100 protein-coding genes, 5 tRNA genes, 1 pseudogene and 1 riboswitch (2 of these 107 running past the window's edge) are annotated in these 112297 nt (G+C 71.4%); of the genes and pseudogenes, 53 read left to right on the forward strand and 53 right to left on the reverse strand.

Going from position 1 to position 112297, the window contains the following annotated elements; all coding sequences use genetic code 11:
* The 7 genes from ACICHK_RS15655 to ACICHK_RS15685 all read left to right on the forward strand — a co-directional run.
* Positions 1–423, forward strand: the 3' portion of a protein-coding gene (locus ACICHK_RS15655; protein WP_406841232.1) for an acyl-CoA dehydrogenase family protein. 738 nt of this gene lie to the left of the window's left edge; the window shows 423 of its 1161 coding nt (coding positions 739–1161); its start codon lies off the left edge, out of view; the stop codon is at positions 421–423.
* A 323-nt stretch (positions 424–746) separates the two neighbouring features.
* Complete coding sequence (locus ACICHK_RS15660; RefSeq protein WP_406837388.1) at positions 747–1796, forward strand: ABC transporter substrate-binding protein; 1050 nt, start codon at positions 747–749, stop codon at positions 1794–1796.
* Between the two features lie 39 nt (positions 1797–1835).
* Positions 1836–2702 carry a siderophore-interacting protein gene (locus tag ACICHK_RS15665; RefSeq protein WP_406837389.1) on the forward strand — a complete coding sequence of 289 codons (867 nt, stop codon included), beginning with the start codon at positions 1836–1838 and terminating at the stop codon, positions 2700–2702.
* 178 nt (positions 2703–2880) lie between these two features.
* On the forward strand, positions 2881–4347 hold the full coding sequence (gene desA / locus ACICHK_RS15670) for a lysine decarboxylase DesA (protein ID WP_406837390.1): 1467 nt from the start codon (positions 2881–2883) through the stop codon (positions 4345–4347).
* Positions 4331–5623, forward strand: coding sequence for a lysine N(6)-hydroxylase/L-ornithine N(5)-oxygenase family protein (locus tag ACICHK_RS15675; protein WP_406837391.1), 1293 nt, complete (start codon positions 4331–4333; stop codon positions 5621–5623). Before desA ends, ACICHK_RS15675 begins: the two co-directional genes overlap by 17 nt.
* Complete coding sequence (locus ACICHK_RS15680) at positions 5620–6165, forward strand: GNAT family N-acetyltransferase (protein ID WP_406837392.1); 546 nt, start codon at positions 5620–5622, stop codon at positions 6163–6165. Before ACICHK_RS15675 ends, ACICHK_RS15680 begins: the two co-directional genes overlap by 4 nt.
* A complete protein-coding gene (locus ACICHK_RS15685; RefSeq protein ID WP_406837393.1) occupies positions 6162–7931 on the forward strand; it encodes an IucA/IucC family protein in 1770 nt (589 codons plus the stop codon). The genes ACICHK_RS15680 and ACICHK_RS15685 overlap by 4 nt, the downstream gene beginning before the upstream one ends.
* A gap of 82 nt (positions 7932–8013) precedes the next feature.
* Here ACICHK_RS15685 and ACICHK_RS15690 read toward each other — a convergent pair whose 3' ends face one another.
* Positions 8014–9600: a beta-N-acetylhexosaminidase gene (locus ACICHK_RS15690; protein ID WP_406837394.1), complete on the reverse strand. Its 1587-nt coding sequence runs from the start codon at positions 9598–9600 to the stop codon at positions 8014–8016.
* Between the two features lie 74 nt (positions 9601–9674).
* Here ACICHK_RS15690 and ACICHK_RS15695 point away from each other — a divergent pair, with 74 nt between their 5' ends.
* Positions 9675–10553, forward strand: coding sequence for a DUF4429 domain-containing protein (locus ACICHK_RS15695; RefSeq protein ID WP_103552162.1), 879 nt, complete (start codon positions 9675–9677; stop codon positions 10551–10553).
* 124 nt (positions 10554–10677) lie between these two features.
* Here the strand turns inward: ACICHK_RS15695 and ACICHK_RS15700 are convergent, their stop codons facing one another.
* Positions 10678–12246 (reverse strand): fibronectin type III domain-containing protein, encoded by a 1569-nt coding sequence (locus ACICHK_RS15700; protein ID WP_406841233.1) that lies wholly within the window; start codon positions 12244–12246, stop codon positions 10678–10680.
* A 164-nt stretch (positions 12247–12410) separates the two neighbouring features.
* Here ACICHK_RS15700 and ACICHK_RS15705 point away from each other — a divergent pair, with 164 nt between their 5' ends.
* On the forward strand, positions 12411–12668 hold the full coding sequence (locus ACICHK_RS15705) for a hypothetical protein (protein ID WP_151470821.1): 258 nt from the start codon (positions 12411–12413) through the stop codon (positions 12666–12668).
* Positions 12669–12682: 14 nt separating this feature from the next.
* Positions 12683–14500: a glutamine--fructose-6-phosphate transaminase (isomerizing) gene (gene glmS, locus ACICHK_RS15710; protein WP_406837395.1), complete on the forward strand. Its 1818-nt coding sequence runs from the start codon at positions 12683–12685 to the stop codon at positions 14498–14500.
* Positions 14501–14650: 150 nt separating this feature from the next.
* Here the strand turns inward: glmS and ACICHK_RS15715 are convergent, their stop codons facing one another.
* Both ACICHK_RS15715 and ACICHK_RS15720 read right to left on the reverse strand, forming a co-directional pair.
* Positions 14651–15214, reverse strand: a complete 564-nt coding sequence (locus tag ACICHK_RS15715) for a GPR1/FUN34/YaaH family transporter (protein WP_406837396.1) — start codon at positions 15212–15214, stop codon at positions 14651–14653.
* A gap of 201 nt (positions 15215–15415) precedes the next feature.
* Complete coding sequence (locus ACICHK_RS15720) at positions 15416–15943, reverse strand: universal stress protein (RefSeq protein WP_151470824.1); 528 nt, start codon at positions 15941–15943, stop codon at positions 15416–15418.
* Between the two features lie 1361 nt (positions 15944–17304).
* On the opposite strand from ACICHK_RS15720, the gene ACICHK_RS15725 reads away from it, so the two are divergent.
* The 4 genes from ACICHK_RS15725 (at position 17305) to ACICHK_RS15740 (ending at position 20061) form a co-directional block, all read left to right on the forward strand.
* Positions 17305–18546 carry a helix-turn-helix domain-containing protein gene (locus tag ACICHK_RS15725; RefSeq protein WP_406837397.1) on the forward strand — a complete coding sequence of 414 codons (1242 nt, stop codon included), beginning with the start codon at positions 17305–17307 and terminating at the stop codon, positions 18544–18546.
* Between the two features lie 139 nt (positions 18547–18685).
* The gene (orn, locus tag ACICHK_RS15730; protein WP_103553345.1) at positions 18686–19288 is read left to right on the forward strand and encodes an oligoribonuclease; all 603 of its coding nucleotides are present in this window, start codon (positions 18686–18688) and stop codon (positions 19286–19288) included.
* A 110-nt stretch (positions 19289–19398) separates the two neighbouring features.
* Positions 19399–19471 (forward strand) — tRNA-His (locus ACICHK_RS15735).
* A gap of 80 nt (positions 19472–19551) precedes the next feature.
* Positions 19552–20061 carry a GNAT family N-acetyltransferase gene (locus ACICHK_RS15740; protein WP_406837398.1) on the forward strand — a complete coding sequence of 170 codons (510 nt, stop codon included), beginning with the start codon at positions 19552–19554 and terminating at the stop codon, positions 20059–20061.
* A gap of 823 nt (positions 20062–20884) precedes the next feature.
* Here the strand turns inward: ACICHK_RS15740 and ACICHK_RS15745 are convergent.
* Positions 20885–21940 carry a LacI family DNA-binding transcriptional regulator gene (locus tag ACICHK_RS15745; protein ID WP_406837399.1) on the reverse strand — a complete coding sequence of 352 codons (1056 nt, stop codon included), beginning with the start codon at positions 21938–21940 and terminating at the stop codon, positions 20885–20887.
* 388 nt (positions 21941–22328) lie between these two features.
* Between ACICHK_RS15745 and ACICHK_RS15750 the strand changes: the two genes are divergently transcribed.
* The 4 genes from ACICHK_RS15750 (at position 22329) to ACICHK_RS15765 (ending at position 27119) form a co-directional block, all read left to right on the forward strand.
* Positions 22329–23648 carry an extracellular solute-binding protein gene (locus tag ACICHK_RS15750; protein WP_406837400.1) on the forward strand — a complete coding sequence of 440 codons (1320 nt, stop codon included), beginning with the start codon at positions 22329–22331 and terminating at the stop codon, positions 23646–23648.
* Positions 23645–24673: a carbohydrate ABC transporter permease gene (locus ACICHK_RS15755; protein ID WP_151470830.1), complete on the forward strand. Its 1029-nt coding sequence runs from the start codon at positions 23645–23647 to the stop codon at positions 24671–24673. Before ACICHK_RS15750 ends, ACICHK_RS15755 begins: the two co-directional genes overlap by 4 nt.
* On the forward strand, positions 24670–25581 hold the full coding sequence (locus tag ACICHK_RS15760; protein WP_406837401.1) for a carbohydrate ABC transporter permease: 912 nt from the start codon (positions 24670–24672) through the stop codon (positions 25579–25581). Before ACICHK_RS15755 ends, ACICHK_RS15760 begins: the two co-directional genes overlap by 4 nt.
* A gap of 107 nt (positions 25582–25688) precedes the next feature.
* Entirely contained in the window at positions 25689–27119 is a 1431-nt protein-coding gene (locus tag ACICHK_RS15765) for a GH1 family beta-glucosidase (protein ID WP_406837402.1), read from the forward strand.
* Between the two features lie 174 nt (positions 27120–27293).
* On the opposite strand, the gene ACICHK_RS15770 is transcribed toward ACICHK_RS15765, so the two are convergent.
* The 3 genes from ACICHK_RS15770 to ACICHK_RS15780 form a co-directional block, all read right to left on the reverse strand.
* Positions 27294–28784, reverse strand: coding sequence for a cellulose binding domain-containing protein (locus tag ACICHK_RS15770; RefSeq protein WP_406837403.1), 1491 nt, complete (start codon positions 28782–28784; stop codon positions 27294–27296).
* A 313-nt stretch (positions 28785–29097) separates the two neighbouring features.
* Positions 29098–30471, reverse strand: a complete 1374-nt coding sequence (locus ACICHK_RS15775) for an ATP-binding protein (RefSeq protein WP_406837404.1) — start codon at positions 30469–30471, stop codon at positions 29098–29100.
* Positions 30468–31172 carry a response regulator transcription factor gene (locus tag ACICHK_RS15780; RefSeq protein ID WP_406837405.1) on the reverse strand — a complete coding sequence of 235 codons (705 nt, stop codon included), beginning with the start codon at positions 31170–31172 and terminating at the stop codon, positions 30468–30470. Before ACICHK_RS15780 ends, ACICHK_RS15775 begins: the two co-directional genes overlap by 4 nt.
* 157 nt (positions 31173–31329) lie before the next feature.
* On the opposite strand from ACICHK_RS15780, the gene ACICHK_RS15785 reads away from it, so the two are divergent.
* Positions 31330–31872 (forward strand): hypothetical protein, encoded by a 543-nt coding sequence (locus ACICHK_RS15785; protein ID WP_406837406.1) that lies wholly within the window; start codon positions 31330–31332, stop codon positions 31870–31872.
* 30 nt (positions 31873–31902) lie between these two features.
* Here ACICHK_RS15785 and ACICHK_RS15790 read toward each other — a convergent pair whose 3' ends face one another.
* Positions 31903–32802 carry a spermidine synthase gene (locus ACICHK_RS15790; RefSeq protein WP_406837407.1) on the reverse strand — a complete coding sequence of 300 codons (900 nt, stop codon included), beginning with the start codon at positions 32800–32802 and terminating at the stop codon, positions 31903–31905.
* A gap of 65 nt (positions 32803–32867) precedes the next feature.
* On the reverse strand, positions 32868–33308 hold the full coding sequence (locus ACICHK_RS15795) for a hypothetical protein (protein WP_406837408.1): 441 nt from the start codon (positions 33306–33308) through the stop codon (positions 32868–32870).
* A gap of 299 nt (positions 33309–33607) precedes the next feature.
* On the opposite strand from ACICHK_RS15795, the gene ACICHK_RS15800 reads away from it, so the two are divergent.
* Positions 33608–35176, forward strand: a complete 1569-nt coding sequence (locus ACICHK_RS15800; protein ID WP_406837409.1) for a hypothetical protein — start codon at positions 33608–33610, stop codon at positions 35174–35176.
* An 18-nt stretch (positions 35177–35194) separates the two neighbouring features.
* Here ACICHK_RS15800 and ACICHK_RS15805 read toward each other — a convergent pair whose 3' ends face one another.
* Positions 35195–35791, reverse strand: a complete 597-nt coding sequence (locus tag ACICHK_RS15805) for a histidine phosphatase family protein (protein WP_406837410.1) — start codon at positions 35789–35791, stop codon at positions 35195–35197.
* A gap of 246 nt (positions 35792–36037) precedes the next feature.
* Here ACICHK_RS15805 and ACICHK_RS15810 point away from each other — a divergent pair, with 246 nt between their 5' ends.
* The 7 genes from ACICHK_RS15810 to ACICHK_RS15840 all read left to right on the forward strand — a co-directional run bounded on the left by ACICHK_RS15810 (position 36038) and on the right by ACICHK_RS15840 (position 42805).
* Positions 36038–37039, forward strand: coding sequence for a phosphatase PAP2 family protein (locus ACICHK_RS15810; RefSeq protein ID WP_406837411.1), 1002 nt, complete (start codon positions 36038–36040; stop codon positions 37037–37039).
* On the forward strand, positions 36990–38216 hold the full coding sequence (locus ACICHK_RS15815; RefSeq protein WP_406841234.1) for a hypothetical protein: 1227 nt from the start codon (positions 36990–36992) through the stop codon (positions 38214–38216). The genes ACICHK_RS15810 and ACICHK_RS15815 overlap by 50 nt, the downstream gene beginning before the upstream one ends.
* Positions 38207–39802, forward strand: coding sequence for a hypothetical protein (locus ACICHK_RS15820; RefSeq protein ID WP_406837412.1), 1596 nt, complete (start codon positions 38207–38209; stop codon positions 39800–39802). The genes ACICHK_RS15815 and ACICHK_RS15820 overlap by 10 nt, the downstream gene beginning before the upstream one ends.
* Positions 39799–41133 (forward strand): AAA family ATPase, encoded by a 1335-nt coding sequence (locus ACICHK_RS15825; RefSeq protein ID WP_406837413.1) that lies wholly within the window; start codon positions 39799–39801, stop codon positions 41131–41133. The genes ACICHK_RS15820 and ACICHK_RS15825 overlap by 4 nt, the downstream gene beginning before the upstream one ends.
* A 140-nt stretch (positions 41134–41273) precedes the next feature.
* Positions 41274–41651, forward strand: coding sequence for a hypothetical protein (locus ACICHK_RS15830; protein WP_103553329.1), 378 nt, complete (start codon positions 41274–41276; stop codon positions 41649–41651).
* Positions 41652–41811: 160 nt separating this feature from the next.
* Complete coding sequence (locus ACICHK_RS15835) at positions 41812–42741, forward strand: bifunctional DNA primase/polymerase (RefSeq protein ID WP_406837414.1); 930 nt, start codon at positions 41812–41814, stop codon at positions 42739–42741.
* A tRNA-Lys gene (locus ACICHK_RS15840) sits at positions 42732–42805 on the forward strand. Before ACICHK_RS15835 ends, ACICHK_RS15840 begins: the two co-directional genes overlap by 10 nt.
* A 75-nt stretch (positions 42806–42880) precedes the next feature.
* Here the strand turns inward: ACICHK_RS15840 and ACICHK_RS15845 are convergent.
* Complete coding sequence (locus ACICHK_RS15845) at positions 42881–44440, reverse strand: M6 family metalloprotease domain-containing protein (protein WP_406837415.1); 1560 nt, start codon at positions 44438–44440, stop codon at positions 42881–42883.
* A 353-nt stretch (positions 44441–44793) separates the two neighbouring features.
* Between ACICHK_RS15845 and ACICHK_RS15850 the strand changes: the two genes are divergently transcribed.
* Complete coding sequence (locus ACICHK_RS15850; protein ID WP_406837416.1) at positions 44794–46719, forward strand: putative bifunctional diguanylate cyclase/phosphodiesterase; 1926 nt, start codon at positions 44794–44796, stop codon at positions 46717–46719.
* Here ACICHK_RS15850 and ACICHK_RS15855 read toward each other — a convergent pair.
* Together ACICHK_RS15855 and ACICHK_RS15860 are read right to left on the reverse strand one after the other, a co-directional pair.
* On the reverse strand, positions 46710–47837 hold the full coding sequence (locus ACICHK_RS15855; RefSeq protein ID WP_225860635.1) for an LLM class flavin-dependent oxidoreductase: 1128 nt from the start codon (positions 47835–47837) through the stop codon (positions 46710–46712). The genes ACICHK_RS15850 and ACICHK_RS15855 overlap by 10 nt on opposite strands.
* Positions 47838–47995: 158 nt before the next feature.
* Positions 47996–48727 (reverse strand): decarboxylase, encoded by a 732-nt coding sequence (locus tag ACICHK_RS15860; protein ID WP_406837417.1) that lies wholly within the window; start codon positions 48725–48727, stop codon positions 47996–47998.
* A gap of 396 nt (positions 48728–49123) precedes the next feature.
* On the opposite strand from ACICHK_RS15860, the gene ACICHK_RS15865 reads away from it, so the two are divergent.
* The 3 genes from ACICHK_RS15865 to ACICHK_RS15875 all read left to right on the forward strand — a co-directional run bounded on the left by ACICHK_RS15865 (position 49124) and on the right by ACICHK_RS15875 (position 51748).
* Positions 49124–50107: a D-2-hydroxyacid dehydrogenase gene (locus ACICHK_RS15865; protein ID WP_406837418.1), complete on the forward strand. Its 984-nt coding sequence runs from the start codon at positions 49124–49126 to the stop codon at positions 50105–50107.
* A gap of 636 nt (positions 50108–50743) precedes the next feature.
* Positions 50744–51502, forward strand: a complete 759-nt coding sequence (locus tag ACICHK_RS15870; RefSeq protein ID WP_406837419.1) for an IclR family transcriptional regulator — start codon at positions 50744–50746, stop codon at positions 51500–51502.
* Positions 51503–51674: 172 nt separating this feature from the next.
* A tRNA-Lys gene (locus tag ACICHK_RS15875) sits at positions 51675–51748 on the forward strand.
* Between the two features lie 82 nt (positions 51749–51830).
* Here ACICHK_RS15875 and ACICHK_RS15880 read toward each other — a convergent pair.
* The 6 genes from ACICHK_RS15880 to ACICHK_RS15905 form a co-directional block, all read right to left on the reverse strand.
* The gene (locus tag ACICHK_RS15880) at positions 51831–53141 is read right to left on the reverse strand and encodes a M18 family aminopeptidase (protein ID WP_406837420.1); all 1311 of its coding nucleotides are present in this window, start codon (positions 53139–53141) and stop codon (positions 51831–51833) included.
* A gap of 675 nt (positions 53142–53816) precedes the next feature.
* A complete protein-coding gene (locus ACICHK_RS15885) occupies positions 53817–55550 on the reverse strand; it encodes an AMP-binding protein (RefSeq protein ID WP_406837421.1) in 1734 nt (577 codons plus the stop codon).
* An 85-nt stretch (positions 55551–55635) separates the two neighbouring features.
* Entirely contained in the window at positions 55636–56106 is a 471-nt protein-coding gene (locus ACICHK_RS15890) for a DUF3592 domain-containing protein (protein WP_406837422.1), read from the reverse strand.
* A 126-nt stretch (positions 56107–56232) separates the two neighbouring features.
* The gene (locus ACICHK_RS15895; RefSeq protein ID WP_406837423.1) at positions 56233–56886 is read right to left on the reverse strand and encodes a lytic polysaccharide monooxygenase; all 654 of its coding nucleotides are present in this window, start codon (positions 56884–56886) and stop codon (positions 56233–56235) included.
* Positions 56887–57167: 281 nt separating this feature from the next.
* Positions 57168–58457 (reverse strand): SPFH domain-containing protein, encoded by a 1290-nt coding sequence (locus tag ACICHK_RS15900; protein WP_406837424.1) that lies wholly within the window; start codon positions 58455–58457, stop codon positions 57168–57170.
* A gap of 61 nt (positions 58458–58518) precedes the next feature.
* A complete protein-coding gene (locus ACICHK_RS15905; protein WP_406837425.1) occupies positions 58519–59859 on the reverse strand; it encodes a peptidoglycan-binding protein in 1341 nt (446 codons plus the stop codon).
* Positions 59860–60042: 183 nt separating this feature from the next.
* On the opposite strand from ACICHK_RS15905, the gene ACICHK_RS15910 reads away from it, so the two are divergent.
* Positions 60043–60116: transfer RNA gene (locus ACICHK_RS15910), tRNA-Lys, on the forward strand.
* Positions 60117–60476: 360 nt separating this feature from the next.
* Here the strand turns inward: ACICHK_RS15910 and ACICHK_RS15915 are convergent.
* The 5 genes from ACICHK_RS15915 to ACICHK_RS15935 form a co-directional block, all read right to left on the reverse strand.
* Positions 60477–61142 (reverse strand): class F sortase, encoded by a 666-nt coding sequence (locus tag ACICHK_RS15915; RefSeq protein ID WP_406837426.1) that lies wholly within the window; start codon positions 61140–61142, stop codon positions 60477–60479.
* 1 nt (position 61143) lies between these two features.
* Positions 61144–61692 carry a hypothetical protein gene (locus ACICHK_RS15920; protein ID WP_406837427.1) on the reverse strand — a complete coding sequence of 183 codons (549 nt, stop codon included), beginning with the start codon at positions 61690–61692 and terminating at the stop codon, positions 61144–61146.
* 108 nt (positions 61693–61800) lie between these two features.
* The gene (locus ACICHK_RS15925) at positions 61801–62580 is read right to left on the reverse strand and encodes an HAD-IIA family hydrolase (RefSeq protein ID WP_406837428.1); all 780 of its coding nucleotides are present in this window, start codon (positions 62578–62580) and stop codon (positions 61801–61803) included.
* Between the two features lie 126 nt (positions 62581–62706).
* Positions 62707–63618: a hypothetical protein gene (locus ACICHK_RS15930; RefSeq protein WP_406837429.1), complete on the reverse strand. Its 912-nt coding sequence runs from the start codon at positions 63616–63618 to the stop codon at positions 62707–62709.
* 570 nt (positions 63619–64188) lie between these two features.
* Entirely contained in the window at positions 64189–65322 is a 1134-nt protein-coding gene (locus tag ACICHK_RS15935) for an ROK family protein (protein WP_406841235.1), read from the reverse strand.
* 285 nt (positions 65323–65607) lie between these two features.
* On the opposite strand from ACICHK_RS15935, the gene ACICHK_RS15940 reads away from it, so the two are divergent.
* A complete protein-coding gene (locus ACICHK_RS15940; RefSeq protein ID WP_151470863.1) occupies positions 65608–66699 on the forward strand; it encodes a Gfo/Idh/MocA family oxidoreductase in 1092 nt (363 codons plus the stop codon).
* Positions 66696–67169: a heme-degrading domain-containing protein gene (locus ACICHK_RS15945; RefSeq protein ID WP_406837430.1), complete on the forward strand. Its 474-nt coding sequence runs from the start codon at positions 66696–66698 to the stop codon at positions 67167–67169. The genes ACICHK_RS15940 and ACICHK_RS15945 overlap by 4 nt, the downstream gene beginning before the upstream one ends.
* 259 nt (positions 67170–67428) lie before the next feature.
* On the opposite strand, the gene ACICHK_RS15950 is transcribed toward ACICHK_RS15945, so the two are convergent.
* The 4 genes and pseudogenes from ACICHK_RS15950 to ACICHK_RS15965 all read right to left on the reverse strand — a co-directional run.
* Positions 67429–68286 (reverse strand): fumarylacetoacetate hydrolase family protein, encoded by an 858-nt coding sequence (locus tag ACICHK_RS15950; RefSeq protein WP_406837431.1) that lies wholly within the window; start codon positions 68284–68286, stop codon positions 67429–67431.
* A 141-nt stretch (positions 68287–68427) separates the two neighbouring features.
* On the reverse strand, positions 68428–69207 hold the full coding sequence (locus ACICHK_RS15955) for a YidC/Oxa1 family membrane protein insertase (RefSeq protein WP_406837432.1): 780 nt from the start codon (positions 69205–69207) through the stop codon (positions 68428–68430).
* A 192-nt stretch (positions 69208–69399) separates the two neighbouring features.
* Entirely contained in the window at positions 69400–69708 is a 309-nt protein-coding gene (locus ACICHK_RS15960; RefSeq protein WP_151470866.1) for a DUF6412 domain-containing protein, read from the reverse strand.
* Between the two features lie 162 nt (positions 69709–69870).
* Positions 69871–70389 (reverse strand): annotated as a pseudogene (locus ACICHK_RS15965) (winged helix-turn-helix transcriptional regulator); the annotation flags it as partial.
* Between the two features lie 220 nt (positions 70390–70609).
* On the opposite strand from ACICHK_RS15965, the gene ACICHK_RS15970 reads away from it, so the two are divergent.
* The gene (locus ACICHK_RS15970; protein ID WP_406837433.1) at positions 70610–72025 is read left to right on the forward strand and encodes an MFS transporter; all 1416 of its coding nucleotides are present in this window, start codon (positions 70610–70612) and stop codon (positions 72023–72025) included.
* Positions 72026–72049: 24 nt separating this feature from the next.
* On the opposite strand, the gene ACICHK_RS15975 is transcribed toward ACICHK_RS15970, so the two are convergent.
* Positions 72050–72868, reverse strand: coding sequence for a class E sortase (locus ACICHK_RS15975; protein ID WP_406837434.1), 819 nt, complete (start codon positions 72866–72868; stop codon positions 72050–72052).
* A gap of 294 nt (positions 72869–73162) precedes the next feature.
* On the opposite strand from ACICHK_RS15975, the gene ACICHK_RS15980 reads away from it, so the two are divergent.
* The 3 genes from ACICHK_RS15980 (at position 73163) to ACICHK_RS15990 (ending at position 79057) form a co-directional block, all read left to right on the forward strand.
* Entirely contained in the window at positions 73163–74638 is a 1476-nt protein-coding gene (locus tag ACICHK_RS15980; RefSeq protein ID WP_406837435.1) for a beta-1,6-galactanase, read from the forward strand.
* A 100-nt stretch (positions 74639–74738) separates the two neighbouring features.
* A complete protein-coding gene (locus ACICHK_RS15985) occupies positions 74739–75752 on the forward strand; it encodes an SEC-C metal-binding domain-containing protein (RefSeq protein WP_406837436.1) in 1014 nt (337 codons plus the stop codon).
* A 161-nt stretch (positions 75753–75913) separates the two neighbouring features.
* Positions 75914–79057 carry a DUF3427 domain-containing protein gene (locus tag ACICHK_RS15990; RefSeq protein WP_406837437.1) on the forward strand — a complete coding sequence of 1048 codons (3144 nt, stop codon included), beginning with the start codon at positions 75914–75916 and terminating at the stop codon, positions 79055–79057.
* Here ACICHK_RS15990 and ACICHK_RS15995 read toward each other — a convergent pair.
* A complete protein-coding gene (locus tag ACICHK_RS15995) occupies positions 79047–79697 on the reverse strand; it encodes an ATP-binding protein (RefSeq protein ID WP_406841236.1) in 651 nt (216 codons plus the stop codon). The two genes, ACICHK_RS15990 and ACICHK_RS15995, sit on opposite strands and share 11 nt — an antisense overlap.
* Positions 79698–79919: 222 nt before the next feature.
* On the opposite strand from ACICHK_RS15995, the gene ACICHK_RS16000 reads away from it, so the two are divergent.
* Positions 79920–80765, forward strand: a complete 846-nt coding sequence (locus ACICHK_RS16000; RefSeq protein WP_406837438.1) for a helix-turn-helix domain-containing protein — start codon at positions 79920–79922, stop codon at positions 80763–80765.
* Positions 80765–81004 carry a DUF397 domain-containing protein gene (locus tag ACICHK_RS16005; RefSeq protein ID WP_406837439.1) on the forward strand — a complete coding sequence of 80 codons (240 nt, stop codon included), beginning with the start codon at positions 80765–80767 and terminating at the stop codon, positions 81002–81004. The genes ACICHK_RS16000 and ACICHK_RS16005 overlap by 1 nt, the downstream gene beginning before the upstream one ends.
* Positions 81005–81090: 86 nt before the next feature.
* On the opposite strand, the gene ACICHK_RS16010 is transcribed toward ACICHK_RS16005, so the two are convergent.
* Positions 81091–81708 carry a HEPN domain-containing protein gene (locus ACICHK_RS16010; protein ID WP_406837440.1) on the reverse strand — a complete coding sequence of 206 codons (618 nt, stop codon included), beginning with the start codon at positions 81706–81708 and terminating at the stop codon, positions 81091–81093.
* Between the two features lie 9 nt (positions 81709–81717).
* Complete coding sequence (locus tag ACICHK_RS16015) at positions 81718–82929, reverse strand: DUF262 domain-containing protein (protein WP_406837441.1); 1212 nt, start codon at positions 82927–82929, stop codon at positions 81718–81720.
* A gap of 393 nt (positions 82930–83322) precedes the next feature.
* Between ACICHK_RS16015 and ACICHK_RS16020 the strand changes: the two genes are divergently transcribed.
* Entirely contained in the window at positions 83323–83625 is a 303-nt protein-coding gene (locus ACICHK_RS16020; RefSeq protein WP_151470880.1) for a hypothetical protein, read from the forward strand.
* Between the two features lie 57 nt (positions 83626–83682).
* Here the strand turns inward: ACICHK_RS16020 and ACICHK_RS16025 are convergent, their stop codons facing one another.
* On the reverse strand, positions 83683–84648 hold the full coding sequence (locus ACICHK_RS16025) for a GlxA family transcriptional regulator (protein WP_406837442.1): 966 nt from the start codon (positions 84646–84648) through the stop codon (positions 83683–83685).
* A gap of 163 nt (positions 84649–84811) precedes the next feature.
* Here ACICHK_RS16025 and ACICHK_RS16030 point away from each other — a divergent pair, with 163 nt between their 5' ends.
* Together ACICHK_RS16030 and ACICHK_RS16035 are read left to right on the forward strand one after the other, a co-directional pair.
* The gene (locus tag ACICHK_RS16030) at positions 84812–85324 is read left to right on the forward strand and encodes a DUF2269 family protein (protein ID WP_406837443.1); all 513 of its coding nucleotides are present in this window, start codon (positions 84812–84814) and stop codon (positions 85322–85324) included.
* Between the two features lie 65 nt (positions 85325–85389).
* On the forward strand, positions 85390–85899 hold the full coding sequence (locus ACICHK_RS16035; protein ID WP_151470883.1) for a levansucrase: 510 nt from the start codon (positions 85390–85392) through the stop codon (positions 85897–85899).
* A gap of 37 nt (positions 85900–85936) precedes the next feature.
* Here the strand turns inward: ACICHK_RS16035 and ACICHK_RS16040 are convergent, their stop codons facing one another.
* From ACICHK_RS16040 to ACICHK_RS16050, 3 genes are all read right to left on the reverse strand, one after another.
* Entirely contained in the window at positions 85937–86410 is a 474-nt protein-coding gene (locus ACICHK_RS16040; RefSeq protein ID WP_406837444.1) for a hypothetical protein, read from the reverse strand.
* 123 nt (positions 86411–86533) lie between these two features.
* Positions 86534–88042 carry an MFS transporter gene (locus tag ACICHK_RS16045; RefSeq protein WP_406837445.1) on the reverse strand — a complete coding sequence of 503 codons (1509 nt, stop codon included), beginning with the start codon at positions 88040–88042 and terminating at the stop codon, positions 86534–86536.
* 102 nt (positions 88043–88144) lie between these two features.
* On the reverse strand, positions 88145–89716 hold the full coding sequence (locus ACICHK_RS16050) for a DUF445 domain-containing protein (RefSeq protein WP_406841237.1): 1572 nt from the start codon (positions 89714–89716) through the stop codon (positions 88145–88147).
* A 529-nt stretch (positions 89717–90245) separates the two neighbouring features.
* Here ACICHK_RS16050 and ACICHK_RS16055 point away from each other — a divergent pair.
* Entirely contained in the window at positions 90246–91568 is a 1323-nt protein-coding gene (locus ACICHK_RS16055) for an SGNH/GDSL hydrolase family protein (RefSeq protein ID WP_406837446.1), read from the forward strand.
* A gap of 103 nt (positions 91569–91671) precedes the next feature.
* On the opposite strand, the gene ACICHK_RS16060 is transcribed toward ACICHK_RS16055, so the two are convergent.
* The 4 genes from ACICHK_RS16060 to ACICHK_RS16075 all read right to left on the reverse strand — a co-directional run bounded on the left by ACICHK_RS16060 (position 91672) and on the right by ACICHK_RS16075 (position 95438).
* Positions 91672–92541 carry a DUF1707 domain-containing protein gene (locus ACICHK_RS16060; protein WP_406837447.1) on the reverse strand — a complete coding sequence of 290 codons (870 nt, stop codon included), beginning with the start codon at positions 92539–92541 and terminating at the stop codon, positions 91672–91674.
* Between the two features lie 63 nt (positions 92542–92604).
* A complete protein-coding gene (locus ACICHK_RS16065) occupies positions 92605–93555 on the reverse strand; it encodes an ATP-binding cassette domain-containing protein (RefSeq protein ID WP_225860644.1) in 951 nt (316 codons plus the stop codon).
* Positions 93556–93643: 88 nt separating this feature from the next.
* Positions 93644–94501 (reverse strand): ABC transporter permease, encoded by an 858-nt coding sequence (locus tag ACICHK_RS16070; protein ID WP_406841238.1) that lies wholly within the window; start codon positions 94499–94501, stop codon positions 93644–93646.
* A gap of 136 nt (positions 94502–94637) precedes the next feature.
* Positions 94638–95438, reverse strand: a complete 801-nt coding sequence (locus ACICHK_RS16075) for an ABC-2 family transporter protein (RefSeq protein ID WP_151470890.1) — start codon at positions 95436–95438, stop codon at positions 94638–94640.
* A 209-nt stretch (positions 95439–95647) separates the two neighbouring features.
* Between ACICHK_RS16075 and ACICHK_RS16080 the strand changes: the two genes are divergently transcribed.
* Complete coding sequence (locus ACICHK_RS16080; protein WP_406837448.1) at positions 95648–98155, forward strand: transglycosylase domain-containing protein; 2508 nt, start codon at positions 95648–95650, stop codon at positions 98153–98155.
* 36 nt (positions 98156–98191) lie between these two features.
* Here the strand turns inward: ACICHK_RS16080 and bcp are convergent, their stop codons facing one another.
* On the reverse strand, positions 98192–98659 hold the full coding sequence (bcp, locus tag ACICHK_RS16085) for a thioredoxin-dependent thiol peroxidase (protein ID WP_037619171.1): 468 nt from the start codon (positions 98657–98659) through the stop codon (positions 98192–98194).
* A 139-nt stretch (positions 98660–98798) separates the two neighbouring features.
* Here bcp and ACICHK_RS16090 point away from each other — a divergent pair, with 139 nt between their 5' ends.
* The 5 genes from ACICHK_RS16090 (at position 98799) to ACICHK_RS16110 (ending at position 101310) form a co-directional block, all read left to right on the forward strand.
* Positions 98799–99137 (forward strand): DUF3618 domain-containing protein, encoded by a 339-nt coding sequence (locus ACICHK_RS16090; RefSeq protein ID WP_406837449.1) that lies wholly within the window; start codon positions 98799–98801, stop codon positions 99135–99137.
* Positions 99138–99234: 97 nt separating this feature from the next.
* A complete protein-coding gene (locus ACICHK_RS16095; protein ID WP_103554526.1) occupies positions 99235–99537 on the forward strand; it encodes a co-chaperone GroES in 303 nt (100 codons plus the stop codon).
* A gap of 45 nt (positions 99538–99582) precedes the next feature.
* A riboswitch (guanidine-III (ykkC-III) riboswitch) is annotated at positions 99583–99657 on the forward strand.
* Positions 99658–99692: 35 nt separating this feature from the next.
* Positions 99693–100013 (forward strand): DMT family transporter, encoded by a 321-nt coding sequence (locus ACICHK_RS16100; RefSeq protein ID WP_406837450.1) that lies wholly within the window; start codon positions 99693–99695, stop codon positions 100011–100013.
* Positions 100014–100112: 99 nt separating this feature from the next.
* Positions 100113–101171: an HNH endonuclease gene (locus ACICHK_RS16105; RefSeq protein ID WP_406837451.1), complete on the forward strand. Its 1059-nt coding sequence runs from the start codon at positions 100113–100115 to the stop codon at positions 101169–101171.
* Positions 101172–101225: 54 nt separating this feature from the next.
* Positions 101226–101310: transfer RNA gene (locus ACICHK_RS16110), tRNA-Leu, on the forward strand.
* Between the two features lie 57 nt (positions 101311–101367).
* Here the strand turns inward: ACICHK_RS16110 and rdgB are convergent.
* The 4 genes from rdgB to ACICHK_RS16130 form a co-directional block, all read right to left on the reverse strand.
* Entirely contained in the window at positions 101368–101970 is a 603-nt protein-coding gene (gene rdgB / locus ACICHK_RS16115) for an RdgB/HAM1 family non-canonical purine NTP pyrophosphatase (RefSeq protein WP_406837452.1), read from the reverse strand.
* Positions 101971–102037: 67 nt separating this feature from the next.
* Complete coding sequence (locus tag ACICHK_RS16120; protein WP_151470896.1) at positions 102038–102436, reverse strand: hypothetical protein; 399 nt, start codon at positions 102434–102436, stop codon at positions 102038–102040.
* A gap of 145 nt (positions 102437–102581) precedes the next feature.
* Positions 102582–103328 (reverse strand): ribonuclease PH, encoded by a 747-nt coding sequence (rph, locus tag ACICHK_RS16125; RefSeq protein WP_406837453.1) that lies wholly within the window; start codon positions 103326–103328, stop codon positions 102582–102584.
* A 133-nt stretch (positions 103329–103461) separates the two neighbouring features.
* Positions 103462–103695, reverse strand: coding sequence for a glucose PTS transporter subunit EIIB (locus ACICHK_RS16130; protein ID WP_037619188.1), 234 nt, complete (start codon positions 103693–103695; stop codon positions 103462–103464).
* A gap of 173 nt (positions 103696–103868) precedes the next feature.
* Here ACICHK_RS16130 and ACICHK_RS16135 point away from each other — a divergent pair, with 173 nt between their 5' ends.
* Together ACICHK_RS16135 and ACICHK_RS16140 are read left to right on the forward strand one after the other, a co-directional pair.
* Positions 103869–105155 (forward strand): PTS transporter subunit EIIC, encoded by a 1287-nt coding sequence (locus ACICHK_RS16135; protein ID WP_406837454.1) that lies wholly within the window; start codon positions 103869–103871, stop codon positions 105153–105155.
* Positions 105156–105401: 246 nt separating this feature from the next.
* Positions 105402–106649, forward strand: coding sequence for a PTS transporter subunit EIIC (locus ACICHK_RS16140; protein WP_406837455.1), 1248 nt, complete (start codon positions 105402–105404; stop codon positions 106647–106649).
* Between the two features lie 69 nt (positions 106650–106718).
* Here ACICHK_RS16140 and ACICHK_RS16145 read toward each other — a convergent pair whose 3' ends face one another.
* Positions 106719–107471 carry an MBL fold metallo-hydrolase gene (locus ACICHK_RS16145; protein WP_406837456.1) on the reverse strand — a complete coding sequence of 251 codons (753 nt, stop codon included), beginning with the start codon at positions 107469–107471 and terminating at the stop codon, positions 106719–106721.
* A gap of 272 nt (positions 107472–107743) precedes the next feature.
* On the opposite strand from ACICHK_RS16145, the gene ACICHK_RS16150 reads away from it, so the two are divergent.
* The gene (locus ACICHK_RS16150; protein ID WP_406837457.1) at positions 107744–108217 is read left to right on the forward strand and encodes a type II toxin-antitoxin system PemK/MazF family toxin; all 474 of its coding nucleotides are present in this window, start codon (positions 107744–107746) and stop codon (positions 108215–108217) included.
* Positions 108218–108341: 124 nt separating this feature from the next.
* On the opposite strand, the gene ACICHK_RS16155 is transcribed toward ACICHK_RS16150, so the two are convergent.
* From ACICHK_RS16155 to ACICHK_RS16180, 6 genes are all read right to left on the reverse strand, one after another.
* Positions 108342–109292, reverse strand: a complete 951-nt coding sequence (locus ACICHK_RS16155) for a PLP-dependent cysteine synthase family protein (RefSeq protein ID WP_406837458.1) — start codon at positions 109290–109292, stop codon at positions 108342–108344.
* A gap of 17 nt (positions 109293–109309) precedes the next feature.
* A complete protein-coding gene (locus ACICHK_RS16160; RefSeq protein WP_151470904.1) occupies positions 109310–109588 on the reverse strand; it encodes a MoaD/ThiS family protein in 279 nt (92 codons plus the stop codon).
* A 115-nt stretch (positions 109589–109703) separates the two neighbouring features.
* Positions 109704–109805 (reverse strand): putative leader peptide, encoded by a 102-nt coding sequence (locus ACICHK_RS16165; protein WP_318658258.1) that lies wholly within the window; start codon positions 109803–109805, stop codon positions 109704–109706.
* Positions 109806–109884: 79 nt separating this feature from the next.
* Positions 109885–110307 carry a Mov34/MPN/PAD-1 family protein gene (locus tag ACICHK_RS16170; protein WP_103553581.1) on the reverse strand — a complete coding sequence of 141 codons (423 nt, stop codon included), beginning with the start codon at positions 110305–110307 and terminating at the stop codon, positions 109885–109887.
* Between the two features lie 111 nt (positions 110308–110418).
* Complete coding sequence (locus ACICHK_RS16175; RefSeq protein WP_406837459.1) at positions 110419–111870, reverse strand: amino acid permease; 1452 nt, start codon at positions 111868–111870, stop codon at positions 110419–110421.
* 343 nt (positions 111871–112213) lie between these two features.
* On the reverse strand, positions 112214–112297 hold the 3' end of the coding sequence (locus ACICHK_RS16180) for a DUF2017 domain-containing protein (RefSeq protein ID WP_406837460.1). The gene runs 522 nt beyond the window's last position; only the last 84 of its 606 coding nucleotides appear in the window; the start codon falls outside the window, past its right edge; the stop codon is at positions 112214–112216.

Genomic DNA, 112297 nt, shown 5'->3' on the forward strand with positions numbered 1-112297 from the left:
GGCCGCATCGCCATCGCGGCACTGGCCACGGGGCTCGCGCAGGGCTGTGTCGACGAGTCGGTCAAGTACGCCAAGGAGCGTCACGCCTTCGGGCGCCCGATCGGCGCCAACCAGGCGATACAGTTCAAGATCGCCGATATGGAGATGAAGGCCCACATGGCCCGCGTGGGCTGGCGCGACGCCGCCTCCCGCCTGGTCGCCGGCGAACCCTTCAAGAAGGAGGCGGCGGTCGCCAAGCTGTACTCCTCCACGATCGCCGTCGACAACGCCCGTGACGCCACGCAGGTCCACGGCGGCTACGGCTTCATGAACGAGTACCCGGTGGCCCGCATGTGGCGCGACTCCAAGATCCTGGAGATCGGCGAGGGCACGAGCGAGGTCCAGCGGATGCTGATCGCCCGGGAGCTGGGGCTCACCGGCTGAGCCCCGCGCACGACCGGCACACCGCGGCCACCGGAGGGCACCCGCCCTCCGGTGGCCGCGGCGCGTCCGGCTCCGCCCGCGGGACCGCACCGCGCCCGACGGGTTCGAGCCACGGTCAACCGGGCAGGGATGCGGGCGAGTTGAGGCCTCACGGCGTCCGCCCCGCCGGCCGCGGCCGCGATGTCGCCACGTCAGCGGCCGTACCGCACGGGCGGATCGCGAACTCGATCACGGCACCCGCCCCCTGGACAAGTACTGAGGTTAGGCTAACCTACATTCGAATGCTCCGGCGGTCGATCCGCCCCGTTCGAAAGCAGCCACACATGTCCAACGCCCGTGCCACTCACCTCACCCGCCGCGGCATCCTCGCCGCGGGCGGCGCCCTCGGCCTCGGCGCCGCCCTCGCCGCCTGCGGTGACGACAAGGACTCGAAAAGCGGTGGCTCGGAGTCGACGAAGGCCGCCGAGAAGTCCGGCCCCTGGACGTTCAAGGACGACCGCGGCACGACCGTGAAGCTGGACAAGGTCCCGGCGAACATCGTCGCCTTCACCGGTGTCGCCGCCGCCCTGTTCGACTACGGCGTCGAGGTCAAGGGCGTGTTCGGCCCGACGACGACCAAGGACGGCAAGGCCGACGTCCAGGCCGGCGACATGGACGTCAGCAAGGTGACGGTCCTCGGCAACGAGTGGGGCCAGTTCAACATCGAGAAGTACGCGGGCCTCGCCCCCGACGTCCTCGTCTCGACGATGTTCGACGGCGCGGGCACCCTCTGGTACGTCCCCGAGGAGTCCAAGGACAAGATCGCCAAGCTCGCTCCGAGCGTCGGCGTCTCCGTCTACGACCGCCAGATGCCGCAGTCCCTGGAGCGCATGTACGCGCTGGCCGAGTCCCTCGGCGCCGACGTGAAGTCCGCGAAGGTCGTCGAAGCGAAGAAGAAGTTCGAGACGGCCGCCGAGCGGCTGCGCAAGGCCGCCAAGGCCCGCCCCGAGATCAAGGTCCTCGCCGGCAGCGCGAGCCAGGACATCTTCTACGTCTCCGGCTCCAACCTCTCCATCGACCTCGAGTACTTCAAGGCGCTCGGCGTGAACATCGTCGAACCCTCCGCCAAGGCCCTGAAGGCCAGCGGCGGCTGGTTCGAGAACCTGAGCTGGGAGAACGTCGACAAGTACCCGGCCGACATCATCATCATGGACGACCGCTCCGCGACCATCCAGCCGGCCGACATCACCGAGGCCACCTGGAAGAAGCTGCCCGCCGTCAAGGCCGGCCAGGTCATCGCCCGGACGCCCGAGGCGATCCTGTCGTACGACAAGTGCGCCCCGATCCTCGACAAGCTCGCCGAGGCCATCGAGAACGCGAAGAAGGTCGCCTGACCTCCTCCGTGCCCGCCTGACCACGTCTCAGGAGCACTCATGACGACGGCCGTGGCCGCCCCGTTCCGTTTCTTCTCCCTCAGGGTCGTGACGACGAGGCGGCTCGGCCCGTCCCTGGTCCGGGTGACCTTCGCGGGACCCGATCTGCACGCGTTCCACTCCCACGGACGCGACCAGTCGCTCTCGCTGTTCCTGCCGCACCCCGGACAGGACGAACCGGCCGTCCCCGTCGAGCTCGGCGACGGCTGGTGGCAGGGCTGGCGCGAACTGCCGGACGACGTACGGGCGGTGATGCGCTCGTACACCCTGCGGGCGCTGCGCCGCGACCCCGACGAGATCGACATCGACTTCGCGCTGCACGGCCTGGAGCCGGGCACGGCCACCCCAGCGGGGCCCGCCTCGCGCTGGGCGTCCGGGGCGCGGGCCGGGGACCGCGTCGTGCTGCTCGGGCCCGCCGTCGAGGACAACCGCGCCATCCGCTTCCGGCCGCCCGCGGACACCGACCTCGTGGTCCTGTGGGGCGACGAGACGGCCGTCCCCGCCGTCTCCGCCATCCTCGAGTCCCTGCCGGCCGGCCGGCGCGTGAGGGCCTGGCTGGAGGTGCACCACGCCGCCGACATCCAGGACCTGGTGACGGCGGCCGACGCCGAGATCACCTGGCTCGTACGGGACGAGCGCTCCGGCGCGGGCTCCCCGGGCACTCCCCTGGCGCTCGACGCGCTGCGGGACGCCCGACTCCCTTCCGCCGAGGCCCCCTACGCCTGGATCGCGGGCGAGTCAGGCTGCGTGAGGGAGCTGCGCCGCCATCTCGTGCACGAGCGGGGCATCGACCGCCGGCGGGTCACCTTCGTGGGCTACTGGCGGCGGGGACTGAGCGAGGAGCAACTGCGCGAGCAGGGCGAGTAGTTCGCGAAAACCGGCGCGCCTCCCGGAAACCCCCGCGGGGCGAGACGTGGATCACGAAAGGCGCAGGTGGGGCGGGGTCGCACGCTCGACTTAGGTTAGGCTAACCTAAGTTAGGCGTCGCGACCTCGCCCCATCTTCTTGTCCCGCTCGGACTCTCCCCCGCACGGAGGACCCCCACATGCGCTCGCACCTGCTCAACGACACCACCGCGGACCGGTATCGCCGCTCCGTGACCGAAGGCGTCGAGCGGGTGGCGGCCAGACTCGCCACCACCGACCGCCCGTTCACGGGTGTCACGGTCGACGAACTCACTCCCCGCATCGAGCGGATCGACCTCGACAAGCCCCTGCACGACACCACGGCCGTTCTCGACGAGCTGGAGGAGGTCTACCTCCAGGACGCGATCTACTTCCACCACCCCCGCTACCTCGCCCATCTCAACTGCCCGGTCGTCATCCCGGCCGTGCTCGGCGAGGCCGTCCTGTCCGCCGTCAACTCCTCGCTGGACACCTGGGACCAGTCGGCCGGCGGCACCCTGATCGAGCGCCGGCTCATCGACTGGACCAACGAGCGGATCGGTCTCGGCCCGGCCGCCGACGGCGTGTTCACCAGCGGCGGCAGCCAGTCCAACCTCCAGGCCCTGCTGCTGGCCCGCGAGGAGGCGAAACTCGGCGGGGAGGACGGGGAGGCGGGAGACGGCCTCGGGGGACTGCGCGTCTTCGCCTCCGAGGTCAGCCACTTCAGCGTCAAGAAGTCGGCCAAACTCCTCGGCCTCGCCGCCGACGCCGTCGTCTCGATCCCCGTCGACCACGACAAGCGTATGCAGACGCTCGCCCTCGCCCACGAGCTGGAGCGCTGCCGGGCGGAGGGCCTGGTCCCCATGGCGGTCGTCGCCACCGCGGGCACCACCGACTTCGGCTCCATCGACCCGCTGCCCGAGATCGCCGAACTGTGCTCCCAGTTCGGGACCTGGATGCACGTGGACGCGGCCTACGGCTGCGGACTGCTCACCTCGCTGAAGAACCGGGACCGCATCGACGGCATCGAGCGGGCCGACTCCGTCACCGTCGACTACCACAAGTCCTTCTTCCAGCCGGTGAGTTCATCGGCCGTGCTGGTCAAGGACGCCTCGACCCTGCGCCACGCCACCTACCACGCGGAGTACCTCAACCCGCGCCGCATGGTCACCGAGCGCATCCCCAACCAGGTCGACAAGTCCCTCCAGACCACCCGCCGCTTCGACGCGCTGAAGCTGTGGATGACCCTGCGCACGATGGGCGCCGACGGCATCGGCGAACTCTTCGACGAGGTCTGCGACCTGGCCGCCGAGGGCTGGGCACTCCTCGCCGCCGACCCGCGCTTCGACGTCGTCGTGGAGCCCTCGCTCTCCACCCTCGTCTTCCGGTACATCCCGGCCGCCGTCACCGACCCGGCCGAGATCGACCGCGCCAACCTGTACGCCCGCAAGGCCCTGTTCGCCTCCGGCGACGCCGTCGTCGCGGGCACCAAGGTCGGCGGGCGCCACTACCTGAAGTTCACCTTGCTCAACCCCGAGACCACGACGGACGACATCGCCGCCGTCCTCGATCTGATCGCCGGCCACGCCGAGCAGTACCTGGGAGAGACCCTTGACCGCGCTTCCTGAATCCACGGACACCACCTACGACTTCGTGGGGATCGGGCTCGGACCCTTCAACCTCGGCCTCGCCTGCCTGACCGAGCCGATCACCGAACTCAGCGGCGTCTTCCTGGAGTCGAAGCCCGACTTCGAGTGGCACTCCGGCATGTTCCTGGACGGCGCGCACCTGCAGACCCCGTTCATGTCGGACCTGGTCACCCTCGCCGACCCGACCTCCCCGTACTCCTTCCTCAACTACCTGAAGGAATCGGGCCGTCTGTACTCGTTCTACATCCGCGAGAACTTCTACCCGCTGCGGGTCGAGTACGACGACTACTGCCGCTGGGCGGCCGGGAAGCTGAACAGCGTCCGCTTCGGCACCACCGTCACCGAGGTGACGTACGACGAGGGCGAGGAGCTGTACGTCGTGCGGACGCGAGGGGGCGACACCTACCGCGGCCGACGGCTCGTCCTCGGCACCGGCACCGTGCCCTTCGTTCCGGAGGCCTGCCAGGACCTCGGCGGCGACTTCCTCCACACCGCGCAGTACATGCACCGCAAGGCGGAGCTCACCGGGAAGAAGTCGATCACGATCGTCGGCAGCGGCCAGAGCGCCGCGGAGATCTACCACGAGCTGCTCTCCGGGATCGACGTCCACGGCTACCAGCTCAACTGGGTCACCCGCTCCCCGCGGTTCTTCCCGCTGGAGTACACCAAGCTGACCCTGGAGATGACGTCCCCGGACTACATCGACTACTTCAACGCGCTGTCCGAGGACACCCGCTACCGGCTGGAGAAGCAGCAGAAGGGCCTGTTCAAGGGCATCAACGGCGACCTCATCGACGCGATCTTCGACCTGCTGTACCAGAAGAACGTCGAGAGCGGCGACCGCCCGGTCCCCACCCGGCTGCTCACCAACTCCACCCTGCACAGCGCCCGTCACGAGAACGGCACCTACCGGCTGGGCCTGCGCCAGGACGAGCAGGGCAAGGACTACGAGATCGACACCGAGGGCCTGATCCTGGCCACCGGCTACCACTACCGGACCCCGGCCTTCCTGGAACCGGTCAAGGACCGCATCCGCCTCGACGGCCACGGCCGCTACGACGTGGCCCGCAACTACTCCATCGACATCACCGGCCGCGGCGTCTTCCTGCAGAACGCCGGCGTGCACACCCACAGCATCACGTCCCCGGACCTCGGCATGGGCCCGTACCGCAACGCGTCCATCATCCGCGAGCTGCTCGGCACCGAGTACTACCCGGTCGAGAAGACCATCGCGTTCCAGGAGTTCGCCGTATGACCGTCAAGACCGCCGTCGGCACCTTCACCGTCCGTCCCCTCGACCCCGTCGAGGACGCACCGCTGCTGCACCGCTGGGTGACGCACCCCAAGGCCGCCTTCTGGATGATGCAGGAGGCGAAACTGCACGACGTCGAACGCGAGTACATGGCCATCGCGGCGAGCGAGCACCACGAGGCGTTCCTCGGCCTGCTGGACGGCGAGCCCGTCTTCCTGATGGAGCGCTACGACCCCCGCCACGTCGAACTCGTCGGCCTGTACGAGCCGGAGCCGGGCGACGTCGGCATGCACTTCCTGGTCGCCCCGAGCGACACGCCCGTGCACGGCTTCACCCGGGCCGTGATCACCGCGGTGATGGACCACCTCTTCGCCGACCCGGCCACCCACCGGGTGGTCGTCGAGCCCGACGTGGCCAACACGGCCGTGCACGCCCTCAACGAGGCCGTCGGCTTCGTGCCCGTGCGGGAGATCCAGAAGCCGGAGAAGAAGGCGCTGCTGAGCTTCTGCACCCGGGAGCAGTTCGAGAAGGCGGTGGCCGCGTGACCCTCGCCGACTCCGTCGCCCACCTCACCCCCGAGCACTGGGACCTGGCCAACCGGCAGCTGATCCGCAAGGCCCTCTCCGAGTTCGCGCACGAGCGGCTGCTCACTCCCGAGCAGGACGGGCCGTCGTACACCGTCCGCAGCGACGACGGGCTGACGAGCTACCGCTTCGTCGCCGTCCGCCGCGCGCTCGACCACTGGCAGATAGACGCCGACTCCATATCCCGGCACCGCGACGGTGCCGAACTCCCGCTCGCCGCCCTGGACTTCTTCATCGAGTTCAAGGACGCGCTGGGGCTGAGCGACGAAACCCTTCCAGTCTACCTGGAGGAGATCTCCTCCACCCTCTCCGGCACCTGCTACAAGCTCACCAAGCCGCAGCTGCCGTCCGCCGAACTGGCCCGCGCCGGCTTCCAGGCCATCGAGACGGGGATGACCGAGGGCCACCCCTGCTTCGTCGCCAACAACGGCCGGCTCGGCTTCGGCATCCACGAGTTCCTGTCGTACGCCCCGGAGACCGCGAACCCGGTCCACCTGGTGTGGCTGGCCGCGCACCGGTCGCGCGCGGCGTTCACCGCGGGCGTCGGCATCGAGTACGAGTCCTTCGTCCGGCAGGAGCTGGGCAAGAAGACGGTCGAGCGGTTCGACGGCGTGCTGCGCGAGCAGGGCCTGGACCCGGCCGACTACCTGCTCATCCCCGTCCACCCCTGGCAGTGGTGGAACAAGCTCGCCGTCACCTTCGCCGCCGAGGTCGCCCGACGGCACCTGGTGTGCCTGGGCGAGGGCGAGGACGAGTACCTGGCACAGCAGTCCATCCGGACCTTCTTCAACACCTCGCAGCCCGAGAAGCACTATGTGAAGACGGCCCTGTCCGTGATCAACATGGGCTTCATGCGCGGGCTGTCGGCCGCCTACATGGAGGCCACCCCGGCGATCAACGACTGGCTGGCCCAGCTGATCGAGAACGACCCGGTGCTGAAGTCGACGGGCCTGACGATCATCCGCGAGCGCGCGGCCGTCGGCTACCGGCACCTGGAGTACGAGCGGGCGACCGACCGCTACTCGCCGTACCGCAAGATGCTGGCCGCGCTGTGGCGCGAGAGCCCCGTCTCCTTCCTCCAGGACGACGAGTCGCTCGCCACGATGGCCTCGCTTCTGCACGTCGACCACGAGGGCCGCGGTCTCGCGGCCGCGCTGATCGAACACTCGGGGCTCGCCCCGGTGGAGTGGCTGCGCCGCTATCTGCGGGCGTACTACGTCCCGCTGCTGCACAGCTTCTACGCCTACGACCTGGCCTACATGCCGCACGGCGAGAACACGATCCTGGTCCTCAAGGACGGCGCGGTGCAGCGCGCGATCTACAAGGACATCGCCGAGGAGATCGTGGTCATGGACCCCGACGCGGTGCTGCCGCCCGAGGTCACCCGCGTCCGGGTGGAGGTGCCGGAGGACCAGAAGCTGCTGTCGGTCTTCACGGACGTCTTCGACTGCTTCTTCCGCTTCCTCGCCGCGAACCTCGCCGCCGAGGACGTCCTGGAGGAGGACGGCTTCTGGCGCACGGTCGCCGAGGTCACCCGCGAGTATCAGGAGGCGACGCCCGAACTGGCCGACAAGTTCCGCCAGTACGACGTCTTCGCCCCCGAGTTCATCCTGTCCTGCCTCAACCGCCTCCAGCTGCGCAACAACAGGCAGATGGTGGACCTCTCGGACCCGTCGGCCGCCCTCCAGCTGGTCGGCACCCTGAAGAACCCGATCGCCGGGTTCTGAGATCCGGGCTCCGCGAGGAGCCCCGAAGACGGGCGGGCGCCCCGGAGACGGTCCTCCGGGGCGCCCGCCGGCATGTCCGGTACTACCGGTTCGCGGGCCAGGGGACCTGGGGCGAGCGGTAGTACGCGATGCCGAGGGCGTCCCAGCGGGGCGCCTGGGCGGCGAGGCGCACCTTGTAGGTGTCCCAGTCGTGCGTGGAGGCGGGGGACCAGCCGAGTTCGGCGGCCCCGGGCAGTCGCGGGAAGGCCATGACGTCGATGTCCGCGGAGCTCCGGATCGTCTCCGTCCACAGCGGCGCCTCGACGCCCTCGACGGCTGAGGCGGGAACGCCGGGCAGGTAGCTCCCGGGGTCCCAGTCGTAGGCGCGCCGTACCTCCACCAGGCCGGCCCAGTCCTGCCCGAGCGGGGTGTCGGCGGTGTACTTCATGTCGAGGTAGAGCCGGTCCGCGGGCGACAGCACGACCCCGGTCCCGTTCCGCGCGGCACGGGCGACCTGCTCCTTCTCCTCGGCGCCGGTGTCGTCGAGCCCCCAGTACTGCGCGACGGCGCCCGCCGCCGGGGTCGCCCCGGTCAGCTGGTGCCAGCCCATCACCTTCTTGCCGTACTTCGCGACGAGGGGCTGCACCTTGTCCATGAAGGCCACGTAGTCGGCGTGGCTCGTGGAGTGCGCCTCGTCGCCGCCGATGTGGAGGTACGCGCCGGGGGTGATCGCCGCGAGCTCGCGGATCACGTCCTCCACGAAGGCGTACGTCCTCGGCCCGCCGACGCACAGCGAGCTGAAGCCGACCTCGGTGCCGGTGTAGAGCGGCGGCGCGACCCCGTCGCAGTTCAGGTCCGCGTACGAGGAGAGGGCCGCGTTGGTGTGGCCGGGCATGTCGATCTCCGGGACGACCTCCAGATAGCGCGAGGCGGCGTACCGGACGATCTCGCGGTAGTCGGCCTGGGTGTAGAAGCCGCCCGGCCCGCCGCCGACCTGGGTGGAGCCGCCGTGGGCCGCCAGCCGGGGCCAGGAGTCGACGGCGATGCGCCAGCCCTGGTCGTCGCTCAGGTGCAGGTGCAGCTTGTTGACCTTGTACAGCGCCAGTTCGTCGATGTAGCGCTTCACCTGGGCGACGGTGAAGAAGTGCCGGGAGACGTCGAGCATGGCCCCGCGGTAGGCGTAGCGCGGGGTGTCCGTGATGGTGCCGCCGGCGATCAGCCAGGGCCCGCGCTGGACGGACTTCTTCTCGACGGCGGCGGGCAGCAGCTGACGCAGGGTCTGGACGCCGTGGAAGAGGCCCGCGGGCTTGCCGGCCGTGATGGTGACGCCCGAGGCGCCGCTGTCGAGCCGGTAGCCCTCGTCACCCAGTCCCTTGCCGCCGAGCCGGAGCCGGATGCCTCCCGCGCCGCCCGGGCCGACCGGCAGCCGGTAGCCGGTGGAGGGCCGCAGGACGTCCGCGAGGTACTCGCCGACCGCGCGGGCCTCGCGCGAGCCGTCGACGCGGATGCGGGTGTCACCGGTGAGGCTGTACGGGGCTCCGCCCGGCTCGACGGACGCCGGGGCCGGGACGACACGGACCGGCGGAGCGGCGGCCCGGGTGTGCGGTGCCGCGCCGACGAGGGAGATGCCCGCCGCCGCCACGAGCAGCAGTGTGCCGAGAAGCCGGGGCGTTCTGTGGTGCTGTCTCACATGCGCTCCCTGTGGTCGAGATCTCGGATTGGTCGAGACCACTTTGCCTCAGTCGCGGTGGAACAATCCTCCCCATGGCGGAAATCATCCAGCGGGACGGCACATGGATCTTCGACGGGGACGCCCTGCGGCTGACCCCGGGACGGGACAAGAACGTCGGTCTGCTGCGTCGGACGCTGGGTGAGATCACCGTGCCGCTGGGCGCGTTGGCGGGCATATCCCTGGAGCAGGGCAAGAAGACCGGGCGGCTCAGACTCCGGCTGCGCGACGGCGCCGACCCGCTGCTCCAGGCGACCGGCGGCAAGCTCACGGAGCCGAACGACCCGTACCAGCTCACGGTGGAGGCCGACCGTCTCGGCGTCGCCGAGTACTTCGTGGACGAGGTCCGGAGCGCGCTGCTGCTCGACCAGGTTCCCTCCGGCCCGGTGGACGGCTATCTGCTGCCCGGTCCGGCGGTGCCGCTGTCCGCGTCCGCGGGCGACGGCACGGCGAGCTTCGACGGTGAGCGCGTACGCCTGGAGTGGAACTGGAAGACGGAGGACGCGAAGTCCGCGTCGGGTGCCCGCGCCCTCGCCCTCGGGGACATCACGGCCGTCGAGTGGCGGCCCGCGGCCGGGCTGGAGAACGGCTGTCTGCGCTTCACCGTGCGTGGCGCCGGCACCGAGGCGCCGCCGAAGTACGACCCCAACTCCGTGGAGCTGTGGGGCTTCAAGAAGGACCCGCTGATGGCGCTGGTCGCGGCGGCCGTGCAGGTGAGGCTGCCGCACCCGGCGGCGGCCGGGGACCGGCCGGTCCTGGAGCCGGCCGGGGAGGCGGACCCGGGTCCCGGACCCGGGTCCGACCACGACGCCCTCCTGCGCAGGCTGCGCGAACTGGGCGAGCTGCACAAGGAGGGCGTCCTGACGGACGAGGAGTTCGCCCTGGCCAAGCAGGCGGTCCTCAAACGCCTCTAGGAAGGGGCGGACCGCCGCGCGGGGGCCGGCCGCCGGTCAGGGAGGCGGTACGCCCCGCCTTCCGGGCGTACCCGGTGCCTGCCGGACCGGCCGTACCGCGTGCCCGGGCACCGGGCCCGGGTGCCTACTTGGCCCGGCGCGCGATCGTGAAGTGGTCGACCTCCGCGCCGGTCTCGGCGATGCCGCGGACCTTCAGCGTGGCCAGGCGCCCCTTCGGGGCCGGCTGGACGTCGACGCGCAGGAACGAGTAGTTGAGGTAGCGCACGCGCGACCAGGCGACCGTCTCGTTCTGCCTGCCGCCCTTGAGGTTGACGAAGGAGGCGACGGACTCGACCTCGTTCTCCTTGCCCTCGTAGGACTCGGGGGCGGTGAACGCGTACAGGCTGCGGCCGGCCGCGCCCGCCGTCACGTACACGACACCGTCGGTCTCGGTGTACGCCGTGCCGCCGATCGGCAGCTTCTTGGTGACCGCGTTCGCCTTGATGACGTCCGTGCGCTCGTACTGGTGGTTGTGACCGTTGATCACCAGGTCGACGGTGTACTTCTCGAACAGCGGCACCCACTCCTGTCGCACGCCCCCCTCCGAGGCGTGCGCCGTGGAGGTGCAGTAGGCGCAGTGGTGGAAGAAGACCACGATGAAGTCGATGTCCCGGGCGGCCCGGTACTTCTTGAGCCGGGTCTCCAGCCATGTCGTCTGGGTGCCGCCGGAGATGCCGAGGTTGGCCGGGATCTCGAAGGACACGTCGTTGGCGTCCAGCGAGATGATCGCCGTGTTGCCGTGGACGAAGGAGTAGACGCCCGGCAGGTTGGCCTTGTCGGGGCCGTTGTCCGGGAGCGTCCAGCGGGCCTCCTCGCCGCCGTAGCCGTTGGGCGAGTACCAGGCCTCCATGTCGTGGTTGCCGTAGGCCGGCATCCACGGCACCTGCTTGGCGACCGTCTCGGTCTGGGCGAGGAACTGGTCCCAGATGCGCGAGTCGAAGCCGGTGTCGGTGGTCTTGCCCGCACCGGACGGGTCCGCGTACGCGATGTCGCCGGCGTGCAGATGGAAGGCGGGGTTCTGGGCGAGCAGCAGGGCGTCGTTGGCGAGGCCGTGGTAGCCGACGCCCTCGTCGCCGAAGGCGGTGAAGGTGAACGGCTCGGCGCGGTCGGGCGCCGTGGTGAAGGTGCCGAGCGTGCCGAGGAGGTGGGGCTGGGCGGGGTCGAAGCCCGCGTGGCCGACGCCGTAGTAGTAGGTCCTGCCGGGGCGCAGGTGGGTGAGCCTGGCGTGCAGGTAGTACTGGGTGTGGTCGCCGCTCGCGCCCACGCCGGCCGGGGTGTACAGGGTGCGCACCTCGGCCTCGATCTTGCGCGAGAGGTCCCAGGGATGGGCGCCGATGCGGATGTAGGGCTTGCTGACCGCGGCCGGCACCTGCCAGGAGACGGTCATCTCGGTGCGCGGGTCGTTGCCGAAGGCGAGGTGGCGGCCGAAGGGGGCGACGAGGGCGCCGTCGACCTTCTCGGCCGCGACCGGGGCGGAGGTCCGCTGCGCCGGGGCGGCGGCCTGGGCGGTGCCGGGCACGAAGGCTCCGCCGGTGACGGCGCCGATGGTCACGGCACCGCCTCTGATCATGTTGCGCCGCGAGAATCTGGCGCGGAGGTACTCGTGCTGCTCGGCCATGGTCATCTTCTCGGCGAGCTGCTCGGGTACGCCCATGCGTGGAGTGTCCATGGCCCCAAAAGTTGCTCTCGGCAATCGACGTGACGCAAGACGCAGGATGGACAGTCCGCAAACAGCACACCATGAGAGTTTCAACAAGGGCTTGCCCGATATCGGGCAGAAATCTTGCGAATGCCCCTCCCGTACTCCAGGATCAACGGGTGCACGACGAACTCGTTGATCATTTGACGCGGTCGACCCCCCTGAACCGGGGTGAGGCGCTGCGGGTGATCCAGGACGTTCTCGCCTATTTCGACGAGACGGCCCAGGAGTTCGTCCGCCGCCGCCACCGCGAACTCCAGGCCCAGGGCCTGGTGAACGCGTCGATCTTCGAGCGGATCGAGGCGGACCTGAAATATCGCGCGGTGGCGCCGCCGGAGTTCACGCTCAGGCAGCTGCGCCGCATCGTTTACGGCTGAGGGATTTTACGTATATGTGCGGAATCGTCGGATACATCGGCAGGCGTGATGTGACCCCGCTGCTCCTCGAAGGCCTTCAGCGCCTGGAGTACCGCGGCTACGACTCGGCGGGCATAGTCGTGACCTCCCCCAAGTCGGCCGGCCTGAAGATGGTCAAGGCGAAGGGCCGGGTCCGCGACCTGGAGGCGAAGGTCCCCAAGCGCTTCGCCGGCACCACGGGCATCGCCCACACCCGCTGGGCCACGCACGGCGCCCCCTCCGACGTGAACGCGCACCCCCACATGTCCGCCGACTCCAAGGTCGCGGTCGTGCACAACGGCATCATCGACAACGCCTCCGACCTGCGCAAGAAGCTCGAGGCGGACGGCGTCGAGTTCCTCTCCGAGACCGACACCGAGGTCCTCACCCACCTGGTCGCCCGCTCCCAGCACGAGAAGCTGGAGGACAAGGTCCGCGAGGCGCTGCGGGTCGTCGAGGGCACCTACGGCATCGCGGTGATGCACGCCGACTTCCCCGACCGCATCGTGGTGGCGCGCAACGGCTCCCCCGTCGTGCTCGGCATCGGCGAGAAGGAGATGTTCGTCGCCTCGGACATCGCCGCCCTGGTCACCCACACCCGCCAGATCGTCACGCTGGACGACGGCGAGATGGCCACGCTGAAGGCCGACGACTTCCGGACGTACACCACCGAGGGCACCCGTACGACGTCCGAGCCGACCACCGTCGAGTGGGAGGCCGCCTCCTACGACATGGGCGGCCACGACACGTACATGCACAAGGAGATCCACGAGCAGGTCGAGGCCGTGGACCGCGTGCTGCGCGGCCGGATCGACGACCGGTTCTCGACGGTCCACCTCGGCGGCCTGAACCTGGACGCCCGTGACGCGCGCGCCGTGCGCCGCGTGAAGATCCTCGGCTGCGGCACCTCGTACCACGCGGGCATGATCGGCGCCCAGATGATCGAGGAGCTGGCCCGCATCCCCGCGGACGCCGAGCCCGCCTCCGAGTTCCGTTACCGCAACGCGGTCGTCGACCCCGACACCCTCTACATCGCGGTCTCCCAGTCCGGTGAGACGTACGACGTCCTGGCCGCCGTCCAGGAGCTCAAGCGCAAGGGCGCGCGGGTGCTCGGCGTGGTCAACGTCGTCGGCTCGGCGATCGCCCGCGAGGCGGACGGCGGCATGTACGTGCACGCCGGCCCCGAGGTCTGCGTCGTCTCGACGAAGTGCTTCACCAACACCACCGTCGCCTTCGCGCTGCTCGCGCTGCACCTCGGCCGCACCCGTGACCTGTCGGTCCGTGACGGCAAGCGGATCATCGAGGGCCTGCGCAAGCTCCCCGCCCAGATCGCCGAGATCCTGGAGCAGGAGGACGAGATCAAGAAGCTGGCCGAGCAGTACGCCGAGGCCCGCTCGATGCTCTTCATCGGCCGCGTCCGGGGCTACCCGGTGGCCCGTGAGGCCTCGCTGAAGCTCAAGGAGGTCTCGTACATCCACGCCGAGGCCTACCCCGCCTCCGAGCTCAAGCACGGTCCGCTGGCGCTCATCGAGCCGGCGCTCCCCACCGTCGCGATCGTCCCCGACGACGACCTGCTGGAGAAGAACCGCGCCGCCCTGGAGGAGATCAAGGCCCGCAGCGGCCAGATCCTCGCCGTCGCGCACCAGCACCAGGAGAAGGCCGACCAGACGATCGTCGTCCCGAAGAACGAGGACGAGCTCGACCCGATCCTGATGGGCATCCCGCTCCAGCTCCTCGCCTACCACACGGCGAAGGCGCTCGGCCGGGACATCGACAAGCCGCGCAACCTCGCCAAGTCGGTCACCGTCGAGTAGCCGCCGCCGGGCGGCCCTGCGCCACCCCCTCGCCGCCGCGCAAGTGCCTTGCGGGCGGCCGGACATGAACGGTCCCCGTGCGCGCCACCCGCGCACGGGGACCGTTCTTCGAGGGGCCGGAGCCGCCCAATGCCCCGGCCCGCGCCGAGGTCAGCCGGTGGCCGTCACCCCCCGGCCGGCGGCGCGTCGCGGAAGCGTGGTGGGCCAGTGGGCGAGAGCCGCGGTCGCCGCGTACCAGGCGACCGCGCCGGCCGCGACGGCGAACCAGCCGCCGGCCTTGCCCAGGCCGTCGCTGTCCGCGAACCGGCCGACGGCGAGGAGCAGCAGGGAGACGAAGAACAGTCCGTGGGCGCCCTGGCCGAGGGTGTCCCCGCCCGCGAGGGCGAGCGAGAGCACGACGAGCGCGAAGAGCAGCAGGAAGAGTCCCGCCGCGTTGTCGGAGACCGGGCCGCCGGCCGAGACGGCCCAGGTGAACCAGAGGGCGCCGATTCCCGTGAAGGCCGTGCCGTTGGCCGTGTCACGGTCGCGGAGGGCGAGCAGACCGGCGACGAAGAGGGCAACGCCCCCCACGTAGTGGGCCAGTGACACGGCGTCGGCCGCCGTCACCCCGTCGATCAGGTCGGTGTACCCGAGGCCGAAGGCCAGCAGGGTCACGCCGAGCGCGAGTCTTCCTATGACCGTGGTGGTGCTTCCCGCAGAGACGTCATTGTCCACGGCGGGCTCCCTTCATGCCTGTGCAGTTGTGCTGCGCCGTACCGGTCGCCGCGTAGGACCGGCGTCCGGATATATGCCCTTCACAAAGGCACAAACACCTCTACGCGTCAGTAGGTTCACTCACCGCACGGAGGAGGCCGGCCGCCGCCGCGAAGGGCGGGGCGGGGGCCGGAGAAGGACGGGGGCCGCAGAGGGACGGCGTCAGGGGATGACGATGACAGGGCGCTTGGCGCGCTTGGCGAGCCGTCCCGCGACCGAGCCGAAGATGCGCCCGACGATGCCGTGCGTGGAGCCGACCACTATCGCGTCCGCCTCGTACTCCCGGCCCACTTCCTCGAGTTCGTGGCAGATGTCGCCGCCGCGCTCGACCAGGATCCAGGGCACCTCGGAGAGGTACTCGGCACAGGCGAGTTCGAGCCCCAGCACCTCGGTGCGGTGGTCGGGGACGTCGACGAAGACCGGCGGCTCGCAGCCCGCCCACACCGTGGTGGGCAGCCGGTTGGCCACATGGACGATGATCAGGCCCGAGCTCGAACGGTGGGCCATCCCGATCGCGTAGGCGAGCGCGCGCTCGCTGGACGTCGAGCCGTCGAAACCGACGACGACGCCGTGCTTGAAAGCGGGATCGCAGGACTGGCGGGGTTCTTCCGCCGCCAGCGGCTCGGCCGCCGTGGGATCGGCGAGCGGGCGCTTGCGGTCCGCGGGATCGAAGAATTCGTGACCGGCCATGGGTGTCTCGGCGTCTGGATCCTCGTGGTGGGGGACGACAACGAACGGCAGAGCTGTGTCTGGGAAACATCTTCCCAACCCCATACCCCCAAGGGTACGGCGGCACGCCTCCTCCGCCCAGATCCCGCGCGCCTTACGCGGCATTCCAGGGAGCATGCACGAGAGGGCGCCCGTAACGCAATGGTTGCTGCCCCGTACAGGCGGTTTGCGCAGGGCCCCGCGTGAATTTGCACCGGCTCCCGGAACCGGGAACTCCGTCGCCGCGCGAGGACCGGGCGGCCCCCTTCCGGACGCACGCACAGCCGGCCGGGCAGTGACCGGCGGGCCGAACGAGCGTTGAACCGGTCGCGGCCTCCGCGGAGAGGGCGAGTCATGGAGATCACACGCCGTGGAGAGCACGGGGAGCACCGGAACACCAGGGAGCAGCGCGTGCCCGGACCCGACGCCACTCCCCGCTCCCCCGCCCCCTCCGTCCCCCCGGCTCGCCCCGTCCTCCCGCCGCCCCCCGCGGCGCCTCCCGGATCGCGCTCCGGATCGCGATCGGGAACGCGCTCCGGTCCGTGCCCCCCGGCGCCCCACGCGGCGGGCACGGTGAGTGACGTGGCCCGCTGGGCGGCCTTCGGCTGTGTCCTGGTCCCGGCGGTCCTCCTCTGGTGCGGGGGCTCGCTCGCCGACGCGGCCCGCACCGCCCTCGGCCTCGCGGCCGCGACAGGTACCTGCGTGGTCCTGCTGCGCCGGTCCGAGCGGGGGGCGGCGCTCCTGGCCGACGAGCTGCGGGACGCGCCGCGGCAACGGGCGCGCCGGCGGGCCCCGGGGCGGCGCGGACGGCACGGGAGGGCAGCCCCGGGGGGCGCGGGGAGGGCGGGAGGCACGGGGGGCACGGGGTCCGGAAGGGGAGCGGGGCCGCGGGTCACCTCATGGGGCAAAAACGGCACGGGAGTTCACCGAGGCGGTCGTCACACCGGGGGAAACAAGCCGGTCGACTGACCGGTTTGCACGTACACCTACGTTCCTTTTCAGCCAACTTCCGGTAGTGGCGCATCCCTTGCTCGAACGACCCCCCAACCCCCGTTCGACCTGCACCTAAAGGGGTGCGGGGGGTGCGCACACCCTACGCGGATTGGCCACCGCCACGAGGCGCACTTCCCTGCGACGCCCACGAGTGCAACGCTTCGTGATCGAATGCTTCGCGCCAAGTTGCCATGTCGACATTCTGCGGAGTACCGAACTGGTCACCTTGGCGCCACCGGACACAGTAGATTCGATCTTGTCTTACGGCGGGGGACTCGTGCAGGACCAAGGGGAAACGTGCAGGAGCGACACAACCGAGGAGCCGCGACCACCGAGGGGGGCTTAGCAGGATGAGCCACGACTCCACTGCCGCGCCGGAAACCGCGGCCCGGAAACTGTCCGGGCGACGCCGCAAGGAGATCGTCGCGGTGCTGCTGTTCAGCGGCGGCCCCATTTTCGAGAGTTCCATTCCGCTGTCGGTGTTCGGGATTGACCGCCAGGACGCCGGCGTGCCGCGCTACCGCCTTTTGGTGTGTGCCGGCGAGGAAGGCCCGCTGCGGACCACAGGGGGCCTGGAACTCACCGCACCACATGGCCTGGAAGCGATCTCCAGGGCCGGCACGGTCGTCGTGCCCGCCTGGCGGTCGATCACCTCGCCACCACCGGAGGAGGCGCTCGACGCACTGCGCCGCGCCCATGAGGAAGGCGCCCGCATAGTCGGACTGTGCACCGGCGCCTTCGTGCTCGCGGCGGCCGGCTTACTGGACGGCCGTCCGGCGACCACCCACTGGATGTACGCACCCACGCTGGCCAAGCGGTATCCGTCGGTGCACGTCGATCCCCGCGAGCTCTTCGTGGACGACGGCGACGTGCTGACATCGGCGGGCACGGCGGCCGGGATCGACCTCTGTCTCCACATCGTGCGGACGGACCACGGCAACGAGGCGGCCGGCGCGCTCGCCCGGCGCCTGGTGGTCCCGCCGCGGCGCAGTGGAGGCCAGGAGCGCTATCTCGACCGGTCACTGCCGGAGGAGATCGGCGCCGACCCCCTCGCGGAGGTCGTCGCCTGGGCGCTGGAGCACCTCCACGAGCAGTTCGACGTCGAGACGCTGGCGGCTCGCGCCTACATGAGCCGCCGCACCTTCGACCGCCGGTTCCGCTCGCTCACCGGAAGCGCTCCCCTGCAGTGGCTGATCACCCAGCGCGTCCTGCAGGCGCAGCGTCTCCTGGAGACGTCCGACTACTCGGTGGACGAGGTCGCGGGCCGCTGCGGCTTCCGTTCGCCGGTCGCGCTGCGGGGTCACTTCCGGCGGCAGCTGGGTTCGTCCCCGGCCGCGTACCGGGCGGCGTACCGCGCCCGCAGGCCGCAGGCCGACCGGTCCGCGGACCCGGACGGTCCGACCGGACCGGTCGGACCACCGTCCTCACTGCACCAGGAGCACTCTGGCCCGCTCCCGATGCAGACCCGCCGCACCGCGACGGCCGGCGCCCTGGGCGCGGCGGCGGCGCTCTCCTCGGAGGCGATGCGGGAGCGGGCGGAGCTGTACGCCGCGGGCAGGCCGAGCCTGCCCGGACAGCGCAGCGCGCCGTAGTACGGCGGCGGAGACACACGGGGTCCGCACCTTCGGGTGCGGACCCCTTCGCGCGCGGCCCCGGCCCCGGCTCGATCCGCCGTCCCGGCGGGGCGCACGGGCGGGTCCGCCGAGGGAGGCGGGCCGTAGGGTGAGACACATGAACGATCGCATGGTGTGGATCGACTGCGAGATGACCGGACTCTCGCTGTCGGATGACGCGCTCATCGAAGTGGCCGCGCTGGTCACCGACTCTGAGCTGAACGTGCTCGGCGAAGGGGTGGACATCGTGATCCGCCCGCCGGACGCCGCCCTGGAGACGATGCCGGACGTGGTGCGCCAGATGCACACGGCCTCCGGACTGCTGGAGGAGCTCGCCGGGGGGACGACCCTGGCGGACGCCGAGGAGCAGGTCCTCTCCTATGTACGTGAGCACGTCAAGGAGCCGGGCAAGGCCCCGCTCTGCGGGAACTCCGTCGGGACGGACCGCGGTTTCCTGCTGCGCGACATGCCGACGCTGGAGGACTACCTCCACTACCGCATCGTGGACGTGTCCTCCGTCAAGGAGCTGGCCCGCCGCTGGTACCCCAGGGCGTACTTCAACAGCCCGGAGAAGAACGGCAACCACCGCGCCCTGGCCGACATCCGTGAGTCCATCGCCGAGCTCCGCTACTACCGCGAGGCGATCTTCGTCCCGCAGCCCGGCCCCGACTCGGACACCGCCCGCACCATCGCGGCCAGGCACGTCCTGCCCGCCGAATAGGCCTTTGACGGGGCCCTACTGGGCCCCGGAAAAAGGTGTGCGCGAGCACCCCTCAGAACCCTGTACACTTTTTCTCGGCCGGTCAGAGAAAACCTCGAAGACCGGACATGGTGGGTGTAGCTCAGTTGGTAGAGCACCTGGTTGTGGTCCAGGTGGCCGCGGGTTCAAGTCCCGTCACTCACCCTGAACGATCAGCCGGTGACCTGGTGAACAGGTCACCGGCTGATCGCGTTCCCGGGCCCCGCGGCCCGTACGCTCCCCTCATGCCCCGTCCCACGGAACCCTCCGTCCGCACCGCCCGGCTCGACCTCGTTCCGCTGCGGGCCGAGCACGCCGAGGAGATGGCCGGGGTGCTGTCGGATCCGGCGCTGCACGCGTTCACCGGCGGGACGCCGGACACTCCGCGGGCCCTGCGGGCCCGGTACGAGCGCCTCGTCGCGGGTTCGCCGGATCCCGCCGTCCTCTGGCTCAACTGGGTGCTGCGGGAGCGTGCCCTCGGATGCCTGGTGGGGACGGTCCAGGCGACCGTCTCGGGAGGGACCGCGGAGGTCGCCTGGGTGGTGGGCACGCCCTGGCAGGGCCGGGGATACGCGACGGAGGCGGCGAGGGCGCTGGTCCAGCACGTGGTCCGGGTGTTCCCGGTCCGTACGGTCGTGGCCCATGTCCATCCCGGTCACCACGCGTCCGCCGCCGTCGCCGCGGCGGCGGGACTCACCGCGACCGGCGAACTCCAGGCGGGCGAGGTCCGCTGGGAGCTGACACCACGGCGCTGACGCCACGGCGCCGACCTCACCAGCCCCGCCTGCCGGGGACCGGCGGCCCTCCGGACGGAGACGACCACCGTCCGGCCGGGAACATCGGCGGACCGGCCGGGACACGACAGCCCTGCCGGCGAGGGCGGCTGCGGATCCGGCGAGGACGGCGGACGGCACGGCCGGAGGTAGCGGCAGACCCTCGGGGCGGCAGACCCCGGAAGGAGGCGCTGGCTCCCCGCCAAGGGCGGCGGCAGTCCCGCGGGGCGGCAGATCCTCCGGGACAGTGGCCCTGGAGGGAGCGACGATCCCCCCGGCGAGGACGGCAACAGGTCTCGGGGAACGACCGCTCCCCCGGCGAGGGCGGCGGCAGCCCCGCGGGGCGGCAGATCCTCCGGGGCAGTGGCCCTGGAGGGAACGGCGACCCACCAGGCGAGGACGGCAACAGGTCTCGGGGAACGACCGCTCCCCCGCCAAGGGCGGCGGCAGACCCGCGGGGCGGCAGATCCTCCGGGGGCGGTGGCCCTGGAGGGAGCGACGACTCTCCCGGCGAGGGCGGCAACAGGTCTCGGGGAACGACCGCTCCCCCGGCGAGGACGGCAACAGACGCACGAGGGGCGATGGCCCCGCGAGGGACGACCGCTCCCGGCAAGAACGGCATCAGCCCCCGCAGGACAGCGGGCCCCGGGGAACGGCGGCCCATCCGGCGAGGACGGCGGCAGACCTGCGGGAGCAGCCCCCTCCCTCGGGGGGGGGAAGGTCCTGGGAGGAACGGCCGCCCCGCGGGGGGACAGGCCCGTCGGGAGACGGCGGCCGGGCAGCGGCGGCCGGGGTGGGCGGGAGGTCAGGACGAGGCCCGTACCACCAGTTCCGCGGGCAGCACCAGCTGCCGCTTCTCCAGTCCCCGGGAGGCCGCGGGACGGCGGTCCGCGATCTCGCCCAGGAGGAGGTCGATCATGGCCCGGCCCATCTCCTCGATGGGCTGGCGGACGCTGGTCAGGGGCGGGTCCATGTGACGGGCTATGGCGGAGTCGTCGTAGCCGATGAGCGCCACGTCGTCCGGGATGCGCCGGCCGCTCTCGCGCAGCACCTGGCGGGCGCCCGCCGCCATGACGTCGGAGCCGGCGAAGACCGCGTCGATGTCGGGGAAGCGCTCGAGGAGCAGGGTCATCGCCCGCCGCCCCCCTTCCTCGGTGAAGTCGCCGGGGACGATCAGCCGGTCGTCCACCTCCCGACCCGCGTCCCGCAGGCCCTGGCGGTAGCCGTCGACGCGTCTCTGGGCGCCGTAGACGTCCATCCGGCCCGCGAGGTGGCCGATTCTGCCGCGGCCGCGCGAGACGAGGTGCTCCACGGCCGCGCGCCCGCCGCCGTAGTTGTCGGAGTCCACCGACGGAAGCGTCTCCTCCGCCGAGCGCCGGCCGCTGATCACGGCCGGGATCTCCAGCTGGGAGAGCAGGTCGGGGAGCGGGTCGTCGGCGTGCACCGAGACCAGCAGGACACCGTCGACGCGGTGCGCCGCCAGGTACTGGGCCAGGCGCTGCCGCTCCCGGTCGCTGCCCGCGAATATCAGCAGCAACTGCATCTCGGTCTCGGAGAGTTCCGCGCCGACACCGCGCAGCATGTCCGAGAAGTACGGTTCCGCGAAGAATCGCGTCTCCGGCTCGGGGACGACGAGGGCGATCGCGTCCGTGCGGTTGGCCGCGAGGGCGCGGGCCGCCGTGTTCGGAACATATCCGAGCTCCGCGACCGCGGCCTCGACCGCGGCCCGGGTCGCGTCACTGACCCGCGGGGATCCGTTGATCACCCGGGAGACCGTGCCGCGGCCCACTCCCGCGCGCGCGGCCACCTCTTCGAGGGTCGGCCGCCCACCGCTGCGGCTCCGCGCTCCGTGGACTGCCATGGCTTCCGCCTCCCGTTGACACCAAGCTGGCCTGGAATCTAACAGCCCCGTCCGGCGAGATTCGCGCCACCGGGCCGCAGCCTGGTGGCCGTCACCGCGCCGACCGCTCCCCTCCGGGCGCCGGACGGGGCATGAGACGCTTCCGGCCATGTGGCGGAATGACATCTTCAGCTAACGGGCCGATAACTGAACGCATCTCTCCGCTCCCCCGCCCTTGACACCCCCGCCCGAACCGGCGACTCTTCAACACATCACTGATGGGAGCGCTCCCACAGTACCTGACACATACACAACCCGCACGTTCCCCGCCCGAGCCGCAGCGAGAAACAACGGGCGCCACCAATGCAGTTGGCCGGGGGGTCGGCACGTCAGGCAACAGGAGGACGCAATGCGTACGAGTACCCGCCGGTCCCGCAGACTGGCGGCCGCAGCGGCCGTCGCAGCGATGACCGCAGGGCTGCTGGCCGGCTGCTCCAAGGACTCGAACGACGGCACGTCGGACTCCGACGGCGGAGGCAGCGGCAAGACGCAGCTGACCATCGGCACGTTCGGCGTGTTCGGCTACAAGGAAGCCGGACTCTACGACGAGTACATGAAGCTGCACCCGAACATCTCGATCAAGGAGAACGTCACCACTCGTACCGACGTCTACTGGCCCAAGACGCTCACCCGCCTGCAGGCCGGCTCCGGCACCGACGACATCCAGGCGATCGAGATCGGCAACATCACCGAGGCCGTCCAGACCCAGGCCGACAAGTTCGTCGACCTCGGCAAGGAGGTCGACAAGTCGCAGTGGCTGGGCTGGAAGACCTCCCAGGCCACCACCAAGGACGGCAAGACGATCGGGCTCGGCACCGACATCGGTCCCATGGCGATCTGCTACCGCAAGGACCTGTTCGCGAAGGCCGGTCTGGAGACGGACCGCACCAAGCTCGCCGAGCAGTGGAAGGGCGACTGGTCCAAGTACGTCGCCGTCGGCAAGGACTACATGAAGAAGGCGCCCAGCGGCACCAAGTTCGTGGACTCCGCCTCCTCGGTGTACAACGCGGCGCTCGGCGGCGAGAGCGAGCGGTACTACGACAAGGACGGCAACGTCATCTGGGACAAGTCCTCGGGCGTGAAGAAGTCCTGGGACGCCGCGATGGCGGTGGCGACCAGCAACATGTCGGCGAAGCTGAAGCAGTTCGACCCGACGTGGGACCAGGGCTACGCCAAGGGCTCGTTCGCGACCGTGGCCTGTCCCGCCTGGATGATGGGCTACATCCAGGAGAAGTCCGGTGACGCGGGCAAGGGCAAGTGGGACGTGGCGGCCGCGCCGACCGCAGCCAACTGGGGCGGTTCGTTCATCGGTGTCCCGGTGGCCGGCAAGCACCAGAAGGAGGCCATCGCGCTGGCCAAGTGGCTGACCGCCCCCGAGCAGCAGGCGAAGGTCTTCGCCAAGCAGGCCAGCTTCCCGTCGACCCCGTCCGCGTACGCCAGCCTGAAGCCGGCCGCCGCCACCACGGAGTACTTCTCCAACGCGCCGATCACGCAGATCTTCGGCGACTCGGCGAAGACCATCCCGGTCCAGTACTTCGGCATCAAGGACCAGCCGATCAACACGGCGCTGACCGACGTCGGCATCCTCCAGGTCGAGCAGAAGGGCAAGACCCCCGACCAGGGCTGGAGCGCTGCCAAGGCTGAGATCAAGGACGTGCTCGGCCAGTGACCAGCCCCAAGCAGGCTCTCGCGCAACCCGCGACGAGCGCCGACGCCGCGCCCGGCTCACAGCCGGGCGCGGCCCGGGGCGCTCAGGGTCGCGGTACGCCGCCGCAGCACCCCGGTTCCTGGCGCAGCCGGCTGTACCGCTGGGACATGAAGGCGTCCCCGTACGCATTCGTCGCCCCCTTCTTCATCTTCTTCGGGGCCTTCGGGCTCGTACCGCTGCTCTACACGGCCTGGTACTCGCTCCACAATGTGCAGCTCTCCGGGCTCGACCACCAGACCTGGGCCGGTCTGGACAACTACAAGAACCTGCTGTCCTCGGAGTTCTTCTGGAACGCCCTGGAGAACACCTTCACCATCGGTGTGATCTCCACGGTGCCGCAGCTGCTCATGGCGATCGGGATCGCCCACCTGCTCAACTACCGGCTGCGCGGCTCGACCGTGTGGCGGGTCGTGATGCTCACCCCGTACGCCACCTCGGTGGCGGCGGCGACGCTGGTCTTCACGCTGCTGTACTCGTGGGACGGCGGCATGATCAACTGGCTCCTCCACTTCGTCGGGGTCGACCCGATCAACTGGCGCGAGTCCGACTGGGGCGGCCAGTTCGCCGTCTCCTCGATCGTGATCTGGCGCTGGACCGGCTACAACGCGCTGATCTACCTCGCGGCGATGCAGGCGATCCCCACGGACCTGTACGAGTCGGCGGCCCTCGACGGCGCGGGCCGCTGGCAGCAGTTCCGCCACGTGACGATCCCCATGCTGCGGCCGACGATCCTGTTCACGGTGGTCGTGTCCACCATCGGCGCGACGCAGCTGTTCGGTGAGCCGCTCCTGTTCGGCGGGGTCAGCGGCTCGAAGGGCGGCTCCGCGCACCAGTACCAGACGCTCGGCCTCTACATGTACGACCAGGGCTGGAACATCGGCAACCTCGGCAAGGCCTCGGCGATCGCGTGGACGATGTTCCTGATCCTGCTGATCATCGCCGCGGTCAACCTGCTGATCACCCGACGGCTGAGGAAATCCCAATGACCACGACTGAACTGACCGCCTCCCAGGCGGACGCGAAGCCGGCTCCGGACAAGCGGGAGCCCGGACGCCGGCGGGTGCTCGGCGCGGGCAAGCAGTTGCACGCGGGTCCGGTCACCTACGTCGTCCTGACCCTCTTCGCGCTGGTCTCGCTCGCTCCGCTGGTCTGGACGGCCATCGCGGCCTCGCGCAACAACGCCCGGCTGGCACAGTCTCCGCCGCCGCTGTGGTTCGGCGGAAACCTGTTCACCAACCTCCAGGCCGCGTGGGACCAGGCCGGACTCGGCACCGCGATGGTCAACTCCACGATCGTCGCCGGCACCATCACCGTCGGCACGGTCGTGTTCTCCACGCTCGCCGGGTTCGCCTTCGCCAAGCTGCGGTTCAAGTTCTCCGGACTCCTGCTGCTGCTGACCATCGGCACGATGATGATCCCGCCGCAGCTGGCCGTCGTGCCGCTGTACCTGTGGATGAGCGACCTGGGCTGGTCCAACCAGCTGCAGACGGTCATCCTGCCCACCCTGGTGAGCGCCTTCGGCACGTTCTTCATGCGGCAGTACCTGCTGCAGGCCCTGCCCTCCGAGCTGATCGAGGCGGCGCGGGTGGACGGCGCGAACAGCCTGCGCGTGGTGTGGCACGTCGTCTTCCCGGCGGCACGCCCGGCGATGGCGGTGCTCGGCCTGCTGACGTTCGTGATGGCCTGGAACGACTTCCTGTGGCCGATCATCGCCCTGAACCAGCAGGAGCCGACGGTCCAGGTCGCCCTCAACGCGCTGGGCACCGGCTACATCCCCGACCAGGCCGTCATCATGGCGGGCGCGCTGCTCGGCACACTGCCGCTGCTCATCGCCTTCCTCCTGTTCGGCAAGCAGATCGTGGGCGGGATCATGCAGGGCGCGATCAAGGGCTGACCGCCCCTCACGGAGGGGGCCGGGCCACCGCAGCCCCGGCCCCCAGTCCCGCCTTTTCTCCCCACATCCAACTCGTCGGTCTTCACGACCCCCTTGGGAGCGCTTCCATGCCTGAGTCCACCACACCCGTGACTTTCCCTCCGGCCTTCCTCTGGGGTGCGGCCACCTCCGCCTACCAGATCGAGGGCGCGGTGCGGGAGGACGGCCGCACGCCGTCGATCTGGGACACCTTCAGCCATACGCCGGGCAGGACGGCCGGCGGCGAGCACGGTGACATCGCTGTCGACCACTACCACCGCTACCGCGACGACGTGGCCCTGATGGCCGACCTCGGCCTCGGCGCGTACCGCTTCTCCGTCTCCTGGTCGCGGGTGCAGCCCACCGGCCGGGGCCCCGCCGTCCAGCGCGGCCTGGACTTCTACCGGCGTCTGGTCGACGAGCTGCTGTCGAAGGGCATCAAGCCGGCGATCACCCTCTACCACTGGGACCTGCCGCAGGAGCTGGAGGACGCGGGCGGCTGGCCCGAGCGCGAGACGGCGCTGCGCTTCGCCGAGTACGCGCAGATCGTGGGCGAGGCGCTGGGTGACCGCGTCGAGCAGTGGATCACCCTGAACGAGCCCTGGTGCAGCGCCTTCCTGGGCTACGGCTCCGGGGTGCACGCCCCCGGCCGGACGGACCCGGCGGCGGCGCTGCGCGCGGCCCACCACCTGAACCTCGCGCACGGGCTCGGCACCTCGGCGCTGCGTTCCGTGATGCCCTCCCGCAACTCGGTCGCGGTGAGCCTCAACTCCTGCCCGGTCCGGCCCCTCACGCAGGACCCGGCGGACCTGGACGCGGCCCGGCGCATCGACGACCTGGCCAACGGCGTCTTCCACGGCCCGATGCTGCACGGCGCCTACCCGGCGACCCTGTTCACGGCGACCCGGCCGATCACCGACTGGTCGTACGTCCAGGACGGCGACCTCGCGCTGATCCACCAGCCACTGGACGCCCTCGGGCTCAACTACTACACCCCGACGCTGGTCTCGGCCGCCGCCGCTCCCGCGGACGGTCCGCGCGCGGACGGCCACGGCTCCAGCATGCACTCCCCCTGGCCGGGCGCGGACGACGTCACGTTCCACCAGACGCCGGGCGAGCGCACGGAGATGGGCTGGACGATCGACCCGACGGGGCTGCACGAGCTGATCATGCGGTACACCCGTGAGGCGCCGGGCCTGCCCCTGTACATCACGGAGAACGGCGCGGCCTACGACGACAAGCCGGACCCGGAGGGCCGCGTCCACGACCCCGAGCGCATCGCCTACCTGAACGGCCACCTGTCCGCCGTGCACCGCGCGATCGAGGACGGGGCGGACGTCCGCGGCTACTTCCTGTGGTCCCTGCTGGACAACTTCGAGTGGGCCTACGGCTACGAGAAGCGCTTCGGCGCGGTCTACGTCGACTACGCGACCCTGACCCGCACCCCGAAGTCGAGCGCCCACTGGTACGGCAAGGCGGCCCGCACGGGCACGCTGGCGCCGGTGGCGCCCACGGAGTAGCCGGGCGCCGCCCGGGTGTGTCCGCGGTGTGCGGGAGAAAGGGCCTGGGCCCTGTCCGGTGGATCTCCGGACAGGGCCCAGGCCCTTCGCGTGTCGTCACGACGCCCCGGCCGGGTGGGGGGTGGCAGGTGGAGAAGACCGGCCGGGGCGTGCGCGACCCCCGTTTCGCGATGGCTACTTGAGAGCGGCGAACGCCTTGGAGAAGGCACCGTCGCCCTGGACGATGGAGCTGCAGGTGGCGTCCGCGCTGTTCTTGGCACCGCCGGCGCACTGCTTGTCCCGGGCCGCGGACCACATCGAGAGCCAGCCGATGCCCTTGGACTGCGCGAAGGAGACGAGCTGCGAGGCGTCGTCGACCTTGAAGATCTCCGAGGCCACGTCGTTGACGCCGATCATCGGGGTGATGGCGACGGTCTTCCACGCGGCGCTGTCGGAGAGACCGAGGACACCCTTGATCTGCGCCTGTGTGGCCGTGGCGGCCTGCTCGGCGAGGTCGCCCATGTCACCGTTGAACGCGGGGCCGTAGTCCATCGCCATGATGTTCACGGCGCTGATCTTCACGCCGTTGGACTTGGCGTCGGCGACCAGGTTCACGCCGTCCTGGGTGAGGCCCTGCGGCAGGACCGGCAGGGTGAGGGAGACGTCCAGGCCCGGGTGCTGCTGCTGGAGCTTGGCGATGGCCTGGGCGCGCTTGGTGTTCGCCGCCGTGTTGGGCAGCGCGCCGCCCTCGACGTCGAAGTCGACCTTCGTGAGCTTGAAGGCGTCCACGGCCTTGCCGTAGGCCGCCGCCAGCGCGTCGACCGAGCCGCAGGTGGTGGCGAGCTCCGTGCCGGAGGCGCCGCCGAAGGAGACCCGGACGTCGCCGCCCTTGGCGCGCAGCGCGCCGATCTGCGCCGCCACCGCGTCGTTCGCGAGGTCGCTCACACCGCCGAACTTCGGCGTGCAGCCGCCGCCGTCGGTGATGAACGCGAGGTTGTAGTTCTTCACACCGGTGGCGTCGGCCGCCTTGACCAGGTCGAAGGCCGGGAAGAGGGAGGTGTCGACGTAGGGAGCGAAGCCCGCGGTCGTCGTGGTGCCGCCGCCCGAGGTCTGCGTGGGGGTCGGGGTGGCCGTGGCGGTCGCGGTGGCGGTGGCGGTCGGCTTCGGGGTGGCGCTCTGGGTCGCGCTCGCGGTCGGGGTGGGCTTGGCCGTGGGGGTCGCGGTCTGCGTCGGGCGGCCGCTCGGCTCGGGCGTCGCCTCGTCCACCGAGCACTTGGTGCCGTCGATGACACAACCCGTCGGGTTCGCGGTGCCGTTCACGACGAAGCCGACGGTGACGGACTCGCCGGCCGCCAGACCGTCCTTGTCCCAGGACGGCGGCGTCACGGTGACGTGCTGTCCGCTCACCGACGAGGTCGCGTCCCACAGGGAGCTGAGCTTGGAGCCCGAGGGCAGGTCGAACTCCAGCTTCCAGTCGGGCTTTTGCTGGTTCGTGTCATTGGAGACGACGTACTGCGCGGTGTACCCCGTGGACCACTCGCTGGTCCTGGTGTAAGCGGCCCCGACACTCGACGCGTTCGCGATACCGGTGAACACGAGGGCGCCGCCGCCGGCCACGGCCGCCGCGACGACGGCGCCTATCGCCTTGTTCCTGCCACTGACCTTGCGCCGGTGCGTGCTGCTCATCGCGTGCCTGCCTTCGCGGAATCACGGGGGGGGGTTCACTGGGGTCGTCCCAGGGGTGCGGGCATCACGCTAGCGATCCGGAATCGGTCAAACCGGTTGATCCGGACGCCGGTCGGGGATCTTAGGGTCCGCTTAAGGAAGGCATCGGAAGCCGTTAAAGGTCGAGACCAATGTGGGCGGTTTGGCAGGCCTCACGGACTCGCCCGGCACGGACACGGGACCCCTCGGCGCGTGCCCGTTCCGGCGGGTGCCGCGGGTTCGTGTGGCGCGTGGCGCCGGGGCGACTCGGCGCGGGCGAGGCGCCCACGGCGTGTCAGCGTGCGACGGTGCTCCGTCGGCGGCGGCGTACGCTGCCCCGGTGTCCGCTGCGGACCGGGGCCCTGCCGTCCAGCTGGATCCAGATGCGCACCTCGGTTCCGCCCAGCACGGAGGAACCGATCCGTACGTCCCCGCCCGTCGACTCCGCGAGCCGTCGCACGATGTCGAGGCCGAGGCCCGTGGACCCGTCGTTGCCCGAGCCCCGTCCGCGCGCCATCGCCGCCTCCGGGTCCACGATCCCGGCGCCCGCGTCCGACACCAGCACGATCACGGCGTCCTCGGCGTTGTGCACGTCGACCGCGAAGGCCGTGCCCTCGGGGGTGTGGCGGAAGACGTTGCCGAGGAGCGCGTCGAGCGCGGCGGCGAGGTCGGCACGGGCCACGGGTATGCGGCACGGCCGGTCCACGCCGGCCACCCGCACCTTGCGTCCCTCGTCCTCGGCGAGCGCGGACCAGAAGTCCATGCGTTCACGGACGACCTCGGAGGCGTCGCACCCGGCACCGGCACCGATCGCCGCGGTCTGCGGCTTGGCCTCCCGGGCCGTCCTGATGATCGTGTCGACCTCGCGCTCCAACTGCTCCACGGCGGCCCGGGTCTGCTCGGCGGCCGGCCCGTCACCGAGGGAGGCGGCGTTGAGGCGGAGCACGGTCAGCGGCGTGCGCAGGCGGTGCGAGAGGTCGGCGGCGAGCTCCCGCTCGTTGGCGAGCAGCTGGACGACCTGGTCGGCCATGGAGTTGAACGCGACGGCGGCCTGCCGCAGTTCGGTCGGCCCTTCCTCGGGCACGCGGGATCCGAGCTTCCCCTCGCCCAGCTCGTGCGCGCCCTCGGCGAGGCGCTGCGCGGGCTGCACCATCCGCACGCCCAGCCGGTCGGCGACCGCGACGGAGCCGATGATCAGGGCGACACCGACCGCGGCGAGGACCGCCCAGGCCGTGCCGACGCCGTTGCTGACCTCGGCCTCGGGGACGTACACCTCGATGACCGCGATGCCGGAGCTCAGCGCGACGGGCTGGAGCAGTGTGGAGCCGCCGGGCACCTCCGCGGTGGAGGCCCGCCCCAGCCGCCGGGTCATGGCGATGTCCTTGCCGACGGCGCGCCGCTTGCCGATCTCGACCGCCGGCTTGCCGTCGCCGGCGGGGATGTGCACGGCCATCTGCGCGTCCGAACCGGCCGAGGCGACGACGCGCTCCAACTCGTCCCGGTCGGTGGTGATGGAGAGCGCGGGCGCGATGGCGGCGGCCTGCCGCTCGGCGTTGGAGAACGCCCGGTCGCGCGCCATCTCCTTGATCACCAGGCCGAGCGGGACCGCGAAGGCGACGACGACCATCGTCGTCACCGCCACGCACACCTTGACCAGTGCCCACCTCACAGCGGCCGCTCCGCTCTCGGCGGTTCCAGCTTCACGCCGACGCCCCGCAGGGTGTGCAGATAGCGCGGCCGGGCCGCCGTCTCCCCCAGCTTCCGGCGCAGCCAGGAGAGATGGACGTCTATGGTCTGGTCGTCGCCGTAGGCCTGCTGCCACACCTCGGCGAGCAGTTCCCTGCGCGGTACGACGACACCGGGGCGCCCGGCCAGGAAGGCGAGCAGGTCGAACTCGCGCCGGGTGAGGTCGAGTCGGACGCCGTCCAGTTCCGCCTGGCGGCGCAGCGGGTCGATGGCGAGCCCGCCGACCCGGATGACCGTCGACACGGGGGCCTCTCCCACGGTGGTGCGCGAACGGCGCAGCACCGCCGCCATGCGCGCGGACAGGTGCTCGACCGAGAACGGCTTGGTCAGGTAGTCGTCCGCGCCGGCGTTCAACAGCCGGACGATCTCCGCCTCGTCGTCCCGCGCGGTGGCGATGATCACCGGGACGTCGGTGATCCCGCGCAGCATCTTCAGCGCCTCGGACCCGTCCAGATCGGGCAGTCCGAGGTCGAGGATCACGACGTCGAAGGAGAAGTGGGCGACCTCGCGCAACGCCTCCAGGGCGGTGCCGACGCTGCGCACGATGTGCGCGGCCTCGGTCAGATGCCGGATGAGCGCCGAGCGTACGAACTGGTCGTCCTCGACGACGAGCACACTTGCCATGAGCCGCACCGTACGCCATCCGCGCGGGGCGGTCCGATGCCTGTGGACAACCCTCATCAGGCACTTGTGGACAATCCCGGCCCACTCTCCTGCCGACATTCCGGATCTCGGCAGGGCCGGAAGACACCCGTGGCGCTCGTGGTGCAGTATGGCCGGGATGCGCAGAGGACTCGTACACGTACTCGCTTGGTTGCTCGCCACGGGCGCGGCGGTCACGCTGTCGTGGTGGGGTGTCCACACCGTCATGACGGGGACGGCCTACGACCCGCCGCGGGCGCTGCCCATCACGGTGGCGGGGGCGACGGCCGAGGAGACGAGACCCCTGGCGTCCTCGACCCGGCGGGCCGAGCCGTCCGCGCCCGCTCCGAGCAGGCCCTCCACGACCCCGAAGCCGAAACCGACGCCCTCGAAGTCCGCGTCTCCGAGCGGCGGTCCGTCACCGGCCCCGTCGACCCCGGCCGCGTCTCCGTCCTCCTCCGGGCAGGTCAAGAGCTACGACTCGGACGGCGGCCGGGTGGTCTTCGACATCGCCGACACGTACGGGACGCTGGTGTCCGCGACGCCCAACACGGGCTGGTCGATGCAGGTGTGGAAGACCGAGACGTGGATCCGCGTGGAGTTCAGCTCGGGCGCCGACCGGGTGTCGGTGTTCTGCGACTGGCACGACGGGCCCCCGCACGTGGACATCGGGACGTACTGAACCGGCGCCCGGGAACCCGCTGGCACCGGGTCAGCGGAACACGGACGGCGGCGGGGCCGGCGAGGCGACCGCCACGGCGTCCGTGACCGGTGCCGCGCCACCCGTGAAGTCCAGGAGCTCCCTGCCGTGTTCGACCCGGGCGGGATGCGGGTCGGAGGCGGCGCGGCGGGTCAGTTCGGCGACCGGCAGCGGCCGGCCGGAGGCGACGAGGACCGCGTTCCCGAAGCGCTTGCCGCGCAGCACCGTCGGGTCGGCGACCAGGGCGAGTTCGGGGAAGACGGAGGCGACGGTGGCTATCTGGCCGCGGAGGTGGGCGAGCGGGGGTCCGTCGGCGAGGTTCGCGGCGTAGATCCCGGAGTCCTTCACCACCCGGCGGGCCTCCGTGACGAACTCGACGGACGTCAGATGGGCCGGTGTCCGCGCGCCGCTGAAGACGTCCGCGATGACCAGGTCCGCCCAGCCGTCGGGCACCTTGGCGAGACCTTCCCGGGCGTCCGTGGAACGCACCCTGATCCGGGCGTTCGGGTCCAGCGGCAGTTCGCGGCGCACCAGTTGGACGAGGGCCGCGTCACGTTCGACGACCTGCTGGGTGGACCGGGGGCGGGTGGCGGCGGTGTAGCGGGCCAGGCTGAGGGCGCCGCCACCGAGGTGGACGACCTGCACGGGCCTGCCGGGCGGGGCGACGAGGTCGATGACGTGGCCGAGGCGGCGCTGGTACTCGAAGCTCAGGTAGGAGGGGTCGTCGAGGTCGACGTGGGACTGCGGGGCGCCGTCGATGAGCAGGGTCCAGGCGCGCGCCCGGTCCCGGTCGGGCAGCAGCTCGGCGAGCCCGCCGTCGACGGCCTCCACGACCGCCTCGGCCTGCCCGCGCCGCCCGCCCCGTCCGGTGTCGCGGCCGTCGTCCGCCCGCTGATTCCTCGCCCGTGCCATCTGGCCATTATCGGGGCGCGAGAGCGGGTCGGCTCAGCGACCGGTCGCGGGGAGGTCCGGCCCGCTCAGCGGCAGCCGTCCGCCGCCTCGATCAGCCGCGCGGCCTCGTCCAGCGCGGCCCGCAGCACCGCCGGATCGGTCGCGAGGTCCGCGTCCCCGGGCGGGAGCAGCCAGTCCGAGCCCTCGACCGGGGGCTCGGGGGCCGGCCCCAGGCCGCGGCCGTCGGTCTGCGTACAGGTGCTGCCGGGCACGTCCCAGGCGTCGGCGGTGCCGGGCGGCACCAGGAAGCCGAGGGTGTCGCGGCCGCCGTCGTGCAGGACGGGCCCCACGAGGTCGGCCGCCGCGCCGCGGCGCAGGATGTCGACCGCCTCCAGCCCCTGGCGGGCCGGGACGGTCACCAGGTCGCACTCGGCGGCCGGCCGCGACCGGACGCCGCGCTCCGGGTACGGCCCGTGCTGCGCGGCCGGCGGTGGCGTACGGAACTCGGTGGTCTGCGCGATCTGCATCCCGGCCTCCAACGGAACCCCTCCTCGACGACGAGCGGGTCGGGAGTTCGGGCGGCTCCCGGTCCATCCGGTTCAACGCGCCAGGACGTCAACGGCTACGGCGAAACTCCGCCACAAAGGATGGCAGTTCATGGCAGATCGTGGATGAGATATCCGGTTTGTAGCCAAACCCAGCGTGGCGGCCTCGTCACACCAGGTACGTTCTTGCCCGCCGGACGCAGGGCACCTACCGGGCACAACCCGGTCAACCCGGTCCTGGATCCGGCATGGTTCGACGGTTCGCAAGAGAGGGCCCGGCCATGGCGTCGTCATCGGTGACCTCGTCCCCGTCCCCCCGGCCACCACGGCCGAATCTCGCCTTCCGGAGATTGCGCGGCCAGCGCTCCCCGGGCGAGTTCGCCGCGCTGGTGCGGAGGGCCGCGCTCGAGATCGGCGAGCGGGTCAGCTGCGACGCGCGCTACATCGGGCGCGTCGAGGCGGGCGAGATCCGCTGTCCCAACTACGCGTACGAGCGGGTGTTCCTGCACATGTTTCCCGGCCGCACGCTGACCGACCTCGGTTTCACCCCCCGCTCCTGGGTACGCGGACGCGGGGCGCGTGACCCGGGAAAGGCGCTTCTCGCCCGCTCCACGAACCCTTCACACGCCCCGTATGAGACGGACGGGGCGCACGAGACGTATGAGACGCCGGGTCCGCTCCACGTCCCGGCTCCGTACGGCCCGCGCACCGCGCACCACACGGACAGCCCGCACGATCCGCACAGTCCGCACGATCCGTACGACCCGCACCCTTCGTGCGACCCGTACGACCCGTACGAGAAACGCGATCAGAACCACGAGGAGAGCGACGTGCAGCGTCGCGCATTCATGACCGGAGGCACCGCCACCGTGGCGGCGGCCTCGATGGGACCCTTCACGGGTGCCTTCGGCGGCGGCGCCACGGCCGCCGAACGACGCGTCCACCGGGCGGGTACGTCCGAGGCGGGCGCCCTCGAGGAGGCCGTCCGCCGGATCCGGCTGCTCGACGACAGACACGGGGCCGACGGGCTCTACCGGCGGGCGGCGGCCCCCCTGCGCACCGCGTACGAACTGCTCGACGCGGGCACCACCCGGCAGACGACCGCCGACCGGCTGTACTCGGGGGCCGGGGAACTGGCCATCTCGGTGGGCTGGCTGGCCCACGACTCGGGGCGCTTCGACGACGCCCGCTCGCACTACGCGGAGGCCCTCGCGACCGCCCGGATGGCGGGCGACGCGGGCCTCGAGGCACACGCCTTCTGCAACACGGCCTTCCTCGCCCGCGACGCGGGGCGCCCCCGCGAGGCCGTGCGCGCGGCCCAGGCGGCCCAGCGCGCCGCGCGGCCCCTCGGCTCCTCCCGGCTGCTCTCCCTGCTCGCGCTGCGCGAGGCGGGTGGCTGGGCCGGGCTCGCCGACCGCCGGGGGTGCGAGCAGGCGATGGCGCGCGCGCAGGCCCTCTACGCACGCGGCCCCGCGGAGGCCGACCCCGAGTGGATGACCTTCTACGGAGAGGCCGAGCTGGAGGGGCTCGAGGCGCAGTGCTGGTCGACGCTGGGCGACTGGCCCCGGGCCGCCCGCCACGCACGCCGCGCCGCCCACCTGCAGGACCCGCACTTCACCCGCAACATCGCCCTCTACACCGCCGAACTCGCCGACGACCTGGCCCGCGGCGGACGCCCGGACGAGGCCGCCGCCGCCGGTCAGCGCGTCCTTGACCTGCTGAACGAGGTCCAGTCCTCCCGCATCCAGACCATGCTGGCGGGAACGGCCCGCGTGCTGCTCCCGCACCGCAGGGCCTCGGGCGTCTCGGCCTTCCTCGACCGCCACGCGAGCCTGCCGCGCACGGCGTGAGGGCCGCCGGAGCGCCGGTCAGGCGCTCAGGTGCCCGCAGTCGTTCCACACCTCGATCGCCGGCTCCCCGTAGGCCCAGCCGAGCACCGACAACGAGGTCGGGTTGAGGCGGATGCGGGCCGCGAAGTCCAGCGGAAGGCCCAGCCAGCGGGCGCCTATGGAGCGCAGGATGTGGCCGTGGGCGAAGATCAGCAGATCGCGGTCCTCGGAGCGGGCGTAGGAGACGACCTCGTCCGCGCGCGCGGTGACCTGCTCCAGGCTCTCCCCCTCGGGGACGCCGTCGCGCCAGATGAACCAGCCGGGACGGATGTCCTGGATCTCGGCCGGGGTCATGCCCTCGTAGGCGCCGTAGTCCCACTCCAGGAGCGCGTCCCAGGTGGTCGCCCGCTCCCCGAGACCGGCGAGCTCGCACGTCTCGCTCGCGCGCGAGAGCGGACTGGTGCGCACCTCGGCGGCGGGCAGCGAGTCGAACGGCGACCGGTGGAGCCGCTCGCCCAGCAGCTTGGCGCCGCGCCGCCCCTCTTCCAGGAGCGGGATGTCGGTCCTGCCGGTGTGCTTTCCGGACAGCGACCATTCGGTCTGTCCGTGCCGGGCCAGCAGGATGCGCGGTGCCATGACGATGACCTTTCCGGGACGGTCTCCACGAACGAGGGGGTCGGCTCGCTCGTGGACGGCTCGAGGAGTGGGTCACTCCATCATCGCTCACCTCCGCCCGGGGCAACCCGGGGGGCGATCTCAGCGTCTTCGAGATCCGGGGCGCCCCTTCGGGGTGTTCGCACACACCGTAAAATCCCGGGGTGGCCACGGACCGCCTGGTCACCACGAGCAGATGGGCACGAGCAGATGGGGGAGGGCGATCGGATGCCGCAGACCGATGCACCGCGTACCGAAGCGGCACCGCGCGCCCGGTCGGGCCGGTGGGCCGGACCGCACGGGGCCACCGCGTCGGGGATCCGCCCGCGCTGGTGGACCGAGGTCCCGCTGATCCTGTTCGTGTACGCGGCGTACACGGCGGGCCGGCTGCTGGCCCGGGGCGACACCGGCGGCGCGGTGGACCACGGCCTGGAGATCCTGCGGATCGAGAAGGCCCTCCACATCAACGCCGAGCATCCGCTGAACCGGCTGTTCACACGGGAGGCCTGGCTGGGCGTGCCCGCCGACTTCGGGTACGCCTCGCTGCACTACGTGGTGACGCCGGCGATCCTGATATGGCTGTTCCGCTCCCGGAGCGTGCGCTACCGGGCGGCCCGCACCTGGCTGTGGACCTCCACGTTCATCGGCCTGATCGGCTTCACCCTGCTGCCGACCTGCCCGCCCCGGCTGCTGTCGCCCGAGCACGGTTTCGTCGACACGATGGCCCAGTACAGCGACTACGGCTGGTGGGGCGCCGAGGCGAGCGCGCCCCGCGGCATGGGCGGGATGACGAACCAGTACGCGGCGATGCCGAGCCTGCACGTGGGCTGGGCCCTGTGGTGCGGGGTGATGCTGTGGCGTCACGGCCGGACGCCCGCGGCCAGGGTCGCCGCCGTCGCCTATCCGCTGTTCACCACGATCGTCGTGATGGGCACGGCCAACCACTACTTCCTGGACGCCGTCGCGGGCGCCGCGGTGATGGGGGCCGGCCTGCTGCTGACCCCGTTCGTGATGCGGACGGCGGACCGGCTGCGGACACTGGTGGGAAACCGTGTCCCGTGGGCCAGGGGTGCCTCGGGGGACGAGGGTTCACCGATTGTCAGTGTGGGATGCCACACTTCCGCGGGTGAACGAATTCCCCGACAGCGCGAGTCCCGAACCGGGCCGGGAGCCGAGCCGGGTGCCTCCCCCACGGACGCGGGGGACAGCACTGCGACAGCAGCTCGCTGAGCTGCGCGGTCCGGAGATCGCACCGAAGGCGCTGGACGCGCGCGCCCTCGCGGCACTCGCCGCCAACCCCGGGTGCGACCGGCGCGCCCTCCTGGACGGTGTGGGCGTCGACAAGGCGAAGCTGGCCGACGCGCTCGGCGCGCCCTCCGCGTTCGGGATGTCCCAGTTCGCCTTCATGCGGGGCAACGCGTTCGAGGCGCGCGTCAAGGCCGACGGCGGCGCCGAACTGCTGCGCCTGGTGCACGAGAAGCTGGACCCCGGCGCCGAGCCGCCCGGCGCCGGTGCCGTGCCCGACCTGGGCGCGATCGGTCCCGAGGGACGCACGGCCCGTACGGAACTGGCGTTGCGCGAGGCCACCGCGGCCGGCGGCTGGACCCTGCTCGACCACCCCATGCTCTGCCTGGACGTCGCGGGCTCCCCCGCCTTCCTGGAACCGGACGCGGTGGTCGTGCACCCCGACGGCGACTGGACGGTCGTCGAGATCAAGTCGTTCCCGATGCTGGACGGTTCGGCCGACCCGGCCAAGGTGGGCGCCGCCGCCCGGCAGTCCGCGGTGTACGTCCTGGCCCTGGAGGAGGTCGCCGCCCGTCTCGACCCCGCCCCCGAGGTCCACCACCGGATCCTCCTGGTCTGCCCGAAGGACTTCTCCAACCTCCCGACGGCCTCGGCCGTCGACGTGCGCAAGCAGCGCGCGGTCACCCGCCGCCAACTGGCCCGGCTCACCCGCGTCGAGGACATCGCGGCCGCCCTCCCCGAGGGCGTCTGCTTCTCCCCAGACCTCCCGGCCGAGGAACTGATCACGGCCGTCGAGGCGGTCCCCGCGACCTACGCGCCCGAGTGCCTGGCCGCCTGCGAACTGGCCTTCCACTGCCGGGCCCGTTCACGCGCCGGGGGCGCGGTGACCTCGCTCGGCCGCTCGCTGCGCGCGGACCTGGGCGCTCTGACGACCGTCCCGGACGTGCTGGCCGCGGCCCGCGGGGAGGCGGGCGATCCCGAGGACCCGGCCGTCGCGGCCCTCAGGAGAGCGGCTCTGCTGCGGGCGGAGGCCCTGCGCGGCACGGCCGCGGAGGCCCGGGTGCCGGCCGCGCCCGGGACACGGGCGCACGCGGACTCCACGCAGGTCCACGTACCGGTGGCCGGCGCCCCGGACGGCCGGGAGGCGGGCGCGTGTCGCTGATCACCACCCTCGCGCGGCTGGAGGCCGTCGAGAGCGGCCGGGCGCAGCCCGCCGCCACCGTGCTCCACCGTCATCTCGCCGAACGGCCGCTGGTGTTCGTGCCGCTCACCACCGCGGGCGAGGCGGGAGCCCCGCTCGGCGCGCTCGTCGGCACCGACCGGGACGCGCCCCGGCTGCTGGTCGTGCCGCAGCCCCGCGACCGCGACCTGCGCTTCGCCTTCCTCGCCGAACTGGCGGACGTCGTCCTGCCCTACCTCGACGCGTACGCGGACGTGGTCGAGGCGGCCGAGCGCAGCGAGACCGACCCGGAGACCGGCAAGCGCGTCAAGGTCGAGGTCGAGCTGTGCGCCGACGCCCCGCAGCTGATCGTGCCCGGCCGGGCCGGCATCGACTTCGTCCGTCTCCTCGGGCGCTCCACCCGTTTTCGGCGCACCGCCGAGCAGGATCCCGAGGCACCGCACCCGGCGCCGCCCCGGGTGCCGCTGTTCGGGCGCTGGCTGACCCACTTCGGGGAGCGGGCCCGCGTGCCCGGCTCCGCCCTGCTCCTCGCCCTCACCGACGTGCTGTCCCGGCACTGGGCCACCGGCCAGAGCAGCCTGGAGGACCAGCACCTCGGCGCGCTGCTCGCCTGGCTCGATCCGCCGGAGGGCGAGCCGGGCGCCGAGGCCGCGGTGCGGGCCGAGCTCCAGCGGGACGCGCGCGGCCAGCTCGTCTGCCCGCCCGCGGGACCGGCCACCGACCCCGCCTTCGACAACCAGCTGCTGGCCCCCGCGATCGAGCGCTACGACCGCGCGCGCACGGCGCTGGCCGCCGCCGAGGACGGCATCGAGGCCGACGACCGGCTCGGTGAACTCACCGCGGCGGAGCGCGAGATCCGCGCTCTCGTCGAGAGCGTCACCCGGCCCACCTGGGACGCGGTCTGGCGCGGGATCGACCTGCTGCGGACGCTGCCGGAGGGGGCGCACGCCGCCGACCGGTGGACCCGCGACCGCTGGTCGTTCACCGGACACCGCGACCGGGTCGTGGCGGGCGAGCCGCCGCAGCCGCGCCGCGACGACGCGGTGACCGCCGCGAACAAACTGGCCACGCGCGAGCGGGAGCAGGCCCGGCTGGAGGCACAGGAGGCCCTCGACGACCCGCTGGTCATGGCCGGCCGGCGGCTCGCCGGAGAGGCGTTCGCCGGAGAGGTCACCGAGGTCGTGATGGCGTACGGCGAGGGGAAGCGGCCGACCCCCCGCCCGCTGGTGACCGTCCGCACGGACGACCGCCCGCACCTGGGGGAACGGGCCAAGGTGTACCGCTCGCTCGGCGGGAAGCCGCAGGCCGCGGAGTTCGTCGGGTACGACGACGAGGGCGCGGCCGTGGTGCTGCGGATCGTCGACAAGATGGGGCGCGGCAAGGAACCCGAGGCCGGGTCCGTGCCGGAGAAGGGGGACCTCGTCTGCTTCACCCTCTTCGAGCACGAGCAGCGCGGCGGCGCCAAGCTGCCCGACCCGGAGGAGACGCCGTGGACGCACGGAGGGCCGCCCGGTGAGTCCGACGCCCCGCCGCTGCCGGACCCGGTGACCGAGGAGGACGTCCTGTGACCGCCGTGTTCGACCCGGGCGCCGAGGCCGCCCGCGCCACCGACGCGATCCTGTACGACACCCTGCACGGCACCGACCGCGGTGTCGTGGTCGACTCCCCGCCTGGCGCCGGCAAGTCGACCCTCGTCGTCCGGGCCGCGCTCGAACTGGCCTCCGCCGGGCGCCCGTTGATGGTCATCGCGCAGACCAACGCGCAGGTCGACGATCTGGTGCTGCGGCTCGCGGAGAAGGAACCCGGCCTGCCCGTGGGGCGGTTGCACAGCAGCGACTCCGATCCGTACGACAAGGCGCTCGACGGCCTGGACCAGGTCCGCAAGTCCACGAAGGCGGCCGATCTGGCGGGCCTGGACGTCGTCGTGTCGACCGCCGCGAAGTGGGCCCACGTCAAGGGCGTCGAGCCCTGGCGGCACGCGATCGTCGACGAGGCGTACCAGATGCGCTCGGACGCGCTCCTCGCCGTCGCCGGACTCTTCGAACGGGCGCTGTTCGTGGGCGACCCCGGGCAGTTGGACCCGTTCGCGATCGTCGGCTCCGAGCAGTGGGCCGGGCTGTCCTACGATCCCTCCGCGTCCGCGGTGAGCACGCTGCTCGCGCACAACCCGCACCTGCCGCAGCACCGGCTGCCGGTGTCCTGGCGGCTGCCCGCGTCGGCCGCGCCGCTGGTCTCGGGCGCCTTCTACCCGTACACGCCGTTCCGCAGCGGCACCGGTCACGGCGACCGGCGGCTGGACTTCGGTGTCCCGTCGGACGGTTCGGGCACCGACCGGGTCATCGACGAGGCGGCGGAGTCCGGTTGGGGACTGCTGGAGCTGCCGGCCCGGCACACTCCGCGCACGGACCCGGAGGCGGTCCACGCGGTGGCCGGGGTGGTGCGGCGGCTGCTCGACCGGGACGGCGCGGCCACGTCGGAGCGGGCACAGGACCCGGTGCCGCTGACGGCCGAGCGGATCGCGGTCGGCACCGCGCACCGCGACCAGGCCGCGGCCGTGCGGGCGGCACTGGCCGGTCTCGGCGTCACGGACGTCACCGTGGACACGGCGAACCGGCTCCAGGGAAGGGAGTTCGACGTCACGGTCGTCCTGCACCCGCTGTCGGGGCGGCCGGACGCCACGGCCTTCCACCTGGAGACCGGACGTCTGTGCGTGCTCGCTTCCCGGCACCGGCACGCGTGCATCGTGATCTGCCGGGAAGGAATCACGGAGTTGCTGGACGACCACCCGTCGACCGAGCCCGTGCAGCTGGGGGTGACCGTGAAGTTCCCGGACGGTTGGGAGGCCAACCATTCGGTGCTGTCGCACCTGGCGGAGCACCGGGTGGCCTGGCGGCCCTGAGCCCCGCTCCGGCGGCCCCGGATCACGGGGTCCGGGGCCCGGTGGGCGCGCTCGGCCCTTCGGCCCACTTGCGCGGGCGCGGGACAATGGACGGTGGCCCTTCGCCAGGAGGGCCCCGAACCGTACGAGGAGGAGAAGACATGGCGGAGCCCACGCCGCGTCGGAACGAACCGCGGCTACGCCCCGCGCCCCTGCTCTTCGAGCCCGCGGAAGCCGCCGGGGATCCGGAGCACTTCTTCGACCTGGAGTCGATAGACGACCCGCGCGCGCTGCTCGACCGGTCCACGGAGCTGGCGCAGGCGTTCCGCGCCGCCGCCGACCGGGCCGTCGAGTTCCAGGCCATCGCCGCCGCGCAGCTCGCCGATCCGCGCCGTTTCGACCGGCTGACCACCGCCTCGATCGCGGAGCGGGCCGAGTGGACCGAGGACTACGCGAAGAAGATGGTCGAGTTCGGCCAGGGCCTGCTGCGGGGCACGGAGGGCAACGGACACGGTCACGGGGTGGCCGACGCGCTCTGACCCGCGCGCCCGGGACCGGGCCCGGACGGTCCGGCGCCCCCTTCACCGCTCGCTGGCTGGCATATGCCAGCCGGGCAAGATACTCCACCTCACCCCCGCCTGTCCCGGTTTCCGGCAACCCTCCGGGACGGGCCGCTCACCCCGGGTAGACGTATCCGGCATGAGCAGCACACGGAACCCGCCGAGCAGCACCCCGCACGGCTCCGGGGCGGCGTCGCCCGGATGGCTGGACGTCTCGGGGGTCACGTCCGAGGGCGCCGCCTGGCTCGCCTCCGCGGGAACGTATCCGCGCAGCACGCTCGCCCTCTGGCGCGACCGGCCGGACGCCCCGGTCGTCCTGCTCTGCGGCAGCGCGTTCGACGTCGTCAGCGCGTCGGCCCTCTTCGGGCGGCGGATGCTCGACCGGCTCTGGGACGAGGGGCCGGGCTCGGGCCCGGTGGCGGCGCACCGCGGGCGGATCCTGCTGTTCGCCGCGCCCGGCACCGCCCAGCGGCTTCCCGCGCTCATGGAGTGGGAGGAGTGGGGCGCGGGCGCCCCCGCGGGACACGAGGGCACCAAGGGGCACGAGGGTGCCGCCGGGCACGAGGCCCCCGAAGCCGCCGCGGGACACGGGCCGCTCACGGGGCCCGGAACCCTCGTGGCCCCCGGAACCGCCGCGGGGCCTGGAGCCGTGGCGGGGCCCGAAGCCCTCGCGGGACCCGGAACCGCCGTGAGGACTGGAGCCGTGGCAGGCCCCGAAGCCCTCGCGGGGCCCTGGACCGTCGCCGGTTCCGATGGTGCGGGGCACGGCGGGCGGGCGGGGACGCGCCGGGAGGTGCCGCCGCTGCTCTGCCACGGTACGGGGGACGCGATCACCGTGCCCCCGCTGAACCCGCCGGACCCGGGGAGCGGCGCACCCGAGGCCGTCCGGACCGATTCCCGCTGGCTGGTGGCCCCCGACACGCGGCACCCCTGGCTCCCCGGCCCCGAGATCCTGCTCTGGGCCGCCGTACGGGCGGCCCGCGCGGCGGCGGCGTCGGCGGTGCGGATATCGATTTTTCCTCGCGCCGATCAGGATGCTAAGGTCTACGACGTCAGCAGGCGCCGCTAGCTCAGTTGGTTAGAGCAGCTGACTCTTAATCAGCGGGTCCGGGGTTCGAGTCCCTGGCGGCGCACGCCAACGAGAGCGGGATGATTCGCGGAAACGCGAGCGTCCCGCTCTCGTCGTTTCCGCCGTCGCGAGGGGCGGCTCAGCCCGTCGTGATCCTCACCGTCCAGGCCCCCGAGGCCGTCCGGTCCTCCACCTGGACGCGGACGTTCGCTCCCGGCACCCCGAAGCTCTCCCCGAGGCCCACCGGGGCGTCGGCGAGAGGCGGGTAGACGGAGTCCTCCCAGCAGGCCTCGGTGCGGGGGTGGGCGTCGAGGACCTGGACGGGGCCGCTGCCCGACTCGGTCCCGCTGCGGACCCGGTAGACGAGCACGCCCTGCTCGCACGTCGAGCCGTCGTTGCCCGCCGGTCCGCGCGCCTCCAGGGCGATCGCGCTGTCCGGGCCCGTGGGGACGACCGCCAGTTTGGTGCCCCGGCCGGCACCGAAGGCCCCCGAGCCGGGGGGAGCCGCCACGCCCACCGCGTTCGCGGACGTGGCCGGCGCGCCCGGACCGGGCGAGGACACCTGCCGTCCGCCCGGGGGCACCCGCGGCCCCTGCCGGACCGCCCCCGCCCCACTCGGCCCGCCCGTCCCGCTCGACGCGCCCGTCCCGCCCGCCGCGCCCGTCCCGCTCGTCGTCGGCACGGCCGGGGAGGCCTCCGGCTCCTCGGTGGCGGCGGCTCCCCCGGCGCTCGCGCCGGCCGAACCGACCGCCGGACCGACCGCCGAACCGACGGGTCCGGTCTCCAGCGGCTCCAGGGTCAGCCGCGTGACGCCGGCGCCCAGTACGCACGCCACCTGGTGCGGTTCCAGCCATCCCAGCCGCCACTTGTGCCAGCCGAAGAGGTCGGGAGCGAGGCCGAACTGGCTGCCCATGAGGTCCCAGTCACCCACGTAGGTGTCCCAGTCGCCCTTGCCGTCGGTGGGCCGGTGGTAGAGATCGGGCAGGTCGAAGACGTGGCCGGTCTCGTGCGCGAGGACGAGACGGTCCGGCGGATGCTTCTCGAAGACCGTGACGACGCGCCGGATGCTCTTGCCGTCCGCGTGCAGCGGCTCGTCCAGGTTGACGACCTTCGTGGCGTCCGAGTCGACACCCGGAGCGTCCGGGTCCGCGACGAAGTAGACGATGTCGTAGCGCGAGAAGTCGATCCGCGGATCGGCCACGGACAGGGCGTCGCGCAGATAGGCGGCGCGGTCGCCTGCGTTCCAGTCGCGCTGTATGGCGTACGACGTGGAGGGGCGCGGCATCTGGATCCAGGTGCGCCGGGGATGCGGCCGGACCGTGAACCTGCCGTACGAGGCCTGCTCGAAGAAACGGCTGGTGGCCGGGAAGTAGTCGCCCGTCAGCTCGGCGGGCGTGGCGCGCGGGGTGGAGTCGGGGAAGGACAGGAAGACCATCACCGCGTCGAGGGGGCGGGTGGGGCGCTCGTAGGCGGTGTTCCAGGTGTCGGCGCCCTCCGAGTGGTGCGCCGCGGTCCGTGTCAGGGCACAGGGCGACACGAGGGGCTCGGCGAGCGCGTGACCCGGCCCCAGGGAGGTCGCGGCGAGCGCGGTCATCGAGGTGAACATGGCCGCGGTGCTGCGCCAGCGGGGCGTCCCGTCGCGGGCGAGACCGCGCAGCGCCTCGCGGGCGAGAACCCTCAGGGGGAGCGGACGCGGCACGTCGACCTCCGGATGCGGTTTCGGGACACCGCATCCAGCCTGATTGAATTTGTACTATTTCGCCCTGTTTGTCTGAACCGGAAGAGTGAGGGGACGAGCGGGCCGACACCCCCGAACGTGCACGGAACGTCACGTGCGGTCCACAGGAGAGGGAACCCGTCCGGATAACAGGCAGAAACGATCTGTCAGAAGAGGTGGTTGTTCCTGGACACTGGACAGTGGCTGCACCGTTTCGGGGACAGCCTCTATGATCGGCACACTTTCCTGCACGGACACGGCTTGTGCGGCCGCCCATCACCGGCCGACCACCCCGAGAGACCCATACGAGAACGAGTGCACTGCGGGAGCGAGTGGTGAGCGGAACGTCCGAAGGGCCGGCGCCCGCGGGAGACCTCGTCCGGCCGGCCGTCACAGAACGTCACGTCGACACGTCTTCTCGTACGTCCGCCGGGGCCTCTCCCGGCCCACCCGTCCCCTCCGCACCTCCCGTGGCGCCGGAGCCGCCCTCCGGGACGCCCGCGTCCATGGCGGTTCCCGACGGAACGTCACTCCGTACCTTCCACGCGGCCTTCGCCACCGCCCCTCTCGCGATGGCCGTCGTCGACCGCGAGGGCCTCGTCGTCACCGCCAACGAGGCGCTGGACACCCTGCTCGGCGCCGGGGCGGGAACGCTCGTCGGACGGTCCGCCGCCGACCTGATGGACCTGGCCTCCGATCCCCGCACCCGGCACACGTACCGCGAGATGCTGGGCGGCGGCCAGGCCCGGCTGCGCTGCACCCGCCGGCTCAAGCACCCCGACGGCCGCGCGATCTGGGCGCAGATCACGATCGCGCCGCTTCCCCCGCCGGAACGGGCGGTCCTGATCTCGGTCACCGACATCGGCGCGAAGCGTGAACTCCAGGCGCGGCTGCGCCACTTGCAGATGCACGACCCGGTGACCCGGCTGCCCAACCGGGCGCTGTTCTTCGAGCGCCTGTCGGCGGCGCTGGAGGCGGAGACGTACGAGGAGCGCGGCACCGGCCGGATCGGACTCTGCTACCTGGACCTGGACGGGTTCAAGGCGGTCAACGACACGCTCGGCCACCGGGTCGGGGACCGGCTGCTCGCGGCCGTCGCGGAGCGTCTGACGCGCTGTGCCGAGGGGGTCGGCCTCACGCGGGCGACCGCTCCCCTGGTGGCGCGGCTGGGAGGGGACGAGTTCGCGCTGCTCGTCGAGGACTCGACGGGCACCGACCAGCTCGCGGACCTCGCCGAGTCCGCGCTGAAGGCGCTCCAGGCGCCGTTCGACCTGTCGGGTCAGCGGCTGTCCCTGTCGGCGTCCATCGGGGTCGTCGAGCGACGCGCCGCCGGCACCACCGCGACCGGTCTGATGCAGGCCGCGGACACCACGCTGTACTGGGCGAAGGCGGACGGCAAGGGCCGCTGGACGCTCTTCGACCCGGAGCGCAACGCGCACCGCATGACCCGCCAGGCCCTGTCCTCCACCCTCCGTTCGGCCGTCGAGCGGGGCGAATTCTCCCTGGAGTACCAGCCGTTGGTGGGCATGGAGGACGGCGGTGTGCACGGGGTCGAGGCGCTCGTCCGCTGGAACCACCCGAGGTTCGGGACGCTCACACCGAACCGGTTCATCGGGCTGGCCGAGGAGAACGGCTCGATCGTCCAGCTCGGCCGCTGGGTGCTGGCCACCGCCTGCCGCCAGGCCCGCCGCTGGCAGCTGGACCGTCCCGACGCCCCGCCGATCTTCGTCAGCGTCAACGTCGCCGTGCGCCAGGTCTGGGACTCCGACCTGGTGGCGGACGTGGCGAAGATCCTGACGGAGACCGGACTGGCCCCGAACCTGCTCCAGCTGGAGCTGACGGAGTCCGCGGTGATGGGCTCGGCGGGCCGGCCGCTCCAGGCGCTGCAGGCCCTCAGCGACATGGGGGTCCGCATCGCCATCGACGACTTCGGCACCGGCTACTCGAACCTCGCCTACCTGAGCAGGCTCCCGGTGTCCGTGCTGAAGCTGGACGGCTCCTTCGTCCGCGGCTTCCAGTACGAGAACGCCGACGGTTCCTCCGCCCACCCCAACCCGGCCGACGAGGTCATCGTCGAGGCGCTCGTCCAGCTCGCCCACCGGCTCGGCCTGACGGTCACCGCCGAATGCGTGGAGACCCCCTCGCAGGCGTCCCGGCTGCGCCGGATCGGCTGCGACACCGGCCAGGGCTGGCTGTACTCCCGGCCGGTGGCGCCGGAACACATCTCCGCGCTGCTGACGGCGGCCTGTCCTCAGCCCTGAGTGCCCCGCTCACCGGTCAACCCGTAGGCGTCCGCGATCAGTTCGTACGAGCGCAGCCGTACGTCACCGCTGTGCGCGTTGCCCGTGATCATCAACTCGTCGGCGCCGGTGCGCTTCTGGAGGTCGTCGAGGCCGGCGCGCACCTCGTCGGCGGTGCCGTGGATGACGTTGGCGTTCCAGGAACCGACGAACTCCCGCTCCATCGCGCTGAATTCATAGGCCTCCGCCTCCTCCGGGGTCGGCACGAGACCGGGGCGCCCGGTGCGCAGGCGGACCATGCTCAAGGCTGCGGCCAGCACCTGCCGACGGGCCTCCTTCTCCTCGTCCGCGGCGATGGCGGCGACCCCGATGAGGGCGTACGGGGCGTCGAGGACCGCGCTCGGCCGGAAGGAGGCGCGGTAGAGGTCGAGCGCCGGGATCGTGTTCTGCGCCGAGAAGTGGTGCGCGAAGGCGAAGGGGAGCCCGAGGGACCCGGCGAGGCGGGCGCTGAAGCCGGAGGAGCCGAGCAGCCAGACCGGGGGCCGGTGCCGGGACTGGACCCCGCCCGGCGAGGTCGCCTGGACCGGGCCGGGAACGGCGTGGATCCGGGCGTAGGGGTGGCCGTCGGGGAAGTCGTCGTCCAGGAAGCGGACGAGTTCCGCGAGCTGGTCGGGGAAGTCGTCGGCGCCCTCGCCCAGCCGCTGGGTGCGGCGCAGCGCGGCGGCCGTCGCCCCGTCCGTGCCCGGGGCCCGGCCGAGGCCGAGGTCGACGCGGCCCGGGGCCATCGCCTCCAGCGTGCCAAACTGCTCCGCGATGACGAGCGGGGCGTGGTTGGGGAGCATCACTCCGCCGGAGCCCAGCCGGACGCGGTCCGTGTGGGCGGCCAGGTGGGCGAGGATCACCGCGGGCGAGGAGCTGGCCACCCCGGGCATCGAGTGGTGTTCGGCCACCCAGTAGCGGTGGAAGCCGCGGGAGTCCGCGAGGCGGGCGATCTCGACGCTGGTGCGCAGGGCGTCGGTCGCGGTGCGGCCCGCGCCCACGGTGACCAGGTCCAGTACGGACAGGGGTACGGGTGCGGTGCCCCGTGCCGTGCCCCGGATCCCGTCCCTCTCGGCCGCTTCGTCCACCGTCTCGTCCACCGGGGTGCCTCCTGATTGCGTACGCGATGTCTCCTCGCCGTGCGAACAGGAGGGTTCCTCCGTTTATTCCCGGACGAGGCGGGCGCGGCCGGGCCCCCAGGGCTCCGCCCCCGCTCCTCGGACGCCGGAGGGCCGGATCCCCCCGGAGGGCCGGCCCCTCACTCCGCCTGGACGATCGGCTCCTTCGTGAAGAGGGTGCCGAGGGCCGGGGCGTTCACCCTGCGGTCCGTCAGGCGCAGGGCCTCCCAGACCGTGACCTGGGCCGCGGTGAGGACCGGTTTGGCAAGGTCCTTCTCCAGGTCCGTGAGGTGGGAGACGGTGTGCAGGGCCGTGTCGGGGAGGAGGACCGCGCCGGCGTCCGGGTGGTCCGCCTCGCGGGCCAGGGCCAGGACCCGGTCGTAGTCCCAGTCGGCGGTCCCGGCGGTGGTGACGGCACCGGAGCCCCGCACCGCGACCACCTCCGTACCGGTCTCCTCCAGGAACGCCGCGAGGAGCGCGGCCACGTCGTCGGGGCAGGTCGCCCCGATCGCGACCCGGGCCGCCCCGATCTCCCGCGCCGCGTGCGTGAAGGCGAAGGACGTCGAGGAGGCGGGCAGGCCGGCCGCCCTGGCGAGGCCGCGGACCTGCTCGTGGGCGCCCTGCGCCCCGTGCGCGGAGCTGTCGCTCGCGCTCGCCCAGACCACCGCCTCCGCGCCGGACAGGCGCAGCTCCTCGACGCCCGTCGCGAGGCGCCGCTCCGAGCCCGCCTCGCGGAGCGCTTCCGTCCGGTGGACGTCCTCCTCGTCCGTGTGGACGACGGTCAGACGGATGTCGCTGCCGAGCAGCTGTTCGATGCGCGGGTAGTCGTCCTCGGCCGAGTGGCCGGGGTAGAGGAATCCGAGTGCGGTCATGCCCAACCTTCCTGTTCTCCGGGAAGTACGGGTCCCCGGTCGACGGCCCGGTCAATCAGCCGCGGGTCGATCAGCCGCGGACAGGGGTCCACCGCCCGCATACCCCGTCGGCGCGGCGCCGCCCATGTCGTCACCCGGCCGGCCGAGATCACCGGGGTCCGCGGTTCCGCCTCCGGCTGCGGGAGCCGTCCGTGGCGGGCACCGGCCCCGGAGGAGGGAACGGGCGGACAACGGACCGTATGCGCGCCCTTGTTGGCGAAGGTAGGTTCGGGTTTGGGCGTGGCCGGTCCGCGCGTCCCGGACGGCCCGGTCCTCGTCCGTCCGTGCGCACTCCCGGTCATCCCGCCCCCGGATCCCCCAGAGAAGCGGACTCGCCTTGCGAAACGGTTTCCCCCGATGAGCGCCCGTACGTCCCCCGGCGCGGCCCGTCCGTCGGGCCGGCCCACCCTGCTCGTCCTGGGCACCGACCCGCTCCCCCGGCTGGGCCGGCTCACCGGCCGGGTACGGATCGAGTACGCCGACGAGTCCACGCTCGCGGAGCGGCTGCCGCACGCGGACGTGCTGCTCGTGTGGGACCTGACCTCGCACGCCGTCCGCCGCGCCTGGCCGGGCGAGGGGCCGCGGCCGCGCTGGGTGCACGCCGCCAGCGCCGGCGTGGAGCACCTGATGTGCCCCGAGCTCACCGCCTCCGACACGGTGGTGACCAACGCGCGCGGCGTCTTCGACCGGCCGATCGCCGAGTACGTGGCCGCTCTGGTCCTCGCCATGGCGAAGGACCTCCCGCGGACCTGGGACCTGCAGCGGCAGCGCGAGTGGCGGCACCGCGAGTCCCAGCGGGTGGCCGGGACCCGCGCCTGCGTGGTGGGATCGGGGCCGATCGGGCGGGCGATCGCCCGCACCCTCAAGGCGCTCGACGTCACCACGGCCCTGGTGGGGCGCGTTCCGCGCACCGGGATCCACGGTCCCGGGGAGCTGGACCGGCTGATGGCGCGCGCCGACTGGGTGGTGTCCGCGGCCCCGCTCACCGCGGAGACGCGCGGCATGTTCGACGCCCGGCGCTTCGGGATGATGCAGCCGTCGGCCCGCTTCGTCAATGTCGGACGCGGGCAGCTCGTCGTCGAGGAGGCGCTCGCCGAGGCGCTGTCGAAACGGTGGATCGCGGGCGCGGCCCTCGACGTCTTCCAGCACGAACCGCTCGGCCCCGACAGCCCGTTGTGGTCCGTCCCGGGCCTGATCGTCTCGCCGCACATGAGCGGCGACACGGTCGGCTGGCAGGACGAACTGAGCGCACAGTTCGTGGAGTTGTACGAGCGCTGGGCGGCGGGCAAGCCGCTGTCGAACGTGGTCGACAAGAAGCGCGGGTACGTGCCCGGGCACTGAGCCGGACGGGGAAGGGCCGGGGTCCCGGTCCGGAACCCGCGGGGCCGGAACCCGCGGGGCCGGGGGCCGTTGGGCCGGGGGCCGTGGGGCCAGGAGCCGCAGGGCCGGAACTCGCAGGGCCAGGAGCCGGGAACCGCGGGACTTCCCGGCCCTCCGGTCGGCCCGTCCCGGCGGGACGACGGTCCCGCGGCCGCCGGTGACACCGCCCGCACCACGGACATCACGGCGCCCCGCGTGCCCCACGGGACGAATCCCGCCAGGGCCGTCCCGGACCGGGCCCTCGTGTTCGATTCCGGCCATGCCATCGGGTCCGGGCCGCCGGAGAAGACCTTCGGCGGCCCGGAGCACGAGCGGACCAGGGAGTTCCCCGGCGCGGCCCCACGAGGTCGGGGGACGGACGGCGGGCGGAGGGGGACACCCGCGGCAAGGTGCGAGGTCCGGCCGTCGGGTCATGCCCGAGGTTCCATGCCTCTGGCATATGCCAGCGTGGCGCGCTCCTGCTGGGAGGCGTGGAGGGCGCCACCAATCTCGCCAACAGACCGCCACGGACGGCGCCTTGGCCGTTATCGTGTAAGGAGCCCAGCTGTCCGGGCCGACGTCATTTTTGAGCCGGGCCATGAAGCGCAGGGGGAAACCGTGGCGCTGAAGAACGAGCCGACCGCGCCGTACCACTCGGCCCAGGACGCGCTGCGCGTCCTGGAGACCGTCTCGCACCACACGACCGGCGTCACCGAGACCGAGCTCGCCCGCCGCTGCGGCATCGGCGCCGACCGGCTGACCGCCCTGCTGCGCATGCTGCGCCGGGAGGGTTACGTCGAGCAGGTCACGGACGGCGCCTACGTCACCGGCGCCGCCCTGGGCCGTCTCGCTTCCGCCCACGGCCGCGAGCAGGCGCTGCGCGACAAGCTCCAGCACACGATCGACCGGCTCCGCGACTCGGTCGGCGCCGCGATCTACATCAGCCGCTACATCGACGGCGAGGTGCGCGTCACCCAGTACGCGGAGAGCCCGTCCACCCCCGCGGTCAACGAGTGGGTCGACTTCCGCTCCTCGGCGCACGCCAGCGCGGTCGGCAAGAGCCTTCTCGGCCAGCTCGACCACAACGGCCGCCGCGACCACCTCGCCCGCCACAAGATGGCCCGGCTCACCTCGCGGACCATCACCAGCGAGCGCCTCCTGCTCTCGCGCCTCGACTCCCAGCCGGCCACCGTGCCCGTGCTCGACCTCCAGGAGTACGCGATCGGCACGGTCTGCGCGGCCGTCCCGATCACCGCCGGCTCCTCCGTGGGCTGCCTCGCCCTCTCCCTCCCGGTCGAGCACGCCCACCGGCTCCGCCGCGCCGCGGACACGCTGAACCGCGGAGCGACTCCGGTGCTGCTCTCCCTCGCGATCTGACGGGTGCCGCCGGCCCGCGGACACCGGGCCGGTCGCACGGCCGGACGTGAGGGCGGGCGTACGGCCGGACGTGGGGGCGCGCGAGTGGTCCGCGCGGCTGGTCGGAAGCACCCCCGCGGACCAGGTAGTATTTCTTTTGTCGCCGACCGCGGAAGCGGAAGGCGAGAGTCATGCGCCGCTAGCTCAGTTGGTTAGAGCAGCTGACTCTTAATCAGCGGGTCCGGGGTTCGAGTCCCTGGCGGCGCACATCGGTGAAGGCCCTCCACGCGCGTGGGGGGCCTTCACGCATGTCCGGGAACCCCGCTCCGGGAACCCCGCGCCCCTCCGGTCACCCGGGCCGCTCCCCCGTGACGAACTCGGTCAGCACCCGCGCCAGCAGCTCCGGATCCCGTGCCCCGCACAGTTCGCGCGCCGAGTGCATCGACAGCCCCGCCACCCCCACGTCGACCGTCGCCACGCCGAGGCGCGCCGCGGTGATCGGACCGATCGACGTCCCGCACGGCATCGCGTTGTGGGAGACGAACGGCTGCCAGGGCACCCCGGCCCGTTCGCACGCGGCGGCGAAGGCGGCGACGCCGGTGCCGTCGGTGGCGTACCGCTGGTTGACGTTGACCTTGATCACGGGGCCGCCGTTGGGCAGCGGGCGGTGGTCCGGGTCGTGGCGTTCGGCGTAGTTGGGGTGGACCGCGTGGGACATGTCGGAGGAGACGCACAGGGCGTCGGCCAGGGCGCGGTCGAAGTCCTCCGGTCCGCCGCCCCGGGCGGCCGCACCACGGCTCAGCACCCGTTCCAGGAACGGGCCCTGGGCGCCGGACTCCGATCCGCTGCCGACCTCCTCGTGGTCGAAGGCGGCGAGCACCGGCACGTACGCGGGCGGCCGTGCCGAGCCGGCGGCGGCGACCAGGGCGGTGACGCCCGCGTGCACCGAGATCTGGTTGTCGAGGCGCGACGCGACGATGAACTCCTCGTCCGCGCCCAGATATCCGGGCGGCTGGACGTCGTGCAGCATGAGGTCCCAGCCGAGGACCTCCCCGAAGTCGACGCCCGCCTCGTCCGCGATCCGGGCGAGCAGGGCACCGGAGCGGGGGCCGCCGAGCCCCCACAGCGGGGTCATGTGCCGCTGCCGGTCCAGGGCGAGCCCCTCGTTGACGGTCCGGTCGAGGTGGATGGCGAGCTGCGGCACCCGCAGCAGCGGCTTGTCGACGCGGACCAGCCGGGTCGAACCGTCCCGCAGGGCCAGCCGCCCGGAGACGCCGAGGTCCCGGTCGAGCCAGGTGTTGAGCGGCACCCCGCCGTAGATCTCCACGGCGATCTGCCGCCACCCCGCCGATCCGGTGTCCGGCGTGGGCTTGACCCGCAGGTTCGGCGAGTCGGTATGGGCGCCGACGATCCGGAACGGGGTGCGGGCGGGGGCGTCCGGCGGGGCGTACCAGGCGATCAGCGCTCCCCCGCGGACGACATAGCGGCCTCCCCCGGCCCCGGCCGTCCAGTCGTCCCGTTCCCGCAGCTCCGCGAAACCCGCCTTCTCCAGGCGCTGCACCGCGCTCGCCACCACGTGGTACGGCGAGGGGCTGGCCCTGACGAAGCCGAACAGGTCGTCGTTGTGTCCGCGATCGAGCGTGTCATGCGTGGGGGACATGATTGCCTTCCGGGTGCCGTCGAGGGGGTGGGGTGGGGGTCGTCGGACCGTCTCCCGCCGGGCGCGGTCCGGCCGGGGCGGCGGCCCTCCCGGGAGGCGATCTGGATCGCAGGGGCATGACAAGCCATCGGTCCGGTACGGGCCCCGGAGCGGGCGGCACCACCGGTGTCACCGGCGCGGGCGTGAGCCGGGGCGGCATGGCCCCGCGGCTTCCGTGTCCGCGACCCGGATCAGGCAACGCAACGCCCTTCTTCCCTCGGCTCGGACCTCCGGCGCGGGGCCCGCGGCAGACGTGCCCGGATATCCTCCCCGCGGAAGACGGCGAGGATGCCTCCGGTCACCACCGTTCGAAAGCCACCGCCGGACGTCCCCCGCCCGGGCGGCTCCCGGGAACGGCCGGCACCGGACCCCGTGCACCCGGCGCGCGGGGTGACCCCTCGCCCTCGGACGCGAGTCCGACCGGCGGGCACCTCGCCCCGGACCCGGCCCCGGACCGCGAACGCCGTCGGCGGTGGCACGGGACCGGACGCCCGGACCGGGGCACGTCCCCCCGCGCGCAGGCCCGCCCCCGAGGGATACCGGCCCGAAACCGGCCAGGGGCCACGAACGGCACCGGCGCGCCCGGCCCGGCGGCGAGTCCTCCGGGGAAACCCCGGCCCCGCCCCCTCCCGGCGGTCACCGCGTCAGCAGTTCCTCCCGGCCGTGGGCCCGGTAGCGGGCCACCAGTCCGTCCACGTCCGCCGCCGTCAGCCTCCGGTACGACGGCTCGCCCGGGGGCCGCCACCACACCGGGTCGGCGCAGCGGAAGCCTTCACGCCTCAGGGCCACCCGGTGGATCTTGTTGGTGGCGGTGACGGGCATCCGCTCCACGATCCGCAGGAACCGGGGCGCCATCTTCGTCCCCAGGTCCGGCTGGACGCGCAGGAACCGCGCGAAGGGCGAAGGACCGAAGCGGGCGCCCTCCCTCAGGGCCAGCGCCGCCATCACCTGGTCGCCCGCCACCGGATCCGGTACGGCGTACACCGCGACGGCGGCGGCGTCCTCGTACCGGGCGAGGATGTTCTCGATCATCGCGGCGGCGAGGTTCTCGCTGTCGACGCGCAGCCGGTCGTCGCTCCGTCCGGCGAAGTAGAGGAACCCCTCGGCGTCGCGGTAGAAGAGGTCACCGGTCCAGTACCAGCCCTCTCCCTCCCCGGCTCCCCCGCTCTCCCCTTCCCCGTCCTTCCCCGGCCCGGCTTCCCCCGGCCGGGGCGACGTCCCCCGGCGCCGGGCCGCCTCGGCCTCGGGGTTGCGCCAGTACCCCTCGAAGAGACTGGTTCCCCGGTTCACCAACTCCCCTATCGCGTCGGCCCCGTTGAGCAGACGCCCGTCCCCGGCGAAGACGGCCGGCGGGCACTCGCGCCGGGTCTTCGGGTCGATCACCGCGAGGTCGTCCGAGGGCGCCGCCCGGCCGATCGCCCCGGCCGGGGTGCCGGGCACGCGCTGGACGGCGGCGCCGCCCTCCGAGGAGCCGTACCCCTCGACCAGCCGCGTCCCGAAGCGCTCCTCGAAGGCGGCCGCGTCGACCGGGCCGGCCTCCGTGCCGAATCCCAGGCGCAGCGGGTTGTCTCGGTCGTCGGGGCGGGTGGGCGTGGCCAGCAGGTACTGCACGGCACGGCCGACATAGGTGAAGTACGTGGCACCGCAGGCCCGTACGTCGGGGAGGAAGCCGGACGCCGAGAAGCGGCGCCGCAGCGCGATCCCCGCACCGGCCGCCAGCGCCGGGGCCCAGTCGGCGATCACCGCGTTGCCGTGGAACATCGGCATGCAGATGTAGTGGGTGTCGTCCGCGCGCACCCCGAAGTGGCCGACGAGCGAGTGGCCGGCGGCGGCGATCCTGCCCTGGGTGCAGATCGCGGCCTTGGGCGCGCCGGTCGAACCGGACGTGAAGAGCAGCAGGAAACGGCTGTCCGGGCTCGCCCCGCCGGCGTCCGGCCGCGCACCCTCGTACGTCTTCAGGAGCTCGGCGTAGGCGGCCGTGTCGGTCACCAGGACGCGCACGCCGGGGAGTTCGAGCCCGTCGAGGAGCGGCAGGTGGGCCCGCTCGGTGACCAGGACGCGGCACTCGGTGTGCAGGATGTCCCGGGCCAGTTCGGGTCCGCGCCGGGTCGGGTTGACGCCCGCGACGGCGGCGCCGGCGAGGGCGGCCGCGCCCAGCCACAGGGGGTATTCGGGGGTGTTGTCGAGCAGCACCCCCACGTGCGGCTCCGTGCCGGACGGCAGTGTCTCGGCGAGCAGCGCCGCACGCGCCGCCGCGCCCGCCGCCACCTGGTGATGGCTGATGACCCGGCCTTCGAACCACAGTCCCGGCCGGTGGTCGCCCCACCGCTCCCGCACGAGCTCCCCGACGGTGCGCCTCGTGGACTTCATGTCGAAGCACGGTAGTTGACGGATCGTCAGATGTGGAGAGAGCTGCGCTCCTGGACCCGGACGCGCACCTCGGATCCCGCCGAGGTCAGATCCCGCCGAAGAGCGAGTCGGCGCCCTCGGACATCTCATGGAAGGTGATCATGAAGCCGATACAGAAAGCGATGATCAACCCGCAGAAGGCGACCAGGGCGATGGTGCCCGCGGCCGCCCTGGCCTGGCTCGGTACGTGCGCCGTCGCCTTCTCCGGGTGCTGGGCGGCGTAGTGCACGGTGACGATGTCGCCCTCGACGACCGTCGGCCGTCCGTTGCCCTCCTCGAAGCGGATCACACGGCCGTCGCGCGTCGTGAACTCGTAGACGTGGTGCAGGGTCGTGGTGACGGAGGTGTCGTGGCCACCCCCGCTGACGGTCGTGTACGAGCGCAGACAGCGCGCCTCCGCGGTCAGTCCGCTGCTCCAGGCGCTGCGCAGCTCCAGTGAGCGGCGGACCGCCCTGGCCGCCAGCAGCAGCACCACGACGATGATCAGTGCGGGCAGGGCATAGAAAAACACACTCATGACGGTCCCCCGGTGGTCGGATACTGCTCCCCGCATGTCGGCATGGTCATGCCGACGTGCGGGGAACATACCCGAACCGGTGCCGTCAGCCCCTCAAGGGGGGCTCAGAACTGGCGGCCCCGGACCTCAGAAGGTGACGTCCGCGCAGGAGTAGAACGCGTTCGTCGTGTCCGCGACCGTCCACACCCCGAGGATGACGTGGTGTCCGCTCCTGCCGCCGGGCAGCGTGCCGGTGTGGGTGAGCGTGGCCGGGGGGCGCTGTCCGTTGTAGGGGACCGTCAGGAACGGGGTGGTCTCCAGGTCCGCGCGGGTCAGCGCGTGGTTCTGGTTCCAGCCGGTCTTGGTGATGAAGTACTTGAAGTCGGTCGTCGCGTGCATCGCGGTGAACTGCCAGCGGAAGGTGTAGTTCGCTCCCGCGGTGACCCTGGTGGTCGGCCAGGCCGTGCCCGCCGGGGTCTTCGGCTGGTCGAGCTGGCCGAAGTTGGTGTGCCCCGCGGAGCAGATCCTGCCGTCGGCCGGACCCGCCGCCGGGAAACCCTTGAGGCCCTCGACGCTCTGCGGCTCCCACTGGATGTCACCGCAGTTGGCCACGATGCCGCCGTTCGCGGCGCACATCTTCTGCCGGCTGAGGGGCTGGTCGGTGTAGCCGTGGGCGCTGGCTCCGCCCGTGGAGAGCACGAAGGTGCCCGCCGTGGCGAGACCGAGCGCCGCCGCGTACAACTTCGCTTTCCCGCCGGCGCGGGACCGGCCGGTGGGGTTCTGGTTCGTCCGTGTGCGCATGCTGCCGCTCCTGGAAGGACGTGGGGGATGTGCCCGTGAGCCGCGCGCGTGATTCAGGTCTAGACCAAGTGCCAGATTATTGCGGGTAGTTGAACATGTCCATACCAATAGCCGACCCTCCCGCCCCGCACGACCGCTCCGCCCGGTCCGCACGACCACTCCGCCCAGCCCCGGCCCCCGTCCGGCCGGCCCCGTCGGCCCCGTCGGCCCCGTCGGCCCCGGCCCGGCGGACTCGCCCGGACGCCCTGCCCATTCGGCCCCCGTCCGCCCCGCGCCGGAATCTACGAGGACACCTCCCCGCGCCCCGTGCAGAACGCCACCGTCAGATCCTTCACCAGCGCCTTGCGTTCGTAGTCGTCCAGTTCGACCAGCCCCCGCAGGGTCAGCCGGGTCACCGTGTCCTCCACCGAGTCGACGACCGAGCCGAGCACGCTGTCGCGGTACTGGGCGTCCAGGGCCGCGATCCGGCGGCGCTGCATCACGGCGGCGATCTCCGGCGCGTACTCGATCCGGGTCGGCTGCGCGGAGAACACCTCCAGACCGACCGGAGCCGTGTCCGCGGCCACCATCCGGGTCAGCGCCTCGCCGACCGCGTCCGTGTTGCGCAGGGTCAGATCCCTGATCACGGCGGGCGGCAGCTCGGCCGGCACCTGGGAGAGCACCCGCGAGAGGGCCGCCTCCACGCATTCACGCAGGTACGTCCGGTGGTCGTCGACCGCGAGCACGGCCCGCGCGGTGTCCTTGACGCGCCACACGACGAGCACGACCACCCGCAGCTCGACCCCGTTCGCGTCGACCACGGACATCGGCTCGCTGCGCCAGTGCCGCAGCCGCACGTCGACCCGGCGGCGCAGCACCAGCGGGTTCACCCACATCAGTCCGGTGCGCCGGACCGTGCCGCGGTAGCGCCCGAACAGGCCGAGCACCCAGGCCCGCCCGGTGCGGCCGCGGGCGAGACCGCCGAAGCCGAACAGACCGAGGGCGCCCGCCCCGGCGTACGCGGCCCACTGCACGGGTCCGAGTCCGGCGCCCACGCGTCCGGGCAGCTCCAGCGCCGCCAGCACGGAGGGCGGCAGCGCACCCGCCCACCAGGTGGTGAGGGCGCATCCGGCCGCACCACAGGCCCCGGCCAGCACACCCGCCGCTCCGGGCAGCACCCGCGCGGGCCGTTCGACCAGTTCGGGGTCGACCTCCGGCACCGGGCGCACCGGCCTGCCGGGCACCGGCCGCCGGACCCTCGGCTGTTCCCCGGTACCGCGCCGACGGCCCACGACCGCGGGCGCCAGCGGCACGGAGACCGGGTCGGGATCGTCGCGGAAGAGCAGGTGGACGGGGATCTCGGTGGTCGCCTCGTTGTGGATGAGCCGGGCGGGCCGGTGACCGCCGCACTCGGCCGCCGGGTCGGACCGGTGACCACCGGCCTCGACCCCGGCCCCGGCCCCGGTCCCGACCCCGACTTCGGTCCCGACCCCGACTCCGGTCCCGGCCTCGGTCCCGGCCGTCGTGCCGGTCCTTGGTTCCGCCGGGGCCGCTCCCTCGGACTCCGGAGTGTCAGACGTCGTCGTACTCATAACTGCCTCCATGCCTCCGCGCCTGGAAGTGTGTTCACGAGCAGTGGAGAGCCCGGCGCGCTCAGGAGAAGAGCCGCCGCCAGGTCTCCGGTCCCGGGTAGCCGTCCGCCGCCCCGCCGCGCCAGCCCTGGGCCCGCTGGAACGCCTCGACGTTGCGCCGGTCCGCCTCGCCCCAGCGCGGCCCCGGGCCGGACGTGTAGTACGTGCCGAACCCCTTCTCGACCAGCCGCTTCCCCAGCCGGGTCACATGGGCGTCGTTCGCTCCCGGCCGGAACACCGCGCGCCCCGGATAGCCGGGCACGGCGCCCGAGGAGCCCGGGCCGGCCGTCACGGCGGGGATGTCCCTGCCCTTCCCGCCGACCAGGTACGACCAGGTCCCGGGCCCCGGCAGTCCGTCCGCGTCGGCTCCCTTCCAGCCCTGGGCCCGCTGGAACGCCTGGGTGGCCCGCCGGTCCGCGGCCGACCAGCGCGGCCCCGGTCCCCGGGTGTAGAAGCGGCGCCCGCCCCGGTCGATCAGGAGCCGGCCGAGCCGCGTGACGTACGCGTTGTCCGCGCCGTTCCCGAAGTACGCGGCCCCCGGGTAGCGGGTCGGGACGGAGGGCGGCGGACCGCCCGCGCCCTCCGTGACCCCCCGGTGGCGATAGGGCACGTAGTGGTCCGAGTTCGTCCAGTACGCGTACGGGGTGGACCGCTTCCCGGCGTGCGGCGGAGCCTGCTCGTACGCGACGTACTGGGTGTGCGTGGAGTCCGTCCAGCCGCCGAAGACGACGACGTGCGAGCCCTTCTCGGGGTCGGCGGTGTTGTGGAAGAGCAGGATGTCGCCCGGCTGGAGCCGGTCCCGGGTGATCCGCACCCCGAAGCCGCCGAGGCTGCCGGTCCATTCGTTGCCCGGCAGGTTCCAGGCCATCGAGACGAAGCCGGAGCAGTCCTGCCGGTACCCGTCCCGCCAGTAGCTGTCCGTGCTGTACGGCACCTGCGCGTCGATCCAGGTCATGGCCCGGGCGATGATCGCGGCCCGCGTGGTGGCGGGCGCCCGGAGCGTCTCCTCCGGCCCGGCGAGCGGCGCCGGGCTCCCCGCCGGTCCGTGCAGCGGCGCCCTGCGGCCCTGAGGGGTGTCTCCGTGTCCGTCGGCCGGGGGGACACCGGGCCGGGCGGGTCCGTGCACGGCGGCGACCGCCGGCACCGTGCCGAGGACGGTTCCCGCCGTGGCGGCCAGCGCGAGGGCCGCGGGGGTCCGCGCCATCCCCGCGAGGCCGAGGGCGCGGGCGCGGGAGGCGGGGTGCCCCGGGGAACCGGACGGCCCGGGCCGCGGGGAAGGGGGCAGGACGCTCCGCCAGTGAACACATCCGGGGCAGTCGCAGTCACTCGCGGGATCGACTTCCTCGAACACCGGAGCCTCCATGTGACTCCCCTCACGCTCCAGATTGAAATGTCCGCAATTCTGCACGTTCGTCAGTTTCTCAACTGTCATCCCGCGTCGCATGTTGACGGTCCGAATGATGTACGGAGTCACCCCCGCCGGCCGCGGGGCGGCCACCTGGTCGGGAGCACCCCCGCGGGTCGGGTAGAGTTTTCCCGTCAGCAGGCGCCGCTAGCTCAGTTGGTTAGAGCAGCTGACTCTTAATCAGCGGGTCCGGGGTTCGAGTCCCTGGCGGCGCACGCACCGAAGGGCCCCCTCGTGAGAACGAGGGGGCCCTTCGTCATGCTCGCGAGCCGCTCACCGGAGCCGGCGCCGGCCGTCCCGGGATTTGGCGTCAAAAAGTCTATGAACCGTGGCGCTCATCTGTCCTAGGGTTGCCTCAAGTGACTTCCACGCCAGGTCAGTCGGTCCGGCCCGACCGCGTCGCTCCGGCGGGCGGACCCCGGGCCTCCCGCGTCGGCGCCGGGTCACTCCCGCAACCCGTGCGCCCGCGGTCGAGGGCCGGCCCGGTCGGCGGCTTCGGGGGGAACCGACCGCCGACCGGGCCCGGCACCGCCCGCGCGTTCCCGCCCCGGGGCCCGCTCCCCGCGCGTTCCCCCCTACGGCCCGCTCCCCGTGAGATACGCCGAGACGACCACGTTCGCCGTGTAGCTGCCGTCCGCCCGGTCGAAGGTTCCGCCGCAGGTGATCAGCCGCAGCTCGGCCCGCCCCGGCTTCCGTACCCCGTAGGCCTGCCGGGCGTCGAAACGGTCGCGCGGCAGCACCTGGACGTCGTCCACGGTGAACTCGGCGACCGTCCCGTCGTCACGCGCGACCCGGACGGTGTCGCCGGGCCTGACGGTGCTGAGCCGGTAGAAGACCGCGGGCCGGGTCTCGGTGTCGACGTGGGCGACCATCAGCGCCGCCCCGGCGGCCCCCGGCTCCGCCCCCGCCGCGTACCAGCCGACGACACCCGGCTGGTCGAACGGCGGCGGGTCGATGGCGCCCCGGCCGTCGAGCCCGCGGGCCACGACGGGAGCCTGCACCCCCATCGAGGGAATGTCGACGCGCTGCGGCCGGGCGCCGCCGAGGGGCCTCAGCGCGGGGGGCAGCCGCACCTCCGGCGGCCGTCCGACGGCCGCGATGTCCCCCGTGGTCGGCGCCGACGTCCCCGGCCGCAGGTCCGTCACCTCACGGCCCCACAGCCACAGCCCGAGCAGCAGCACCAGCCAGGCCGTCCCGGCCAGCAGACGGCCCGCGCCCGGGGATCCCTCCCGTTCGGCCACGTCAGTCCCGGCCGTCGTCGCCCCGGCGCGCGCTGCGGACCACCACGACGACCGCGGCGACGCTCGCGAGGACCAGGCCGACCACGGCCTGCCTGGTACCGGGTCCGACCGCGCGGGCGTCGTCCGCCGCGGCGAGACGGGCGGTCCCGCCGCCGCCCGCGTTCACGGGCGCGACCGGCGAGGCGGGGGCGGAGACGCCCGGGGAGGAGTGCGGCGCCGGGACGGTGACCGTGCCCCTGACCTGGTGGCCGTCGCAATCGACCCGGACGGCGTAGCTGCCCGGTCGCAGCGCCGTACGGACGCGGGTGTCACCGACCAGTCCGCCGCCGCCCGCGCCCGTGAGCCGCGCGTCCGAGACGAACGCGTCCGAGACCGCGGTGCCCGTCCGGCCGACGCAGCCCGTGGCCCACAGCCGGACGTCGCTGCCGGAGGCCGGGGACGCCGGGTTCACCGAGACTCCGGCCGGTCCCGCGTCGGCCGCGTACGCGCCGGGCGTGAACGCGGCCGCGACCACCGCCCCGGCGCAGAGAGTGAGCCGCATCGAACGCATCGTGAAACCTCCAGACACCTGGAGATTCCCCCTCGGGACGGCGGCCCGCATCTTCAGGGGCCGAGCGCTGCTCCGTACGGGGGACCGCGCGCGATGCCGGACCGGGGTTCAGACGCGGTCGACGAGGTCCGCGATCGAGTCGACGATCTCCGACGGCCGGTACGGGTAGCGCTCGACCTCCTCCGGCGTGGTCAGCCCGGTCAGGACGAGGAAGGTCCGCATCCCCGCCTCCAGACCGGCCAGGACGTCGGTGTCCATGCGGTCGCCGATCATCGCGCTGGACTCGGAGTGCGCACCGATGGCGTTCAGGCCGGTCCGCATCATCAGCGGGTTCGGCTTGCCCGCGAAGTACGGCTGCTTGCCGGTGGCCTTGGTGATCAGTGCGGCGACCGCTCCGGTGGCCGGCAGCGGGCCCTCGGTGGACGGGCCGGTCTCGTCCGGGTTGGTGGCGATGAACCGGGCACCGCCCCTGATCAGCCGGACAGCCTTGGTCATGGCCTCGAAGGAGTACGTACGGGTCTCGCCGAGGACCACGTAGTCCGGCTCGTGGTCGGTCAGGACGTACCCGATGTCGTGCAGCGCGGTGGTCAGGCCCGCCTCGCCGATGACGTACGCCGTGCCGCCGGGCCGCTGGTCGTCCAGGAACTGGGCGGTGGCGAGGGCGGAGGTCCAGATGTTCTCGACCGGTACGTCCAGACCCATGCGCCTGAGCCTGGCGTGCAGGTCGCGCGCCGTGTAGATGGAGTTGTTCGTCAGGACCAGGAAGGGCTTCTCGGAGTCCCGCAGCTTCTTGACGAAGGCGTCGGCGCCGGGGATCGGCACGCCCTCGTGGATGAGGACACCGTCCATGTCGGTGAGCCACGACTCGATCGGCTTGCGCTCTGACATGTGCTGGGTCTCCTGCCGTCCTGGCGTACGTACGCACTCCAACCGGGGCCGCCGGAACGACGCTGTACCGACCCGCCCAGCCTAGTCAGGACGGCACGGTCCCGGCCGGGGTCCCCTCGCCGGGGGTCAGCGACGGCGCGGGCGCGCCCGCCGCGCCAGGGCGAACAGTCCGGCTCCGGAGGCGACGAGGACGAGCGCGAGCACGGCCAGCGCCGGGCGGTTCGGCCGGCCCGGTCCGGTGCTGGCCAGCTGGTCCGCGGACGGCGCCGCCGTACCGGTCCCGGCGGTGCCGCCCACGGTGGTCCCGCTGCCGGTACCCGTGTCCGTACGGGCCCCGGCGCTGGGACCGGGACTGGGACCGGCGCTCGCACCGGGACTCTCTCCGGAGCCGGTGCCGGTGTCCGCGGCGCTGTCCCGCTCCTCGTCCGTTCCCGTCTCCTCGCCCACCTCCTCCGGGTCCTCCCCCTCGGCCCCGCCCTCGATCCGGAAGCGGTAGGCGTTCGACTCCCCCACCCAGTCGCCGTCGTCGTCGTGCTTCTGCACGACGGCCGCGTTCGCGACGACGCTGTTCGGAGCGGCCGCGCCGGAGGCCAGGGAGAGCCGCACCCTCACCGTGAGGGTGCGGCCGGGGGCCACGGTGAACCCGGGGAAGCCGTCGTCGAACGGGCCCACGTTCTCGGCCTCGTCGCTCCGCTCGAACCTCACCGGGTGGGCCCGGTCCCCGTCGTAGAACTCCAGCCGCGCCTGTTCCGGCCGCAGTGTCCGCTTCTCGTCCACGAGGACGACGACCGGGTGGATCGCGCCGCAGGGGTGCGCCGTGGTGTTGGTGAGGTCGATGTACCAGGTCCCAGGGGCGCCGCCCGCCCGGTAGGCGTCGGGGCCTCCGTGGATGCGGGTCCTGATCGGGAAGTCGCGGGTGTCGGAGGAGACACAGGCGGGGAGGGGTGCCGACGCGTGCGCCGGGGCCGGCGTGAGCGTCGCGCACAGCGCGAGGGCGGTCGGGGCGAGGGCGGTCGGACGAGACGTACGCAGTCGCATGAGGAGCCTTTGGCCGATCGGGAGGGGGCGGGGATCGGGAGGACCGAAAGCGTCAGTCGGTACCGGGCAATGGCCCCGTGACCCTGCCACGTGCCACCCCCGTCCCCGGACCGCCACCCGTGGAGTCACCCCCGTTCGGCCCCCGTGATCCCCCCGTCCGGCGGCACCCCGGCGACCCGCCCCGACCCGGGCCGCCCCGGCGAGGAGCGCTGCGGCGCAGGCGACCGCAGTAGGAGCCGTCCCGGAACGGGGCGCACCGCGGGCTGTCCCGGCACAGGCCGCGACAGCACGGGCGGCCCGCACCGGCGCGCCCCGACCCGGCCGCCGCGATACGAGCCGCACCGGACCGAGCCACTGCGGCACCGGCCGCCCCGCCGGACACCACCGCCGTCGGAGCCGGCACGGGACAGGCCTACCGCGACACGAGTCGCCCTGGCGCGGGCCTCCGGGCACGGGAGCCGTAGCGCGGACCAGCGCCGTCCGGGTGCGTGCGGCGCGGCCCGGTGCCATCGGAAGCCGGCGCGGTCGGGGCGCGTGTCGTGGCCGGGGCGCGTGTCGTGGCCGGGCCGCTCAGCCCTCTCCGCGGCCGAACAGCGGGGCCAGCAGCAGTTGGGCCGCGCCCTCCGCCACCCCCCGTGCCCCGCCGGGAGCCACCCGGACCGGTACCGCCGCTCCGCCTCCCTCGCGCCGGGCCCGTTCCGCCAGGACGGCCCCGACCCCCTGGAGGAAGACCTCCTCGTGGGCCGCGACCGTGCGCCCGCCCAGCAGCACGAGGTCGATGTCGAGCAGCCCCACCAGGTTCGCCGCCCCGGCGCCGAGCACCCGGGCCGCCTCGGCCACGGCTCCCCGCCCCACCGCGTCCAGGCACAGCACCTCGATGCACCCGCGGTTCCCGCACTCGCACAGCGGCCCGTCCAGCTGGATGACCTGGTGCCCGAACTCCCCGGCCCCGGTACGGGCCCCCCGGTGCACGGCCCCTCCGATCACGAGCCCGGCACCGAGTCCCGTACCGAGGTGCAGGTACGCGAAGGACCCGCCGCCCGCGGAGCCGGGGCCGGGCCGGACGCCGGTCCCCACCGCGACCCCGAGCGCCGCCGCGTTGGTGTCCTTGTCCACGACCACGGGCAGCCCGAGCCGCCCGGCCAGGGCGTCCCGCAGGGCGAACCCGTCCCACTCGGGGAAACCCGTCACCCGGTGCAGCACCCCCAGGGTGTGGTCGAGGGGCCCCGGCAGCGCGACCCCCACGCCCAGCGGCGACACGCCGTCGAGCAGGGCCGTGACCTCCGCCGCCGCTCCCTCGACCACCGCGTCGGCCCCGGCCCCCAGGTCGAGCGGGGCGCGCCGCTCGGCCACCACGGCGCCGGTGAGGTCGCAGAGCACCACGGTCAGTTCGTCCCGGTCGAGGTGCAGCCCGGCCGCGTGTCCCGCCTCGGGCACGAGCCGCAGCACCGTACGGGGTTTGCCGCCCGTGGAGGCGCGGTGGCCCGCCTCGGTCGCGAGACCGTCGGCCCGCAGCCGCGCGGTGATCTTGCTGACGGCCTGCGGGGTCAGCCCGGTCCGTTCGGCGAGTTCCAGGCGGCTTATGCCGAAGGCCCCCGCCGTGCGCAGCAGATCGAGCACCAGCGCGGCGTTGTGGCTGCGCAGGGCGGGCAGGTTCACCCCGGCCGCGCCGGCACCCGCGCCGACTCCCGGCCCCCCGGGCACACCTTGGTGCGCGAAGACGCCGGAGACACCGGCCGCACCATGACGGCGGCCGGGAGCGCCGACGGTCCCGGCCTCGCCCTCGCCCCCGGGAGGACCGAAGCCCCCGGCACCGGCCCCGCCTCCGTCCACGTCCACGTCCGCGTCTGCGAAAACACCCGAGGCCCGGGGTACACCTGCGTTCCCGGGGGTTCCCCGCATCCCGGCCCCACCCGCACTGGTCCTGTTCACATCACCCATTGTCCCCCCGGCTTGCACTTTGGCAACAGCGTTGCGAAAGTAGGACCCATGACAGGCATGACTGGTACCGGTACGCCCCTTCGCGTGGGTCTCGTGGGCTACGGCCTCGCAGGCTCCGTCTTCCACGCCCCGCTGATCGCCACGACCGAGGGGCTCGCCCTCGACACCGTCGTCACCTCGAACCCGGAGCGCGCGGCGCAGGCCCGCGCCGAGTTCGGCGACGGACTCCGCGTCGTCGAGACCCCCGACGAGCTGCTGGCCCGCGCCGACGAACTCGACCTGATCGTCATCGCGTCCCCGAACAAGACCCACGTCCCGATCGCGACCGCCGCCCTGAAGGCCGGTCTCCCCGTGGTCGTGGACAAGCCCATCGCCGGCACGGCGGCGGAGGCCCGCGAGCTGGCCGCCCTGGCCGACGAGCGCGGCCTGCTGCTCTCCGTCTTCCAGAACCGCCGCTGGGACAACGACTTCCTGACCCTGCGCAAGCTGTTCGCCGACGGCGAGCTGGGCGACGTCCAGCGCTTCGAGTCCCGTTTCGAGCGCTGGCGCCCGCAGCTGAAGGGCGGCTGGCGCGAGTCCGGCGACCCGGCGGAGATCGGCGGTCTCCTCTACGACCTCGGCAGCCACCTCGTGGACCAGGCGCTCGTCCTCTTCGGCCCCGCGGTCTCGGTGTACGCGGAGTCGGACGTCCGCCGTCCGGGCGCGCTGGCCGACGACGACACGTTCATCGCGATCACGCACGAGAACGGGGTCCGCTCCCACCTCTACGTCTCCGCGACGACCGCCCAGCTCGGCCCGCGCTTCCGCGTCCTCGGCTCGCAGGCGGGCTACGTCAAGTACGGCCTCGACCCGCAGGAGGCCGACCTGCGCGACGGCAAGCGCCCCGGCGACGGCAGCGCGTGGGGCGTCGAGCCGGAGGCCCTGTGGGGCCGCGTCGGCTCCGGCGAGTCCCCGCAGACCGGTGGCGGCCGCCCCGAGCCGACGGTCGCGGGCGCGTACCCCGCGTACTACGCGGCCGTGGCCGCCGCGATCCGTGACGGCGCCCCGAACCCGGTCACCGCCCACGAGGCCGCCGCCGCCCTCGACGTCCTGGAGGCCGCCCGCCGCTCCGCCCGCGAGTCCGTGGTGGTGTCCCTGTGACCGCGCCCGCCGCACCGGAGATCGCCGACCTCGAGGAGCAGGAGCGCCGGCTGACGCTCCAGCGCTTCACCCACGACGACGCCTGGGCCCTCGGCACCCTCCTCGTCGAACTCGCCCGTGAGCGCGAGGCGCCCGTGGCCATCGACATCCGCCGCGGCGGCCAGCAGCTCTTCCACGCGGCGCTGCCGGGTTCCACCCCGGACAACGACGCCTGGATCGACCGCAAGCGGCGCGTCGTCGAGCGGTACGGCTGCTCCTCGCTGCTGGTCGGCTCGCGCTTCCGCGCCAAGGGCACGACCTTCGAGGAGTCCTCGCGCCTCGACCCCGACACGTACGCGGCCCACGGGGGCGCGTTCCCGATCACCGTGACGGGCGCGGGCGTCGTCGGCACGGTGGTGGTCTCGGGCCTGCCCCAGGTCGAGGACCACAAGATGGTGGTGGAGGCCCTGGAGAAGTTCCTCTCCACCTAGCAAAAAGTTCCCCGCGCCCCCACCAGGGGCGCGGGGAACCCCGCACGACGAGCCCCGTCAGGGGCGCAGGGAACTCCGCACGACGAGCCCCGTCAGGGGCGCGGGGAACTGCGCGACCAGCCACGACGCACCCGCAGTGGACAACGCACAGCACAGCCCCGTCAGGGGCGCGGGGAACTGCGCGACCAGCCACGACGCACCCGCGGTGGACAACACACCCCCGCCCCCGCGGCCCCCCACCGCGAACCAAGCGGAGCGCTCACGCGTCGGCGAGGACCTGCCGCTGCCTCCCCAGCCCCCCGATCTCCAGCTCGACGACGTCCCCCGCCCGCAGGAACGGCTTCGGCTCGGGCCGGCCGAGGGCCACCCCGGCGGGCGTCCCGGTGTTGATGACGTCACCGGGGTACAGCGTCATGAACCGGCTGACGTACCGGACGACCTCCGCGACCGGGAAGATCTGCTCGGCCGTCGTCCCGTCCTGCTTCAGCTCCCCGTTCACCCAGAGCCTCAGCGACAGCGCCTGCGGATCCGGGACCTCGTCCGGGGTCACCAGCCACGGGCCCAGCGGGTTGAACGTCTCGCAGTTCTTGCCCTTGTCCCAGGTGCCGCCGCGCTCGATCTGGAACTCGCGCTCGGAGACGTCGTGCGCCACCGCGTACCCGGCGACGTGCGCGAGCGCCTCCTCGTCCGACTCCAGGTAGCGGGCGGTACGGCCGATGACGACGGCCAGTTCGACCTCCCAGTCGGTCTTCACCGACCCGCGCGGCACGAGCACCGTGTCGTCCGGTCCGACCACGGTGTCCGCCGCCTTGAAGAAGATCACCGGCTCGGCGGGCGGCTCGGCCCCGGTCTCCCGGGCGTGGTCGTGGTAGTTCAGCCCGATGCACACGACCTTGCCGATCCGGGCCACGGGCGGTCCGACGCGCAGCCCCTCCGCGTCCAGCGCGGGCAGTTCACCGGCCGCCGCGGCGGACCGGATCCGGCCGAGCGCCGCCTCGTCGGCGAGCAGCGCCCCGTCGATGTCGGGGACCAGGCCCGACAGGTCCCGCAGCGTCCCTCCGGCGTCGAGCAGCGCGGGCCGCTCCGCCCCCGCCGTACCGACTCGCAGCAGCTTCACGGTCACCGTCTCCCTCGGTCGCGGGGCGTCGGCCGACGAGCGTCGGCCGACGGAGGACCGTGCGATCCTCCAAGCTCGCCGTCCAGTCCGCAAGACCCCGTTCACGGATCAGACCGGACCGGACCGGCAGGGAGGGCACGGTCAGACGAGGGCCGCGGTCGCGGACGCCGCCCCCGGCATGTCCCGGTAGAGCACCGCCCGCTCCACCGCGCTCCAGGTCGTACTGGTCACCACGTACAGCGCGGCCGCCAGCGGCACCACGGCCACGGTGATCAGCGTGAGGAAGGACATGAACGGCATGATCCTGCCGACCGAGGCGAGCGCCGCCGCGGTCGCCTGCTCGCTCTCGCTCCGGCCATCGCCCGTCACCGGCGCGGCGACGGCGGTCGTCCGCTTCGTCCGTACGTAGTTGAAGCAGGCCACGGCCGTGACGACGGCGAAGAGGGCCAGGTAGACGAGCCCGGCCAGCCCGAAGGGACCGCCGTGGCCGAGCGCGTCCGCCCACCGGCCCCCGAGCGGGGCGGCGAACAGCTTGTGATCGAGCAGGGTGTTGGCCCCGCCGCCGATCGTCGAGCTGGAGAACAGGTGGTAGAGCAGGAAGAAGGCCGGCATCTGGAGCAGGCTGGGCAGGCAGCCGGAGAGCGGCGACACCTTCTCCTCGGCGTGCAGCGCCATCAGCGCCTTCTGGAACTTCTCGCGGTCCTCGCCGTGCTCCTTCCTCAGCTCCGCGATCCGCGGCCGGAGCGCGGCCTGCGCCCGCTGTCCGCGCGCGGCCGCCCGCGACAGGGGGTGCACGAGCAGGCGTACGAGCGCGGTGAACAGGACGATCGCCGCGGCGGCGGCCGAGGCGTGGAACAGCGGCTGGAGCAGGTCGGCGAGGTGCTCGACCAGGTGCGCGAAAAGGGACATGAACGTGGACATGCGTGAGCCCTCCGGGGGTCTCGTCGTGCCGGGAGTTGCCGGGAGTACGGAATGCGGCATGACGGCCCGCGCGGGTCACCCGTGACGAAGCACCGCTCGGGGTGAGTCACCGGACGTCTCGGGGTGAGTCACCAGGGAGCGCGGAGCCGCCCGGGACGGTCACCGTCACCGGGGTGGTGGGGAAGGGGTGCCCTACGCGGTCGCCGGGAGGGCGTGTCCGGGCGCCCTGGGGCGCCGCCGCCCGCTGGCGTCGGGATCGCGTTGCGGCAGGAAGGCCGTGCGGTCCTCGCGGTCGCGGATGGCCGTACGGACCCGGGTGGGCGGCACGGCGGGCGCGCAGCGCGCCACGATGAGGGAGCAGGCGACGAAGGCCGACCCGGCCGCGGCCGTCGCGGCGAACGCGACGGTGGCGGTGAGGCTGCCCGTGTCGAGCAGCGCGACCTCGAGGAGCAGGAGCAGCAGTACGGCGGCGGGGCGGGCGTCGGCCCAGGTCCGGATCATCGGCCGCTCCTCCTCTCGTACGCGGTGCGCGTGTCCCTCCGTTCGTTATACAGGACGGTCCTCGGCCGACCGCCCGGAACCGGACGCGGCGTCCGCCACACCGTCCGGGCCGCGGCCGGCCCCCTCCGGCTCCCGCGGGTGCCCGTCGACCGGTTTCCGCGGGTCCGTGTCGAGCGGCTCCAGCAGCCGCCTCGGCGCGAGCAGGGCCCGGCTGACCGGATCCGCCGGGTCCCGGTCGAGTCCGGGGCCCGGTGTCATCTCGACGTCCGGCACGGGCACGATTATCGCGCAGCGGGGGCATTCGCCGTACGGGCCGAGTTCGGTGCCGCAGTCGGCGTGCCGGAACCAGCGCAGCCGGCTCTCGCCGAAGTGCTCGCGGCCCCACAGGCCGAGTGAGCGCAGGGTGGGCCACAGGGCGATCCCGCGGTCGGTCAGGACGTACTCGTCGCGCGGCGGCGACTCCTGGTACCGGCGCTTCTCGAGGATGCCCTCGGCGGTCAGGGCCTGGAGGCGGGCGGCGAGCACGGCACGCGGGATGCCGAGGTGCACGAGGAAGTCGTTGTAGCGCCGTACGCCGTAGAGCGCGTCGCGGACGACGAGGAGCGTCCAGCGCTCGCCGACGATCTCCAGCGCGCGGGCGATCGAGCACTCCTGCGTCGCGTAGTCCTTGCCCAGAGCCATGACTCCACTGTAGCCAGTTTCCGACACGTTGGTTCATTGACCGAACCTGGGTGGTACGGTCTACCCGTACACAAGGTTCAATGAACGAACCAACCCGTTCCGCAAGACCGGACCTCCACGGGATCGCCCTCTCCCCGGGGCCACCCCCTCCGCAGGGCCGGCCCGCACCGCCGGACCGGCCCGTCCGGCGGAAACCGACGCAGGGAAGCGAAGGCACACCATGACCCCGCTCGACCGGCCCGACACCAGGACGCAGCCCGCGCGCACGGCCGGGGTCCCCCGGACCCTTCCGGCGGCGGACGCTCCGCGGGCCACCTCGACCCTCGCCCTCACCAGTGCCGCCACCGCCGTGGCCCTGATGACCTACACGGCCCCGATGGTCACGCTCCCCGACACCGCGGCCGCCCTGCACACCTCGGTCTCCGCGCAGGCCTGGCTGCTCAACGGCACCCCGCTCGGCCTGGCCGCGCTGCTCCTGGTCGCGGGCAGCCTCGCGGACGACTACGGCCGCCGCCGGATCTTCCTGGCCGGCACCGTCGCCCTCGGCCTCACCACCGCGCTCGGCGCGCTGGCGAACTCCACCTGGCTGTTCACCCTGGCCCGCGTCGCGCAGGGAGCGGCGAGCGCGGCGATCCTCGCGAGCAGCCTCGGGCTGATCGTGCACGCCTTCCCGACCCCGCGCGGGCGGCTGCGCGCGACGGGGGTGTGGGGCGCGTTCGTCAGCGGCGGGATCGCGGCGGGCCCGCTCCTCGCGGGGGCGATAGCGGGCTGGGACTGGCGGACGGCGTACGCCGTCCTGGGCGCCGCCGCCCTGGTCGTCGCCCTCCTCGGCACCCGCGCCCTGGCCGAGTCCCGCGCACCGCGCGGCGGCCGGCCCGACCTCGCGGGGGCGCTGACCTTCGGTCTCGCGCTGGTGTCGCTGGTGGCCGCGCTGACGCTCGGCCGCGACGGCTGGCTGCGCGCGCCGGTGGGCCTGCTGCTGGCCGCGTTCCTCGTCCTGATGGCCGTGTTCGTCGCCGTCGAACGCCGCAGCGGGACGCCCATGATCGACCTCGGTCTGCTCCGGCACCGCCGCTTCCTCGCCTCGTCGGCGGGCGGGCTCTTCACGGGCCTCGCGGTGATCGGCCTGTTCAGCTTCCTGCCGGCGCTGCTCCAGCGGGCGCTCGGAATGTCCGCCATGGACACCGCGTGGCTGTTCCTGCTGTGGTCCGGCCTCTCCTTCACGGTCGCCCTCCAGGCCCGCCGCCTCGCCGGCCGGGTCTCGCACCGCCATCAGCTCGCCCTCGGTTTCGCGCTGCACGCGGCCGGTGTCCTGACGATGCTCGGCGCGATCGGCTCCGGCTCCTGGGTCCGCCTGCTCCCGGGCTTCGTGCTCTCCGGGGTGGGCAGCGGCCTGCTCAACGCCGCGCTGCCGCTGCTGGCCGTCGAGTCCGTGCCCGCGACCCGCGCGGCGATGGGCTCGGGCGCCCAGCAGACGTTCCGCTACATCGGGTCGTGCGCCGGGGTCGCCCTCACGATCGCCCTGGTCACCTCCACCGGCGGAGCGGCGCACGGCGCGGACGTCGCGATGGCCGTCTCGGCGGGGCTGGCCGCACTGGCCGCGGCGAGCGTCCTGGTCCTGCGGGACCGGGCGTGACCTGACCGTCGGAGCCCGCGTCCGTCACCGGGGCCGCACGGAGGCGAGCTTCCCCCACACCGCCATGCGGTACCGGGAGGTGTACTCGGGGGTGCACGTGGTGAGCGTGATGTAGTACCCCGGTTCGCCGTACCCGTACGACGGCCGGACGGTACTGCGCGGCACCGGGCGGATCACCCCGACGTCCCGCGCGGAGGTCCGCGGAAGGATCCGGTCGACGGTGTACGTGTACACGGCGTCCCTCGTCTCGACGGTGACCGTGTCACCGCGCCGGAGCCTCGGGAGGTACCGGAAGGGCTCGCCGTGCGTGTTCCGGTGCCCGGCGAGCGCGAAGTTCCCCGCCTGGCCCGGCTGTTGGGTGCCCTTGTAGTGACCGGCGTACCCCTTGTTCAGGACGTCCGCCTTGCTCACCCCCTCCGCGACCGGCACCCGCAGGGAGAGCCGCGGGATGACGAGGACGGCGTAGGCCTGGGACCGGCGGGGCCGCTCCTGGGCACCACCGCCACCACTCCCTGATCCGGACGGGGAGTTCCGCCCCGCCGTCCGCCCGGTCCCGTCCTTCCCGCCCCCGCCGCTCCCGGCCGCCGCACCGGCACCGGACTCCGCGCCACCACCGTTCCCGGCACTCCCCGTGGCCGGGGTCCCCCACTCCCGCTCCAGCGCCTGCACCTTGCGCTCGGCGCCGTGCCGCGCCTGCCGGTTGGTCCACCACAGCTGGTGCGCGACCAGGAGGAGCAGCACCACCCCGACGGTGACGAACACCTCGGCGCCGCTCAGGAGCACGCGCCGGTACGCGGCCCGCCGTCGCCGCGTGCCGTGGTGAACGACTCCCGGAGCCCGCATCCGTACCCCCCCTTCGCCGGGCGCACGATAGGCGCGGCCCCGCCAACTCTCCAGCCCCGCGCGGCCGCCGCACCTCCCAAGGCTTCCTCCACCGGTTCGAGAAAGGGCTGTCACATCCCTCGACAACCTCAGGCGCCACACCCGATGCTTCCTGATGGCATCACCGGAACGGGCGGACGCCGACGGGAACGCCCCGGCGACCGCGTTCGAGGTCGAGTCGAGTCGAGTCGACAGAGACGGCCGACTCCACGGCAGACACTGCGAGTCGATCCGAGACGGACGGAGAGACCGGCCATGATCCGACGCAGAACGCTTCTGGCCGCCGCGGGCGGTACGGCCCTCGGCGGCGCCCTGGCGACGGGCACGGCCCGCGCCGACGCGACGATCGCCGTCAACCCGGCCACCACGTACGGGAGATGGGAGGGCTGGGGCACCTCACTCGCCTGGTGGGCCAACGTCTTCGGCGCCCGCGACGACTTCGCCGACCTCTTCTTCACCACCAGGTCGACCACGTACGACGGCGCTTCACGCCCGGGCCTCGGACTGACCATCGCCCGCTACAACCTCGGCGCGTGCAGCTGGAACAGCGTCGGCGGCGAGACCATGACCGTCTCCGCCAACATCCCCTCCTTCAAGCAGATCGAGGGGTACTGGCAGGACTGGAACAACGAGGACCCGACGTCCTCGGCCTGGAAGTGGACGGCGGACGCGACCCAGCGCGCCGCCCTCACCAGGGCGACGGCACGCGGCGCGACGAGCGAACTGTTCGCCAACTCCCCCATGTGGTGGATGTGTCTGAACCACAGCCCCTCGGGCGCGTCCGGCGGCGGCAACAACCTCCAGTCCTGGAACCACCGCCAGCACGCCTCCCACCTCGCGGCGGTCGCCCTCCGCGCGAAGACGGACTGGGGCGTGGACTTCGCGACCGTGGAGGCGTTCAACGAGCCCTCCTCCGGCTGGTGGACGTCCACCGGCACCCAGGAGGGCTGCCACATGGACGCCTCCGTCCAGTCGGCCGTACTCCCCTATCTGCGCAGCGAGTTGGACAAACGGGGCCTGACAGCCACCAGGATCTCCGCGTCCGACGAGACGAGCTACGACCTGGCCCGCACGACATGGGGCTCCTTCAGCTCGACGACCAAGGCCCTGGTCGACCGGGTCAACGTGCACGGCTATCAGGGCTCGGGCGGCCGCCGGGACCTCCTCTACACGGACGCCGTGACGACCTCCGGCAAGGCGCTCTGGAACTCGGAGTACGGCGACGGGGACGGCACCGGCCTCACCCTGGCGAGCAACCTCCTCCTCGACTTCCGCTGGCTGCACCCGACCGCCTGGGTGTACTGGCAGGTGATGGACCCGACCGCGGGCTGGGGCATGATCAAGTACGACGCGAGCACCCTGACGGCCGGCGCGGTCGAGACGAAGCTCTACGTGATGGCCCAGTTCAGCCGCCACATCCGCCCGGGGATGACGATCGTGGGCACGGGTGTCGATTACGCGGTGGCGGCGTACGACGCGACGGCGAAGCGCCTGGTGATCGTCGCGGCCAACAAGGCCACGTCCGCCCAGACCTTGACCTTCGACCTCTCCCGCTTCACCGCGGTCTCCGGCGGCACGGGCGGCCTGGTCCCCCGCTGGAACACCCTGACGTCCGGCGGTGGCGACCTCTACGCCTCCCACTCGGACACCTACCTGAGCGGCAAGTCCCTGGCGGTGCCGTTCGCGGCCGGGGCGGTGCAGACGCTGCAGGTGGACGGGGTGGTGCTGTGAGCCGGGGTCGAGGGGCACGGGAGGGGGCCCTCGGGGACTCCCGTGTCTCTGGCCAGCAGGTCTCTCTCCTTGACGGCCCGGCGGCAGTACGGTGTCCCCCATGCGCCCCGACACGCCTGCCGAGAACGTCGACCACACCGCCGAAGCGGCTCGCCTGGAGCGAGCCGTCGGCCTGTACCCGGAGGACGCCGAGCACCTGCTCCTGCAGGCCGCGGCCCACCTCGAACTGGCCGGCGACCGCCCCGGCGCCACCACCCTCTACGACCGCCTCCTCGCCTCGGACACCCCGCTGGAGAAGCCGTACCTCGTACGCGCCCTGAAGGCGTCGAACCTGTGGGAGTACGACCACGAGGCCGAGGCCCGCGCGATCATCGACGGCGTCCGGGCCGCGGCTCCCCGTGACCCGGCCCCCTGGGTCATCGTGGCGGAGGCCCTGGAGTCGCACGACGAGCTGGAGGCGGCACAGGACACCTTCACCGAGGGAACGACCCTGCTCCTGACGGACGTACCGGAGCCCCCCTACTCCACGCTCCCCCTCCTGTTCGGCCGCCACCGGGTGCGCCGCATGCTGGGCGCGGCGCACGACGAGTGGGACGCCCTGGCCGACACCCTCCACTCGTCCCCGATCTCCCTGGACGAGCTCCACGACCCGAAGCGGATCTGGTCCCTCGGCTCGGACAACCCGGCGGAGCTCCAGGCCGAGATCACCCGCCTCCAGGCCGAACTGGGCGCCTACCGCGAGGCCCTGTCCCGTCCGTTCCCGGTGGCGGTCCTGCACTGGTCGGCCCCCGAACTCACGGAACTGACCACCGCGTACCCGGACCTCACCACCGAGTACCCCTCGCACGGCGAGCACCTCGCGACGATAGAGGCGTCCCTGCGCGAACTGGCGGGCTCCGGCACCCCGAACCTCGGCATCGTCACCGCCACGGTCCCCTCCTACGAGGCCTTCGCCGCCTCGGAGGCCTCGTCCCCCTCGGACACGACCCTCCTCCCCCAGTACGCGACGACCCTGGCGGCCAGGGGCCTGGCGGTGGCTTGGCCGCCGCAGCGGGGGGCGGGGTGCTGGTGCGGGTCGGGGGTTGCTTACGGGGAGTGTCACGGGGCTGTGTGATGTCCAGTGGCACTGCCACGACCCGTCATTTCACATGAAGGTGCACCCCGGGCTACGAGCAGACGGGGTGCACCTTCATCTTGGCCCTTCGCCCCGGACTCGATCGTGTCAGTGCCCCCTGTTAGAACTGTGCACGGCGCAATGAGCGAGCGGGGGCCAGCATGGTTCAGTCAGGGGATGGGTCACAGCCTGTCGCGGGTGTGTACGAGGAGCTCGTCACCGAAGACGTGCAGGCACAGATCGACCAGCTGAGCGCGGCCGGATGGAAGCCGATTCACGCTGAGGTCAGCGCTGAGTCGTCGCCCCATGTCCTGGCGCGTTACATCGGGGAAGCTGTGGGGCGACGGTTGAGCCTGCTGCCTCATGACAAGCAGGTCGCCGCAGCCAACCAGATCATGCAGTCCCTCGTCAGCAGCGTGCCGGACCCGGATGCGGACGAATCGTCGACCACCATTGTCGATGGCCCTCGCCAGCTCCTCGCCTTGGCTGAGCAGAAGGCGCCCGGCGCGTATGCCATCAGGCCCCTGACTCCGCTGTCTGAAACAGCGTTGATCACCAATGCGCCGGATGATCCGAGCCTGGGGGCTGAGTTGCGAGCCGAGCTCGCTACCGCCGACCGCATCGATCTGCTCTGCGCGTTCGTGAAGTGGTACGGGATCAGGGTTCTCGAGGACTCGCTCCGCGCGGCCAAAGAACGTGGGGTCCCCATCCGGGTCATCACCACCACCTACATCGGCGCCACCGATCGACATGCTTTGGACCGACTGGTGCGCGAGTTCGACGCCCAGGTGAAGGTCAACTACGAGATCAGATCGACGCGCTTGCATGCCAAGGCATGGCTGTTCCGGCGCAACACGGGGTTCGACACCGCGTACGTAGGCAGTTCGAACCTCTCTAAAGCTGCCTTGCTCGATGGCCTGGAGTGGAACGTACGGCTGTCATCGATCGCCACGCCGAGGGTGCTCGACAAGTTCGAGGCGACCTTCGACGCGTACTGGGCCGACACCGCCTTCGAGGAGTACGACCCTGATCGCGACGGCGAGCGGCTCGCTGACGCACTTGCCCGGGCGGGGGGCACAGGCTCGACTGGTGATCTCAAGATCAGCCTTTCGGGTCTTGAGGTGCATCCCCTCCCCCACCAGAAAGACATGCTGGAGCGACTCCGCGTCGAGCGCGACATTCGCGGTCGTAACCAGAATCTCCTCGTCGCTGCAACCGGGACGGGTAAAACCGTCATGGCCGCACTGGACTACCGCAGCATGCGCGACAAACGCGGCGGCGACCTCCCCCGGCTCCTCTTCGTCGCCCACCGCAAGGAGATCCTGAACCAGTCTCTGCGTACCTACCGGGAAGTGCTGGACAACGCCTCGTTCGGTGAACTCCTCCACAGCGGCAAAGAGCCACGCGACTGGACACACGTGTTCGCCAGCGTCCAATCGCTCAACCTCCAGCGCTTGGAGCAGCTCGACCCCGAGCACTTCGACGTCATCGTCATCGATGAGTTCCACCACGCCACGGCCGAGACGTACAGACGGGTCATCAAGCACTTCAAGCCGACCCAGCTGCTGGGTCTCACCGCTACCCCAGAGCGGATGGACGGGCGCAGTGTGCAGAACGAGTTCTTCGACGGGCGCATCGCCGCGGAGCTCCGCCTCTGGGAGGCCCTGGAGAACGATCTGCTCTGTCCCTTCCACTACTTCGGTCTTCCGGACGGCACGGACCTGACCCGCCTCAACTGGCGCTCGGGTACCTACGACCGGGATCAACTCGGCCATCTCTACACAGGTGACGAGGCTCGGGCGCGCATCGTCATCAAGCAGGTTGAGGACAAGATCTCGGCTCCCGCCTCCATGCGGGCCCTCGGATTCTGCGTGTCCAAGGCGCATGCGCACTTCATGGCGAACTGCTTCCGTCGGGCAGGATTCCAAGCCGCGGCTCTCGACAGCGACTCCCGCCCCGAGGTACGCGCGCAGACGCTTGACGATCTCAAAGCAGGTCGCATCCAGGTGATCTTCTCTGTCGACCTGTTCAACGAGGGTCTGGACATCCCTGATGTCGACACGCTCCTACTGCTGCGCCCTACCAACAGCGCGACCGTCTTCCTCCAGCAGCTTGGACGTGGACTGCGCCGCACGCCGAACAAGCCAGTCCTGACAGTGCTCGACTTCATCGGCCAGCACAGAGCGGAGTTCCGCTTCGAGGAACAGTTCCAGGCCCTGACGAACCTGTCCCGCAACCGGCTCGTCAACAGCATCGAGCAGGACTTCCCGCAGTTGCCGTCCGGGTGCCAGATCATCCTGGAGGGCAAGTCCAAGGACCTCGTCCTGGACAACATCCGTACGCAGCTCAAGGCCACCATCACCACGTTGGCCAGAGAAGCCAGGGACTACAGCACCCCGCGGCTGGCGGACTACCTACGCGAGAGCCGCCGGGACATCCAGGAGCTCTACAAAAGCGACAACTCCTGGACCAAGGTGCTGCGCAAGGCCGGCTTCATCCATGGGGAGGCACCGCCTGGTGAAGCAGAGCTCCTCAAGCGCGTCCATGCCTTCCTGCACGTCGACGACCCGGACCGTATCCACGCGTATCTACGGCTGCTCGCAGATGACGCCCCCCACTACGACTCCCTGTCCGTGGGGGAAGCGGCGTACGCTCGCATGCTCTTCTTTAACTTGTGGGACAACGCCGGAGGTTTCTCCAACTACCGGCAGGGTCTTGATTCACTACGGTCGCAGCCGATGTTGCGGGACGAACTCCAGCAGGTCCTCTCGTACGCCCTCGAAGAGGCAGACCACTTCCCCCTTCCGCTGGAAGGCCCGCTCGCTCACGTTCCCTTGAAGATCCACAGCTCCTACAACCGTTCCGAGATCCTCTCGGCCCTGGGGGTGGCGCGCTTGGGGGGTCAGATGCCCCGGGACTTCGGACAAGGGGTGCGATGGGTGGAGGAACTCAAGACCGACGCCCTCCTCATCACCCTGGAGAAGAGCGAGCGCGACTTCTCCCCCACGGTCCGGTACAAGGACTACGCGCTCAGCCCGACCCGCTTCCACTGGGAGTCCCAGAGCACCACTCCGGCGAACTCCGCGACTGGCTTGCGCTACCAGCAGCACGACCAGCTCGGAAGCCATGTCTTGCTCTTTCTGCGCCGCTACAAGCGCAACAGCATCGGCAAGGCCGAACCGTGGATGCTTCTGGGACCAGCCACATACTTCGACCACTCCGGCAGCAAGCCCATGGCGATCGCCTGGGATCTCCATCACGAGCTTCCTGCTGATGTGAGCTCGTACGCCTCGATCACGAGTTGACTCGGCCTCCGCGGTCTTCCGCCTCGAAGTGCGTCTGGGCCCGGTCCAGGAGGTCGTCAGCGTCTCGGCCTCGCGCATGGAACCAATGCAGGAGGTCGGCGATGATCTCAATCGCCGACTTCTCCGCTTGAGCCATGCTCAAGCGGCACGAGCCAGCGAACCCTCCATCGAACGCCCCCTCTGCTCCATACAGGTCCAGCAACCCCTCGGCTCTACTCGAGTGCGGCCCGCTGCTCACCGACACAGGCACGACTGCGGCTGACACCAACTCACACCACGTCACCTTCCGGTCTCCGTAGAGCTCGACGCCCCAACGCACAGCAGTGGCCTCGACAAGGGCGATACCGCGACCGCCTTCGGAGTCAACTCCGGTCTGAAGCAGAGTGGGGAGAGCTCGGGTGTCTGGATCCTGAACCTCGATCCTCAGAAGCGAACCGCTCACGGACACCGCGAGGGTCGTGGGAGTGCCTGGGCCCACGTGCGTGATGACGTTGGAAACCAGCTCAGTCACACAGAGCTGAGCTCCCTCGATCACCTCAGGCAGCCCCCAGAGGGTCAGGTGGAGGCGCATCAGTCGACGTAGGGCAGCTACTTCCTCGGGTTCTGCCAGGAAGTCGAGGCTCCACGGCTTCCTGCTCATGGGTGGGTCGTTGTGCACCACGGCAAGTCCTTCCCGCTCGACTCGGTCGCCCATCGCGACGAGTTACACACAGAGAGTTGCATTGGAACTCTCAAAATGGAACTCTCACATCGAGCAAAGAGGAGCTCGCGGCCTACCCGAATGCCCCCGGCGCACGCCGTCTTGCCCCCGCACTCTCACGCCCCGCACGATCTAACGCATCGACATGAAGGGCCTTGAAACATGGCAGTCGGACCCACGACCCGCAGGCGCCAACTTGGCGCCGACCTGCGTCGCCTCCGCGAAGCGAAGGGACAAACCCTGGAAGAAGCCGGCGCACGCGTGGGGATCTCCAAGGCGACCCTGAGCCGCTACGAGACCAAGGAAGGCAGCGTCAAATGGCCAGCGGTGGACGCCCTGTGCCGCGAGTACGACGCTTCCGACGAAGAGCGACTCGCCCTGGTCGAGCTCGCCAAGGGCGCGAAGATCCAGGGTTGGTGGCGATCCCTGGCTGATCCCATCCCCGAATCCATGAACCTCATGCTCACACTTGAGGACGAGGTAGTCCGCGAGGACCACTACGCCTGCATGTACATTCCAGGGCTCCTCCAGACGCGCGCATACGCCGAAGCCGTGCACCGAGCTTCAGAGGTGCAGTGTGCAGAGCGAGAAGTTCAGCACATGGTCGACATTCGCATGAAGCGACAGGAACTGCTCGATCGAGATGATCCGCCGCATCTGTGGTGTGTTGTTGATGAGGCGGCACTACGACGTAGGGTCGGCGGCAGCGACGTCATGCGTGAGCAACTCATCCATCTACTCACGGTGTCACAACGCCCCCATGTGACGCTCCAGGTACTGCCGTTCTCAAAGGGTGCCCATGCGGCCGCCGTTGGTAGTTTCGCCGTCCTGAGGGGGGTGACCCGCCAGCTGGACGTGGTCTATGTGGATCTGATCGGCGGCGGCCTGTTCATGGAGAAGCCACAAGAACTGGAGCGCTACAGGCTGGCGTTCGAATACCTCAGCGCACAGGCACTCGATCTGGAATCCTCTGCTGAGATCATCGATCGCATAAGCAAGGAGCCCTGATGGCCTCAACCCCGACGCACCAGTGGTTCAAGTCCACCTACAGCGGCGGTAGCGGGACAGAGTGCGTGGAGTGTGCGCTTACAGAGGATGGGGCTCTGTTGCGCGACTCGAAGAACATCCATGGCGCCATGATCACTGTCCATAGGCCAGCATGGCATGCCTTCATAGAAGCCTTGCGGAGCAAGACGATGCTAGAAACCGAAAGCCGAGATTCGGTTTCCTTCAATCCCGAGGACTGACCAAATTAGCCGAAAAGATGCACCCACCCTCCGACGCAAGGTCATTTGCGCCGGAGGGCGCAGGATGCAAGCCTCTCTAATTTACCCTACTTGCTTTCCATCCGCATATCGAGATCACGAAATCCATCCAGGACCACGTTTACCGTCTTGAGCTCATTTTGAGGATCGGGCTTGACTTGCATCTTCGCCCCCTTATGGGCAGCATCCCCACGGGCAGTGGCCCAGGTCTCGGTTGCGCTGAGCCACCCAGATTCGATATCGGATTCCTGCAAGCCGATAGGCAAGAGCAACCGGAGGAGGTTCTTTTCTTTTATGCCGTGATTCTGCTTGCGTGCATAACGGTGCATATCGGCCCGCGCAGCTTCTATTCGCGCCTCCAATGCAGGATATTTCACCGGCTTGGCAGCAGCCTCGCTTAAAGATTCAGGGATGGATGGAGCCGATTCTCTGTACGCTACGACCGCTAGAAGGCTAATGGCTATTGAGCCACTCGCCTTCCATCCGGAAACAGCTTGATCGATGACCTCGATGACACGGTCCTCAATGAAAGACTCAAACTCCGCGTGCGCCAGAACCCTAAAAGCGCGCGTCTGCTCGTAGACAAGGTCCTCATAGTCTCCCGTGGGGTCAAATTCCTGCGGCAAGAAATTCTGTCGCAGTTCTCTGATCCGCCTCTCCAGTTCATCGAACCGTGAAGAACTCACCTGAAACTCCTACGGGATGAGGCGATTGTCACGCAATTCAGGGACGCGCAACTGAATATCGAGGGCGCCACTGAGAGCTTCGCCCCAGAGCGATAGACGTCGATGAGTGGCTAGTGGAGTCTTAGTCGTGGTCTGGATTGACTCAACAAATCGCGGACTAGTGTCGCAGAGATCGCGGAAAGCAGATTCGACGCTCGACGTACGGGAAAAAGCCTTGACCCGAATCGGCTCCTCCGAGAAGTAGTACGTCATCACATCGAATACAGCCCGATTGAAGCGTCCCTCATATTTACCCGCAGCCCAGCGATAGAATGCATTATCGCCAAAAATCTTGAACGTCGCCTCAATGGCCTGATTGCAGTTGTTTCCAACCTGCTTGATACGAACCTCCTCCTTCTCCCACTGGGCATTAAGGAGGTTCACGGTGTCATCGAGGAACTTCTTCAGATTCCCCGTATACTCATCCAAAGTGAACTGAAATCCAAAGTACCGGAGCAGCACTTCGACGTCACGCATTCGAAAATCTGGCTTATCGATGCGCAGGGCCGCACGCAGCCATTCGCTCTCCGATGCACAGTCGTCCAAGAAGTCGGTGAATGGACCGGGGTGCAGGGCTTGTCGAAGTTCCTGGGGAGACAGCTTGACGCTGCCCGTGTTCAGGCGAAGAAAAACCAGATTAAGGAAGTCTTCGTTCGGCCAACGACGCACGACGACAGTACGAATGGTCTCGTTAAGGAGCGAGTTTAGATCGTCAACATAGCTATCGTCATGCTCCATCTTGCGGAGCGTAGCAAGACGCAAGTCTTCGCGAACTTCAAGTCCGGTAAGCGAGAAACCCTTGAAATCTTCTTCTTCTGCAGATGCCGCAAATGACGACCCCGCCGCGAACTGCCGAAGAGCCAAGAGTCGCTGCTTACCGTCTAGTACAATGAACTTTCCACGCCGATTCTTATCTTCCGCCAAAACAATCTGGGGAATCGGCAAACCGAGGATCAGAGATTCAATGAAGCGACTTTTCCTGGGCTTGTTCCAGGCGTCCCTACGCTGGAATCTGGGGTTGAGCTGAATGTTACCCCGACGCAACTGGCTGAGAATGGTTTCGGCAGTCCAGTCTGTGTCCGTGACAACAGCCCGGGTGACCTCCTCAGAGGTCACCGATGCGGCAGTGTCCTCCTCTTCCCCATCTGCATCGTCCCACTCGGGCACGTCATCGTTCGCCATGTCGCTCCGTCCCTCACCCGTGGTGTTCCCTGGTATCAAGCCACTCTCAACTAACCTAGTTTTGCAGACCAGTTGGCCCGTCGGCATGCCAAACAGGAACTCGGCTCAACTACCCGTCTGTTTCACAGGGCCCAGAGCGCAGCCGCTCAGACGTCCCGCAGGACACCGCCATCCCCTCCAAGCTCGGAACTAGGACGCGAAGCCTTCAGGGCTCCACTGACGTAGCACCACTCGGTGTTGGTCGCGACCCTGAAATGAGTTACGTGAGCTACATGACCGAAGCTCTATGCACCGGGAGGCACGGCATCAAGCAGGGCAGTCCGCAGGTCTGTCGAACCGGGGCGCTAGCCTCAGAAGTAGCCCTGGACGGGTGTACGGCAGCAGGAGGAGACAATGGCGAAGGTTCCGGCCGCGGTGGTGGCCGCCGGGGGGCTTGTCGGTGGGTACGGCGTCGCCCGGTGGACGAGGAAGCGGCAGCTCGGCGGGGTCGTGCTCGCCGCCGCCGGGGTCGCCGCCGCGCGGCAATGGAAGCAGGAGGCCGGGGGCGTGGCCGCCGGGGTGCTGACCGCCGGGTACGTCGCCGCGTTCGCCGGGTCGCACCCGCTGGCCAAGAAGGTGGGCGCCTGGCCCGCCGTCTTCGGTGTCGCCGGTGCCATGGCCCTCGCCTCCTGGGCCGTGGCCGACCGGCGCGCCTGAGTCGGGTCAGGGCTCGGCCAAGGCCGGACCGACCCCGGACAGGGCGACGCCCGGACCTCAGGAAGCCGGCTCCTCCACGCCCCGGAACGCCCGCCGATAGGCGTAGGGGCTCGTCCCCACCACCCGTTTGAAGCGGTCACGGAAAGCCGTCGGGGAGCCGAAGCCCGCCTGGGTGGCGATGCGTTCGACCGGGTACGTGGTCGTCTCCAGGAGGTACTGGGCGCGGCGTACCCGGGCCCGGTGCAGCCACTGGAGCGGGGTCGTGCCGGTCTGTTCGCGGAAGCGGCGGTTGAGGGTGCGGGTGCTCATCCCGGCGTGGGCCGCGATGTCCTCCAGGGTCAGTTCACGCTCCGCGTTCTCCTCCAGCCAGTCCAGGAGCGGCTCCATGGCCGTGCCCGCCGGGGCCGGCGGCTGGGTGTGGACGATGAACTGGGCCTGGCCGCCCTCCCGTTCGAGGGGCATCACGGACAGCCGGGCGGCGTGCGCGGCGACGGCCGAACCGTGGTCCTTGCGGATCATGTGCAGGCACATGTCCAGCGCCGCCGCCGCGCCCGCCGAGGTCAGGAACTGGCCGTTGTCGACGTAGAGCACGTTCGGGTCCACGGTCACCTCCGGGTGCCTGGCCGCCAGTTCCCCGGCCGCGACCCAGTGCGTGGTCGCGCGCAGTCCGTCCAGCAGGCCGGTGGCGGCCAGTACGAAGGCGCCGACGCAGATCGAGGCGATCCGGGTGCCGTTCGCGGCCGCCGCGCGCAGCGCCTCCGCGACGCCCGGCGGGAGCGTGAAGGACGGGTCGGCCACCCCCGGCACGATGATCGTGTCCGCTTCTGCCAGCGCTTCCAGGCCATACGGGGCGCGGAGCGTGAACGCGCCCGCGCTCACCTCCGCGCCCGCCGTGACCGAGCACACCCGGGTCCGGTACGCCGGGCGGCCGTCGGGCAGCCGGGCCCAGCCGAAGGTGTCGATCGGAGCGGAGAGGTCGAACGGGATGACCTGGTCGAGCGCCAGTACGGCCACGGTGTGCATGACCAGAGCGTAGGCATGCGCCGGGTTCTCGTCATGCGCGTCCAGCTGGTTCGCCGACGCCTTTTCCGGCTCCGGCCTGCTAGGAGACCTGCTGGCGAGAATCCGTTGGGCTCTGGCAAAAGTGCCACTTCTCCGTGATCCGCCCGGCCTCTACCGTCACCCCGTGACCAAGTTCCTCCTCGCCGTCCACGTCATCGCCGCGATCGTCGCCGTCGGGCCCGTCACGGTCGCCGCGAGCATGTTCCCGCCGGCCGCGCGCAAGGCTCTCGAAGCGCCGGACGACCCGAGCGCCCTCGCCACCGTCCGGCTGCTGCACCGCATCTGCCAGGTGTACGCCGTGGCGGGCGTCGCCGTCCCCGTCTTCGGGTTCGCCACGGCGAGCGACATGGGTGTGCTCGGCGACACCTGGCTGATCGTCTCGATCGTGCTGACCGCGCTCGCGGCCGTGGTCCTCGCCGCGCTGGTGCTGCCCCGGCAGAGCGCGATCCTGGAGGGCGCTGAGGGGGCCGAGCGGGCCGAGGTCCAGGGGGACGGTCAGGAAGGGGCGCTCCGGGTGCGGGCCGTGGACCGTGCGGCGACCGTGCGGCTCGCGATGTTCACCGGGATCTTCAACCTGCTGTGGGCGACCGTCACCGTCCTGATGATCATCCGGCCGGGGTCCACGACGGGCGCCTAGGAACTGTCCGGTCGATCGGGTACCACCCGTTCCGGCCGCTGCCCCCGGGCCCTAGGATCCCCGCCATGGACGCGAACCAGCAGCAATCCGCTCCGGGCACCTACCTGTCCTTCGTGGAGCAACAGTTGACCGGGGACGGATGTACCACCCGGTGGGAGGACTGGGCCGGGGTGCCCGTGCTCGTGGGGCGGCGGAGCGAGTTCCGGATGCGCTGGATGGGGACGAAGCTGCACCTGTTCACGGTGGCCGCGGCGGTCCCGGAGATAACCGTGCAGGCCATATCCGGCTTCACCGACCAGGTGATGAAGTACGCCAAGGACAACAAGGGCGGTCTGCCCGTCGGCTTCCAGAACGGCATCGGCGCCTTCCCGCTGCTGGTCAGCGACCGGGTCGATCCGGCGGCCGTGCAGTGGGCCGAGGCCCAGCAGCGGGTCAAGTTCGCCTGCATGACGCGGCCCGTCGTGGTGGACAGTTCGCGTCAGTACGTGGGGATGTACCGCGGCAAGCCGATGCTCGGGCGCGTCTACGCCTCGTACTTCAACGAGAAGAGCTCGCGGTACTTCTACGGCCAGTAGGCGCAGGAGCCTGTGCCGCCCGGTCGGCCGCGGTGTCTCACCGCAGGCCGGCCAGGGCCATCTCCTCCTCCATGGCGTCCACCAGGTCCGTTCTGAACTGCCGTGCCAGCGCGCTCGCGACCAGCACCGCGGTGGCCCCGAGCAGCGTGACGGCCGCCCAGGTCAGCGGCCACGCCCCGGCCAGACCGTCCGCGGGACCGGGATGGGTCCGCAGCGACACGTGGAGCAGGACCGCCGGGGGCGCCGCGACCAGGAGCAGCGGCCAGGCCAGCGCGTCCCGGAGTCCGAAGTGGACGGCCAGGAGCAGCAGGATCGCGGCGAGGGCGAGGACACCCGTGCCCGTCACCGGGGTGGTCTCCACCTCGGAGCCCGGTGACTCGGGGCGGTTGCGCAGGTCCCAGGGGATGCAGACGAGGTACGCCGCGCAGGAGAGGGCGGCGCCGAGGACACGCGTCAGCCAGCGTTCCGGCCAGGGGCGCGTTCGCAGAGGGCGGAGCAGTTTCTCGGTCATGGGTACGAGGGTTCCCCGTCCGGCGGGGCCGCGACAGAGTACGCGTACTCAGAACGGGCGCCCCGGACACCCCGGAAAGGACTACGCGTACGAGCCCCGCGCGGGTCGACGGCGCCCCCGGGTTCAGGTCGCCCGCGCGGAGGACGCCGGGGCGCCCGTCCTCGCCGGTGCCGTCGACAGGGGTGCGGCGATGTCCTCCAGGGAGCGGCGTTCGGCCTTGACCGCGAGGAACACGGCGACCAGGCCCGCGGCGCACATCAGGGACGCGCCGATCTGGAACGCGAGCACCGTGTCGGCGACGACGCCGGACTTCGTGAGGTCGGCGAAGACCAGCGGGCCGCTGATGCCGCCGGCCGCGGTGCCGATGGCGTAGAAGAAGGCGATGGCCATCGCGCGGGTCTCCATCGGGAAGACCTCGGAGACGGTCAGGTAGGCGCTGGAGGCGCCCGCCGAGGCGAAGAAGAGCACCACGCACCAGCAGGCCGTCATCGTCACCGCGTTCAGCGAGCCCTGGTCGAAGAGCCAGGCGGTGACGAAGAGCAGCAGGCCCGAGAGCAGATAGGTCGAGGAGATCATCACCCGGCGGCCGAGGGTGTCGAAGAGCTTGCCGAGCAGCAGCGGGCCGAGGAGGTTGCCGGCCGCGATGACGGCGAAGTAGTAGCCGGTGGCGCCGGTGGGCACGTCGAAGAACGTGGTGAGGATGGCGCCGAAGCCGAAGGTGATCGCGTTGTAGAGGAAGGCCTGGCCGACGAAGAGGGCGAGGCCGAGCACGGCCCGTTTCGGGTACTTCCCGAAGACGGTCCTCGCGATGACGCCGAAGCCGATGCTCTTGCGCTGCTCGATGGTGATCTCGCCCTCGGCCGCCGGCAGCGGTTCGCCCCGTTCCTCCTCGATCTCCTCCTCGACCGAGGTGACCAGTTCCTCCGCCTGTTCACCGCGGCCGTGGATGAACTGCCAGCGCGGGCTCTCCGGAACGTGCCGCCTGACCAGCAGGATCACCAGGCCGAGGACCACGCCGAGGCCGAAGGTCAGCCGCCAGCCGAGGTCCTTGGGGAAGATGTCCGTGTTCAGCATGACGATCGACAGCAGTGCGCCGCCGATCGCGCCGAGCCAGTACGTACCGTTGATGATCAGGTCGACCCGGCCGCGGAACCGGGCGGGGATGAGCTCGTCGATCGCCGAGTTGATGGCCGCGTACTCGCCGCCGATGCCGAAGCCGGTGAGGAAGCGGAAGGTGAAGAACCACCAGGCGTCGAAGGACAGGGCGGTCAGGGCCGTCGCCGAGAGGTAGACGGCCAGCGTGATCATGAAGAGCTTCTTGCGGCCGTACCGGTCGGTCAGCCAGCCGAAGAACAGGGCGCCCGCGCAGGCGCCCGCCACGTAGAGCGCCGCCGCGATGCCGGTGACCTGTGCCGAGGTGATGGACAGGCCGCTGCCGTCCTCGGAGAGCCGGCCCGCGATGTTGCCGACGGTGGTGACCTCCAGGCCGTCCAGGATCCAGACGGTGCCCAGTCCGATCACGATCATCCAGTGCCAGCGGGACCACGGCAGCCGGTCCAGGCGGGAAGGGACGTTCGTGGTGACCGTGCCGGTGGCGGCGGGGCCGGGGGCCGGTGAGGCGGAGGCTGACATGGATTCCCTCTCCGTGGGGCGAGCCCGGTCCGGGTTCCCGCCCCGGGGAGGGTTAAGCCCCGGCACCCGGGACACCGCGCACCCGGGACACCGCGCGGCCGGTCAGCCGCCCAGCGCCCGGGACACCACGTAGATCAGCAGTCCGGCCAGGGAGCCGACCACCGTGCCGTTGATCCGGATGAACTGCAGGTCACGGCCGATGTTCGCCTCGATCTTCTTGGTCGTGTGCTCGGCGTCCCAGCCCGCGACCGTGTCCGTGATGAGCGAGGTGATCTCCTTGCGGTACGTCGTCACGACGTACACGGCGGCGCCCTCCACCCAGCCGTCCACCTTGGCCTGGAGCTTGGGTTCGGTGGCCATCCGGGCGCCGAGGGACAGCAGGGAGGCCCGCACCCGCAGCCGCAGTTCGCTGCGCTCGTCCTCGGCCGCGGACACGATCATCGACCGTACGGCCGTCCAGGCGGAGGCGATCAGGTCCTGGACCTCGCCGCGGCCCAGCACCTCGCCCTTGAGGCGCTCCACGCGCGCGCGGGTGTCGGTGTCGGACTGCAGGTCGGCGGCGAAGTCGGTGAGGAACCGGTCGAGGGCGCCGCGGGCCGGGTGGGTCGGGGAGTCGCGCATCTCGGTGACGAAGCGGAGCAGTTCCTTGTAGACCCGCTCGCCGACCTTCTTGTCGACGAAACGGGGGGTCCAGCCGGGCGCGCCGCCCTGGACGGCGTCCATCACCTGGGTGTCGTGGAACACCAGCCAGTCGTGGGCACGGGCGACCACCAGGTCGACGAACCGTCTGTGGCCGCCGTCCACGACGATCTTCTCCAGCATCTTGCCCATGCCGGGCGCGATCTCCTGGGCGTCCGCGCGGCGGGTGATCGCCTCCCCGACGACGGCCTGCACGTCGGAGTCGCGGAGCACGGTCAGCGCGCCCCTGAGCGCGGCGGCCAGTTCGGCCGTGACCCGGTCCGCGTGTTCGGGGTCGGCGAGCCAGGCGCCCAGTCTGTTGCCGATGCCCACCGCGCGCAGCCGCTGGCGGACGACCTCCTCGGAGAGGAAGTTCTCGCCGACGAACTCGCCCAGCGAGACGCCGAGCTGGTCCTTCTTCGTGGGGATGATCGCGGTGTGCGGGATGGGCAGGCCGAGCGGGTGCCGGAAGAGGGCCGTGACCGCGAACCAGTCGGCCAGCGCGCCGACCATGCCCGCCTCGGCGGCCGCCGCGACGTAGTCGGCCCAGGGGCCCGCGCCTGCGCCGGAGGCCCACTTGGCCAGGACGTAGACGAGGGCGACGAAGAGGAGCAGGCCGGTGGCGGTCGCCTTCATCCGGCGCACTCCGCGGCGCTTCTCCTCGTCGGCGGGGCTGAAGGTGTTCATCGCCCGTCCCGGCGGCGCGGCGGCCGTCCGGACGACCCCGGGGTCCGGGGCACCACCGGCGTCCGCCGGGTGCGCGGGGTTCGAAGCGTTCCCGGCAGTGCCGGTGCCCGAAGCGTTCCCGGCAGTATCGGCGCCCGAGGAGCTCCCTGCGTCCGCCGGGTGTGCGGGGTCCGAGGCGCTCCCGGCACTCGCCGAGTGCACGGGGTTCGAAGCGTTCCCGGCGGTGCCAATGCCCGAGGCGTTCCCGGCAGTATCGGCGCCCGAGACGCTCCCGGAGCCCGCGCCGCCCGCAGCGCTCCCTGCCCCCACCGGGTGCGCGGGATCCGAGGCGTTCCCCGCCCCCGCCGGGTGCACGGGGTTCGAAGCGTTCCCGGCGGTGCCGGTGCCCGAGGCGTTCCCGGCGGTGTCGGCGCCCGAGGCGTTCCCGGAGCTCGCAGCGCCCGAGGCGCTGCCTGCCTCCGCCGGGTGTGCGGGGTCCGCGGCGTTGCCGGAGCCCGCGGCGTCCGAAGTGCCGGCGCTGCCGGTGCTCGAAGCGTTCCCGGGGCGGGCATGCCGTTCCATGCCGTCCGCCTCGCCCGAATTCGTGCGTTCCATTCACTCCACCCGTTCGCAGGCCACGTCGCGCCCCGTACCCATTGTTCCTTTCTCCCTTCCTCTCCCTTCCTCCCTCTTCCTCACCGACTCCTGGAACGGCACGGGAGTTCCCGGCGTCTGTCCGGATGGGGGATCGACCGGGGGACCCCTAGGGGGGCGCGTCGGAGTTCCTCCGTCCCATGACCCATCATGGAGTGATCCCACCGGAGCCCCGGGCTCCCTCGTCCGAGGAGAAACGCACCGCATGACCAAGCGTCACGGTTATGCCCTGCTCGCTGCGATCCTTGCCGTGGTCGTGGTCCTTTCCGCAGCCGTCTACATCGGCGTCGCGGCCGACGACGGCAGCGGGGCCGGCGTCGCCGATCGCCGCACGTCGCACACCGCCGCTCCCGCCTCCGCCGGCACCTGGGTCGGCTCCTGGTCCACCTCCCCGGCCGGGGCCGAGCCCGGCACGGAGCGGGACGGACTGGCGGGCCGCTCCGTGCGCAACGTCGTGCACACGGCCGCCGGGGGTACGAGTGCCCGCATCACGCTGTCCAATCTCTTCGGGCGGCAGCCGCTGGTCGTCACGCACGCCACGATCGCCGTCGCCGCGACCGGAAACGGCGCCGCCGCCGCGCCCGGCACCATGCGCCGTCTGACGTTCGGCGGCGCCACGACGGTCACGGTCCCGGCCGGCGGACAGGTGATGAGCGACGCCGTACGCGTGCGCGTCCCGCACGACGTGGACGTCCTCGTCACGACGTACTCACCGACCCCGTCCGGCCCGGTCACCTACCACCCGCGCGCGCGGCAGATCTCCTACGTCGCCGACGGCGACCACGCGGAGGACGTGAGCGCCGCCCCGTACACCGGACGCAGCCCGTACTGGCGCTACCTCACCGCCCTCGACGTGCTCAGCGACGAGGCCACGGGCACCGTCGTCGTCCTCGGCGACTCGCTCACCGACGGCGTCACCTCCACCGTGGGGGCCGACCGGCGCTGGACGGACGTCCTCGCGCGGCGGCTGCGCGCCTCGGCCGGATCCGGCGGCACGCCCCGCTACAGCGTCGTCAACCAGGGCATCAGCGGGAACCAGGTCCTCGACGCGGGGCCCGGCCGGTCGGCCGACAGCCCCAGCGGGCTGAGCCGGTTCGGACGTGACGTGCTCGGCCGTACGAACGTCAGGGCCGTCGTGATCGACCTCGGCGTCAACGACATCCTGCGCAACCCCGACCAGGTCGACCCCCGGACCGTGACCGACGGCCTGCGGACCCTGGTACGGCGGGCGCACCTGCGGGGACTGCGGGTCGTCGGCGCCACCCTGATGCCCTTCCGGGGCCACCGCGGGTACACGGACGCGCGGGAGGCCGTGCGCCGGGCGGTCAACGCGGAGATCCGGGCCGGGAGGGTGTACGACGCCGTCGTCGACTTCGACGCGGCGCTGCGCGACCCGTACGACCAGCGCCGGCTGCGGCCCGACTACGACTCGGGCGATCATCTGCACCCCAGCGACAAGGGGTTCCGGCGGATGGCCGAGGTGTTCGACCTGTCGGACCTGAAGGGATCGGCCCCGGCGGAACTGTGATCAGCCGGGGGCGGCGGCCCGCCCGGCGCGGCGGGTCCGGCGACCCGGCCGTCCCGGTGGGACCGACGGCCCGCCTGTCGTGGCGGGTCCGGCGGCCCGCGGTTCAGTACCCGCCGTCGCGCCGCCGGTCGCGGTCCTCCCGGCGCTCCCGGTGCCGCTCCCTGCGCTCCTCGTGGCGCATGCGGCGCTCCTCATCACGCTCACGGCGCTCCTCGTGGCGCTCGCGCCACAGCTCGCGGGCCTCGTCGACCGCGTCGAGCATGTCGTCGAGGTCACCGCGCCGCGAGCCCTGCAGTTCCTTGCGGGCCTCCCGGCGCTCCAGCCTCTCCTGGCGGCGCTCCTCCTTGATGCGCTGGCGCTCGGCGCGGGTGAGCTTGCGCTCGACACCGACACCGCCCCAGAAGGCGAAGCCCGTGACGACCACCCTGGGCGCGCCGGGGTCGCCCGGCCGGCCCTCCTCGCGGTGGTCGAAGCCGCCCATGATGCCGATGCCGCGGACGACGACCTCGACACCGGGCGGCACGATGACGTTCAACCCGCCCATGAAGGCGACGCAGTTGATGACGACCTCACGGTCCGCGAAGTTCGCCTCGCGCAGGTCGATCTCGCCGCCGCCCATGAAGGCGAAGGAGTTGAAGCGCTTCGGCACCGTCCAGCGGCCCTTGCGCTCGAAACCGGACAGGACCGCCACGGCCCACGAGGACGAGCCCTCGCCGCCGACGATCCGCGATCCCCAACTCCCGTCGTCCACGGGCTGCTTGACCATGGAGACGCGAGGAGCCGTCACCGCGCCCGGCAGATCGCGGGTGATCGGCGCCAACTCCCCGTAGGTACGGGCCGTGTACGTCGCCTCCAGCCGCTCCTCGAACTCCTCCATGTCGAGACGGCCCTCCGCGAGGGCGTCCCTCAGCTGTTCGGCGACTCGTTCACGATCGGCGTCGGAGGCGCGCAGCTCCGGGAGTTCGTCGGTCATGGGCAGCAGCCTACGAGGTCCCCCGCCCGTGGGCCATCCGGCCCGCACGCGCGGAAGTTCTCCCTAGGAGACCGCTTTCCCCGCGTACATGCGGCTGATGACCGCCTCGATGTCCGGCTCCCGCACCGAAAGGTCCACCAGCGGATATTCCGCCGCGATCCGCGCCACCAGCGGAGCGGCCGACATCGCGGCGGGGAAGGCCAGCCACTGGCGCGGCCCCTCCACCTTCACCACCCGCGCCGACTCCGTCTCGATCGGGGGCAGTTCCCGCTCCAGGTCCACCACCAGGGTCCGCTCGCTCTCCCCCACCTCGTGCAGCCCGCTCAGCGCGCCGTCGTACATCAGGCGCCCGTGGTCGATGACCATCACCCGCCGGCACAGCTGCTCGATGTCGGTGAGGTCGTGCGTGGTGAGCAGGACGGTCGTGCCGCGATCGGCGTTCAGGTCCCGCAGGAACTCCCGCACCCGCACCTTGCTGACCACGTCGAGCCCGATCGTCGGCTCGTCGAGGTAGAGCACGTCGGGGTCGTGCAGCAGGGCCGCCGCGATGTCGCCGCGCATCCGCTGCCCCAACGACAACTGCCGCACGGGAACGTCCAACAGGGCTCCGAGCTCCAGGAGTTCGACACAGCGGTCGAGGTTCTCCCGGAACCGGGCGTCCGGCACCCGGTACATCCGGTGCATGAGCCGGTACGAGTCGATCAGCGGGAGGTCCCACCACAGCGTCGTCCGCTGCCCGAACACGACCCCGATCCGGCGGGCGACCCGGGTGCGCTCGCGGGACGGGTCGAGACCGGCGACCCGCAGCCGCCCGGCGGAGGGCGTGAGGATGCCGGTGAGCATCTTGATCGTGGTCGACTTGCCGGCGCCGTTCGGGCCGATGTAGCCGACCATCTCGCCGCGCTCCACGGTGAAGGAGATCGAGTCGACGGCCCGTACCTGATGCCGCTCGCCGCGCAGGAACCCCGTCCTCCTGCGCACGTCGAAGACCTTCTCGACCCCGTCGAGCTCGATGAACCCCGCTCCCGGTCCCGGTCCCGGTCCCGGCTCCCCGCCCGGACCTGCCGGTTCCCTGTCTGCGGCGACGGCCACGGCCTCTCCCCTAACTTCCCGTGCTCCGGTAGGCGCGCAGCCCCGCGCGCCAGGCGATCCCGGCCAGCGCGCAGCACAGCGCCGCCACGGCCGGTGGTGCGAACGCGACCCACGTGGGCAGGTCGAGCGGATAGGGCCGCCCCAGCACGTACAGCGCGGGCAGCCAGTTGACGAAGGCGAGCGGGAGGACGAAGGTCACCCCGCGCAGCATGTCCTTGGCGAAGACGGTCGGCGGGTACTGCAGGAGGGTGTTGCCGCCGTAGGTGAAGGAGTTCTGCACCTCGGAGGCGTCCTGGGCGAGGAACTGGAACGCCCCGCCCGCCACGAACACCGCCGAGAAGATCGCCGCGCCGCTGAGCAGCATCATCGGCATCACCAGCACCTTGAGCGGTGTCCAGTGGATGTCGAGGACGGCGAGGGCGTACCCGAGGACGAGCAGCCCCTGGGTGATCCGGCCGAGGCGGCGCAGCGCGAACCGGTCCGCGGCGACCTGCGCGAGCACGGGCGCGGGACGCACCAGCAGGGTGTCCAGCGTGCCGTCGCGCACCCGGCGCCCGAGCCGGTCCATCGAGCCGAGCGCGAGGTCCGCGAACCCGAACGCGACACCGGACACGCCGTAGAGCAGGGCGACCTCGGGCAGGCTGTAACCGCCCAGCCGGTCGACCCGCGAGAACATCAGCAGGATCGCCACGAAGTCCAGGGCGGTCGCCGCGAAGTTCCCGAAGGCGGTCATCGCGAACGAGGCCCGGTAGGCCATCGTCGAGCGGATCCACATCGCGGTGATCAGCCGGTAGGCGCGCAGCCCGTCCCGCAGCCGTTCGAACACTCCCTGCCGCTCGAACGGACGGGCGTCCGCCGCGCGGACCACCGGCTCACCGAGGGCTCCAACCCGCGCCGCCCGCTCCCGCGCCGGTTCCGGCACACCCGCCGCGCCCGCCCCGGTCCGCGTCCCCGGCACACCCGCCGGACCCGTCGCGACCCCCGCGCCCCGCTCCTCCACCGGGTCAGCCACCCTGCACCACCACCCTCCGCGTCGCCACCGACTGGACCAGCCGCCCGGCCGCCAGCAGCGCGACCGCCCAGGCGCCCTGCGCCGCGTACGTGCCCAGCGGATCCGCCGTGCCGAGCAGGACGTCCACGGGCGCCTGGATCAGCGAGGACCAGGGCAGCGCCCGGACGACCTCGCCGAGCGCGCCCGGGAAGACGTTCAGCGGCAGCAGCATCCCCGAGCAGAAGATCCCCGCGATGGAGGTCAGCTGCGCCACCCCCGCGCCGTCGAGCAGCCAGAACGCGGACAGCGCCACCAGGAAGCGGATCGCGAAGGCGACGACCACCCCGAGCGCGACCGCGACCAGGAAGGCCAGCCAGGTCAGCGGGTCCGAGGGCAGCGCCAGGTCGAAGACGAGCGCGCCGAACAGGAGCGGGACCACTCCGCGGCCCAGCAGGTGGAACAGTGCCCGGCCCATGTCCTGGGCGAGCCACCACAGCTGGAGGTCGGCCGGCCGGTACAGGTCGATCGCGATGTCACCCGTACGGATGCGCTCGATCAGTTCGTCCTCGAAGCCGCCGCCCATCATCGCGACCACCATCAGCAGCCCCTGGCTGACCCACACGTAACTGAGCGCCTGCGCCTGGTCGTAGCCGCCGAGGTGCGGCTTGCTGTCCCACAGGGCGATGAACAGGTACGCCAGGATCAGCCCGAAGACGGTGTTGGTGAAGACACCCGCGGCGGTGGCGACCCGATAGGTGGCGTACCGCCGGAACCCGCTGGCCGCGACAGCCGCGTACAACCGCGCCGTGCCCACAACCCGTCCCTTTCCTCCGCGTTGAGCCAAGTCGAGCCAAAGCGCAGGAGCTTAATCCGGGCCCGTCGTGGCCCGCCAGGCATTTTCCGGCGTGACGCGTGCCGGGACCGGGGAACCGAACGCGGGGTGCGAGAGTCTTCAATAAGGGACGTATCCGGCATATGAGGGCGTACGGAACGTGCGACGCGAAACAGGAGTCCGGCGAACAGATGAGCGACGAGCCGCAGCAGCGCAGCCAGGGCTGGGCGCCCAGGGAACCGGAGACGGGCCCCCGCCCGGACCCGGACCCCGCGGCGGGACCGCGGACGGGGCCGGAAGCGGGACCGGACGGGCCCGGCGCGCAGCAGGACCCGAAGGGGAAGGGAAAGGGGAAGGGCAAGCAGCGGCCGAAGCGGACCGGCCTGCGCAGACTCGTCCCGACCTGGCGCATGCTGCTCGGCACCGTCCTCGGCACGGCACTGTTCCTGGCCGGCCTCTTCGCCCTCGGCTACTTCCTCGTCGAGATCCCCTCCGCGAACGCCGCCGCGATCAAGCAGAGCAACGTCTTCCTGTACGCCGACGGCAGCCAGCTCGCCCGCGACGGTGACGTCAACCGCGAGAACGTCCCCCTCACGCACATCTCCAAGGACGCCCAGCACGCCACCCTCGCCGCCGAGGACCGCGACTTCTACAGCGAGTCCGCCGTCGACCCCGAGGCGATGCTCCGCGCCGGCTGGAACACCGTCACCGGCAAGGGCAGACAGTCCGGCTCGACCATCACCCAGCAGTACGTCAAGAACTACTACCTCGGCCAGGAACAGACCGTCACCCGGAAGGTGAAGGAGTTCTTCATCTCCATCAAGCTCGACCGGGAGAAGAGCAAGGACGACATCCTGGAGGGCTACCTCAACACCAGCTACTACGGCCGCAACGCCTACGGCATCCAGGCCGCGGCCCAGGCCTACTACGGCGTGAACGCCAGGGACCTGACCGTCGGCCAGGGCGCCTACCTCGCCGCCCTGCTCAACGCGCCCAGCGAGTACGACGTGACCGCGCACCCCGAGAACAGGGCCGTGGCCCTCGCCCGCTGGAACTACGTCCTCGACGGCATGGTCAAGCAGAAGTGGCTGACCCGCGCCGCACGCCACCGGGTCGCCTTCCCCGAACCCCGGCAGGCCAGGGGATCAGCGGGCCTGTCGGGCCAGCGCGGCTACCTCGTCCAGGCCGTGACCGCCTATCTGACCTCGAACAGGATCCTCGACGAGGACACCCTCACCCGCGGCGGCTACCGCATCACCACCACCCTCCAGAAGCCCAAGCAGGACGCCTTCGTGAAGGCCGTGGACGACCAGGTGATGGACCGGCTCGACAGGAAGGACCGCACGGTGGACACCTACGTCCGCGCGGGCGGCGTCGCCATCGACCCCTCCAGCGGCAAGGTCCTCGCGATGTACGGCGGCATCGACTACACCAAGCAGTACGTCAACAACGCCACCCGCCGCGACTACCAGGTCGGATCCACCTTCAAACCGTTCGTGTTCGCCTCGGCCGTCCAGAACGGCTCACGGACCGAGGACGGCCGCCCCATCACCCCGAACACCGTCTACGACGGCACCGACCAGCGCCCCGTGCGGGGCTGGACCGGCGCCGCCTACGCACCCGAGAACGAGGACGGCGAGTCGTACGGGGACATCTCCGTGCGCACCGCCACCGACAGGTCGGTCAACTCGGTGTACGCGCAGATGGCCGTCGACGTCGGGCCCGGGAACGTGAGGAAGACCGCCGTGGCCCTCGGCCTGCCCGCCGACACCCCCGACCTGACCGCCTCCCCCTCCATCGCGCTCGGCCCGGCCACCGCCAGCGTCCTCGACATGGCGGAGGCGTACGCCACCCTCGCCAACCACGGCAGGCACGGCGCGTACACCCTCGTCGAGAAGATCACCAAGGACGGCTCTGAGGAGGTGGAACTGCCGGACCGGGACGGTACGCAGGCCGTGAGCCGCGAGGCCGCCGACACGACGACCACCATGCTCCAGAGCGTCGTCGACGGCGGCACCGGGCAGGCCGCGCAGAACGCCGGCCGGCCCGCCGCGGGCAAGACCGGCACGGCGGAGGAGGACACGGCCGCCTGGTTCGCCGGCTACACCCCCGACCTCGCCACCGTCGTCGCCGTGATGGGCCAGGACCCCGACACCGGCGCCCACAAGTCCCTGTACGGCGCCCTCGGACAGGCCCGCATCAACGGCGGCGGCTACCCCGCCCGGATCTGGGCCCAGTTCACCCGGGACGCCCTGGAGGGGACCGAGGCCTCGGACTTCGACCTCGAACTCCAGCCGGGCGCGGAGGAGACGTACGACCCCGGGGACGAGACCGACGTCCCGGACACCACCGGCGGCCAGGACGGCAGCGGCACGGACGGCGGCCAGGACGCGGACGGGGCGGGCGGCAGCGCACCGGCGTCGGCGAACGGCCGGACCCCGGGCCAGAGCCGGACCCCGGACCGCCCCGACGGCCACACCCAGGGCCGCACCGACGGCGGCACCGGCACCCCGGACCGGACCACGGCCGGCACCACCGGTGGCACCCCCACGGACGGAAACACCACCGGAACCGCCCCGGCCGACGGCGCCACCGCCGGCACGACGACCGGCGCGGGCCCCACGGACGCCGGCACCACGGGCACGACGGCGGGCCAGGGACCGTCGAGCGGCGTCACACCGAGGCACCGGCGGAACTGAGCGGTCCGGCGCTCCGGGAAACGGCCGCTCCGGTGGTCAGATCCCCAGATCCTTGATGATCTTCGCCACGTGACCGGTCGCCTTCACGTTGTACAGCGCCCGCTCGACCTTGCCCTCCTCGTCCACGACCACCGTGGAACGGATGACACCGACGACCGTCTTGCCGTACAGCTTCTTCTCGCCGAAGGCCCCGTACGCTTCGAGCACCGTCTTGTCGGGGTCGCCGACCAGGGTGACCTTCAGGGACTCCTTCTCACGGAACTTGGCGAGCTTCTCGGGCTTGTCCGGGGAGACACCGATCACGTCGTAGCCGGCGCCCGCCAGCAGGTCGAGGTTGTCCGTGAAGTCGCAGGCCTGCTTCGTGCAGCCGGGCGTGAGGGCGGCCGGGTAGAAGTAGACGATGACCTTGCGGCCCTTGTGGTCCGCGAGGGAGACCTCGTTGCCGTCGGCGTCGGGCAGGGTGAAGGCGGGGGCGGTGTCGCCGGGCTGGAGTCGCTCGCTCATCGGAACCTCACGTGGCCGGGGATGGAATGTGGTGCGGATACGGAAAGAGCGTAATAGGGGGTGCCGAGGGGTGCGGTCCGGTACGAACTGACAGACTGTCCGAACAAGGGAGCCACTACACGACCACGGAGGCAGCTCGGTGTCGGATACGTCGAGAACGCCGGATACCAGGACTCCGGCGCAGATCGAGGCGGACATCAAACACCGCCGCGCAACACTCGCCGACACGCTCGACGAGATCGGTGTACGGGTACACCCGAAGACGATCGTCGGAGACGCCAAGGCGAAGGTCGCCTCCAACATCGACCACACCCTGGGACGCGCCTACGTCGGCGTCAACCGGGTCGTCGGCGACGTGAAGGGCCAGTTCGTCACGGAGGACGGCGCGCCCCGGCTGGAGCGCATCGTCCCGGTGGCCCTGGTCGCGGTGGGACTCGTCGGACTGCTCGTGATGAGTACGCGGCGGCGCGGTCGCTGACCCGCCCGCCTACGAAACCGGCCGGGACAGGTAGGTTCAGCGCGTGAGCACCCATCGTGAAACGCACGGCACCCATGACGACAAGCTGCCCATCCGGATGCTGCACGACCGCGTGCTGGTACGGCAGGACGCCGCCGAGGGCGAGCGGCGCTCCGGCGGCGGCATCCTGATCCCCGCGACGGCGGCGGTGGGCCGCCGCCTCGCCTGGGCCGACGTCGTCGCGGTCGGGCAGAACGTCCGTACGGTGGAGCCGGGCGACCGGGTGCTGTACGACCCCGAGGACCGTGCCGAGGTCGAGGTGCGCGGGATCGCCTACGTGCTGATGCGCGAGCGGGACCTGCACGCCGTGGCCGCGGACCGCTTCGAGGGGTCCGAGGACTCGACGGGCCTGTATTTGTAAGACGCATGTCGCTCCGAGGGGCCGGTGACCATGGTCACCGGCCCCTTCGCCATTCGTTTGCTACGGTGGATGGACCCCGACGAGACGCGCCGTACCGGGCTTTTGCAAAGACGACGCACCCGTGCCGACACGTCGTCTCCCCGGAGGTATCCCCCATGGCCTGGGTCCTGCTGATCGTCGCCGGTCTGCTCGAAGTGGGCTGGTCGATCGGAATGAAGTACACCGACGGCTTCACCCGCCCGCTCCCCAGCGTCCTGACCGGCGCGGGCATCGTCGCGAGCATGGTCCTCCTCTCCTACGCGGCCCGCTCCCTGCCCATCGGCACCGCCTACGGCGTCTGGGTCGGCATCGGCGCGGCCGGCGCGGCGGTCCTCGGCATGACCCTCCTGGGCGAGCCCATGACCCCCGCCCGCGTCTTCTTCATCTGCCTGCTCCTGCTCTCGGTGGTGGGCCTGAAGGCGACGTCGGGCCACTGAACCTCCCGAAACCCGTCCCCTCACCGGGCGTAACCGTCCGATAAACGGTTCGTTAGCCCGTACGAGGTCGCGAACGCGCGATCGGGAACGGAGGGGTACATGAGCGCGCAGAGTGCCGTGGAGCCGGCGGCAACGGTCGCCTCCGGCCGTGCCGCGCCAGAGCCAGACCCGTACAGCAGGAAACGTCTCGCGCCAGCCGTCGCCGATGCGCGCAACTGGACCGATCTGATGCGGCGGCTCGACCTCAGGCCGAGCGGAGGTCAACGTCGCGTGCTCCAGGAGAAGGTGGCGCGTCACGGACTCGACACGCGCCACTTCGCCAAGCGCAGTCCATGGCGCAAGTACCCGGATGCCGCCATCGCGGAGGCCGCCGCCTCGTCGTCCTCGCTGCGCGAAGTGGCGCTGAAACTGGGCGCCACCCCGGCCACGGGGACGCTCTCCCACATCCGCCGCCGCATCAGCGCGGCAGGAATCGACATCAGCCACTTCCCGGGCATGGACCGGCCCGAATCGGACCTGCCGTTCACCTCGGAGGAACTACGGGCGGCCGCTGCCGCCTCCACAAGCGTGCGCGGCGTGGCACGTGCGCTGGGCGTCCCGGACGACAGCCGCTCGCGCGCGACGCTGAGCCGCATGCTGGCAACCCACCGCGTCGACATCGGGCACTTCTCGCACCGGCGCGTACGGATCGCCGAGGACAGGTTGCGCAGTCTCGCACAGAGCTCCACCAGCTATGCCGACGTGATGCGCGGTCTCGGCATGGACGTCAACGACACCAATCACCGACGCGTCCGACGTGCAGCCTCCCGCCTCGGTGTCGACACCAGCCACTTCAAGCGCCGGGCCTGGGGACAGCCGGATCACCTTGAGCCCTCATCAACAGCACACCGGGTACTGGTCGTTCTGCCGGACCAAGCCGGACGAGCCAACAGGGCCCGGCTCCACCGCGCCCTGACCGAGGTGGGCGTGCCCTACGCATGCACTGGGTGCGGCAACGCCGGTACATGGCTGGGCCGCCCGATCACCTTGCAGATCGACCACGTCAATGGGGACTGGCGGGACAACCGCAGGGAGAATCTGCGCTACCTGTGCCCCAACTGTCATTCGACGACGGAGACGTGGTGCCGTCAGAAGGGGAGGGCACCTCTCGCCGGGTAACTCGTTCTCCCCGTACACTGAACGCCGCCGGTCGAGCACGATGACCGTTTTTGAGCGGCCGTGATGGAATTTGGCAGTCATGCTGGGTTTAGGTCCCAGTGGGTTCACACCCGTGTGGGTTCGAGTCCCACCGGCCGCACTGCCGACGAGCCGTGGCTCCCGCCCGCCAAAGACGGGAGCCACGGCTCGTGTGCGCTCAGCCCAACAGCTCCCGTACCACCGGTACCAGTGCCCGGAACGCCTTGCCGCGGTGGCTGATCGCGTTCTTCTCCTCCGGCGTCAGTTCCGCGCAGGTGCGGGACTCGCCCTCGGGCTGGAGGATCGGGTCGTAGCCGAAGCCGTTCGTGCCGGCGGGGGTGTGCCGGAGGGTGCCGAGCAGGCGGCCCTCGACCACGCGCTCCGTGCCGTCCGGCAGGGCGAGCGCCGCCGCGCAGGCGAAGTGGGCGCCCCGGTGCGGGGCGTCGATGTCGGAGAGCTGGGCGAGGAGCAGGTCCAGGTTGGCGCGGTCGTCGCCGTGGCGGCCGGCCCAGCGGGCGGAGAAGATGCCGGGGGCGCCGTTCAGGACGTCGACGCACAGGCCGGAGTCGTCGGCGACGGCGGGCAGGCCGGTCGCCCGAGCCAGTGCGTGCGCCTTCAGCAGGGCGTTCTCGGCGAAGGTGACGCCGGTTTCCTTGACGTCGGGGATGTCGGGGTAGGCGTCCGCGCCGACGAGGTCGTGGGTGAGACCTGCGTCGGCGAGGATCGCCTTCAACTCGGTGAGCTTTCCGGCGTTGCGGGTGGCGAGGATCAGGCGGGTCATGGTCGCCAGTATCTCCGAGCCGGGCCCGGGTCCGGGCGGCGTCCGGGTCGCGTCCGGTCCGCGTCCGCTACGGCGTGCACACCTTCGTCAGTTCGCCCGCCGCGGCCGTGACGGGGCTGATGTCGGGGGTGGCGTCGCCGTTCTTGACGGCCGTACGGACGTTTCCGACGGCCTTGCGCAGCTCGTCGACCGCCTTGTTGACGTCGGCGTTGTCGGTCTTGTCGCCGATCTTGCCGAGGTTGTTCTCGATGGCGTTGAGCGACGCGTCGGTCTGCGTCGGGTCGTTCGCCGCGTTCTCGACGGCCTGTTGGAGGTCGGTGACGCTGTCGGCTATCGAGTCGGCGGTCTGCACGCAGTCGAGTGCCTTGCCGACCGCGTCGCAGCCGACGGCCGCGGGCAGGACGGCGAGTGCGGTGATGACGGCGAGTACGGCGGTACGTCTGCGAGTGCGGTGGCGCGCGGCCATGGAACGGTCCCTCCCCGTGGGCGTGGTGTGGTGCGGCCACGTCGGCGCACCGCACCGGTCCGCTGTGCGGTCGGCCCGATCCGCCCGAAGGGGCCGGCGGGCGCACGGCTGGACCGTACGCCCGTACCCATAAGAACGCTAAGGGTTAACCGGCGGTTGCCTGTGAGGCCTCTTCGAGTACCGCGCGCTGGATGGCGGCGAGTTCGTCGCAGCCCGCGACGGCCAGGTCGAGCAGGGCGTTGAGCTCCTTGCGGTCGAAGGGCTCGGCCTCGGCGGTGCCCTGGACCTCGACGAAGCGGCCGTCGCCGGTGCACACGACGTTCATGTCGGTGTCGGCCCTGACGTCCTCCTCGTAGCAGAGGTCGAGGAGGGGGACGCCGCCGACGATGCCGACGGAGACCGCGGAGACCGTGCCGGTGAGCGGCTTGCGGCCGGGCTTGACGAGCTTCTTGCCCTGGGCCCAGGTGACGGCGTCGGCGAGGGCGACGTAGGCGCCGGTGATGGCCGCGGTGCGGGTGCCGCCGTCGGCCTGGAGGACGTCGCAGTCGAGGACGATGGTGTTCTCGCCGAGGGCCTTGTAGTCGATGACGGCGCGCAGGGAGCGGCCGATGAGGCGGCTGATCTCGTGGGTGCGGCCGCCGATCTTGCCGCGGACGGATTCGCGGTCGCCGCGGGTGTTGGTGGCGCGGGGGAGCATGGAGTACTCGGCGGTGACCCAGCCTTCGCCGCTGCCCTTGCGCCAGCGCGGGACGCCTTCGGTGACGGAGGCCGTGCAGAAGACCTTGGTGTCGCCGAAGGAGACGAGGACGGAGCCCTCGGCGTGCTTGCTCCAGCCGCGCTGGATGGTGATGGTGCGCAGCTGTTCGGGGGTGCGGCCGTCGATTCGAGACATGGCGTCGAGCCTATCCGCACGGGTGTGAGGGGCTGTCCGCCGGTGGCGGAAACAGCCCCTCACGGGTGAGCCGGAGTTCTTGGAGCGGTGCCCGGCCCGCGGGGGCCGGGGTGGCTTCAGTGGGTCCGGTCGCTCACATCATGTCTTCGATGTCGGCGGCGATGGGGTCGGCGTCGGTGCCGATGACGACCTGGATGGCGGTGCCCATCTTGACGACGCCGTGGGCGCCGGCGGCCTTCAGGGCGGCCTCGTCGACCAGTGAGGCGTCACGGACTTCGGTGCGCAGGCGGGTGATGCAGCCTTCGACCTCTTCGATGTTGTCGATGCCGCCGAGCCCGGCGACGATCTTCTCAGCCTTGCTGGCCATGTCCTACTCCCTGATCAGAACCGCTTTGTCGCAGTAACCCACAGTTGGCCCAACTTCGCGAGCGGTCATGTCGTAGGTGCCGAAGGATGGCGATCACGACAGAGCGACCCGTCGTCAACTGGTCTACACCAGTCGGCGGGCAGTCGCCAAACCGGCCCGCCCGGAGGACGCCGATGAGTGCTGTGAGTGACGTATCGCCGGCGCGCGCCCGCTGGCACAAGGCCTTCCAGGGGCTGCAGAAGATGGGCCGCAGTCTGCAGCTGCCGATCGCCGTGCTGCCGGCGGCCGGCATCCTCAACCGGCTGGGCCAGCCGGACGTGTTCGGCGCGGACGGGCTCGGCTGGGACAACCTGTCGAAGGTGATCGGCGCGGCGGGCGGCGCCCTGCTGGACGGCAACCTCGGTCTGCCGATGCTGTTCTGCGTCGGCGTGGCCATCGGCATGGCGAAGAAGGCGGACGGTTCCACGGCGCTGGCGGCGGTCGTGGGTTTCCTCGTCTACTACAACGTGCTGCGGGCGTTCCCGGAGACCTGCCCGGGCGGGAGCGTCAAGATCCAGCTGGGCTGCCAGTTGGAGGACAACTCGGTCGTCTCGTTCACCTACCAGAATCCCGGGGTGTTCGGCGGCATCATCATCGGGCTGCTGTCGGCGTTCTTCTGGCAGCGCTACCACCGTACGAAGCTGGTGGACTGGCTCGGCTTCTTCAACGGCCGCCGCCTGGTGCCGATCATCATGGCGTTCGTGTCGATGGCGTTCGCGTGCCTGTGCCTGTGGGTCTGGCCGCCGATCGGTGACGCGCTGGAGAACTTCAGCGACTGGCTGGTCGGGCTGGGGGCGTGGGGTTCGGGTGTGTTCGGGCTGGCGAACCGGGCGCTGCTGGTGATCGGTCTGCACCAGTTCCTGAACGTGCCCATCTGGTTCCAGTTCGGCACTTACGTCAAGCCGGACGGCACGGCGGTGCACGGCGACATCAACATGTTCCTGGCGGGCGACCCGAACGCGGGGCAGTTCCTCACGGGCTTCTTCCCGATCATGATGTTCGCGCTGCCGGCGGCGGCCCTCGCGATGACGCACACCGCGAAGCCGCACCGGCGCAAGGAGGTGGGCGGCCTGATGCTCTCGGTGGCGCTGACGTCGTTCGTCACGGGCATCACCGAGCCGATCGAGTACTCGTTCCTGTTCATCGCGCCGCTGCTGTACGCGGTGCACGCGGTGCTCACGGGTGTGTCGATGGCGGTGAGCTGGGGGCTCGGGGTGCACGACGGCTTCAGTTTCTCCGCGGGGCTGATCGACTACGTCATCAACTGGAACCTGGCGACGAAACCGTGGCTGATCATTCCGATCGGGCTGTGCTTCGCCGCGGTGTACTACGCGATCTTCCGGTTCGCGATCACGAAGTTCGATCTGAAGACCCCGGGGCGGGAGCCGGAGGAGGAGGTCGAGGACACCACGAAGGCGTAGCCCTTCGCGCGGACCGCCCGGCGCGCTCATGTCGGAGGCCCTCGGACCTGCTGGTCCGGGGGCCTTCACCATGATCGGAATCAGTTATTCCCGTTATGGCCGGGGCCACAAAATTCGAGCCTTCCTTATCCAGCCTTCACCGTGCTAGAAACAGGTCTACACCACTGGTGGTGTAGACCACGCGGTCGCTGCCGACCTTGTCGTACCCCTTTCCGTCCCCGGGCAGCGCCGGCACATGGAGGAACTATGAGCACCGCCACCGCAACGGCGGCACCCGCGAAGAAGCGGGGATCCGGCCTGTTCCAGGGCCTGCAGAAGGTCGGCCGCAGCCTGCAGCTGCCGATCGCCGTCCTTCCCGCGGCGGGCATCCTGCTCCGCCTCGGAGTGCCGGACATCGCGCAGAAGCTGCACCTGCCCGACAAGGTCACCGAGGTGTTCGCCACCGCCGGTGGCGCGATCTTCGACAACCTGCCGATGCTGTTCTGCATCGGTGTGGCGATCGGCTTCGCCAAGAAGGCGGACGGCTCCACCGCCCTCGCCGCGCTGGTCGGCTTCCTGGTCTACAGCAACGTGCTCAAGGCCTTCCCGGTCACCGAGGCGAAGATCCAGAAGGGCGCCGACATAGCGGCGACCTACAACAACCCCGGTGTCCTCGGCGGCATCATCATGGGTCTGCTGTCCGCCGTGCTGTGGCAGCGCTTCCACCGCAAGAAGCTGGTGGACTGGCTCGGCTTCTTCAACGGCCGCCGTCTGGTCCCGATCATCATGGCGTTCGTCGGCACGGCCATGGGCGTCTTCTTCGGCCTGGTGTGGGAGCCGATCGGTACCGGCATCTCCAACTTCGGTGAGTGGATCACCGGTCTCGGCACGGTCGGCGCGGGTCTGTTCGGTCTCATCAACCGCGCGCTCATCCCGGTCGGCATGCACCAGTTCGTGAACGCCGTCTCCTGGTTCCAGATCGGCGACTTCAAGGACGCCACGGGCGCCGTGGTCCACGGTGACCTCAACCGGTTCTTCGCCGGTGACCCGAGCGCCGGAATGTTCATGTCGGGCTTCTTCCCGATCATGATGTTCGGTCTGCCGGCCGCCGCGATCGCCATCGCCCACTCCGCCCGCCCCGAGCGCCGCAAGGCCGTGATGGGCATGATGATCTCGCTGGCGCTGACCTCCTTCGTGACGGGTGTGACGGAGCCGATCGAGTTCTCGTTCATGTTCATCGCGCCGCTCCTGTACGCGATCCACGCGGTGCTGACCGCCCTGTCCCTGGCCGTCACCTGGGCGCTCGGTGTCCACGCGGGCTTCACGTTCTCCGCGGGCTTCATCGACTACGCGCTCAACTGGAACCTGGCCACCAAGCCCTGGATGATCATCCCGATCGGCCTGGTCTTCGCGGCGGTCTACTACGCGGTCTTCCGCTTCGCGATCACCAAGTTCAACCTCCCCACCCCGGGCCGTGAGCCCGAGGAGGAGATCGAGGACCTCACCAAGGCGTGAGCCCCTCCCCCACGGCCGAAGGCCCCCGGAACAGTCTGGTTCCGGGGGCCTTCGCGCGTGCCGTGGGCGTCAGATCTCGTACGTCGCTCCCGGCGCCGCCAGTTCCACCGGGCCCCGGTACGCCGAGCGGGCGTCCGTCAGGTTGGTGGCGGCGTCCGTCCACGGGGGGATGTGGGTGAGGACGAGGCGGCGGGCGCCCGCGCGGGCGGCGGTCTCGCCGGCCTCCAGGCCGTTGAGGTGCAGGCCGGGGATGTTCTCCTTGCCGTGGGTGAACGCGGCCTCGCACAGGAACAGGTCCGTGTCGCGGGCGAGTTCGTCCAGGGCCTCGGTCACCCCGCTGTCACCGGAGTACGTCAACGACCGTCCGCCGTGCTCCACCCGGATGCCGTACGCCTCCACCGGGTGGGCCACCCGTTCGGTGTGCACGGTGAAGGGGCCGACCTCGAAGGTGGACGGCTTGACCGTGTGGAAGTCGAAGACCTCGCTCATGGACGAGGCGGAGGGGGTGTCGGCGTAGGCCGTGGTGAGGCGGTGCTCGGTGCCCTCGGGGCCGTAGACCGGGAGCGGGGCGCAGCGGCCTCCGTCGTGGCGGTAGTAGCGCGCGACGAAGTAGGCGCACATGTCGATGCAGTGGTCGGCGTGCAGATGGCTCAGGAAGATCGCGTCGAGGTCGTAGAGACCGCAGTGGCGCTGCAGCTCGCCCAGGGCACCGTTGCCCATGTCGAGGAGCAGCCGGAAGCCGTCGGCCTCTACGAGGTAGCTCGAGCAGGCCGATTCCGCGGACGGGAACGACCCCGAGCAGCCGACGACGGTGAGCTTCATAAAGCAGAAACCTCCGCTGGCGGGTAGCAACTGGAAACGGGGAGGACGGGGGTCGTGCGGTCCGTCGAGCGTAAGGCGCAAAAGGGCGGGTCGCTCCTCCGCCAGGGGCTGTTGTGGGCGAACTCACCTGTGCTGTCACCGGTTCGGATGGTCCTGGGAGGTGTCGTTTGGATCAGTTCGGATCACCCTCTCGGGACACCGGGGGATTCGCGGAGCGACGGCGGCCGCCGCAGGGCGGGCGAAGGCATCCGCGCGCCGGTACCTTCTTTGCTGTGGACACGTCCTGGTGGCTCGCGTCGGCGGCGGTGGTGCTGCTCGCGCTGGTCGCGACGCTGGTGGACGGCTGGGGGCGCCGAGGGCGCCGTCCGGCAGGACGGACGCGTCCCCCGGGCCGGGCCCGGGGACCCCTCCTGGGCGGGACGCGGCGTGCGGGCCCGCTTCCGCGGGCGGCGGAGATCTGGTGGGCGAACGTGCCCTACGAGGACGGGCCGGGGGCCAAGGACCGGCCGTGTCTGGTGCTGGTGGTGCGCGGGAAGCGGGTGACCGTCGCGAAGATCACCAGCAAGTACCACGACGAGCGGCCCGGGGTGATCCCGCTGCCCCCGGGGGCCGTGGGGGACGCCCAGGGGCGGCCGAGCTTCCTGGAGACGGGTGAGCTGCGCGAGGTGCCGGTGGGTGACTTCCGACGGCGGGTCGGCGTGGTGGATCCGGTCCTGTGGGACCAGGTCCGCTATCTGGCCGGCTGAACCGCTCCCCCACCGTGCGCGGAACACGGAGGGCCCGGAACGCGGAAGGCCCGGAACGCGGAAGGGCGCGGAGACCGTCGATCGGTCCGCGCGCCCTCCGGTACGGCCGGGGCGGTGTCCGGGGCTACGCCCAGAGCTGTCCCTGCAGTGTCTCGATGGCCTCTTCCGTCGTGGCCGCCGTGTAGACGCCCGTCGACAGGTACTTCCAGCCGCCGTCGGCGACCACGAAGGCGATGTCGGCCGGCTCCCCGGCCCTGACCGCCTTGTTGCCGACGCCGATCGCGGCGTGCAGCGCGGCTCCGGTGGAGACGCCCGCGAAGACGCCCTCCTGCTGGAGGAGCTCCCGGGTGCGGGTGACCGCGTCCGCCGAGCCGACGGAGAAGCGGGTGGTGAGGACCGAGGCGTCGTACAGCTCCGGTACGAAGCCCTCGTCGAGGTTGCGCAGGCCGTAGACCAGGTCGTCGTAGCGCGGCTCCGCGGCGACGATCTTGACGTCCGGCTTGTGCTCGCGCAGGTAGCGGCCGACGCCCATGAGGGTGCCGGTGGTGCCGAGGCCCGCCACGAAGTGGGTGATGGACGGGAGGTCGGCGAGGATCTCCGGGCCCGTCGTGGCGTAGTGGGCGCCGGCGTTGTCCGGGTTGCCGTACTGGTAGAGCATCACCCAGTCCGGGTGCTCGGCGGAGAGCTCCTTGGCGACGCGCACGGCGGTGTTGGAACCGCCGGCGGCCGGGCTGGAGATGATCTCGGCGCCCCACATGCCGAGCAGGTCACGGCGTTCCTGCGAGGTGTTCTCGGGCATCACGCAGACCATGCGGTAGCCCTTGAGCTTCGCCGCCATGGCCAGGGAGATGCCGGTGTTGCCGCTGGTCGGCTCCAGGATCGTGCAGCCCGGTGTCAGCCTGCCGTCCTTCTCCGCCTGCTCGATCATGTGGAGGGCCGGCCGGTCCTTGACCGAACCGGTCGGGTTGCGGTCCTCCAGCTTCGCCCAGATACGGACGTCCGCGGACGGCGACAGCCGCGGCAGGCACACCAGGGGAGTGTTGCCCACCGCGGCGAGCGGGGAGTCGTAGCGCATCGGAGACCCGTGTCCGATCAGACCATGCCGCCGGCGACGGCCGGCAGGATGGTGACGCTGTCGCCGTCGGTCAGCTTGGTGTTGATGCCGTCGAGGAAGCGGACGTCCTCGTCGTTGAGGTAGACGTTGACGAAGCGGCGCAGCTCGCCGCCGTCCACGATCCGGTCCCGGATGCCCGCGTGGCGGGTGTCGAGGTCGGTGAACAGCTCGGCGAGGGTCGCCCCGCCGCCCTCGACGGCCTTCTCGCCGTTCGTGTAAGTGCGGAGGATGGTGGGGATGCGGACCTCGATGGCCATGGTTGCGGGCTCCTGTCGGAAGGAAGTCAGGTCGGACGACGCGCGGCAGCGCGGGCGGGGCAAAGGGGTAGCCGGTTGCGGAGTCGCGGCTCTCCGGCCGTACGGCGGCGGCGGGTCAGTGCGTACAGATGGCGCTCTGCAGCCTGCAGAGGTCGACGTGCAGGCGCACCACGAGCAGCATGCCCGGCGTCTTGTCGCTCACGTCGTTACGAACCATGGGCTCATCGTATCGATTCCCGGTACGGGCCCTGGAGTGTGATCTCGCATTCCGGACGCTTTTTGATCGATGAGTGAGATCAGTAGCTCTCCACGACCTTGACCTCCTCCTCCGTGACCTCGCCGTCCACGATCCGGTAGGAGCGGAACTGGAAGGGGCCGGCGTCGTCGGTGTCCGCGGTGGAGACCAGGACGTAGTGCGCGCCGGGCTCGTTGGCGTAGGAGAGGTCGGTGCGGGAGGGGTAGGCCTCGGTCGCGGTGTGCGAGTGGTAGATGACGACGGGCTCCTCGTCGCGGTCGTCCATCTCGCGGTAGAGCTTGAGCAGGTCGCCGGAGTCGAACTCGTAGAACGTGGGCGAGCGGGCGGCGTTGAGCATCGGGATGAAGCGCTCGGGACGGTCGGTGCCGGCGGGGCCCGCGACGACGCCGCACGCCTCGTCGGGGTGGTCCTGGCGCGCGTGGGCGACGATCTGGTCGAACAGGGCCTCGGTGATGGTCAGCATGCTGGTCAGGATAGACAGAAGGGCCGTCCCGTACCGAGGAGTGGTACGGAACGGCCCGTATGCCGGACGTCCTGAGCGGTGGCCTCGTCGGCCGGGCGTCCGTGGTGGCGGTCAGCCGACCTTCTCGAGCTCCGGCTCGCGGCGTTCGGTGACCTGGGGGTTGCGCGCCTTGAGGATCGCCCAGCCGACGCCGAGGGCGGCCGCCCAGCCGGCCATCACGTACAGGCAGATGCGGGAGTCGGCGTCATAGGCGATCAGGCCGGTGACGAAGAGCAGGAACGCGACCGCGATCCAGCTGCACTTCGCGCCACCGGGGGCGGGGAAGGACGAGGCCGGGAGGCGGCCGGCGTCGACCGCGCGGCGGTAGAGGATGTGGCTGATCAGGATCATCAGCCAGGTCCAGATGCCGGCCGCGGTGGCCACCGAGGTGACGTAGCCGAAGGCCTTCTCGGGGACGACGTAGTTGAGGACCACGCCGATGCCCATGAAGAGCACGGAGACCGTGATGCCGAAGGCGGGCGTCTTGGTGGAGGACAGCTTGCTGAAGACCTTCGGGGCCTCGCCGCTCTCGGCCAGGTTCCGCAGCATGCGGCCCGTGGAGTACATGCCCGAGTTGCAGGAGGACAGGGCGGCGGTGAGGACCACGAAGTTGACGATACCGGCGCCGGCCGGGATGCCGATCTTCGCGAAGGCCGCGACGAAGGGGCTCACGCCCGCTGCGAACTCCGTCCACTTCACGACGCAGAGGATGACCGTGAGGGCACCGACGTAGAAGAGGGCGATGCGCCACGGGAGGGTGTTGATGGCCTTCGGGAGGGTCTTCTCGGGGTCCTCGGACTCGCCCGCGGTGACGCCGACGAGCTCGACGGCGAGGTAGGCGAACATGACGCCCTGAAGGGTCATCAGCGACGAGCCGATGCCCTTGGGGAAGAAGCCGTCGAACGCCCAGAGGTTGCTGACGGCGGCGGTGTCACCGGCGGAGCTGAAACCGAAGGTCAGGACGCCGAGACCGATCACGATCATGCCGATCAGGGCGGTGACCTTGACCATCGAGAACCAGAACTCGATCTCGCCGAAGAGCTTCACGGAGATCAGGTTCGCCACGAACAGGACGACCAGGAAGACCAGCGCGGTCACCCATTGGGGGATCGTCGGGAACCAGTAGTGGACGTAGATCGCGGCGGCCGTGAGCTCGGCCATGCCGGTGACCACCCACATCAGCCAGTACGTCCAGCCGGTGAAGTAGCCGAAGAACGGGCCGAGGAATTCGCGGGAGTACTCCGCGAAGGAGCCCGAGACCGGGCGGTAGAGCAGGAGCTCGCCGAGCGCCCGCATGATGAAGAAGACGATGGCGCCCGCGAGGGCGTACATCAGGATGAGGCTGGGTCCGGCCTTGGCGATGTTCGCCCCGGCTCCCAGGAAGAGGCCGACGCCGATGGCGCCGCCGATCGCGATCATCTGGACCTGACGGCTGCCGAGCCCTCGCTCGTACCCCTCTTCGGGGGCGTCGCCGCCCACGGCCTCACTGCCGTCGTGCTGCTTGCCGACCTGCGATGAGGTCATGTCTGGTGCGCCTTTCTCCATACCGGTGCGAGCCAGCGGACTGGCTTCGAATCGGCTTCCGATCCCCCCGGACAGGTGGAGCTGATGCCTGGCCGGCGGTCCGCCGGCTCGGTGGCGCACCCGGCGGGACGTGGGTGGTGTCCTGCCGGGCGGTCGTGAAGATTTATCACGGCGGCAACGTTGATCGGTTGAAGGTGATGTTGCGCAGACCACAGGAAGAACCGGACAAAAAGTCGAACCGCACCCCAAAGGGTGCGGTTACGGTGACGCGATCGTTATTCGGATTTGAGCGTCCTCTGAGCGAACACACAGGTCGGTGTGCCCGGCGACATATCCGGACGGATCAGGGCATGAGGGTGGCGACCAGGGTCTCCTGGAGACCGCCCAGCCAGAGGTACGCCATCACCATCGGCTTGCGCGGGTCCTC

Source organism: Streptomyces sp. AHU1 (assembly GCF_045343905.1).
Taxonomy (GTDB): domain Bacteria; phylum Actinomycetota; class Actinomycetes; order Streptomycetales; family Streptomycetaceae; genus Streptomyces; species Streptomyces triticiradicis.

What these genes read in the sequence shown, in the direction of transcription:
- ACICHK_RS15660 (WP_406837388.1), top strand. Translation starts at nt 747, where the DNA reads ATGTCCAACGCCCGTGCCACTCACCTCACCCGCCGCGGCATCCTCGCC.
- ACICHK_RS15665 (WP_406837389.1), top strand. Translation starts at nt 1,836, where the DNA reads ATGACGACGGCCGTGGCCGCCCCGTTCCGTTTCTTCTCCCTCAGGGTC.
- desA (WP_406837390.1), top strand. Translation starts at nt 2,881, where the DNA reads ATGCGCTCGCACCTGCTCAACGACACCACCGCGGACCGGTATCGCCGC.
- ACICHK_RS15680 (WP_406837392.1), top strand. Translation starts at nt 5,620, where the DNA reads ATGACCGTCAAGACCGCCGTCGGCACCTTCACCGTCCGTCCCCTCGAC.
- ACICHK_RS15695 (WP_103552162.1), top strand. Translation starts at nt 9,675, where the DNA reads ATGGCGGAAATCATCCAGCGGGACGGCACATGGATCTTCGACGGGGAC.
- ACICHK_RS15700 (WP_406841233.1), bottom strand. Translation starts at nt 12,246, where the DNA reads ATGGGCGTACCCGAGCAGCTCGCCGAGAAGATGACCATGGCCGAGCAG.
- glmS (WP_406837395.1), top strand. Translation starts at nt 12,683, where the DNA reads ATGTGCGGAATCGTCGGATACATCGGCAGGCGTGATGTGACCCCGCTG.
- ACICHK_RS15720 (WP_151470824.1), bottom strand. Translation starts at nt 15,943, where the DNA reads ATGGCCGGTCACGAATTCTTCGATCCCGCGGACCGCAAGCGCCCGCTC.
- ACICHK_RS15725 (WP_406837397.1), top strand. Translation starts at nt 17,305, where the DNA reads ATGAGCCACGACTCCACTGCCGCGCCGGAAACCGCGGCCCGGAAACTG.
- orn (WP_103553345.1), top strand. Translation starts at nt 18,686, where the DNA reads ATGAACGATCGCATGGTGTGGATCGACTGCGAGATGACCGGACTCTCG.
- ACICHK_RS15740 (WP_406837398.1), top strand. Translation starts at nt 19,552, where the DNA reads ATGCCCCGTCCCACGGAACCCTCCGTCCGCACCGCCCGGCTCGACCTC.
- ACICHK_RS15745 (WP_406837399.1), bottom strand. Translation starts at nt 21,940, where the DNA reads ATGGCAGTCCACGGAGCGCGGAGCCGCAGCGGTGGGCGGCCGACCCTC.
- ACICHK_RS15750 (WP_406837400.1), top strand. Translation starts at nt 22,329, where the DNA reads ATGCGTACGAGTACCCGCCGGTCCCGCAGACTGGCGGCCGCAGCGGCC.
- ACICHK_RS15760 (WP_406837401.1), top strand. Translation starts at nt 24,670, where the DNA reads ATGACCACGACTGAACTGACCGCCTCCCAGGCGGACGCGAAGCCGGCT.
- ACICHK_RS15765 (WP_406837402.1), top strand. Translation starts at nt 25,689, where the DNA reads ATGCCTGAGTCCACCACACCCGTGACTTTCCCTCCGGCCTTCCTCTGG.
- ACICHK_RS15770 (WP_406837403.1), bottom strand. Translation starts at nt 28,784, where the DNA reads ATGAGCAGCACGCACCGGCGCAAGGTCAGTGGCAGGAACAAGGCGATA.
- ACICHK_RS15780 (WP_406837405.1), bottom strand. Translation starts at nt 31,172, where the DNA reads ATGGCAAGTGTGCTCGTCGTCGAGGACGACCAGTTCGTACGCTCGGCG.
- ACICHK_RS15785 (WP_406837406.1), top strand. Translation starts at nt 31,330, where the DNA reads ATGCGCAGAGGACTCGTACACGTACTCGCTTGGTTGCTCGCCACGGGC.
- ACICHK_RS15790 (WP_406837407.1), bottom strand. Translation starts at nt 32,802, where the DNA reads ATGGCACGGGCGAGGAATCAGCGGGCGGACGACGGCCGCGACACCGGA.
- ACICHK_RS15795 (WP_406837408.1), bottom strand. Translation starts at nt 33,308, where the DNA reads ATGCAGATCGCGCAGACCACCGAGTTCCGTACGCCACCGCCGGCCGCG.
- ACICHK_RS15800 (WP_406837409.1), top strand. Translation starts at nt 33,608, where the DNA reads ATGGCGTCGTCATCGGTGACCTCGTCCCCGTCCCCCCGGCCACCACGG.
- ACICHK_RS15805 (WP_406837410.1), bottom strand. Translation starts at nt 35,791, where the DNA reads ATGGCACCGCGCATCCTGCTGGCCCGGCACGGACAGACCGAATGGTCG.
- ACICHK_RS15810 (WP_406837411.1), top strand. Translation starts at nt 36,038, where the DNA reads ATGCCGCAGACCGATGCACCGCGTACCGAAGCGGCACCGCGCGCCCGG.
- ACICHK_RS15830 (WP_103553329.1), top strand. Translation starts at nt 41,274, where the DNA reads ATGGCGGAGCCCACGCCGCGTCGGAACGAACCGCGGCTACGCCCCGCG.
- ACICHK_RS15835 (WP_406837414.1), top strand. Translation starts at nt 41,812, where the DNA reads ATGAGCAGCACACGGAACCCGCCGAGCAGCACCCCGCACGGCTCCGGG.
- ACICHK_RS15860 (WP_406837417.1), bottom strand. Translation starts at nt 48,727, where the DNA reads ATGACCGCACTCGGATTCCTCTACCCCGGCCACTCGGCCGAGGACGAC.
- ACICHK_RS15865 (WP_406837418.1), top strand. Translation starts at nt 49,124, where the DNA reads ATGAGCGCCCGTACGTCCCCCGGCGCGGCCCGTCCGTCGGGCCGGCCC.
- ACICHK_RS15880 (WP_406837420.1), bottom strand. Translation starts at nt 53,141, where the DNA reads ATGTCCCCCACGCATGACACGCTCGATCGCGGACACAACGACGACCTG.
- ACICHK_RS15885 (WP_406837421.1), bottom strand. Translation starts at nt 55,550, where the DNA reads ATGAAGTCCACGAGGCGCACCGTCGGGGAGCTCGTGCGGGAGCGGTGG.
- ACICHK_RS15890 (WP_406837422.1), bottom strand. Translation starts at nt 56,106, where the DNA reads ATGAGTGTGTTTTTCTATGCCCTGCCCGCACTGATCATCGTCGTGGTG.
- ACICHK_RS15895 (WP_406837423.1), bottom strand. Translation starts at nt 56,886, where the DNA reads ATGCGCACACGGACGAACCAGAACCCCACCGGCCGGTCCCGCGCCGGC.
- ACICHK_RS15900 (WP_406837424.1), bottom strand. Translation starts at nt 58,457, where the DNA reads ATGAGTACGACGACGTCTGACACTCCGGAGTCCGAGGGAGCGGCCCCG.
- ACICHK_RS15905 (WP_406837425.1), bottom strand. Translation starts at nt 59,859, where the DNA reads ATGGAGGCTCCGGTGTTCGAGGAAGTCGATCCCGCGAGTGACTGCGAC.
- ACICHK_RS15920 (WP_406837427.1), bottom strand. Translation starts at nt 61,692, where the DNA reads ATGCGTTCGATGCGGCTCACTCTCTGCGCCGGGGCGGTGGTCGCGGCC.
- ACICHK_RS15925 (WP_406837428.1), bottom strand. Translation starts at nt 62,580, where the DNA reads ATGTCAGAGCGCAAGCCGATCGAGTCGTGGCTCACCGACATGGACGGT.
- ACICHK_RS15930 (WP_406837429.1), bottom strand. Translation starts at nt 63,618, where the DNA reads ATGCGACTGCGTACGTCTCGTCCGACCGCCCTCGCCCCGACCGCCCTC.
- ACICHK_RS15940 (WP_151470863.1), top strand. Translation starts at nt 65,608, where the DNA reads ATGACAGGCATGACTGGTACCGGTACGCCCCTTCGCGTGGGTCTCGTG.
- ACICHK_RS15955 (WP_406837432.1), bottom strand. Translation starts at nt 69,207, where the DNA reads ATGTCCACGTTCATGTCCCTTTTCGCGCACCTGGTCGAGCACCTCGCC.
- ACICHK_RS15960 (WP_151470866.1), bottom strand. Translation starts at nt 69,708, where the DNA reads ATGATCCGGACCTGGGCCGACGCCCGCCCCGCCGCCGTACTGCTGCTC.
- ACICHK_RS15970 (WP_406837433.1), top strand. Translation starts at nt 70,610, where the DNA reads ATGACCCCGCTCGACCGGCCCGACACCAGGACGCAGCCCGCGCGCACG.
- ACICHK_RS15975 (WP_406837434.1), bottom strand. Translation starts at nt 72,868, where the DNA reads ATGCGGGCTCCGGGAGTCGTTCACCACGGCACGCGGCGACGGCGGGCC.
- ACICHK_RS15980 (WP_406837435.1), top strand. Translation starts at nt 73,163, where the DNA reads ATGATCCGACGCAGAACGCTTCTGGCCGCCGCGGGCGGTACGGCCCTC.
- ACICHK_RS15985 (WP_406837436.1), top strand. Translation starts at nt 74,739, where the DNA reads ATGCGCCCCGACACGCCTGCCGAGAACGTCGACCACACCGCCGAAGCG.
- ACICHK_RS15990 (WP_406837437.1), top strand. Translation starts at nt 75,914, where the DNA reads ATGGTTCAGTCAGGGGATGGGTCACAGCCTGTCGCGGGTGTGTACGAG.
- ACICHK_RS15995 (WP_406841236.1), bottom strand. Translation starts at nt 79,697, where the DNA reads ATGAGCAGGAAGCCGTGGAGCCTCGACTTCCTGGCAGAACCCGAGGAA.
- ACICHK_RS16000 (WP_406837438.1), top strand. Translation starts at nt 79,920, where the DNA reads ATGGCAGTCGGACCCACGACCCGCAGGCGCCAACTTGGCGCCGACCTG.
- ACICHK_RS16005 (WP_406837439.1), top strand. Translation starts at nt 80,765, where the DNA reads ATGGCCTCAACCCCGACGCACCAGTGGTTCAAGTCCACCTACAGCGGC.
- ACICHK_RS16015 (WP_406837441.1), bottom strand. Translation starts at nt 82,929, where the DNA reads ATGGCGAACGATGACGTGCCCGAGTGGGACGATGCAGATGGGGAAGAG.
- ACICHK_RS16020 (WP_151470880.1), top strand. Translation starts at nt 83,323, where the DNA reads ATGGCGAAGGTTCCGGCCGCGGTGGTGGCCGCCGGGGGGCTTGTCGGT.
- ACICHK_RS16025 (WP_406837442.1), bottom strand. Translation starts at nt 84,648, where the DNA reads ATGCACACCGTGGCCGTACTGGCGCTCGACCAGGTCATCCCGTTCGAC.
- ACICHK_RS16035 (WP_151470883.1), top strand. Translation starts at nt 85,390, where the DNA reads ATGGACGCGAACCAGCAGCAATCCGCTCCGGGCACCTACCTGTCCTTC.
- ACICHK_RS16040 (WP_406837444.1), bottom strand. Translation starts at nt 86,410, where the DNA reads ATGACCGAGAAACTGCTCCGCCCTCTGCGAACGCGCCCCTGGCCGGAA.
- ACICHK_RS16045 (WP_406837445.1), bottom strand. Translation starts at nt 88,042, where the DNA reads ATGTCAGCCTCCGCCTCACCGGCCCCCGGCCCCGCCGCCACCGGCACG.
- ACICHK_RS16055 (WP_406837446.1), top strand. Translation starts at nt 90,246, where the DNA reads ATGACCAAGCGTCACGGTTATGCCCTGCTCGCTGCGATCCTTGCCGTG.
- ACICHK_RS16060 (WP_406837447.1), bottom strand. Translation starts at nt 92,541, where the DNA reads ATGACCGACGAACTCCCGGAGCTGCGCGCCTCCGACGCCGATCGTGAA.
- ACICHK_RS16080 (WP_406837448.1), top strand. Translation starts at nt 95,648, where the DNA reads ATGAGCGACGAGCCGCAGCAGCGCAGCCAGGGCTGGGCGCCCAGGGAA.
- bcp (WP_037619171.1), bottom strand. Translation starts at nt 98,659, where the DNA reads ATGAGCGAGCGACTCCAGCCCGGCGACACCGCCCCCGCCTTCACCCTG.
- ACICHK_RS16095 (WP_103554526.1), top strand. Translation starts at nt 99,235, where the DNA reads ATGCTGCACGACCGCGTGCTGGTACGGCAGGACGCCGCCGAGGGCGAG.
- ACICHK_RS16100 (WP_406837450.1), top strand. Translation starts at nt 99,693, where the DNA reads ATGGCCTGGGTCCTGCTGATCGTCGCCGGTCTGCTCGAAGTGGGCTGG.
- ACICHK_RS16105 (WP_406837451.1), top strand. Translation starts at nt 100,113, where the DNA reads ATGAGCGCGCAGAGTGCCGTGGAGCCGGCGGCAACGGTCGCCTCCGGC.
- rdgB (WP_406837452.1), bottom strand. Translation starts at nt 101,970, where the DNA reads ATGACCCGCCTGATCCTCGCCACCCGCAACGCCGGAAAGCTCACCGAG.
- ACICHK_RS16120 (WP_151470896.1), bottom strand. Translation starts at nt 102,436, where the DNA reads ATGGCCGCGCGCCACCGCACTCGCAGACGTACCGCCGTACTCGCCGTC.
- rph (WP_406837453.1), bottom strand. Translation starts at nt 103,328, where the DNA reads ATGTCTCGAATCGACGGCCGCACCCCCGAACAGCTGCGCACCATCACC.
- ACICHK_RS16130 (WP_037619188.1), bottom strand. Translation starts at nt 103,695, where the DNA reads ATGGCCAGCAAGGCTGAGAAGATCGTCGCCGGGCTCGGCGGCATCGAC.
- ACICHK_RS16135 (WP_406837454.1), top strand. Translation starts at nt 103,869, where the DNA reads ATGAGTGCTGTGAGTGACGTATCGCCGGCGCGCGCCCGCTGGCACAAG.
- ACICHK_RS16140 (WP_406837455.1), top strand. Translation starts at nt 105,402, where the DNA reads ATGAGCACCGCCACCGCAACGGCGGCACCCGCGAAGAAGCGGGGATCC.
- ACICHK_RS16145 (WP_406837456.1), bottom strand. Translation starts at nt 107,471, where the DNA reads ATGAAGCTCACCGTCGTCGGCTGCTCGGGGTCGTTCCCGTCCGCGGAA.
- ACICHK_RS16155 (WP_406837458.1), bottom strand. Translation starts at nt 109,292, where the DNA reads ATGCGCTACGACTCCCCGCTCGCCGCGGTGGGCAACACTCCCCTGGTG.
- ACICHK_RS16160 (WP_151470904.1), bottom strand. Translation starts at nt 109,588, where the DNA reads ATGGCCATCGAGGTCCGCATCCCCACCATCCTCCGCACTTACACGAAC.
- ACICHK_RS16165 (WP_318658258.1), bottom strand. Translation starts at nt 109,805, where the DNA reads ATGGTTCGTAACGACGTGAGCGACAAGACGCCGGGCATGCTGCTCGTG.
- ACICHK_RS16170 (WP_103553581.1), bottom strand. Translation starts at nt 110,307, where the DNA reads ATGCTGACCATCACCGAGGCCCTGTTCGACCAGATCGTCGCCCACGCG.
- ACICHK_RS16175 (WP_406837459.1), bottom strand. Translation starts at nt 111,870, where the DNA reads ATGACCTCATCGCAGGTCGGCAAGCAGCACGACGGCAGTGAGGCCGTG.